The organism is Polaromonas aquatica, from assembly GCF_050626995.1.
Classification (GTDB): Bacteria; Pseudomonadota; Gammaproteobacteria; order Burkholderiales; family Burkholderiaceae_C; genus Polaromonas; species Polaromonas aquatica_A.
This window is the reverse complement of sequence record NZ_CP192467.1, coordinates 503,010-613,312: the sequence shown is the minus strand read 5'-3', so window position 1 is coordinate 613,312 and position 110,303 is coordinate 503,010. Positions and strand designations below refer to the sequence as shown.

Here is a 110,303-nt window from a genome sequence, read left to right as displayed (position 1 = left end):
GATGGTTTTGCCGTTGGCGGTAATGGCGCCGGTGTGCAGGTGCTGTGCGATTTCCTTCATGACCACCGGCAGGCCGCCGGCGTAGCAGAAGTCTTCCATCAGGTATTTACCGGAAGGCTGCAGGTTGACCAGGCAGGGCAGCTCGCTGGCCAGCCGGTCGAAATCATCCACTGTCAGTTTCACACCGATGCGCCCGGCAATAGCGATCAGGTGGATCACGGCGTTGGTGGAACCGCCAATCGCGGCCAGCGTCTTGATGGCGTTTTCAAACGCTTCGCGTGTGAGGATCTTTGAGAGCGTGAGGTCTTCGTGCACCATCTCGACGGCGCGGCGGCCGGCCATGCGGGCCAGCACATTGCGCCGGCCGTCCACAGCGGGGTATGCGGCATTGCCCGGCAGTCCTATGCCCAGTGCTTCCACCATGCTGGCCATCGTCGATGCCGTGCCCATGGTCATGCAGTGCCCGTGGCTGCGGTGCATGCAACTCTCAGCCTCGAAAAATTCCTGGAGTTTCAGGGTGCCTGCACGTACCTGCTCGCTCATGCTCCAGACGCCGGTGCCTGAGCCCAACTCCTGGCCGCGCCATTTGCCGCTCAACATGGGCCCGCCGCTCACGCCCACGGTAGGCAGGTCAACGCTCGAGGCGCCCATCACCAGGGAAGGCGTGGTCTTGTCGCAACCCATCAGCAGCACGACGCCATCTATCGGGTTGCCGCGAATGCTCTCTTCCACATCCATGCTGGCCAGGTTGCGGTATAGCATGGCGGTCGGACGCAGCAGCGTCTCGCCCAGCGACATCACCGGAAACTCCAGCGGGAAGCCGCCGGCCTCATAGACGCCGATCTTGACCTGCTCGGCGATCGTGCGGAAATGCGAGTTGCAGGGCGTCAGCTCGCTAAAGGTATTGCAGATGCCGATGACCGGCCGGCCGTCGAACTGGTCGTGCGGGACGCCCTTGCCTTTGACCCAGCTGCGGTAGGCAAAGCCGTCGCGGTCCTGGCGGCCGAACCATTGCTGGCTACGGAGTTCGTGGGCGGGTTTTTTCTTGGGTGGTGTGCTCATGCGGGAAAGTCCTTAAATCGTCAAACATATTATCGTCATACCATTGACCCGGCTATCTTAGTGAAAACCATGACCACAGGAGTTCGCACCTTGTCCGCCCCGCCCAACCGCCCGCACATCCTCACCGTCGCCAAGCTTCCACCCTTCCTGATGGAGCCGCTGCAGGCAACTTATGAAGTCCATGACAGGCTGCATGAAAGCGATCCGACGGCTTTCGCCAGGGTGGCGCCGCTGATCCGGGGAGTCGCCGGAGGCGGGGAGTCCAAGGTGCCGCGTTCCCTGATGGATCAATTGCCCGCGCTGGAAATTGTTTCCATCATGGGTGTGGGTTACGACGGTGTGGACGTCGCCGCCGCGCTGGAAAAACGCATTCCGGTCACGCATACACCCGGTGTGCTCAACGACGAGGTGGCGGACCTGGCCATAGGCCTCATGCTGTCGGTGGCGCGCCGCATTCCGCAGGCGGACCAGTATGTCCGTACGGGGCGTTGGGGCCGCGAGGGGGCCATGCCGCTGACGCGCAAGGTCTCCGGTGCGCGGCTTGGCATCGTGGGTCTGGGCCGCATCGGCCAGGCGATTGCCACCCGTGCGCAGGCTTTCGGCATGTCGATTGCCTACACCGCACGCAACCAGAAGCCCGGGCTTGCCTACAGTTATTACCCCACGGCCGCAGCCCTTGCAGCGCAGGTCGATTTTCTGATTGTCATTACGCCGGGCGGGGAGGGGACGCGCCACCTGATCAATGCCAATGTGCTCAAGGCGCTGGGTCCGGAGGGTTATCTGATCAACGTGGCGCGCGGCTCTGTGGTGGACGAAGAGGCGCTGGTAGACGCCTTGCAGAAGGGCGTGATTGCCGGTGCTGCCCTGGATGTGTTTGCCAAGGAGCCTCATCCTGCGACGGCCTTGTGGTCCATGGAGCAGGTGGTTCTGACGCCGCACATTGCCAGCGCGACCCGGCAGACCCGGCAAGCGATGGCCGATCTGGCTGCGGGCAATCTAAGTGCGCATTTCGAAGGGAAGCCCCTACTCAGCCCGGTTCCGGAATGTCAATAAGCGTTCGGGTTTTCCATAGAAAACACGCTGGCTAATCATCATATGATAACAATGGGGGCTGACGATCAGGCCTGCTTTTCTGACGGTTCGGTAACTGATAACACAGGAGACAAATGAAATGAAGCTCAAGACAATTCTCGCCACCGCGATGGTCGCGGCGGGCTTGGTCACCGCCGGGCAGGCCGCGGCGCAGGAAACACTCACTATCTGGTGGGCCAAAGGTTTTTACAAGGCAGAGGATGACGCCCTTTTTGCGGCCATCAAGAAGTTCGAAGCCAAAACCAAAGTCAAGGTGGAACTCTCGCAATATGCGCCTCAGGAAATCATTCCAAAGAGCGTTGCGGCGCTGGACTCAAAAAACCCGCCCGATGTTTCTTACGGCGACGTCTATGACTTTCAGGTCGCAGGCAAATGGGCCTTTGAAGGCAAGCTGGAAGACATCAGCAGCGTAATCGATCCGATCCGTTCTTCGTTTGCAAAGAACACGGTAGAAACCACTTTCCTGTACAACGATGTAGACAAAAAACGTGCTTACTACGCGTTTCCGATGAAACAGCAGACCATGCATATCCAGTACTGGGCGGACATGCTGGCTGAGGCAGGTTACAAGGAATCCGACATCCCGACCACCTGGAAAGCCTACTGGGACTTCTGGTGTGACAAGGCACAGGCAGGCTACCGCACCAAGACCGGCACCCGCGCGTTTGGCATCGGCCAGCCGCTGGGCGTGGATTCCAGCGACTCGTTCTATTCTTTCCTGACCTTCATGGACGCCTACAACGTCAAGCTGGTCAGCGACAGCGGCAAGCTGCTGGTGGACGACCCTGCGGTACGTGCCGGCCTCATCGGCGCGCTGACGGACTACACCGGTATCTACACCCGGGGCTGCACACCACCGTCGTCCTCCAACTGGAAAGACCCGGACAACAATGTCGCGTTCCATAACAAGACGACTCTGCTGACACATAACGCAACGATCTCCATCGCTGCGAAGTGGCTCGACGATATGAACAATGCGACATTGACGGAAGCGCAGCGTGCGACCGCCAAAAAGAATTACACCGAATCAATTCGCACCGCCGGATTCCCCAGCAAGCCCGATGGCAGCAAGATGGTGTACCGCTCTGCGGTAAAGGTGGGCGTAGTCTTCAAGGATGCGAAGAACAAGGCGCGTGCCAAGGAGTTCGTCAAATTCATCATGGCGGAAGAAAACCTCGGGCCTTATGTGGAAGGCTCCCTCGGACGCTGGTATCCGGTGACCAAGGCCGGCCAGGCGAGCGCGTTCTGGAAGGGTGACAAACACCGTCTGGCTGTGCACAACCAGTTCCAGGACGGTACGGTCAACTTCGAGTTCACGAAGAACTACAAGTTCACGGTGCTCAACAACGAGAACGTCTGGGCCAAGGCGGCCAACCGTGTTGTTAGCGAGAAGGTGCCGGTGGACAAGGCGGTGGACGAGATGATCGCCCGCATCAAGACGGTTGCCAACTAAGGGACGCAGAAATGGCAAATATCCCATTTTTGACGGCACTGACGGGCGCATTGCTGCGTTGCTCCTCGTTTGTGTGGCTTGCCACACGGCGCTCCGAACGCTTTGCACTGCATCCCGTCAGCACCCCCCAAAACGGAACATTGGCTATTCCCGCATCCCTAAGCCGGTCAGGCCTGTCCTGATCCTGATTCATCCAACGGCCATCCAGCTCCGGCTGGTGGCCGTCACCATGCAAATACGATGACCACGATGGCTGTAGAGCAGTCCCGGGACGGCGAGCGCCGGCCTGTCAAGGGAATGACGTCTTGGGAACGCTGGGGCCTGGTCCTGCTGATCCCCTATATCCTGCTTTTCCTTGTTTTTGTGCTGTACCCCGTGGGTTATGGCCTGTGGCTGGCACGCCAGCCCGCAAGCTATGTGAAGCTGTTCGATGATCCGATCTTTTTCCGGTCGGTCATCAACACATTGGTTTTCCTCGGTGTCGGCATCAACGTGAAAATGATGGTGGCGCTGTTTCTCTCCGGATTTTTTGTGCAAGACCGCAAATGGATCAAATGGCTCTCGCTGCTGTTCATCCTGCCGTGGGCCGTACCTTCGATTCCGACCATTCTGTCGATGCGCTTCATGCTCAACCCCGAGTGGGGCGTCATCAACACCCTGATCTTCAAGCTCACCGGCGCCGATGGTCCCAACTGGCTGAACGATCCGACGCTGGCACTGTCCCTGTCCATCCTGGCGCATATATGGAAGTCGTTGCCATTCTGGACACTGATTCTGGTGGCTGCGCGCCTGGCGATTCCGACTGAGCAGTACGAGGCAGCAGCCGTCGATGGCGCAAGTAACTGGCAAAAGTTCCAGTTCATCACCTGGCCTTCGCTCAAGACCGTGTATCTGACGTCGCTCCTGCTGTCGACCATCTGGTCGCTGGGAGATTTCAACAGCGTCTACCTGCTGACGGGCGGTGGCCCGGCTGACCTCACGCACGTTCTTGCGACGCTGGGGATCCGCTACTTGCGGCTGGACCAGATCGAGCTGGCCATGGCCTCCATCGTGGTCGCGTTGCCGCTGGTCTTGCCGCTGGTTTATTTCATGATGAAGCGTTTGTCCAAATGAAACCCATCACCTTCAAGCAGGTCACGACCGAGGCCAAGCTGGTGCTGATCGGAATCCCGGTTTTCCTGTGGACCATGATTCCGGTGTACCACCTGTTCCTGTTCTCGATCTCGCCGCGCGACCAAGCCACTTCGGGGCGCCTGTGGCCCAAGGATCCGACGCTGGACAACTTCCGCATCGTCGTGGAACAGAAGCATTTCTATCTGCACCACTTTTGGCAACAGCTGGCCAACTCGTTCCTGATCGCGTTTGCCGTGGCGGGCATCACCCTGGTGGTCGCCACCCTGGCTGCGTTTGCCATCAGCCGCCTGCGTGCGCGCGGCGGGCGCACGGTGATGAACATGGCGCTGCTGACCTATTTCATTCCCGCGGCATTCCTGGCCGTTCCGATGTACAAGACCATGGGCAATTACGGCATGCTCAACAGCCAGTGGTCCCTCATCATGGCCATGGTCACGATTGCCTCGCCTTACTGCATCTGGGTGCTCAAGCAGGCCTCCGACAAGCTGCCTTATGAGCTTGATGAAGCGGCCAAGATGGACGGTGCCTCCGCGATGCAGCTGTTCCGGCTGGTCTATCTGCCCCTGATGGTGCCTTCCCTCGTGGCGGTCGGAACCTATGCCCTGCTGCTGGCCTGGAACGAGTACCTGTATGCCTTCCTTTTGCTTTCGAGCGAAAGCAGCATCACCCTGGGTGTGGCTTTGGGCAATTTCCTGGCGGCAGATGATTCGCCATGGGAATTGCTCATGACCACGGGGCTGATTTACGCCTTACCTCCCGCCGCGATTTATTACGCCTTCAAACGCTACATGGTGTCCGGCCTGACCGCCGGTGCCGTCAAGAGCTGACCTTCCCGTACTGGAAAACCTGAACCATGGCTTCTGTCTCATTCCGCAAAATCGAAAAGGCCTTCGGCAAGGTCAAGATCATCCACGGCATCAGCTTTGACATCTCCGATGGCGAGTTCGTGGTGCTGGTCGGGCCGTCCGGCTGCGGCAAGTCCACGCTGCTGCGCATGCTTGCCGGCCTGGAGGAAATCAGTGGTGGCGAAATTGCCATCGACGACAAGATTATCAACGACCTTGATTCCAAGGACCGTGACATCGCGATGGTGTTTCAGAGCTACGCGCTGTACCCGCACATGACGGTGCGGGACAACATGGCTTTCAGCCTCAAGCTGCGCAAGGCTGATGCGGAACTGACTGAGCAACGTGTCAGCAATGCTGCGCGAATTCTCAATCTCGATCCTTTGCTCGACCGCTTCCCGCGCGAACTTTCGGGCGGTCAGCGCCAGCGCGTGGCCATGGGCCGCGCCATTGTGCGCGACCCGAAAGTGTTTTTGTTCGACGAGCCCTTGTCGAATCTCGACGCCAAACTGCGTGTGTCCATGCGCGCCGAGATCAAGGCTCTGCACCAACGCTTGAAAACAACCACGGTGTACGTTACGCACGACCAGATCGAAGCCATGACACTGGCCGACCGCATCGTCGTGATGCACGACGGCATCATCGAGCAGATTGGAACACCGTTGGAACTGTTCGACCGGCCGGGCAACCTGTTTGTGGCGCAGTTCATCGGCTCGCCCTCCATGAACGTGCTCAAGGGCACCTTGCGCCAGGCCGACGGCCGTGCCTGGGTGGAGTCGCAAGGCCATGCGTGGCAGGTGCAAACGCTGGTGCAGGGGCGTGACGGCCAAGCGGTGGTCTATGGTGTCCGGCCGGGCGACCTGACGCTGTCTTCAACGGGCCAGGGCGTTCCTGCCAAAGTGGTTGTGGTGGAGCCCACCGGCGCCGAAACCGAGTTGCTGCTTGAAGTCGGTGACACGCGAATCGTTGTGGTGATGCACGGACGGACCAGTGTTCAGCCGGATGACATCGTGCATCTTGAGGTCGCGCACGGAAAGGCCCATGTGTTTGATGAAGCCAGCGGCCAGCGCCTGGAGTGATTCAGCTGATGACCACAGCAAACCCCTTCAGGCTCGACGGCAGGCTGGCACTCATCACAGGCTCGTCGGGCGGCATCGGTTTTGCGCTGGCGCGCGGGCTGGCACAGGCCGGCGCGGCGCTGGTGCTCAATGGCCGCGACAAGGGCAAACTGGAGAGCGCCGCGGCAGTTTTACGTGGCGAGGGTTTCCAGGTGCACGCCCGTGCCTTTGATGTCACACAGGCAGTGGATGTGCAGGCAGCGGTGGAGGACATCGAAACGACTCTGGGTGCCATTGACATTCTGATCAATAACGCGGGCATGCAGCGGCGCATGCCGCTGGAAGATTTCCCCGCTGCCGACTGGCATGAACTCATGCGCACCAATGTCGACAGCGTCTTTTTCGTGGGCCAGGCTGTCGCGCGAAAAATGATTCCGCGCGGGCGCGGCAAGATCATCAACATCTGTTCGGTGCAGAGCGAGATGGGCCGACCCAACATTGCGCCTTATATGGCCAGCAAGGGCGCTGTGAAGATGCTGACCAAGGGCATGGCCATCGACTGGGGCCCACATGGCCTGCAGGTCAATGGGTTGGGTCCTGGTTATTTCAAGACTGAGTTGAATGAAAAGCTTGTCGCGGATGAAAAATTCTGCACCTGGTTGATCGGACGCACGCCCAGCAGGCGATGGGGCGACGTTGCCGAACTTGCCGGTGCGGCCGTGTTCCTGGCCAGCGATGCTTCGAGTTTTGTCAACGGCCATATTTTGTATGTCGACGGCGGTGTGACGGCGACATTGTGACGCTGCCGCCGGCCCGCGCAACCAGGGAGAAACATCATGCGTGGACTTGTCTGTTATGCGCCCCTAGACCTGCGTCTTGACGCGCTGGACGCCGAACACCTGGGTCCGCAGCAGTTGCGGGTTCGGGTGGCCTTCGGTGGGATTTGCGGCTCCGACCTTCATTACTTCCAGCACGGCGGATTCGGCACGGTGCGCATCAAGGAACCCATGGTGCTGGGCCATGAGGTATCGGGTGTGGTCGAGGCCGTGGGCAGCGAGGTCAGCGGACTGCGTGCTGGCCAGCGCATCGCGATTTCGCCTTCGCGGCCTTGCGGCACCTGCCGCTTCTGCCAGCAGGGCCTGCACAACCATTGCATGGACATGCGCTTTTACGGCAGCGCAATGCGTTTTCCGCACATCCAGGGCGCTTTTCGCGAAACACTGGTCATCGAGGCCGCGCAGGCGCATCCCGTGTCTGACGACCTTCCCTTGTCCGAGGCCGCGCTGGCCGAGCCGCTGTCGGTGGGCCTGCACGCCATTTCGCGGGCCGGTTCGGTATTCGGCAAGCAGGTGCTGGTGACAGGCTGCGGCCCCATAGGCGCCTTGCTGATCGCCGGCCTGCGCCGCGCGGGTGCGGCCCGCATCGTCGCGGCCGATATTGCCGAGCTTCCCCTGGCCTGCGCCAAAAAAATGGGCGCCGACCAGACCATCAACCTGGCCCAGGAACCGGACGGCCTGGCGGCTTTTGCCGCCGGCAAAGGCCAGTTTGACGTGATGTTCGAGGCCTCAGGCAACGAGAAAGCACTGGTCGCCGGCCTGGACGTGGTGGCGCCGCGTGGTCTCATCGTGACGGTGGGTTTGGGTGGCAATGTTTCCCTGCCGCTCAACACACTGGTCGCCAAGGAGCTGGAGTTGCGCGGTACCTTCCGCTTTCACCCCGAATTCGCCGTGGCGGTAGCTTTCCTGAACCAGCGGCTGATCGACGGGCGTCCCGTCATCACCGACATCGTCGCCTTCGACCAGGCCACGCATGCCTTTACACTCGCCGGCGACAAACGCCAATCCATGAAGGTACAAATCGCCTTTGGCGGCGAAACCTGATGGGGCGCCTGCTTTTTATATCCATTCACCGGAGTCCCTTGTGACCGTTTTTTCCAAAGTCATTCTTTACACCGACACTGACGGCCGGGCCAAATTCCGGGAAGAAGCGATACCGCTGGGTGAAGGCTCGCCGCAGGCCATGCTGTCGGAGCTGTTCGCCTCGGGCGGTTATCAGCTGCGCCACAGCCCGCCCGGCTTTCGCAGCCAGTTCCATTGCACTCTGAACCCGCAGTGGGTATTCATCCTGGGCGGCGAGATGGAAATCGGCCTGCAGGGCGGTGTATCCCGCGTTTTCAAGCCGGGCCAGCATTTCTATTCCGCCGACGTGCTGCCGGCAGGCGCCACTTTTGACCCGGCCTTGCACGGGCACTGGAGCCGCCAGGTCGGGCCGGACCCGCTGGTCACGCTGTTTGTGCGGGGTTAAGGCGACACCATGGCCACCATGAAAAACGTCCACGGCAATACGGTTGACCATATTGGGGAAGCCATCGTTGCGGGCCGTTATGCCGCCGGTATGTCCATGCCGCCGGAGCCGGTGCTTTGCGAAAAACTGGGCGTGAGCCGCACGGTGGTGCGCGAAGCGGTCAAATCGCTGATCGCCAAGGGCTTGGTCACCACCGGGCCCAAAGTGGGAACTCGCGTGCTGACAGAGGAGCACTGGAACTGGTTCGATCCCGATGTCATCGCCTGGAAGGCGAAGGCCGGCATCACGCCCGAATTTCTACGCGACCTGCTGGAACTGCGGCGCCTGGTCGAACCCGCCGCGGTGCGCATGGCCGCCGAACGCGCCACCGCGGAAGAAATTGCCGGGATCGAAGATGCCTATGCCGGCATGAAGCGTGCCGTGGAAGGCGGGGGCGACTATGTCACCTATGACCTGCGTTTTCACCAAGGCCTGCTGCGCGCCGCTCACAACCGCATGCTGGTTCAGATGAGCAAGGCGCTCAGCGCCTTGCTGCGCACCAGCTTTGAAATTTCGACCATCCGAAAGGACGGCCCGAAGCGCTCGCTGCCGCTGCACCGGGCGGTGCTGGATGCGGTGATTGCACGCAACCCGGCCAAGGCCGAAAAAGCGATCCTCGTGCTGATCGACGGCGCGCACGAAGATATCGAGTTGGTGCTCGGTTCGCGGCGCCGCTTGCCCAAACTGAGCAATCCGGCCAAGCAACTCAAGGCGGCCTGAATCGAGGCCCCGGGCTGCACGGTTGCAGCCGCAGGCCGGACCAGTTAGCGCTTAGCGGCCCGTAAACGAACCGGAACCGCCAGGCCGGCGGGGTCCGTTGCCCCGGCCACCACCACCACCGCCGCCACCGGAGCGGTTGCCGCCCCGGTAGTTGCCGCGGTTGCCGCCCGTGGGCTGGCCGGAGGACGGGAAGCCCGAGGAGGCGTGGCTCGCGGGCTGCTGGTTATCGAAGTCATTGCGCGGTTCCCTCGACTCGTTGCGGGGTGCGCGTGGCTGCTGGTCGTCGCGCGGCGGACGTTGCGCGTGCTGGCGTGGCGGCTGGCCGTTCTGGGAGTAGCCGGAAGCTTGGCGCGGCTGGCCGGGGTTGGGTGTGCGGGGACCGCGGCCGCTGCCATTGCCCCCACCACCGGTGCCGTTGCCGCCGGGGCCGCGTCCGCGCGCGCTGCCATTGCCGCCACCGTTACCGCCGCCTGCGCCGCGCGCGGGCTGGGCGCCCTTGGTGTCGCGGATGCGCTGCATCATTTCGGTACGTGCGGCCTTCGCGGCTGCCTGCATTACGTCGCGGCTGGGTGGCTTGCCCAGGCCGCCCCAGATGGTCTGGCGGCCCATGGCCAGCGGCTCGGCGCGTTCGCCAGGTTCGGCTTCAAAGCCGGGAACCACGATTTTTTCGATGCTCTGCTTGGTGAAGCGCTCGATGTCCTGCATGAAGCCTTCCTCATCGAGGCAGACCAGACTGACCGCTTCGCCGCTGTTGCCCGCGCGGCCTGTGCGGCCGATGCGGTGCACGTAGTCTTCGCTGACGTTGGGGATTTCGTAGTTCACCACGTGCGGCAGTTCGTCGATGTCGATGCCGCGGGCGGCGATGTCAGTGGCCACCAGGGCGCGAATCGTGCCGCTCTTGAAATCGGCTAGCGCCTGGGTACGGGCGGTCTGGCTTTTGTTGCCGTGCAGCGCCATCGCGGGAATGCCGTTCTTGGTCAGGTGCTCGGCCACATTGTTGGCGCCGAACTTGGTGCGGGTGAACACCAGCACCTGGCTCCAGTTGTGCTCGTTGATGATGTGGGTCAGCAGCGCTTTTTTCTTGCCGCGGCCGACGGGGTGGATGGTCTGCGTGATGCGCTGCACCGTGGTGTTGCGCGGGGTGACCTGGATGGATTCGGGGTTCTTGAGCAGGCCGTTGGCCAGCTCGCGGATTTCGTCGCTGAAGGTCGCGCTGAACAGCAGCGACTGCTTTTGTTTGGGCACCAGGGCCAGCACCTTCTTGATGTCGTGGATGAAGCCCATGTCCAGCATGCGGTCGGCTTCGTCCAGCACCAGGATCTGCACCTGGCTCAGGTCCAGCGTACCTTGGCTCGCGTGGTCCAGCAGGCGGCCGGGGGTGGCGACCAGGATGTCGACGCCGCGGCGCAGTTTTTCAATCTGGGCGCCCATGCCGACGCCGCCGAACATCACCATGGAGGTGAGGTCGGTGTATTTGCCGTAAGTGCGCACGCTTTCTTCAACCTGGGCCGCGAGTTCGCGGGTCGGGGTCATGATCAGGGCCCGCACGGCGTTGACGCCGCGGCGGTTGGTCAGGCGCGCTTCGGTAGACAGGCGCTGCAGCAGGGGCAGCGTAAAGGCGGCGGTCTTGCCGGTGCCGGTCTGGGCGCCACCCAGCAGGTCCACGCCTTTGAGTACGGCGGGGATCGCCTGGGCCTGGATGGGGGTGGGGGTGTCGTAGCCCTGCTCGAGCACGGCCTTCAGAATGGCCGGGGCCAGGTTCAATTCTTCAAATGTCATGATGTTGCGCCTGTGTGGCGCTTTAGATCGGCCTGTTGGGCGCCCTGTTGGAAGCGACCCGCCAGTCAAAGGCAGATGGGGTCAGAAAGTGGGCCCTAAACATTACGTTTTACATCATAAGCAGCCACTTGAAGCGGTACCTGGATGTGCCCAAATGTTGTAGGCAACTGGAGCCAACAACGCCCGTATTGTCGCACAGCAACGATAATGGGGCATTCACGCATAAACACGCTTTGCCAAAAAGGCGTTTGCGCCCAGGCGCGGCGTGTCGTTCCAGCCCGCAAGAAAGCCTGCTGACAGCCTGTAAAAATAGCCCTTACAGGCGGCAAGCAGCCCGTTTTCCTGCATTGTTTTTCATCTTTACCAAAGTTAATCCTGATGGCTCAGTACGTATTTACTATGAACAAGGTCGGCAAAATCGTGCCGCCCAAGCGCCATATCCTCAAAGAGGTGTCGCTCAGTTTTTTCCCGGGCGCCAAGATCGGCGTGCTGGGCACCAACGGCTCCGGCAAGTCCACGCTGCTCAAGATCATGGCCGGCCTGGACACGGAAATCGAAGGTGAAGCCACCCCCATGCCGGGGCTGAACATCGGCTACCTGCCGCAGGAACCCAAGCTGGACCCTGAGCACACGGTGCGCGAAAGCGTGGAGGCCGGCATGGGCGCGGTATTCGCCGCCAAGGCCCAGCTCGAAGCCGTGTACACCGCCTACGGCGAACCCGATGCCGATTTCGACGCGCTCGCCGCCGAGCAGGCCCGCCTGGAGGCCATCATCGCCACGGCAGGCACCGATTCCGAGCACCAGCTTGAAATCGCCGCCGACGCGCTGCGCCTGCCGCCCTGGGATGCCAAGATCGGCGTGCTGTCGGGCGGTGAAAAGCGCCGTGTAGCCCTCTGCAGCCTGCTGCTGTCCAAACCCGACATGCTGCTGCTTGACGAGCCCACCAACCACCTGGACGCCGAATCGGTGGACTGGCTTGAGCAGTTCCTGCAGCGTTTCTCGGGCACCGTGGTGGCTATCACCCACGATCGCTACTTTCTGGACAACGCAGCCGAATGGATCCTGGAACTGGATCGTGGCCACGGCATCCCCTGGAAGGGCAATTACAGCAGCTGGCTGGACCAGAAGGGCGAGCGTCTGGCGCAGGAGCAAAAGGGCGAGGAAGCCCGCGCCAAGGCCCTGAAGAAGGAACTCGAATGGTCTCGCCAGAACCCCAAGGCACGCCAGGCCAAGAGCAAATCGCGCCTGGCCCGTTTTGAGGAACTCTCCGACTTCGAATACCAGCAGCGCAACGAAACCCAGGAAATCTTTATCCCCGTGGCCGAGCGCCTAGGCAATGAAGTCATCGAGTTCAAGAACGTCAGCAAGTCCTTTGGCGACCGCCTGCTGATCGACAATCTGAGCTTCCAGGTGCCCGCGGGCGCCATCGTCGGCATCATCGGCCCCAACGGCGCGGGTAAATCAACGCTGTTCAAGCTGATCGCCGGCAAAGAAACGCCGGACAGCGGCGAAGTCGCCATCGGCAAGACCGCGCGCATGGCCTTCGTCGACCAGCACCGCGACGATCTGGCCAATGAAAAAACCGTCTGGGAAGACATTTCCGGCGGCCTGGACATGCTGACCGTCGGCAAGTTCACCATGCCCAGCCGCGCCTATGCCGGCCGCTTCAACTTCAACGGCGCCGACCAGCAAAAGCGTGTCGGCATGCTGTCCGGCGGCGAGCGCGGACGCCTGCACCTGGCCAAGACCCTGATCGCGGGCGGCAACGTGCTGATGCTCGATGAACCCTCGAACGACCTGGACGTGGAAACCCTGCGCGCGCTCGAAGATGCGCTGCTGGAGTTCGCCGGCTCGGTGCTGGTGATCAGCCATGACCGCTGGTTCCTGGATCGCATCGCCACCCACATCCTGGCCGCCGAAGGCGACAGCCAGTGGACCTTCTTTAACGGCAACTACCAGGAGTATGAAGCCGACAAGAAGAAGCGCCTCGGTGAAGAGGGTGCCAAGCCGAAGCGCGTGCGGTTCAAAGCCCTTCATTGAGCCCCCACGCTTTTTACTTCGTGTAATGCGCTGCCCCCCGAGGGGGCCACTACGCCTGCGGCCCGGCAAAGCCGGTTCCGCGGCCCCGGCTTGATTGAATCGGGATCCCAAGGCCTTACGTGTGACTTCTTGGAGATAGTTATGACCGACGACGAAGTCCTTGCCCAAACCCGTCACTGGCTCGAAAAAGCCGTGATCGGGCTCAACCTGTGTCCCTTCGCCAAGGCGGTTTACGTCAAGAACCAGGTGCGTCTGGTGGTGAGCCGTGCGAAACACGCGGACGGCCTGCTTGAAGAGCTGGACCGCGAACTGGACTTGCTAGTAGCCACGCCGGTCGACGAAGTCGACACCACGCTGCTGATCCATCCCACGCTGTTCGAGGATTTCCTGGATTTCAATGACTTCCTGGAGATTGCCGAAGGCGTGGTGGACGAGCATGGGCTGGAAGGCGTGATCCAGCTGGCCAGCTTTCACCCGCAGTTCCAGTTTGACGGCACCGAACCCGACGACATTGGCAACTACACCAACCGCGCCCCCTTCGCCATCCTGCATTTGCTGCGCGAGGAAAGCGTGGAGCGGGCCGTCGAGGCATTCCCCGAGGCCGAAGCCATCTTTGAACAGAACATCGCGACGCTTGAAAAACTCGGCCACACGGGCTGGAAGGCGCTGGGCCTCTAGGAGTCTGGGCTCCTGCCGCCGCAGTCCTATTTGGACAAATACTGCTTGAGCACCGCCTGCAGCTGGGCGAAGTTAAAAGGCTTGGTGACATAGCCGCTGGCCCCCAGGCGCAGGGCTTCTTCGAGCCTTTCCGACTCCGCGCTGGCCGACAGGAACACAAAGGGTACCTCCCTGAGCGTGGGTTCCGCCTGAAGTGCGGCCAAGACTTCCATGCCGTTCATCAACGGCATCATCACGTCGCAAAAAATCAGGTCTGGTTGCTGCTCCCTGGCCGCTTGCAAGCCGGCATGGCCGTCTGCCGCCGCCAGGCCTTCATGGCCCTCCAGCCGGACAAAGCGCAGCAAGTTGTCCCGGATATGGGATTCATCTTCAATCACCAGGATGCGCGCCATTTTTCTTTCGCATTGAGGGCTCCGTGTTTCATCGTTGACGGAGCTAATTTCCCTGAACCACCCGGTTGGCTCTGCTACCGGGTTGGTGTCCATCTTATAGCCTTACCCCCGTTTCCCCAATCTGCCCGGTGCGCCGTTTGGTCGGCGGGGTTCCGCGACTCAAATCGTGACGGTAAAGCGTGTTCCCTTGCCCACGACGCTGGATACCTCTATGCGGCCACCGTGCAGGTCGACCGAATTTTTGACGATGGCCAGGCCCAGTCCCGTGCCCTGGATCTCACCGACGTTGCTGGCCCGGTGGAACCATTCGAACAGGTGGGGAAGCTCTTCGGCGGGAACCCCTATGCCCTGATCCGAGACTTCAAAGGCCACCCGTCCTTCCGAGGAAAAGACCCGAAACAGGACCTTTCCGCCCTGCGGAGAGTATTTGATGGCGTTGGACAGCAGGTTGCCGAAAATATGGCGCAGCAGCTTTTCGTCGAAGAGCCCGACCGCCGGGCTGGCCTCGAATTCCAGCGCCAGCTCGCAGCCTCCCTCTGAATGCTGGATTCGGGCATCCTCGAGCAGATCCTGGCACAGCGTTTGCAGGTTGACCTCGGCCGGCTGGAACTCCAGCATCTGCGCCTCCACCTTACCCAGCAGCAGCACGCGATCCAGCATCTGGGTCATGCGCTGCACGCCGGTTTCTATGGTGGTGATGACCTCGGCCTTTTCGGGTTCGGGCAGGCGGTCGCCGTAGTGCTTGAGCAGCTCGGCGGACGACAGGATAAAGGCCAGCGGCGTGCGAAATTCATGCGAAGCCACCGAGATGAAGCGCGACTTCATGTCATTGAGCTCGGTCTGCCGCTGCAGGGTCTGGCGCTGCGTCAGCTCGGCCTGCAGGCGGGCCGTGGCGTCCACCACGAAAATCAGAGTCGCCTCACGCTTGCCCCATTCGATCTGCACCGCGGAGAGTTCCAGCGAGCGCACCTCGCCGGCCTGGGTGATCACGCGAAAGCCATACATCGAGTCGACCTCATCACCACGCAGGCGGCGTTCGTGGCGGTCTTGCATCACTGGCAGGTCGTCGGGGTGAACAGTCGCCGTGTAGGGCCGAGACAGCAGGTATTCCCGCGGATGGCCCACGATGCGCTCCAGGCTGGGGTTGGCGAACACCATGCGGCCGTCCTGCACCACCACCACGCCGACACCGACGTTTTCGATCACCGTGCGGTAGCGCTCTTCCGACTTGCGCAGTTCGTCCAGCGCCTGGTAGCGCTCAATGGCGCTGCTGACATGGTTGGCGACAAACGACAGGATGTCGGCGTCCGTGTCGCTGTAGGCCACGCCTGGTTCATAGCCCTGGACTGCCAGCACACCGCCTATCGTGCCGCGTATGTGCATGGGAACGCCCAGCCAGGAACTGAAGGTCATGTCGCCGCTGCCTTCCGTCACATCACCTGCGGCTTCCAGTTTTTTCAGGCGCGTGGCGTCAATAATTTGTGGTTTGCCGGTGCTCAGCACAACCTCGGTCAACCCCCTGCGGTAGGGCACATTGCTCAGTTGCAGCGCATCGCCGTCGCGTTCGTCCACGTAATACGGAAAGTCCTTGCGGTGCTTCTGTGCGTCGTAGAGGCACACATAACAGTTCTTCGCATACAGTAACTCGCCCAGCAGCCCGTGAACCGACTGCAGGAAATCATAGAAGGAAAGGTCCGCAGCCGCCCTTTCGGCAATGCGGTAGAACACGCGCTGCAGCGTTTCGGCTTTTTTCTGTTCCCGTGCTTCGGCCTGCAGTTCGCGGGTGCGTTGCTCCAGCCACAGGTTGGCGGACGTTTCCTGCTTCTGCTTTTCAACCTGCAAATTCCGGTAGTCGGCTTCCAACGCCTGGTATTGCTGTTGCAGCTGCTTCAGGTGGAGGTGCAGGTCGGCGTCGGACGGCATGGCGCGGCTTTCGTGCTCCGTAGAAGGTGGCCGCCGTGATGGCTGCGCCTGGGTTTCATTATGCGGCTTTGGTGGGAACGTCCCCGCGCCTGTGTCGTGGCGTTTTCCCTGTGGCCGGAATCATTTTTTGGCCTTTGGGGATGCTCAGGTGCCGCTCGGGGGATTCGGGGGGGCTGAAACTCCCCGTGAAAAACCCACCTACAAAACCACGGCGGTTTTACAGCGCCGATATTCAACCCTTTGCTTTTGTGCCCAGCCAGTGCGTAGCCAGCTGAACCCAGTAAGTACCACCCAGCGGAATGAGGTCGTCGTTGAAGTCGTAGCTTGGGTTGTGCAACGTGCAGGGCCCCTCGCCATGGCCCATCTCACGGTGAGCGCCATCGCCGTTCGAGATGAAGCAGTAGGCACCAGGCTTTGCCTGCAACATGTAGGCGAAGTCTTCAGCGCCCATGGTGGGTTCCTGCGCCAGAACATTGTCTGCGCCCACTATGTCCTTCATGATCTGGCGCGCAAAATCGGCTTCGGCGGCGCTGTTGACGGTAGGGGGATAGTTGCGGTTGAACTCGAATTCGCAGCGCGCTTCGAAGGCGGTGCAGGTGTGTTCGGCGACTTCCTTCATGCGCCTTTCGATCAGGTCCAGCACTTCGAGGCTGAAGGTACGCACCGTGCCCTGCAGTTTGCAGAAGTCGGGCACGACGTTGGTGGCCTCGCCGGCGTGGATCATGGTCACCGAGATAACGCCCGCGTCCACAGGCTTTTTGTTGCGGCTGATGATGTTCTGGAAGCCCTGCACCATCAGGCAAGCCACCGGCACAGGGTCTATGCCGTTGTGCGGCATCGCGGCGTGGCTTCCCTTGCCGCGTATGGTGATCCTGAATTCGTTGCTTGACGCCATCACCGGCCCCGCGCTGACGGCAAAAGTTCCCACCGGCGCGCCTGGCCAGTTATGCATGCCAAAGACGGCTTCCATGTGGAATTTTTCGAAGAGGCCGTCTTTGATCATCTCGCGCGCGCCGCCACCGCCTTCTTCGGCCGGCTGGAAGATCAGGTAGACCGTGCCGTCGAAGTTCCGGTTTTGTGCCAGATGATGCGCCGCTGCCAGCAACATGGCGGTGTGGCCGTCGTGGCCGCAGGCGTGCATCTTGCCCGCATGTTTGCTGGCGTGGGAAAACCTGTTGAACTCCTGCATCGGAAGCGCGTCCATGTCGGCGCGAAGGCCCACGCCACGGCCACAGGCGCCACCGTCACGGCCGTGCACAATGCCCACCACACCGGTGGTGCCCATGCCACGGTGAATGGTGATCCCCCATGCTTCCAGTTTTTTGGCTACCACGTCGGCGGTGCGGACTTCCTGGAAACACAGTTCAGGGTGGGCATGAATGTCACGGCGTACAGCCGCTATTTCGGCGGTCTCCGCCAGGATGGAGTCAATGATTTTCACGGCTATTTCCCCTAAAAGTGCATGTTAACCAGGCTCGCCCGAATTTGCAGAGAGCCCTAAATCCGTCCCTCTTCAACCGCATGGCAGGCCACTCGAATGCCATCCAGATTCAGGAACTCCGGCTTTTCACTCTGGCAACGCGCATTGGCGTGCGGACAACGTGGGTGGAAGGTACAGCCGCCGGGCGGATTCAGTGGATTGGGCACTTCCCCGGAAACCGGGGTGCGGGCGCGGCCGGTGTCGTGCATCTTGGGGATGGCATCCAGCAGCATGCGCGTGTAGGGGTGGCGCGGCGTATCAAACAGGGTGTGCTTGTCGGCCAATTCGACCAGGCGACCCAGGTACATTACGCCCACCTGGTCGCTGACATGGCGTACCACCGCGAGGTTGTGCGAGATGAAGAGGTAGGTCAGGCCCCGCGTGCGCTGCAGGTCCTTCATGATGTTCAACACCTGCGCCTGCACGCTCACGTCGAGCGCTGAGGTGGGTTCGTCGCAGACCAGAAATTCGGGTTCTGTGGCCAGCGCGCGTGCGATGGAAATGCGCTGGCGCTGCCCGCCCGAGAACTGATGCGGGTACTTGGGCATGTCCAGTGGCGACAGGCCAACCGACTTGAGCAGCTCGCCCACGCGCGCCTTGAGTGCGACGCCGCCCTCCAGGATGCCGTGCTCGCGCAGCGGCTCGGCGATGATGTCTTCAATCGTCCAGCGCGGGTTCAGGCTGGCGTACGGATCCTGGAAGATCATCTGGATACGGCTGCGCAGCTGCCGGCCGGCCGTTGTCTTGAACACTGCATGCGCGTCCTGGCCGTCAAAATGCAGGCCGCCGCGCGTGGGTTCATACAGGCCCACCAGCAGTCGCGCCACGGTGCTCTTGCCGCAGCCTGACTCACCGACCAGTGCCAGCGTCTTGCCCTTCTCAATCTCGAAGCTGACACCGTCGACGGCCTTGAGCAGCAGCCGGGGCTTGCGTTCCAGCACACGGTTAAGCCAGGGCGGGGACACATCGAAGGTCTTGGCCAGGTCGTGAGCCTGGACCAATGGCGCCCCGACACGCGTCGCTTCGCGAACTTCGCTGCCCATCGCGCTATCGCCAGGTGCTAATTTCTCCGGGAGCGGCCCGGCGGAAAATTCTCCCGTGCTAACTTGGGACGTACTCAAAATATCACTCATGCCGCCACCCCCGCATGCGCGTCATGCAGCCAGCAGGCGGCCCGCGTGCCACCGGCCGGCATCAGGTCGGGTCGCTCCTGGCGGCAGCGGTCGAAGGCTCTGGGGCAACGCGGATTGAAGGCGCAGCCCTGGGGAATGGCGTTCAGGCGCGGCATGGCGCCATCGATCTGGTAGAGGCGCTCGCGCTCCACCGCGATGTCGGGAATCGCGGCCATCAGCCCCGCGGTATAGGGGTGCGACGGATGATTGATCACCTGATGCACCGGGCCGATCTCGGCGATGCGTCCCGCGTACATCACGGCCACGCGGTCACAGGTTTCGGCGATCACGCCCATGTCGTGGGTGATCAGCATGACGGCGGCGCCGCGGTCCCGGCAGATGTTTTTGAGCAATGTGATGATCTGGGCCTGGATCGACACGTCCAGCGCGGTGGTCGGTTCGTCGGCCACGATCAGTTTGGGCTCAGCCGCGAGCGCCAGGGCAATCACCACGCGCTGGCGCATGCCGCCCGAGAACTGATGCGGGTAGTGGTCTATGCGCTGCGCAGCTGCGGGGATGCCGGTGTCATCCAGAAGTTCGATGGCACGCAGGCGGGCCTCTTGCGCCGTCACCGGCAGGTGGGCCTGGATGGTTTCCACCAGTTGCCGGCCTATGGTGTAAAGCGGGTTCAGAGAGGTCAGCGGATCCTGGAAGATCGCGCCGATCTTGCGCCCCCGGATGTGCCGCATGCGCTCGTGGGGCAGGTTGTCAACGCGTTCGCCCTCGAGCAGGATTTGACCACCCGTTATCCGGCCAGGGGGCTCCAGCAGGCCGATGATGGAAGCGCCTGTGAGCGATTTCCCCGCGCCGGATTCGCCCACGACGCCCAGGATTTCACCGGGCCCAATGTCGAACGAAATGTCATCCAGCGCGCGCAGTGTGCCGCGCCGGCCGGGAAACTCAACGATCAGGTTCTTGATTTGCAGAAGACTCATGATCACCGCAGCCTTGGATTGAGGGCATCACGCAGCCAGTCACCCAGAAGGTTGACGCTGAGCGCAATCAGCACCAGCATCAGGCCCGGGAATACGGTGATCCACCACTCGCCCGAGAACAGGTAGTCGTTGCCGACGCGGATCAGCGTACCCAGCGAAGGTGAGGTGGGTGGTGCGCCCACACCGAGGAAAGACAAGGTGGCCTCGGTGATGATGGCGGTCGCTACCTGGATGGTTGCCAGCACCAGCACCGGCCCCATCACATTGGGCAGCACATGACGCCGCATGATGCGCAAGGGCGCCACGCCCGTGACGCGGGCTGCCTGCACATATTCCTTGCTGCGCTCCACCATGGTGGAACCACGCACCGTGCGCGCATATTGCACCCAGCCCGATTGCCCCATGGAGATCGACAAGATCAGCACACCCATGGCGAGCAGCTGGCTGGCATCCGGAAATACCGCACGGCCCACGCCAGCGATCAGCAACGCGACCAGGATGGGGGGGAAAGACGACATCACATCGCAAACGCGCATAAGGGCCGCGTCAATCCAACCGCCGCGAAAACCCGCCAGCAGGCCCAGTGACACGCCTACCAGCGTGGAGAGGATGACGGACGCCGCACCCACCACCAGAGAAATTCGCGCGCCATACATTAGCGCCGACAAAATGTCGCGCCCCTGGTCGTCGGTGCCAAGCAGGTATTTGGAGGTGCCATCTGCGCTCCAGGCCGGCGGCAGGCGCGCGTCACTGAGCTCCAGCGTGCTCAGGTTGAACGGATCATGCGGAGCTACCCAACCCGCGAATACCGAACAGAAAATGCAGACCAGCGCAATAGCCGCCGCAGCCATCGCCACCGGAGAGTGGCGAAAGCTGTAGCCGACATCACTGTCCAGCCAGCGCGCAAGAGTTGTCTTCATCAAAAAAATCGGTCCGTATATTCTGTGACGAGCGAAGCGAGGTCTGTGCCAGAACAGCGCGGAACTGGCTTTGCCGGGCCGCAGCTGTTGTCCCCTGTAGGGGAGAGGCCGTTACGCTGAAGCGAAAAGGCAGCAGGGGGTACCTATTTCTTCACGGTCATCCACTTGAAGAACATGAAGTTGTCGGCTAGCTGAACCAGCTCCACTTTTTTGTTCATACCCCAAGCTAGCGATTGCTGGTGCAGCGGTATATGCCCAACGTCGGCCCCGTGGATGTCGAACGCTTCTTTGATCATGGCATTGCGCTTGGCTTTGTCGGTTTCGGACTGGATTTTTTTGGTCAGGTCGTCAACCTTCGGGTTGCAGTAGGCGCCCAGGTTGAACTGGCCGGCGCCTTTGTCGTCGACGCAGGCGACCAGCGCATTCAGCGCGTTGTGGGTGTCATAGGTGCCCGGTGTCCAGCCCAGCATGTAAAAGCTGGTGTCGCGGCGCAGGATCTTGGGGAAATAAGTGCCCTTGGTTTCAGCCTGCAGGTTGATCTTGACGTTGATGCGCGAGAGATTGGCCGCCACGGTCTGGCAAATCCGGCTGTCGTTCACGTAGCGGTCGTTTGGGCAGTTCATTGATACTTCGAAGCCGCTTGCGTAACCGGCATCCGCCATGAGTTTTTTGGCGGCTTCGGGGTCGTAGGGCAGGCGCTTGTTCTGGTCGGCCTGAAAGCCGTTGATGCCGGGGCCGATCAGCAGCGCTGTCGGGTTGGAGCCGCCGCGCATCACGGTTTTCTTGATGCCCTCGATGTCGATGGCCTGGTAGAAGGCCTGGCGCACGCGCTTGTCCTTGAACGGGTTTTTACCCTTTACGCTCGAATAAAGCAGCTCGTCGCGCTTTTGGTCCATGCCCAGGAAAATGGTGCGCAGTTCAGGCCCTGCCAGGACGCGGGTGGCCGCGTTGCTGTTGACGCGGTCGATATCCTGTACCGGCACCGGTTCCATGACGTCAACCTCGCCGGAGAGCAATGCCGCCACGCGCGTTGCGTCGTTGCCGATAGGCGTGTAGATCACCTCCTGAACGTTGCCTTCAATCTTGCCCCAGTAGGTGCCGTTGCGGACAAAGGTGGTACGCACATTGGGCTGGCGTTCGCGCACGCGGTAGGGACCGGTTCCGTTGGCGCGGAAGGACGCAGCGTTTTCGATGCCTTTTCGGCGGTCAACCGGTCTGGTCGCCTGGTTGGTTTCACACCATTTCTTGCTCATGATGTAAACCAGTGACAGCACTTCGGGCAGGATGGGGAAGGGCGTCTTGGTCTCGATTTCCACGGTGTGGTCGTTGATCTTGCGCACTTCCTTGAGGTCGTTGGTGTAGCTCTTCATGTCGGAGCCTTCAGCCTGCGTGCGGTTGATGCTGAACACCACGTCATCGGCGGTGAACGGAGTGCCGTCATGAAATTGCACGCCCTTGCGCAGCTCGAAACGCCACACGGTGGGCGAGGTCTGCTTCCATGCGGTCGCCAGGCCAGGCGCCAGGCTCAGATCCTTGTTGCGGATGACCAGGCCCTCATAGGCATTGCCCGTCACGCTGAGTTGCAACGATTCATTGAGCGAATGCGGGTCCATCGACAGCGAATCGCCCTGGTTGGCGACCCGCAGGGTCTGCGCCGAGGCGGAAAAACCTGTAGCCGCGAGGGCGCACAGCACAGCGGCTGAAAGCAGATTGGACTTGAATTTCATCAGGAACTCCTTGTGAAAGGGATGAGGGCTTGCGGGGGGTAAAGGAACAAAGAGGGTGCGACTTGCGCTATCAGTGGCCGCTGGCAGTGCTGACACGGAGCCGCGGATCTACCGCGAAATACAGCAGATCGACGATCAGGTTGATGACTACAAAAATCAGCGCAATCAGGCACAGGTAAGCGGCCATGACGGGAATGTCCGCAAAGGTCACCGCCTGGATAAACAGCAAGCCCATACCAGGCCACTGGAACACGGTTTCGGTGATGATGGCGAAAGCAATCAGCCCGCCCAGCTGCAGGCCGGTAATCGTCATCACCGGCACCAGTGTGTTGCGCAAGGCATGGCCGAAGTGGATGGCCCGGTCGGACAAGCCGCGGGCCCGCGCAAACTTGATGTAATCGGTGCGCAGCACCTCCAGCATTTCGGCGCGTACCAGCCGCATGATCAGCGTGAGCTGAAAGACGGCCAGCGTCACAGCCGGTAGCACAATGTGGTGCCAGCCCTTGGCCGTGAGCAGGCCTGTGGTCCACCAGCCGATCTGGACTGTCTCGCCACGCCCAAAACTCGGGAACCAGCCCAGGCCGACGGAGAACACCAGGATGAGCAGGATGCCGATCAGGAAGGTGGGCAGTGACACGCCCAGCAGGGACACGGTCATGAACACATGGCTCAGGAAGGAGCCTCGGCGCAGCGCTGAATACACGCCCATCGGGATGCCGATCAGCAGGGCCATGAAAGCTGCTACCAGCGCCAGCTCCAGCGTCGCGGGGAAACGTTCGGAAATCAGCCGCGACACCTTGGCACCCTGGCGCAGGCTCAGGCCGAACTCACCCTGCGCGGCGTTGACCAGGAAGTGCCAGAACTGGACAACAAAAGGACGGTCCAGGCCGAGGTCGGTGCGCAGCTGGCTGATCTGCGCCGGTGTGGCGTCCTGCCCCAGAAGGAACACCACCGGGTCGCCGACATACTGAAAGAGCATGAAGGCAATCAAGGCGACCACGACCATCACGATCACGGCCTGTATCAGGCGGCGCAGAATAAAAGCGGGCATCGGCCAAAGGAAAAAGTGTCGGACGATACTAGCAGAGCAACAGTCGTGCCGACACAGGGGTTTACTTTAGGGTTAAAGAAATTCGCAATCTGCAGCAACCTGACGTAACCCGCCCCAAATTGGCGCTTGCGTCATTCTTTGGGCCGCACAGGGCCTTCATTCAGTGCGGTGCCGCGAGGGGCTTCAAGCCGTCAAAGCCTCTGTAGTTTTTTGCGCACCAGGTGGATGTTGCTGCGCAGCGCATACAGCTCGTCGGTGTAAGAAAGCGGCACTGTGATTTTCTCGGCCCGGCTTTCCAGGCTGTTGAGCTCCTCCAGCAGGGCGGCATTGCCGCTGCCATCCCCGGAGCTGTCCACGCGGTTTTCAATGTCACGCAACCGGCCGTACCAGCGAAAAATGCGTGATCGGACGCGAAAGGCATACAGCGGCGGGATGATGCGCGACAGTGGCAGCATGATGGCGATGATGATGCCCATCGCCAGCCACATGCGTTCGATCAGGTTGGCGACCCAGAAAGGCAGATAGCGTTGCAGCACCGGGGTGCCGTTCTTGATGGCGCGTTCGGCTTCCTTGGCGATCGGCAGTTCGCTGTTGTCGCGGTTGGGGTATTCGCGGGCGCTCTTGAACCAGCCGGCCCCACCGTGGATGTCGTTGCCGGCCTGGGCCAGCAGCTGCTGCAGGGCGGGATGGGTGCCGGTGCGCGCAATGAGCGACGTGGTGGGCGCTACCAGCTGCACATCGTCAGGGGGAATGTTGGCCGCCAGGTCCACCACGCCGCGCGGCAGGCGAGTGGGAGTCAGGAAGGCAAAGCGCCGGGAGTAGGCCTCGCTCTGGGCGAAGTCCATCAGCTTCACGCCGGGCGTTTGCAGCAGCATCTGCACCATGAGCGATTCCGGCGCCGACGCAAACACAATCGCGTCCAGCTCGCCGCCCAGAAAAGCCACCGTGGCCGGGGTTTGCTCCAGCCGGGATATCTTCAGCGCGGCGGGGTCAATGCGGTTGCTTTCAAGCAGTTTGCCCATCAGGCTCGGAACACCGCTGCCCGGCGTGCCGAAGTTGACGCGCAGGCCTTGCAGCTGCGTGAGCGCCGTGAGCGTGGCGTCCTCCGCCGGCCCCGGCCTGTTGGCTGCGCGGGCGCCGGGCGTTTTCGCCGCCTGTGCCGCCGCTACTTTGCGCGCCGAGTCTTCGCGGTAAAACAGCCACAGCGGCTCCACAAAAAGGCTGCCCAGGGAGGCCAGGTCTTCTTCATCCTGGCCGGTGTAGTCGCTGGTGCCGCCCTGCACAAAGCCCACGTCGACCTTGCCTTCACGCAGCAACTGCAGGTTGGCGGCCGAGCCCTCGGAAGGCTGGAGGACCACCTCAATGCCTTCGCTCGCCAATGCCTTGGCGTAGCGCTTGCCGAATTCCTCGTAAGCGCTTTGCGCCGGGCCTGTGGCCAGCGTCACGCGCTTGGGCGGATTCGGGTCCAGCCACCAATAGGCGAGCGCGAGCAAGGCAACAGCCAGCAGGATAAAAGGCCCGGCGGAGACCCACAGATCGCGTAGCGACAGCAAGGTGTAGCGTATGGTTTTTGGCATGCGCTGAACCATAGCACGCGACGGGATCAGCCGGTCCCGGAGAAGCTTTTCTATTGGTAAAAAATGCTTCTAGCCCAAGAAGTATCAGTGCGGGTTGCTATAAAAATAATAGCGAATTTTTCACGACGCCCCAGTCAAAACGCCTGAAAAAAAGGCTGCACAAAGGCAAACCAGCCGCCAACGGCATACACCGCCAGGCTGGCCAGGTAGATCCGGGCCGACGCCTTGCGGGTGCGCAGGCAGGCGTCGCGCAGGGCGGGGTCTACCGGACAGGGGGCAAAGCGGTTTCGCCACTGCGCCACGCCGCTGGCCACCAGCATCAGGCCGGCGAAGGCGAAGACTTCAGCCTTGTATTCGCTCACCCACACGATTCCAGGCACAGCCGACACCAGGCTGGACAGGGCCGCGCCGGCGCCAACCGCCACCAGCAGGGCGGGCAGCGCGCAGCAGATCAGGGTCCCGGAGCTGGCAAACAGCGCCAGCCAGGGGGACAGCGCCGGCCAGGTACCCGGGCGTTCGCCGCCTTTGGGCAGATCGCTCATTTGGCGGCTTTCATGCCCGCCTTGATCTCGGCGACCGATTGCTGCACGGTCTCCAGCTTGACCACGTCATAGCCCGCATCGGTGATTTCGGCTGTGATGGTTTTGCTGTCCAGCGCCTGGCCCTCCTTGGCCTCGACCGCCACGACTTTTTTCTTCAGGTCGACAAACACCGCTTTGGTGGCGGGCAGCTTGGACAGGCGTTTTTCGATACCCTGCGCGCAAAAGGCGCAGACCATGCCGTTGACAGTGGCCTTGATGCTTTCGGCTGCCCATGCAGAGGAAAAAATGCCTGTAGCCAAGGTGATACCTGTGCAGGATGCTATGAATTTGATAGTAATTGATTTCATGATGAAGTCCTTGAATGGCAGTAACAGATGAATTTTCAGAAGATGTACATGAAGTTGAAGCGGCCTTGCTTCATGTTGTTGATGCCGAACTCGACGAAATAGCGGTTGTGGATGAGGCGCAGCATGGGCGTGATCTCGGTTTTCTCCGACAGCCCGCGCATGCGCCGTGCTTCGACAATCAGCCACGGTTGGGTTTCGTCGTAGTCGGTTTCATAAAACGAAAAGCCGGCGCGCACCGAGGCAAAGTCGTGCCTGATGCCCGGCGCGCGGTACAGCCTGACCGAGCCCGAAACATACACACGCGTGGTTTCATAGTCGGCCGAAACGCCCGGCGCCAGCATGGTTTTGCTGCCGCCAAAGTCATTGCCGCGCAAATTGCCGGCGCCGCCCACAAACCAGAAGTTGGCCTGCGAATGCTCACCATTGACGCGGTGCAGCAGCCGGGTGTAGGTCAGCTCCGCGAACTCTCGCGTCAGCTTTTTGTCGTCTGAGCGCATATACAGCCCGCCGGCGCCCAGCGCGTCGCGCGGCGTCAGCGCATGGTTGACCCAGGCTTCGCGCCAGTTGGGGCTGAAGTCACCCATGGCCATGGTGCTGTCCTTGAAACCCATGGGGCCGGCATGCGCCAGCGCCGCCGCGGTCGCCAAGGCGGGCGCCAGCATCCAACGCAGGCGGTGCTTCATTTCGCCACCTGAATGCGTGTGACGACCAGTTCATCGTCCTCGGTGGCGACAGAGAAAGTGACCTTGTCGCCGGCCTTCAGGTTTTCCAGCATGGCCGCGTCCTTCACCTTGAAGGGCATGGTCATCGCTTGCATCTTGATGCTTTTGATGGGGGCATGCTTGAGCGTGACCTTGCCGCGGCCTGCGTCTACTTTCACTACTTGTGCCCTGACGACTTCGGCCTCGCCGGCCGCCGGGCTTGCCGCATACGTGGGGGCGGCCAGGGCCAGCAGGGCGGCCGCGAAAACGGCGGCGCCGCGCCGTGCACATAAAAATTTCCTCATTTCGATCTCCGGAAGCGGGCGGCGCAAAGGGCCGCCCCGATTCAAAGCGCCTGCCGCGAGGCAGCAGGCGAACCTTGGGCATGGAGATCAGGAAATGGGCGGTTTGAAGCCTGAAGCGCGGTCGGCGCTGCTGAAATTGCTGCCACCGGCCAGTGGCTCGGCATGCGGCGCGAAGGCGGCATGCGACGGACCTTCCCAGGTGAAAGAGGCGAGCGCCAGGCACAGCTGGCAGGTGTTGCAGCCCTCGCAGTGAGAGCCGTCCGCCGCGGGAGTTTCTGTGCTGCCGGCCAGTTCCGCCGGGCTGCTTGCCTGTGCATGCATGGGGCAGTCTTCGGGCATGGCCGACGCCTCAGCGCCGGGTTCGGCGGCAGGCGCGGCTTGCTGGGCCTGCATCACCTGCTGCGCGGCCATGTCTACTGCCATGGCATGGCCTACCCAGCCGCGCACTGGCAGCAGGGCGATCATGAGAGCCAGGAGCAGAACGCGCATCAGTGAATGATAAGCCGAGGCACGGAAAGTTCCGTGTCTGCCTGCCGGAAGGCACAAAACCGTGCCATCGGCCCATTTTCTGCGGCGGCCGTTTATTTCCGGGGCCCTATCGTCAGCACCGTGAAGGCGCCGTTGCGCTTGTCCGCGGTGAAACGGACCCGGTCGCCGGCTTTGACCCTCTCCAGCGAAGCCGGGTCCTTGCCTGGAACAGGGCCGCCATGGGCATTCCGGCGATTGAGGACGGGCAGTCTGCCGCTCGCCCTGGGGCGTCAGGTTGTCTGGAGCTGCTGCCGGGCCTTGTCGATCCAGAGTTGCAGGCTGTCCAGTAACTCTTTCTGGCTGAACGAGCAGCTTTCTTCGGTAAAAAGCGCGGCAGACTCCAGGCGGTTGACCAGCTGCGACAGCACTTCACTGAAGCGGGCGGGCAAAGCGGCTGCAAGACTTTGCTGCTGCGCGGCGAGCTGCGCAAAGTCGCTCACACGGATACCGTCATCGCGCAGTTGCTGCACTGCGTTTTGCAGTGCATCCAGCTGATGCAGAGGTGTCATGGCTTGCCCGTCGAACTTGAGGACGCACTCAAACGGCGGCGGACGCTTGCACCCGCGCCGGCATACGGTCGAACACCAGCGTCAGCATGGCCAGCAACCCAAAAGGCACACCGACCCAGCCCAGCTGCGCAAAACCGACCTGGTCCAGCAGCGCACCGCTGACGACAGCGCCCAGCGCCGTGCCCACATACAGCATGGAGCCATTGAGGCTGAGCAGCAGCGGCGCCTGCGCGGGAGACAAAGTGGCCAGCCGGCTTTGCTGCGGCGCCATCAGCCCGAAGCCGGCAATGCCCCACAGCACCAGAACGGCCATGGTGGCCGGGACGTACCCGCGTGTCAGCGGCAGCAGGCACATCATCGCCACCAGCACGCTCAGTTGCACACGCATGCTGCGCAGTGCACCAAAGCGGTCGGTGGCCCAGCCGCCCATCAGCGTACCTGCCACGCCTGCCAGCCCGAAGACGGCCAGCGTGGCGGAGAGCTGCGTTGAACTCATGGGGTTCAGTGCCTGCAATACCGGGCCGACATAGGCAAATACACTGAAGATCGCAATGAAATACAGCAGCGTGCGGCCCCACACGCGCAGCACGGCGGGCTGGCGCGCGGCGGCGCGGAAACCGGCAAAGCTGGTGCCCGCGCTGGCCATGTCGGCCGGAATCAGCCAGCTCGCCGCGACCAGTGCCGCCAGGCTTGCCCCCGCCGAAAGCCACACCGGCACGCGCCAGCCAAACTCAAAACCGAGCCAGGCGCCTATCGGAAGGCCCACGGCATAACTGATGCTCATGCCCAGGAAGGTGATGGACAGCGCCCGGCCGCGCAAGGCGGGCACCACCATGCTGACCGCCAGCGCAGATGCGGCGGCAGTGAACATGGCGCCCGCACCCATCAGGACACGGCCCAGCAGCAGCAAGGGGAAGTTCGGCGCGACGGCGCACACCAGGCAGCCCGCGGTAAACAGGCCGAGTGCCAGCTGGACAGCGCGCTTGCGCGGCCATCTGGCGGTGAGGATGATGAGCAGGGGGGCCAGCACCGCGGTGGCAATGGCATACGCTGTCATGGCCTGGCCGGCAGCCGCCACGCTGATGCCCAGTGAGGCGCTCATGGGCTGCAGGATGCCGCCGAGCACAAAGGCCCCGCTGCCGATCACCAGGTTGCACAAGGCGAAAAAATAGAGGATGGGCGGCATGGCGGTCATGGGCAGCAGGGATTCGATGGAAGGTCAGGAAGCACGGCCAGGCTTGCCGTGGAGCTGTGGGCGTAAAAAATCGGCCTCGGCCCAACAAGATCCGGCGCAAGCAGCTATCAAATTGAGAGCAAAAGAAAGAACTCACCGTCATTGTGCGGGAAGTCACCCAACCCTGCAGGGGCAGGGGCAAGGTTGCCTGTCGCGGCTCGTCGGGTTTTTGGAGCCCAAGGCCCGGTCACAGGCGGGGTTGATGCGTTTTGTGCCACCTCCAGGTCGACTGGCTGCGGCATGCTGCCGGCTGCGCGCCGGATCCCACGATTGGTGCCCGCGAACAGGCCGGGCCTACTGGATCATGCCGAGGAACTGTTTGAGTTCGGCGGTCTGCGGGTTGGAAAACACGTCGTCCGGCGGCCCGATCTCATGCACCCGGCCCTGGTGCATGAAGACCACGCGGTCACATACCTTGCGGGCGAAATTCATCTCGTGCGTCACCATCAGCAACGTCATGCCTTCGGCAGCCAGGCTTTCCACCACCTGCAATACCTCGCCCACCAGCTCCGGGTCCAGCGCCGAGGTGATCTCGTCGCACAACAGCACCGAAGGCTGCATGGCCAGCGCGCGCGCGATCGCCACGCGCTGCTGCTGCCCGCCCGAAAGCTGGTCGGGCCAGGCCTCGAACTTTTCGGCCAGGCCCACGCGCTGCAGCAAAGCCCGCGCGTGCTCTTCAGCGGGTGCCCCTGCGGTTTTCTTGACCAGCGTGGGCGCCAGCATGATGTTCTTGCCGACAGTCAGGTGTGGAAAGAGGTTGAAGCTTTGGAAGATCATGCCGACGTGCTGGCGCAACTCGCGCATGACCTGGGGGTTGTCATGCAGCAGATGCTTGCCGTCCACGCGCAGCGTTCCGCTTTGAAAAACTTCCAGGCCGTTGATGCAGCGCAGAAGGGTGCTCTTGCCCGAGCCGCTTTTGCCGATGATCGCGATCACCTCGCCGGCCTTGACCTCCAGGTCAATGCCCTTCAATACCTCGTTGCTGCCGAAGCTCTTGCGTAGCTGGTTGATCTCAACGAGAGTCCGGTCAGGTACCTTGGTTGCCGGGTTGGCGGGGAATTGTGCGACGTTAGCGTCCATTGCGGGCTTTCCTCTCAAGCTTTCGGGCATACAGGGAGACGGGGAAACACAACGCGAAGTACATCAGCGCGACGCAGCTGTACACCACAAAGGGTTTGAAGGTGGCATTGGTGATCATGGTGCCGGCCTTGGTGAGCTCGATAAAACCGATCACCGAGGCCAGAGCCGTTCCCTTGATGACCTGGACCAGAAAGCCCACGGTAGGCGGCACGGCGATGCGCACGGCCTGTGGCAGCACGATGTACTTCAGTTGCTCGCCGAAATTGAGCGCCAGGCTTTGCGCGGCTTCCCACTGGCCCTTCGGGATAGCATCGACGCAGCCGCGCCAGATCTCGGCCAGGTAAGCGCTGGTGTAAAGCGTCAGCGCCACCGCCGCCGCCACCCATGCCGGAACATTGATGCCGAAGAGTGCCAGGCCGAAGTAGGCGAGGAAGAGTTGCATCAGCAGCGGCGTGCCCTGGAACAGCAGCACATAGGTGTCCAGCGCGCGGCGCATGATGAGCGCGGCCTTTTGCCCGCCCGGCACCGCGCGCGTGGCCGACAAACGCCCCACCAGCAGCAGCATGCCGACGAGGCCGCCACCTATGAAGGCGACGAGCGAAAGACCAATGGTCCAGCGCGCTGCGAGCAGCAGGTTGCGGAAGATGTCCCAGACAGTAAATTCAATCATGGTGTGACTGCCCTGGGTTATCGGCCGAAGAGGAAGCGAGGGCCCATCCAGTTCAGCAGTTTTCTCACTGCAACGGAGAGCACCAGATAAATCAGCGTGGCGATGATGAACGCCTCAAACGCCCGGAAGTTGCGGCCCTGGATCAGGTTGGCGGCATAAGACAACTCCTGCGTCGAGATCTGCCCGCAGACCGCCGAGCCCAGCATCACGATGATGATCTGGCTCACCATGGCGGGCCATACCTTCTTGAGTGCCGGCGGCAACACTACGCGGGTATAAATTTGTACGCGATTGAGTGCCAGGCTTTCAGCCGCCTCTATCTGGCCGCGCGGCGTGGCTTCGACCCCGGCGCGGATGATTTCGGTGGCGTAGGCCGACAGGTTGATCACCATGGCCAGTACCGAGGCGGTTTCGGGCGAGAGCTTGAAGCCGGCGGCGGGCAGGCCGAAGAAGATGAAAAACAGTTGCACGATGAAGGGTGTGTTGCGGATCAGCTCCACATACGTGCCCACCACCCAGCGCAGCCACGTCGGCCCGCTGGCCCGCGCCCAGGCAAAGGCCATGCCCAGAAGCATGCCGACGACCGATGAGATCGCCGTCAGGCCCAGCGTCCAGGCGACGCCAATGGCCAGTAGCGGCCACTGCGACAGCACGGCCATGAAATCAAGCTCGACGCGCATCTGATTCACTTCCTGTTGAGTGGGACTGCCTGCAGGCCAGCGGCCGCAGCGGAACCGGCTTAGCCGGGCCGCAAGCGGCGCCCCCTGCAAGGGGGGAGGCGGCTACGCGAAGCGAACCGCAACGGGGGTCTGCAACAATTTTTCAGGGAAGATCGCCGGCAGGACGACCCAGCCACTTCATCGCGATCTTGTCCAGGTCGCCGTTCTTCTTCGCTTCGGCAATCACTTCGTTGACCTTCAGGCGGAGCTTGTCTTCGCCTTTGCCGACCCCGATGAAGTTGGGTGAGTCTTTCAGCAGCAGCTTGTACTCGGTGTTCAGCTGGGGGTTCTTGGCCATCATGTTGCCGGCCACGGAAGCGCCGGTGGCAATCAGCTGAACCTGGCCTGCGGTGTAGGCCGACACGGTGGTGTTGTTGTCTTCAAAGCGCTTGATGTCCAGGCCGGCCGGCGCGACTTTGGTCAGTTCCTGGTCTTCCAGGGCGGCCCGTGTCACGCTGATGGTTTTGCCGGTAAGGTCGGAGAACGATTTGATGCTCAGGCTCTTGGGGCCGAAAACGGCCTGGAAGAAGGGAGAGTAAGCGGCGGTGAAGTCGATGACTTTTTCGCGATCGGGGTTTTTGCCCAGCGTGGAAATGACCAGGTCGGCTTTCTTGGTTTGCAGGTAGGCAATGCGATTGGCGCTGGTCACGGGCACCAGCTCAACCTTCACGCCCATTTTTTGCGCGATGTATCCGGCCATTTCCACGTCCAGGCCCTGGGGCTTCAGGTCGGTGCCGACCATGCCGTAAGGCGGGAAATCAGTCGGGATGGCGATCTTGATTTCTTTCGCCTTCATGATGTCGTCGAGCGCGGTTTGCGCATGGACGCCGGAGGCGGCCAGCACAGCGGCTGCGGCAAGGGCAAGGGATAAAACGCGTTTACTGGAATTCATAGCAGGGCTCCAAGGTAGGTTGAGGATTCTTCTGATGGTTTGGCCGTGGCACGGCCGGGCTTGCGAACACGGGAGGGCGTGGAGGGCCCCGATTTGCTGTTGGGTGCCTGCGCATCCAGCGGGCTGAGCGCGCTGCGCAAATGCGACAACGGGTCGCCCGCGCTGGTTTGCAGCTTGAGCGCGGCCTGCACGCTGCCGATATGGACCTGCATGAGTTTTTCGGCCTTTGCAAGGTCGCCTTTTTCCAGCGCGTGCACGATCTGCACATGTTCTTCGCAGGATTGCGCCGCGTCATGCGACGACTGGTAAAGCATGGCGATCAGGGTCGTGCGCGCGGTGAAGTCGCGCAGGGTGTCGGCCAGCAGGCTGTTGCCCAGGCATTCGGCCAGGCACACGTGAAAATCGCCCAGCAAAAAACTGCGCAGGCCCACGTCGTCGCCTTTCACCGCGGCTTTCTCGCGCGTGAGATGGCTTTTGAGCTGCTTGATGGCCGCCTTGCTGACATCGCCGGTGCAGCGGATCAGGCCCATTTCGATCACACGGCGCGCCTCAAAGGCCTCGCGTGCTTCTTCTTGCGATGGCTCAATGACATACCAGCCACGCCGGCTGCTCACGGTGACGATGCCGCGCACTGCCAGGCGGGTGAGGGCCTCGCGCACGATGGTACGGCTGCAGTCAAACAGCATCGCCAGCTGCTGCTCGCCCAGGCGCGCGCCCGGTGCGAGCTTTTGCGCCATCACGGCTTCAATGATGCGGTTGCTGATGTCTGCTGCGGTGGCCATGCGCCAGACAGTGCATATCCCGTGCCAGCCGCCAAACTGGTTCAATCAACTGGTATACAAGTTGTGTGCACCTGTCTGGCGTGCCGGACTGCTCAAAACCGCTGGGTTTTGGGGCTGTCTGCACCAGAAAGGGGAATGGCGTGGGGACCCGGGCTACCGCGGGTCCCTGCGGCCAAGGTTTGGCCTTCAAGACAGTTGGGCGCGGGATGCTTTCACGGCTGGAGTTCAGCGCGGCATTTCGGAAACCGGAAACTGCGCGAAATCGTCGCTGTCCATGAAGGCCGGACCGGCACCCTGCGTCCCCATGCGGTGTGGGTGTCCGGCTGGTCATGCCGCTTTGTCTTTGTGGAGCGCCGGTCGCTCAGGTGACAATGTTGTATCGGGAGCTTCCCGGATGTGGGTCGCGTGATCTCGGGGTAGGCTGTGCCGGCGTTTGCACTTGCCTCGCGCTTCCTGGAGTTTTTCTTGTCCTCTGTTTCCCCTGCCACCCCGACCCCGCACAATCTGCACCACCAGGTCTGGCCCAAGCGCCTGCCGCACAGCATTACGCCGCCAGCCACTTCGCTGTGGCACAACCTGGCGGTCAGTGCGCTGCGCTTTCCGGACAAGCCCGCGCTGGTCTTTTTCAACCGCGTACTCAGTTATGCCGAAGTGATGCGGCAGGCTGAGCGCCTGGCCGCCGCGCTGCACGGCATGGGCGTGCGCAAGGGCGACCGAGTGGTGCTCAACATGCAGAATTGCCCGCAGTGGGTGATCGCGCACTTTGCAATCTTACGGGCCAATGCCGTGGTGGTGCCGGTCAATCCGATGAACCGGGCCGAGGAGCTCAAGCACTACATCACCGACCCGGATGCGAAAGTCGCCATCACCACGGCCGACCTCGCGTCCGAGCTGGCCAGGGCCAATGCGCAGCTGGAGCCCGCCGAGCGGCTCACGCACATGGTGGTCACGCATTACAGCGATGCTTTTGACATGGCTCCGCGGGGCAGCGGCGACGCGGCCATGCCCGAAGCCTGGCGCGAATGGCTGGGCACGCGCCATGCGCTGCCTGTGCTGGAGGGCGGCACGGTGATGAGCTGGGACGATGCAATGGAAGGTGGCGCTGCCGATGAGTTGCCTCCGCATAGCGCCGCGCCGCAAGACCTGGCCGTGCTTCCTTACACCAGTGGCACCACCGGCCTTCCCAAGGGTTGCATGCACACACATGCCAGCATCATGCACAACGCGGTGGCCAGTTGCCTGTGGGGCGGCAGCACGTTTGAGAACGTGACGCTGTCCGTGGTACCGATGTTCCACATCACTGGCATGGTCTCCGTGATGCACGCGGCGATCTACGGCAGCGCAGCGCTGGTCATCATGCCGCGCTGGGACCGCGAGCTGGCGGGGCAGCTCATCTCGCGCTGGCGTGTGACGCACTGGACGAATATTCCGACCATGGTGATAGACCTGCTGGCCAGCCCCAACTTTGCGGCATTTGACCTGAGCAGCCTGGTGTACATCGGCGGCGGTGGCGCGGCCATGCCGCAGGCCGTGGCCCAGCGTCTGTGGGAGCAATACGGGCTGCGCTTTGCCGAAGGCTACGGCCTCACGGAAACCGCAGCACCCTCGCACAGCAACCCTTATGACGCCACCAGGCAGCAATGCCTGGGTGTGCCCTTCATGAGTTGTGATTCGCGCATCATCGACCCCATCACATTGAAGGAAGTGCCCCAGGGCGAACAGGGCGAAATCATCATGAGTGGGCCGCAGGTGTTCCAGGGCTACTGGAAGCGGCCGGACGCGACGGCGGATGCTTTTATTGAAATCGACGGAAAGCGCTTCTTCCGTTCAGGCGACCTGGGGCGTATGGACGAGCAGGGCTATTTCTTCATCACCGACCGGCTCAAACGCATGATCAACGCCTCGGGCTTCAAGGTGTGGCCGGCCGAAGTCGAAGCCCTGATGTTCAGGCACCCGGCCATTCAGGAGGCCTGCATTATCGCCACCAAAGACGCCTATCGCGGTGAGACCGTCAAGGCTGTGGTGGTGCTGCGTGCCGCCGCCAAAGGCCAGACGACGGAGCAGGACATCATCGACTGGTGCAAGGACAACATGGCGGCGTACAAGTACCCGCGGGTTGTGCAGTTTGTCGATGCCTTGCCCAAGAGCGGCTCGGGCAAGGTCATGTGGCGTGCGCTGCAGGAAGCGGAGCAGGGCAAGGCATGAAGTGAAGGCTTCTGGCACGATGAGGGCTCTGAGCGCTTGCGCTATCGGGAGACAAAATTGAAAATCACATCGGTCAGGCCTTTCATCCTGCATGTGCCCGTCACGGGCTCGCAGATTGCCGACAGCACGCACACCATTTCGCACTGGGGCGTGGTCGGCGCGCAAATCGATACCGACACCGGCCTCACCGGCTACGGCTTTACCGGCACCCACGCCCACCTGCCCAGCGACCAGCTGATCACACGCTGCATTGAAACCTGCCATGCGCCGCTGCTGCTGGGCGAAGATGCGGCGGACATCCAGCGCCTGTGGCTCAAGCTGGCGCGCAACCCGGCCCTTCAATGGGTAGGACGCGCCGGCATTACCACCTTGTCGCACGCGGCCATCGACATCGCGCTGTGGGATTTGAAAGCCAAGGCCGCTGGCGTGCCGCTGTGGAAGCTGCTGGGCGGCCAGGTGCGCGAGAAAGTGCGCGCCTACAACACCGACATCGGCTGGCTCAGCATTCCGGATGATCAACTGGTGGCCGGCGCGAAGCGCGCGGTCGATGAAGGCTTTACCGGCATCAAGGTCAAGATTGGCTCCGGCGTCGACCGCGACCTCAAGCGCCTGGAGACCGTGCGCCGCGCTATCGGCCCCGCCGTCACCCTGGCGACCGATGGCAACGGCAAATGGGACTTGCCCACCTGCCAGCGCTTTTGCCGCGCGGCGGAGGCTTTTGATCTTTACTGGATTGAAGAGCCGCTCTGGTACGACGATGTGAAAGGCCATGCGCAACTGGCGCGCGGCACCCGCATTCCTGTCGCGCTGGGCGAGCAGCTTTACACCCACGATGCGTTTGCTGAATTTTTTCACCAGGAAGCGATTCACTGGGTACAGCCCGACGTGACGCGCATGGGCGGCATCACGGAGGTACTGCGAGTCTGCGATACCGCGCATTCCTTCAGGCTGCCGGTGGCACCGCACGCGGGCGACATGAGCCAGGTGCATGTGCACCTCAACCACGCGCACCCGGCCTGCGCCGTGCTGGAATACATCCCCTGGATCAAGGACTGCTTCCTGGAGCCCGCGCGGGTGGTGGACGGCCATTTCAGCCTGCCGCAGCAGCCGGGCGCCAGCACCACGCCGACCGAAGCAGCGTGGGCGAAGTTTCGCCGGCCAACGTCCTGAATGCTCGACAACGTAAGGGACACTTTTCTCTAAAGAAAATGGCCTGCTGCCGGTACGATCCGGAGGTTGTCAGCTATCAAAAAGATAGCATTTTCATTGAATAGCCCTGCGGCGTCCCGTGCCGGTCATCGTGCTGGACTGCCCCGGGTAGACTGCTCTAACGTAGAAAATCCCAGCCCCACCGCACTGTTCCATTCATGGCCAAACCCACCCCCCCTGCCCCGCAAGACATTGACGACAAGCCGCTGTCTGGCTGGCGGCTGCGCCTTTACACCATCATCTTCGAGGCCGACACGCGCGCGGGCCGGCTTTTCGACAAGGCGCTGATCGTCCTTATCCTGGTCAGCATTGCCGTGGTGATGGCCGACAGCGTGCAGGCCATCCATGCCGCGCACGGGCGGGCGTTCGCGGCGCTCGAATGGCTCTTCACGCTGCTGTTCACGGCCGAGTACATCGCGCGCCTGGTCTGTGTACGCAAGCCGCTGCAGTACGCCACCAGTTTTTTCGGCATCATCGACCTGGTGGCTGTGCTGCCGACCTACCTGGCGCTGTTCTTTCCGGAACTCCACGCGCTCATCGACGTGCGAGTGCTGCGCCTGCTGCGCGTGTTCCGCATCTTCAAGCTGACCGAGTACGTGGCCGAATACCAGTCACTGGGCCGCGCGCTGGCTGCCAGCGGTCGCAAGATTCTGGTGTTCCTCTCGGCCGTGGTGATGATGGTGCTGGTGATGGGTACCGTGATGTATGTGGTCGAAGGGCCGTCCAACGGCTTTACCAGCATACCGACGTCGGTCTACTGGGCGATCACCACCGTCACCACTGTGGGCTTTGGCGATATCACCCCCAAGACCGACCTCGGCCGGCTGATCAGTTCCTTCATGATGCTGCTGGGCTGGGGCATCCTGGCGGTTCCGACCGGCATCGTTACCGCCGAAATGGCGGCGCAGCGGCGCTTGCAATTGCTGCCTCTGCCCACCACGCGCACCTGCCACGAATGCCTCACCGAGGGCCACCTGGCGGAGGCGGACTTCTGCTTTCATTGCGGTGCGGCGCTGCCGGGCTATCAATACCAGGCCGGGGACGCGAAGACTGCGCCGCCTCAGGCGCCCTGACTATCAGGGTCCGGCGGCTGTCAACCGGCGCGGCGTGATCTCTACCGAACCGAGTGCCGTGCTCATCCACACCGTGCCGTCCTGCACAGTCACCTGCAACTGCATGCTGCGCTCGGCGAGCTTGGCCAGGGCCTGGCTTTCGGCGGCGTCGATCTGCCAGACCACCAGGTTGCTTGCGCGGGTCAGCTTGGTTTCAATGTTTTTCCACCACACCGGCGTGCTGCTGGCAAAGCTGTAGACGCTGACTTTTTCGGCGCGGCCGGCGGCCTTCATGAGGCGCTTGTCGTCGGGCTGGCCTACGTCGATCCAGTGCAGGATCTGCTCGGTGTAGTCCTTGTGCCACAGAGCAGCTTCGTCCACGTCCCACAGGTCCTTGGCGAATTCAAGGTTGCCCTTTTTGTCGTCGGCCGGCACGTTGAGCGCGAAGGCCAGCAGGCGAATCATCATGCGTTCGTCGGCTTCCGACGGGTGACGCGCGATCGTCACGCTGTGGTCGGCGTAGATGTTGCGGTCCATGTCGGATAACGCCAGTTGCGCTTTGTAAATGGTGGCTTTGAGTGCCATAGGATGTACTTCTTTATCTCGGGGCTGGACGGGAACTAACCCTCTATTGGAACAGAGCGCGCGGCGCCGCCGCCGAAACCCCCGCCAAGCGCGGTTTATCGCTGCTGGCTATAGTCACCCGACCATGATCTCGCTGTCCGTCCTAGACCAGTCCGTCGCCGTCACCGGCCGCACGGAAGATGCCTCCATCCGCGAAACCCTGCAGCTGGCTCGACATTGCGAGGCGTTGGGCTACAAGCGGTTTTGGGTGAGCGAACACCACAGCCATCCCACCATCGTCGGCTCCGCGCCCGAGGTTTTGATGGCCGCCATCGCGGCCACCACCAGCCGCATCCGCGTGGGCAGCGCCGGCGTCATGCTGCCGCACTATGCGGCGCTGAAGGTGGCCGAGCAGTTTCGGGTGCTCGAAGCCATCGCGCCGGGCCGCATCGACCTGGGCGTGGGCCGCGCGCCTGGCTCCGACATGCGCACGGCGCGCTTGCTGAGCAGCGACCCGCGCCAGTCGGCCGACAACTTTCCCATCCAGGTGCGTGAGCTGCAAGCCTGGCTTGCCGGCGTTGATTTGCCTGAAGGCCACCCGGGCCGCGGCGTGACGGCCAATCCCATGGGCCCGACTACGCCAGAGATGTGGATGCTGGGCAGTTCCGACTACGGTGCGCAACTGGCTGCGCACTATGGGCTGCCGTATGCATTCGCTTATTTCATCACCGACGGGCAGGGCGCGGAACAGGCATTGGAGGTTTACCGCGCCAGCTACCGGCCCAGCCCGCGACACCCGGCGCCGCAGGCGGTGCTCTGCGTCTGGGCGCTGGCGGCGGATACCGAAGCCGAGGCATGGCATCATTTCTCGGGCCGTGAGCGCTGGAAGATAGACCGTAACCGTGGTGCGCTGGCGGCTCTGCCGTCCCCGGAAGAAGTGGCGCTGAGGCCTTACTCCCCGGCCGAACAGGCGCAGGCCGACAATCTCAGGGCCAGCGCGCTGGTCGGCACCGGTCCGCAGGTTGCCGCCAGATTGCGGGCGCTGGCCCATACACTGGGGGTTGACGAACTGGTTGTGATTACCTGGACACACGACCCTGCCGCGCGAAGGCGTTCGTATGAACTGCTGGCCCGCGAGTTTTTCTGAAGCCGCCGCGAACAACAATGATGAGACAAGGAACAAGCCATGACAACACCTTCCGCAACACCGCTCTTCAGCGCCGTCATTGCCGGCAGCCTGCCCAAGCCCGGCTGGCTGTCTGAAACCCAAAAACTATGGCCACAGTGGAAAGCAGAGGGCGAGGAGCTCAAGCAGGCCAAGGCCGACGCCACACTGCTGTGGATCAAGGCGCAGGAAGACGCCGGCCTGGATGTGATCGGTGACGGCGAACAGTCGCGCCAGCACTTTGTGCACGGCTTCCTGGAGCAGGTCGACGGCATCGATTTCGAGCACAAAGTCAAGATGGGCATACGCGACAACCGCTATGACGCCATGGTGCCGCAGGTGATTGCCAAGCTCAGGCTCAAGGGAAGGGTGCATGCCGCGGAAGCGCGCCTGCTGCGCGCGCACACCACCAAAAAAATCAAGTTCACCTTGCCCGGCCCGATGACGATTGTCGACACCGTGGCCGATCAGTTCTATGGCGACAAGGTCAAGCTGGCGATGGCATTTGCCGAGTTGCTGAACCAGGAGGCGCTGGCCCTGCAGGCCGATGGTGTGGACATCATCCAGTTTGACGAGCCCGCCTTCAACGTCTACATGAAAGAAGCCGCCGATTGGGGCGTGAAAGCGCTTGAGCGCGCGGCGCAGGACCTCACGTGCACAACCGCCGTGCATATTTGCTACGGCTATGGCATCAAGGCCAATACCGACTGGAAGGAAACCCTCGGCGAGGAATGGCGGCAGTATGAAACCGTGTTTCCGGCGCTGGCCAAAAGCACCATCCGGCAGGTCAGCCTGGAGTGCTACCACTCGCATGTACCGCCGCACCTGATGGCGTTGCTGGAGGGCAAGGACGTGATGGTCGGCGTGATCGACGTGGCCAGTGACGAGATTGAAACACCCGAGCAGGTAGCCGACACTATCGGCAAGGCACTGAAGTATGTACCCAAGAACCGCTTGTTTCCTTGCACCAACTGCGGCCTGGCGCCCATGGACCGCGAAGTGGCGCTGAAAAAACTGCAGGCCCTGGGCGCAGGTGCGGCGCTGGCGCGCGAGCGGTACAAATGAAGCCTCACGCTTTTCACTTCGCCTTCGCCTTCGCCTTCGCCTTCGCCTTCGGCTGCGTGCAATGTGCTGCCCCCGAGGGGACCACTGGGCCTGCGGCCCGGCAAAGCCGGTTCCGAGGTCCCCTGCTTGCCAAAAAGCTCGCCTCGATTTTTTGAGAGAGGGGAATTTAACGTGACTTCCAACCACAGCGACAACCACAGCCATGATCACGGCCATCCGCACAGCGACGTTCGCTGGAAGCATGATGGTGTGCGCGTGATTGCGGCCAACCAGCTGGACAGCAACACCGCGCAAACACCGGGCATGGACAGGCGCGCCGCCATCAACTTCGCCCGTGTGGGTGCGCAAAAGCTGTGGGCTGGTACGGTAACGATTCATGCCGACGCCAAGACCGGCGCGCATCACCACGGCCACCTCGAAAGCGTGATCTACGTGATTCGGGGCAGAGCCCGCATGCGCTGGGGTGAGCATCTCGAGTTCACCGCTGAAGCGGGGCCGGGCGACTTTATCTACGTGCCGCCTTATGTGCCGCACCAGGAAATCAATGCCAGTGCGACCGAGGTGCTCGAATGCGTACTGTGCCGCAGCGATGGCGAGGCGGTTGCTGTCAACCTGGATATCGAGCCCGTGGAAAAACCCGATACTGTGCTGTGGGTGGATCCAACCCATCCTCATGGGGGCGTATAAAACGCTGTGTAAAGACGCGGTGAAGGGCGTGTGAGGGTGGGATGAACGCCGGCTGGAGTGTGGAAAACCACACGCTTTTTGCAAGGCCCGGAAAGCTTTCCTTACGAATGTCACCTCGTCCTACAGGATGTATCAAGCGGTGTGGTTACAACTGAGGCTCACTCAAAGGAGTTCCTCATGGACACCAATAATCAAGTTAATCAACCGGCCATCCAGCCGCAACCCATGCCCCAGCCGGGCTTCTCGCAACGCCTGCAACACAGCAAGGCACTCGTCGCTATCGTGGCGGTGCTCGGTGTGACTGTCCTGGCCCTGGCTGCTGCGCTGGTGGTCAACCGATCCGATGCACAGACCGGCGGGCCTTACGCAGAATCCAATAGCACCAGTACAACAGCCTCCAAACTGGCGGCCGATACCTCCAAGCGGCCGCCAACCGCCAAGGCAAACACCAACGCCCCAGCGGTGGTTGCGCAGTCGTCCCGAGCCAACGTATGCGCGACCTGCGGCACCGTGGAGGCTGTAACGCCGGTCCAGCGCCAGGGCAAGGTCAATGGCGTGGATGTTGGCAACACCACCATAGGCCTGGGCACCGTGGCCGGCGGTGTGGTGGGCGGCCTTGTCGGCAACCAGATGGGCGGCGGCAATGGCAAAACTGCCATGACAGTACTGGGTGTTGCCGGCGGCGCATTTGCCGGTAACCAGATCGAAAAGAACATGAAGAAGGTCACCGTGTATGAAGTGCGCGTGCGCATGGATGACGGCTCGGTCCGCAACATGGAGCTGTCCAGCGCAGTGGCTGTGGGTTCCAAGGTCATTGTTGAAGGCAAGAACCTCCGCCTGGCCTAAATAGTAGAGCCCCACGCTCCCCGCTGCGTGTGGTTCGCTGCCCCCCGAGGGGGCGCTGCGCCTGCGGTTTGGCAAAGCCAGTCCCGCGGCCCCGGCTGGTAAAGATAAGACTTTCACGCCATCCCCCCCAAATACCGGTGCTTTGTCATCGGTATTTTTTTGACCGCTTCAGCCGCACTGCACGCCGGCGGTGACAATACCCCCGGACAGAAGGGCCTTCGCCTGGGGGCGTAGCATTGGCGCCTGTCACCGAATCCGAATCCGAATCCGAATCCGAATCCGATCCCGCATCCGCAGAAAGACATTCCCATGAAAGCCATCTGGAACGGCGCAGTGATTGCGCAAAGCGACGACACCGTGGTGGTGGAGGGCAACCACTACTTCCCCGAAAGCTCGCTCAACCGCGACTACGTGACCTTCAGTAACCACCACACCATGTGTTCCTGGAAAGGGCAGGCGAGCTATTACTCATTGCTGGTAAACGGTGAGATGAACACCGACGCCGCCTGGTACTACCCCGATCCCAAACCCGAAGCTGACAACATCAAAGGCCATATCGCCTTCTGGAAAGGCGTCAAGATCGAACCCTGATCCCGCGCGAATGCTCGGGTGAGGTTCAGAGGTGCAGCGCGACTGGCGTGAAGGAATTATTTCGGCGCTTTGTCTGACGGCGGCCTGCCGTGCCGTGGCTTATAACCAATGCATTACGGCTCGCCGCCGGCTCCATGGGCCGGCAAGCGGCGGCTTCGGCGGGCATTGACCCGCTAAGGCGCCGTGCCGCAGAATCTGTCTTGGCTTCAAGGAGATTCCATCATGTACAAGCACATTCTGGTACCGGTTGACGGCTCCTCCACCTCGCGGAAGGCGATTGGAAATGCCCTGGCAGTTGCCCAGGCCTTCAAGAGTGAGGTCACGGTTGTTTACGTCATCGACCCTTATGCCTTTACCGGGGTGGGTACCGACTTTGCCTATGGCCAGGCGGAATACCTGGGTGCAGCCACTGCCGAGGCCAACGAAGCCATCAAGGCTGCCAAGCAGGCCTTCGAAGGAATAGGCATCACGGCAACCGGCTCGGTGGTGGAAGGCCATGCGATTTACCGCGGCATTCTCGATACCGCCGAATCGGTCAATGCGGATTTGATTGTCATGGGCTCACATGGCCGCCGCGGGCTTGAAAAACTGGTCCTGGGCAGCGTCACCGCCCAGGTACTTTCCCATTCGCATTTACCTGTGCTGGTGGTTCGCGACTAACCGGCAGTTTTTCTGGCGGCATGCGCGCCACTTGAAGGAGCGTCAAATGGACTTGCTGAATCACGATATTGCACACGAGTTCCCGGAGTACCTGCAAAAAATGCGCAGCCTCAAAGTGTCGGATCCGCACTTTGCCGCGCTCTTTGCCCAGTACGACGCTGATAACCACGCCATTGCGAAATATGAGCAAGGTGTGGGTGCCATCACCGATGAGGCACTGGAAGACCTGAAAAAACGGCGGCTCAAGGCCAAAGACGAAATTTACCAGATCCTGAAAAAGGAATGATTGTGTGACGGGGCGGAATGTATTGGGATGGATTGCTTTGCAATCCAATACAGACGGGCGCCGGCAGCTATCAAAAATGAAGCAATGAAATGCGCAGTCCATCGTTTCAACTGCTGAGCATTAATCTGAAATCCCACGGGGCGGCGCAGACAGGGCTCGTTGCCATTTTCATCAAACTGCAATGAACCTCCGGTACGCTGGAGTGTTGACCGATTTCCGGTTTTTGCGGGAGATACCCTTGACTTCAAGCGACGAAGAATTGATGCGGCGGATCCGCAATGACCTGATTGACAGCTACGACGAAGAGCTGGAGATGGAGATTGAAGACCGCACCGTGGCCGAACTCATCGGTGAGGAATCCCCCGCCCGTAGCCCCAAAGATGCGGCGCAGGATAAAGAAAATCGCCGGCAGTATTTCCGCGAGCTGTTCCGCCTGCAGGCCGAACTGGTGAAGCTGCAGGACTGGGTGGTCAGCACCGGCCACAAGGTGGTCATTTTGTTTGAAGGCCGCGACGCCGCCGGCAAGGGCGGTGTCATCAAGCGTATTACCCAGCGGCTCAACCCGCGCGTGTGCCGAGTAGCGGCACTGCCGGCCCCTAACGACCGCGAGCGTACCCAGTGGTACTTCCAGCGTTATGTGTCCCATTTGCCCGCCGCTGGCGAAATCGTCCTGTTTGACCGCAGCTGGTACAACCGCGCCGGCGTGGAGCGCGTCATGGGCTTTTGCACCGACGACCAGTACGAAGAATTTTTCCGCACCGTGCCTGAGTTTGAAAAGATGCTGGTGCGTTCGGGCATACAGCTGATCAAGTACTGGTTCTCCATTTCCGATGAAGAACAGCACCTGCGCTTTCTGGGCCGTATTCATGATCCGCTCAAGCAATGGAAGCTCAGCCCCATGGACCTGGAATCACGCCGCCGCTGGGAGGAGTACACCAAGGCCAAGGAAGTCATGCTGGAGCGCACCCACATTCCCGAAGCCCCCTGGTGGGTGGTGCAGGCGGACGACAAGAAAAAAGCCCGCCTGAACTGCATCCACCACCTGCTGCAGCAGATGCCCTACCAGGAAACCGCACACCCGCCTATCGTGCTGCCCGAACGCGTGCGCCACGAGGACTATGTGCGCACGCCGGTCCCACAAAACATTGTGGTGCCCGAAATATATTGAACACCCCCGTCCAGACTCACGGTGTGTAGTCTGTTCCCCCCATGCAGAGGGGGCGAAGCCAGCGGCCCGGCAAAGCCGGTTCCGCTGCTCCTGCTGGGTTTAAGAGTCCTTTGGTAACCAGTGGGGAGCGGTCAGTCCCTCACGTCAGCTACTGGATTGGCGCCGAAGTCTGGCCGTGCCAGGAAAGCCAGGATGCGTGCCGCCGCATCTTCGGGTGATGTCAACACGCCACCCGTTTTCAAACCCACAAACGAATCGCGATCCGGAAAGGCTTTGGGATCGGCTGCGCGCAGTTGCTCCTGCATGCCGGTGTCGATCACACCGGGCGCGAGCGAGCAGACTTTGGCGCCGTGGGGCTTCAGGGCTTCTTCCAGTGCCAAGCAGCGGGTGAAATGGTCCATGCCGGCTTTGGCGGCGCAGTAGGCCGCTTGCGACGCCATGGCGCGGCGGCCCAGGCCGGAGGAAATATTGAGCACCTTGCGCGGTGCTTGCCAGCTGCCGGTGGCGCGCAGGAAAGCGGCGGTGATTTGCATGGGCGCTTCCAGGCCCACGCGCAGTGCCCGCGCCAAGTCGTTGGCGCCAATATCGGCCAGCGGGCTGATCTGCGGAATCACGCCTGCATTGTTTATGAGCGTGACGCTGGTCCAGGGTGCTTCGGCCTGCGAATCCTTCAGCCAGCTTTCCAGTCTGCCGTTCAGTGATCCGCTGTCCGCGAGGTCATGCTGCCATTGCAGCACCTTGGCACCGACATGCCGCGCATGTTCTTCCAGCTCAGGAACAACTGTGCGCGAAATGCCGAGCACCGTGTGCCCGGCGGTGAGCAACTGGCGCGCCATTGACAGGCCCATGCCGCGCGAGGCACCTGTGATAAGGGTGAGATGTGAGGTCATGGCTGCATGGTAGCGCCGGTGCCATGGAACTGTTTGCGATCTAAAAGCCGGGCTTGCTTTCAAATGCCATCCCCAGCCCGCTCGCCGGGTGCGTGAGCCGCAGCGCTGCGGCATGCAGCAGCAAGCGCGGCGCAGCCGCCTGTACTGCTTCGGGTGCGTACAGTGCATCGCCCAAAATCGGATGGCCCAGCGCTTTCAGGTGCACGCGCAATTGATGTGACCGACCAGTGACCGGTTCGAGTTCCACGCGTGTAGTGTTCACCTCCGCGTCGTGCGAGAGCACGCGCCAACGGGTCTGGCTGGGTTTGCCGCGTTCTGCATCGATCATGCGCAGCGGGCGGCGTGGCCAGTCGACGATGATGGGGAGATCGATCAGGCCCCAACCGTTGGAACTGTCTGGATCATCCGGTGCGGGTAAGTGGCCGCTCACCACTGCCACGTAGCGCTTGCCGACCTCACGCGTTTCGAATGCCCGGCTCAACGCGCGCTGCATGGCCGCGCCGCGTGCCATCAGCATCAGGCCTGAGGTGGCCTGGTCCAGCCTGTGCACGATCAGGGCATCTGGAAAGACGGCCTGCACGCGGGTGCTCAGGCAGTCTTGCTTGCCTTCACCTCGCCCGGGCACCGAAAGCAGCCCTGATGGCTTGTCCAGCACCACCAGGAATTCATCAGCGTGCAGCAACGCGACACCGGGAATTACCAGGGCGGCACCGGCATTACCTGCGGGGTAATTGTTCTGCTGCGGGCCAACCTTCATGATTTAGCCATCGAAACAGTTTTTAACCAAGGAGAAGGAATCATGACTGACGCAGGTGCCATTGCCATTGCATGTGGATTGATCATCGGCCTGGGTGCCATCGGCGCCTGTATGGGGATAGGCGCGATGGGTGGGCGATTTCTGGAAGGTGCCGTACGCCAGCCTGAATTGATGGAGCCGCTGCAGGTCAAGATGTTTCTGCTGGCCGGGTTGATCGATGCCAACTTCCTGATCGGTGTGGGCATCGCCATGATGCTCTTGTTTGCCAATCCCCTCTAGGGCTGGAGCTTGGTTTTAGGCGGCGGGAAGTTATGAACCGGCGGGCTGCTGCGCTTGACTTCGCGCAGCATGAAGAGGTAAAGGCTTTCGACTTTCTCGCGCGCCCAGGGCGTCTTGCGCAAGAACTTCAGGCTCGATGCCACGCTGGGATCGCTGGTGAAGCAGCGGATGTTGATGCGCTGGCCGAGTTCTTCCCAGCCGTAGTGGTCTGAGAGAGCCGTGACAATGGCCTCCAGTTTGACACCATGCAACGGGTTGCCCGGCTGCGCTGGAGCAACAGCCGGAGCGTCCCCGGGCAGGTTTGCGGGCAAGTCGCCAGAGCCGGCCATCAAGGCCTTATTTGTTTTTCAGCTTGCCGCGCAGGGGAATCTGCGTGACGATGGTCGGGCGCACTGCGTCGGGCGAGACCGGCTTGGGTGGCGAGGTGTCCTTCTTGGGCTTCTTGACCATTTTGTTGTTGTTTTGCTGTCCTTTTGCCATGGTTTTCTCCGTTGGGTTGAGTGAGGTTGATAGGGGGATGGGCTGATTATCAGTGCAACTTGATGCGTGGGCGATAGGTGCGGTCCAGCATTTCCGACAACGTGATCAGCGCGGTTTTCTTGAAGCCGCCCAGGGCCAGCTGGTGCTGCTTGTGCAACCCCCAATACATGAATTTCGCCAACTGGCCCTCGATGAAAAAGCTGCCCTTGGTGAGACTGCCCATCAGGCTGCCGACAGACGAATATTCTGACAGTGATACGAGCGACCCCTGGTCCTTGAACACGAAGGGAGCGACGGGTTTGCCCGCGATCAGGTCTGAGAGTGAACGCGTGAGGTACATGGCCTGCTGGTAAGCGGCCTGGGCGCGCGGCGGCACCCAGGTGCCGTCGGGCTGCTGGCATGCCGCGCAATCGCCGAAGGCGTAGATGCTTGGGTCGCGCGTACTTTGCAGGTTCCCGTTCACCATCAGCTGGTTGAGCTTGTTCGTTTCCAGCGAGTCGTCCCCGCCCAGGGAGCGCAAAAAATCGGAGGCCTTCACGCCGGCCGCCCACACCGTGATACTGGACGAAATGACCTTGCCGCTGGCCATCTTCAGGCTGTCGGGAGTGACTTCCACCACTTTTTCGTTGGTGTGCACTTCAATGGCCAGCTTGCGCAACTCGCGCATGGCCGATTCGCTCAGGCGCTCCGGCAACTGGGCCAGCAGGCGCGGCGCGGCTTCGACCAGCACGATCTGCAAATCCTTTTCCGGGTGAATGTGGTCAAACCCGTAATTGGCCAGCACGCGCGCTGCGGCGTGCAGCTCGGCGGCCAGTTCCACGCCTGTTGCGCCGCCTCCCACGATGGCGACTGTGAGGCGACCGCTCCCGGCCATGCGCGGCACGGTTTGTGCGCGAATGCAGGCGTTGATGAGCCGGTCGTTAAAGCGCTTGGCCGCCTGCGGGCTGTCCAGCTTGATGGTGTGTTCGGCCGCGCCCGGCGTGCCGAAGTCGTTGGTCTGGCTGCCGACGGCAATGACCAGCGTGTCATAGGCCAGTTGCTGGGCCGGCGTGATCTCGCGGCCGGCCTCGTCATGGCTGGCGGCCAGCTGCAGCGTCTTATTCTGGCGATTCACGCCGGTCAGGCTTCCCAGGCGGAATTTGAAGTGGTTCCAGCGAGCCTGCGCAAGGTATTCAATTTCTTCGGCATGCGTGTCGAAGCTGCCGGCGGCCAGCTGGTGCAGCAACGGTTTCCAGACATGGGTGCGGGCGGCGTCCACCAGGGTGACTTCGGCCAGGCCCTTTTTGCCCAGGCGTTTACCCAATTGTGTGGCCAGCGCCAGCCCTCCGGCGCCTCCGCCCACGATGACGATGCGGTGCATAACTTCCTCCTGGTGCCAGGGTGGCCCTGTTATGCCGCCATGTTAACTGCCCGCCTTGCCAAAACGGCCAGGCACTCAAGGCCAGCGGTCTAATTTCCAGGCCAGCAGATCAGCTTATCCGGGGATTTTTTGAGTCATGGAAAGCTGTCATCCACCGGAGCAGGCGGTTGGGCCCAAGCTTGGATATAGACAGAAAATCCTGTTTTGCCCAGGAAAGGCGGTCGCAAGTAGCTATCAAATCAATAGCAATAGTGCCGTGAAGGCCAGATCCTCATGGGAGTCTTTGCGGAGTCCTGCGGGCGTGGCGCTGTTAAGCTTCGGCCCGCATGTCGACACACACATTTGCAGAACTGACCCGCCAGCGCGCTTTTATGCGCATGTGGTTCGCCCGGCTTTTCGGCACCACAGGTAACCAGATGCTGATGGTGGCCGTGGGCTGGCAGATGTATGAACTGACCGGCAGCGCCTGGGACCTTGGCCTGGTGGGTCTTTACCAGTTTGTGCCGGCACTGCTGCTCACGCTGGTGGCCGGGCACGTGGCTGACCGCGTCCACCGCGGCCGCATCATCGCCGCCTGCCTGGTGACGCAGGCCACTGTCGCCCTGATCCTTGTCGCCGCCACAGAGGGCTGGCAGCTGTCCGGTGCTTCTCACAGCTGGGCTTCGCGCGAACTGTTGCTGGGGGTGTCCATCATGCTGGGTGTGGCCCGCGCCTTCCAGATGCCCGCGCAGCAGGCGCTCACCCCCATGCTGGTGCCTCCTGTAATGCTGCCGCGCGCCATGGCCTTCAGCTCGGCCGGCATGCAGGCGGCCGTCATCGGCGGGCCTGCGCTGGGCGGCGTGATTTTTGTGGCTGGCGCCACAGCGGTGTATGCCACCTGCGCCTTCCTGTTCGCCACCGGCTGCGTGCTCATTGCCGTGCTGCGCTACGACCACGTGCCGCCGCCGCGCGAGCCGGTCACATTGCGCACGCTGCTGGCCGGTGTCGAATTCGTGTGGCAACGCAAAGCCCTGCTGGGCGCCGTATCGCTGGACCTGTTTGCCGTACTGCTGGGCGGTGCCACCGCGCTGCTGCCCATGTTCGCCAAAGACATCCTGCATGTCGGGCCCTGGGGCCTGGGCCTGCTGCGCGCGGCGCCCGCTGCCGGCGCGCTGCTGGTGTCGGCATTGCTCACACGCTGGCCGCTGGAGCGCCGTGTCGGGCTGACCATGCTGTCGGCTGTCGCCCTTTATGGCGTTTGCATGGTGGTGTTTGGTTTGTCGACCAGTTTTGTGCTGTCGCTGCTGGTACTGGCCATCTCGGGCGGGGCCGACATGGTGAGCGTGGTGGTGCGTCAGACCCTGGTGCAGATCGAAACTCCCAATGAGATGCGCGGCCGCGTCAGCGCCGTGAACTCGGTGTTCATCGGGGCATCCAACCAGTTGGGCGAATTTGAATCCGGCGCCACGGCTGCGCTGATGGGGCCGGTGGGATCGGTGGTTGCCGGGGGTGTGGGGACGCTGCTGGTGGCGGCAGCCTGGTTCAGGATGTTCCCGTCGCTGTCACGGAGGGACAAGATGGTGACGCCGCCCGCTGGTTCTTGAGGCTTCCAGGCGTTTAAGTTGCTTGGCTGTGAAACCAGAATTTGATAAGCGTAGCGTCTGAATCAAATACAGCTCGCTGGAGGATGGTCACTCACCGGGTACCGTTGAAGGAAATGGGTACGACTTTCAATCCAGCTGGATGCATCTAGCCACCTGCGCTTTCACCTGAGAGGCCCAGCCACCAGGTTTCCGCTGTAAGAGAGCACCGTGCCAAGGAGGGGGAGGCCAACCTCGACTTTAAACTGGTACAGACCATTGTTGATGCACTTCGATGCTGCCGTGTGAGGCAAGAGCCAAAGGGGGAAGGGCACCCCCGCTAGCCGGCCTCCGATGGGCCGCCAGACCCAGCCGCCGTTGACAATGGAAACACCCAGCTTAAGGCGAAGCAGGCCCGATGACTCGACCCAGTAACCCGATGGATAACGACCTGCCGGTGTGAAGGTTGAGGCAAACCTGGAAGTTTTATTGAAAGTGCGGTTCCAGTGAAGCTCGGTGTCGGTGCTGAAGATGGAAACGCTCATCGACGCAGTCCCGTCGCGAGGCGGGACACCGAGTTTTTGCGCAAGCCGCCGACCTGCCCAGCCTGCAAGGCCGGTGCCCAGGCGAATCTCGACTGTGCCTGAGAGCGTGCCTCCAGACCGATGAAGTTCCTGGAGCAACGGGTGCAATTGTGCGAAGGACTCACCAAACCAGGTTTCAACGACTGCGGACATGCGCTCTTTCGGTTGCGGTGCAGTCCGCCGTGAACCGGATCATCAGAAACGGGGGGCTGCACACTGCAGCTGATTTTAGGTGCGCGGCTGGCATTCGCAGTCTTCGGCATGAAAGGCGCTGTCGGTCCAGTCTCTGGTGTATTGAGATGAAGACTATTGCGTCCAGCCTCACAAACAATGCGCAGTGCCTTCGTCTACCGCCCCGAATTCGCCCGTATCCGGTTCACTTCCACCGCCGTGATCTCGCTTGCCTTGTTACCCCACGATTGCCGGATGTGCGTGAGCACCAGCGCCATGTCGGGATCGTTCAACGCCAGCACAAAAGGCGGCATGCCGAAGGGGCGCGGGTTGCCCGCAGTAGACGGTGCGTAGCCGCCATTGAGCACGATCTGCACCAGGTTGACGGCCTGCCCCATGGTCACGGCGCGGTTGCCGGCCAGTGCCGGGTACGCATTGGCGATACCTTCGCCTTTTGCGCCGTGGCACTGGGCACAGTGCTGCTCATAGAGTTTGGCGGCGCGTTCCACTGAATCGCCTTGCGTTTTGATGGCGGCAGGCTGCGGCGGCGCGGTGTGTGAGGCGGGCAGCTCTTTTAAAAACTGTGCCATGGCACCCAGGTCCGCATCGCTCAAATACTGGGTGCTGCGCTGCACGACTTCAGCCATGGGCCCTGTGACCGAGGCACGGGGGGATACGCCGTTTTTCAACAGGCTCACGATAGCCTGGCTGTCCCAGTCGCTGACGCCGGCCTCGTAAGGTGATGTGAGCGATGGCGCATACCAGTTCTGCATGGGAATCAGGCCGCCCGCCAGGTCCAGCCGCTGTTCGCTGGCGCCCAGTGCATTGCGGGCGGTATGGCAGGCCGCGCAGTGGCCCAGCCCCTTGACCAGGTAGGCGCCACGGTTCCACTCGGCACTGCGCGCGGAGTCTGGTTGGTACACGCCGGGGCTGAAATAAAGGGCGCGCCACACCGCCAGCGCTGCTTGCGACTGATAGGGAAAACGCAACGCGTGCGGCTGGTTGGGTTGCGCTACGGCGGGCAGGCTGTTCAGGTAGGCAAAGATCGCGTCGGAGTCTTCACGTGTGACCTGCGTGTAGCTGGTGTACGGAAAGGCGGGGTACAGCAGGCGCCCGTCTTTGGAGCGGCCGTTGTGCATCGCCCGCCAGAAGTGCGAAGACGACCATGCACCGATGCCGGTTTTGGTATCGGGCGTGAGGTTGGATGTGAACACCGTGCCAAAAGGTGTGGCAATGCCGCGCCCGCCCGCATAGGGCTGGCCGCCTTGCACGGTGTGGCAGGCCTGGCAGTTGCCGGCGCGTGCCAGGTAGGCACCCCGGGCAATCAGGCTGTCGCTGGGTGCGGCGGCAGCCACCGGCGTTCTCACGTCGACTTCATCGCGCCCATTCAGTACCCATACCAGGGCGACCGCCGCGATCGCCAGGGTGAAAAAGCCTGCCGCCCATTTGAGGAAAGTTTTCATTTTTGCGCTTTCCTGACGGGCCCGGCGGGCGCAACCGGCAACACCGGCACGGCGGGCAGGTCCGCTGCGCTGCCGCAAGTGATGGCCACGGCGCCGGGTGCCGGCGCGGGCATCGTGGTGGCCGGTTTGGTGCTTGCCGGCAGGGGTTGCGCCGCGATCCAGCTGGCGACGGCATTGATGTCATCCGGGGTGAGATGATCCACCACGTTCTTCATGCAGTCCGGCGCGTGTGCCCGGCGCTGGCCGGCCTTCCAGGCGCCCAGCTGGGCATTGAGGTAGTCGCGCGGCAAGCCCAGCAGGCCGGGAATACTGGGGGCGACGCCGGTCATGGACTGGCCATGGCATTGCACACAGGCCGGCAGCCCGCGCGCGGCATCCCCTTGCATGACGAGCTGCTGACCGTGGCGCATGACACCGGGCGATGCGGTTGCGGGCAGCGGTGCGGGGTAGGGCACTTCGAGCCGGGAGAAATACTGTGCAATCTCCATCAGGTAGGCATCGCTGAGCGGCGCGATGAGCTGCGTCATCAGGCCGTAATGGCGGCGGCCGTCGCGAAAATTAAGGAGCTGGTTGTAAAGGTAACCCGCCGGTTTTCCCGCCAGGCGCGGGTAGTAGCCATCGGGGCCTGCACGCCCCTGTGGCCCATGGCAGGCGGTGCAGGCCATGGCGCGCTGGGCAATGGTGTCTTCAAACGGTGCCGCAGTGGCGGGACTGATGGCCATCCAGGCCGCGGCGGTAAAGGCGGCAAAGGCGGCAAGGAGGCGAAGCAGGCACAAGCAGGTGGTTCGAACGTACGTGGAGCAGGTGTTTGGCATGGCGTCATCATGCCCCAGCCTTGACTTCGGCGTAAACCTGGATGCCGCCAGGAAACATTGGCGCGCGGCGCGGCGACAAAGCCCGCACCGCTGACCCTTGGCTATTTGCGTGTGTCCTGAAGGGCACGCACACAGGTGAGGAACTGGTCCCAGCTGGCTTGCACTTCCTTCACGCGCACACCTTTGTCGAGCACCGCGCCGCAGGCGGCTTCAGCGCGCCTCACCACCTTGGACAGCGCGCTGGCCGGCAGCGGCGGGATCTGTGCACGCAGGCTGTCGGCCTTGCTGCGCATTTCTGCGATGGCGTCCTTGGCCAGGGTCTTGTTGCCGGCGCAGGCAATCATGCCGATCATCTCCGCCATTTCGCCGAGGGCCGGGTCCAGGTGCCAGGCCGCGGCCGTGCCCAGCGCGAGAGCCCACATGCGCTTGTTGCGCGGAGCGGGTCCGGCAGCTGGCGTAGTCGCGGCGTCGGGCAAGGCGGCGTGAGTGGTTACAGGCGCGGCTTTGGGCGCAGGGAGCTTTTTCATGGACTTGTCCTGGATAGACACGGACGATTTTGCCTGAGCTGCGCTTTGGCGTCGGTCTGGACCTTCCACAACCTCATTCTTAAGACAAAAGTGCCTTTTTGCCCTATGTATACAGGCGTAGGCAGCTATTAAAAGCATAGCAACTTCAGGAGGCTTCCACCCACCCCGCAATGCGCCGGCAAGCCCAGTCGGGGTCGTCGTGCGGCAGGTCGTGACCGGCCCAGGGGTGTATCTGGTGTGCGGCCTGCCAGGCCTGGGCCAGCCGGGTGGAGCAGCGCGGGTGCACCAGATGATCGGCGGCGGAAGACAGCACAAGGGTGGGGCAGGACGGCGGTGCGGTCATGGTGAAAGCCGCTGCCGCCTTCAGCTGCCGCCAGGCGTTGGCAGCGGTCACAGGGGCATCCTGGCGTATCTGCATCCATGCCGCAATGTCTGCCTCGCGTTGCGAGGCACGGTTGCAGGTGAGCGCGTGAATCGTGCGCTCGGAAAATTGTGGATCGCTCCAGCGTGCAGCCACCATCGCCAGCGGCAGCCAGTTGCCCGGGCGCAGGCGTTCGGTGATGCTGCCCAGGGGCCGCATGCTGGTGTTGATCAGCACCATCCGGTCGACCTCCCGCGGATGGCGCAGCGCCCAGTCGGCCGCCACCATGCCGCCCAGCGACATCGCCAAGAGGCGATAGGGCGGGGGCAGGCCGCGTGCCTGCAGCTGTGCACGCGCGAAATCCGCCATGGCGGCCACAGAGGCGGGCGATGCTTCTTGGTGGAATACGCCATTGCCCGGCAGGTCAAGCGCCAGCACCCGGGTGGCTCCCGGTGACGAGGGGGGCAGCGCACGGGCGAGCTGGTCGGCGAAACCGCCCCAATGGCGAGCTTCGCGTGTCAGGCCCCGGAGCAACACCCAGCTCATCCCAGCACCCGCCGGGGCCGCCAGTGGGCCGTTGCCAGCCGGGTCAGCTGGGCGCGCTGCTCGCCCTCGGGCAGCCAGCGCGGCACGGCAAATGCGGCCCGCGTGAGGAAGTCCAGCAAGTCCGCATGGCGGCGCAGCACGCGCTTGGTGCGATGCGCCTTGATGGGATTGAAGATGCCGTGCCGCGAAAACAGCTGGCGCGGGTTCTTGCGTATCCACAGCCATGAGCCCAGCTCCAGCGTCATCGGCAAAAAGACGTTACCCGCCGGCGCGCGGTCGTAAGCATGGTCCCAAAGGTCGCCATGCAGCAGGTACTGGTTGCTTTGCGGCTCAAAGCTGTAGGCATGGTGGGGGTGTGACTGCGCCAGCATGGTCCTGAGCGCAAACATCTCGGGCAGATGGCCCATCAGCCGGCGCGTGCGCGCATACGGAAACCAGATGCTGTCCTGAAAACCGTAGCCCGAATGGCAGTCCAGAGCCAGGCTGAAGGGGCGGGTGGCGAGTTGGTCATGCACCACCTGCAGCAATGCCGTGCTTTCCACTTCCATGGGCGCGCCGGGCTGCCCGCAGTACCAAGGCAGCAGCGCGCTCAGCGTTTGCCCGCCCGCCAGCCAGGGCACGCGGCTGTCGGCGCGCTGCGGCGCGTTGCGCATCAGGTCCACGCCTTGCGGGTTGGCGCGCTTGTGCGCCCACATGCCGCCGGGGTTCACGATGGGCATGAACACCAGCCGGACCTTTTCGAGCTGCCGGTGCAGCAGCTCGTCCCATTCCAGCCTGAACAGCAGCACGCGCATATAGTGCAGGACGAGCTGCGTGCCGATGCGCTCCAGCCCGTGGATGCCGCCGAAGAATCCGACGACGGGCGCCTGCGGGTCGCTGGAGCCGATGCTGGCTGTGTAGAGCGGAAAAGAGGGCCCGGCCGTGTGCGCTTCGGCCACCACGGCAACATCAAGGTGGGCGCTGCCGGCCAGCAGGATCGCCTTGAGCTCCTCCAGTTCGGGGAAGCTGGCTGATGCGTCCCGCGCCGGCGTGAAGCTGTAGGGGCTGTGAAAGCTGTGCGGGCTGCTGGGGCTTTTTGCGGCGGCGCTCGAAGGCAGGTCGTGCATCCGGCCATCCTTGCACATTTGTTTGACAGGCGCACTACAGGCCTGGTAACAGCCGGTGGTCTTTGTGGCGGCCTAAGCGGCGGTCTGCGCCAGAGGGGTCGCCATCGTCCAGGTAATCGCTATCAAAACAGGAGCAGTTTGCGCCCGTAACTATTGGGCTACAGCCGGTTTTTTCTTGAATACGCTTGAGCCCGGCGGTGCCGGCAAGACCCGGCAGCCGTCCCGCACAGCGGCGCGGGCTGCGCCGCCTCAGCCGGCCGGCTCAATCACCACGTCCGAGGTGGGATACGCCACGCAGGGCAGGATGTAGCCCGCCTGTTTTTCCTCGGCGCTCAGGCCTGGCCATTCGATGCGGTAGGCCACCTGTCCGCTGGTCAGCCGGCGGATGCAGGTGCGGCAGGTGCCGTTGCGGCAGGAGCTGTCCAGCGCCACGCCGGCCAGCAGCGCCGACTGCAGGATCGGCAGGGACGGTGAGACGCTGAAATGCGCACCCTCCGGATCCAGCCGGGCGCTGAAGTGGACCGGATCCACCGGATCCGCCGGGTCGCCAGGGTGGTCTGCATCGTCCATCGCTGTCTCGGGTTGTGGGCTGCCTGCGCCAGCGTATGCGCTAGCCGCGCGCGCTCTCCAGCAGCAGCACGGTCACCAGCGCCAGCAGCAACTGCTGCTCTTCACGCTCATTGACGGGGGCCATCTGCTCTGCGGTGAACCGGCCCTCAAACAGCGCGGGCTGTTTGGTGAGTTCGGCCACCAGCGTGCCGTCGGGCCTGGTGACCTGGTAAGCAGGATGGAACAGGTAGCCAGAAAGCAACCCGATCAGCGGAATCTGGCCGAAGAGGCCGTCCAGAAAACGCGTCATCACGCTTTTTTCATTGATGCTGAAGTGGACGACGCCATGGTCCAGCACGTCAAAACCGGCCTTCCACATGGAACGCATGCCGTGCCGTTTGATGCCTCCCAGCGCCAGGCCCTGTGGGTCGGTGAAGTGGTAAAGCGGTGAAAAATCAATTACGCGGTCGGCCTTGATCTGGTACAGCGGCTGGTCCTGCGTCTCATCGGTAAAAACCGTGATGGCTTCCTTGAGCTTGAAGAGTTTTTGCCTGACGTACGCCACCGGCTGGCCGTGTGCGTCCTTGACCAGGAACTGCGGCGCAAGGGCGAGAAGCTTGAAGGTCATTTGCAGGGGAAACCGGAGGCGTTGGGCCATGATGTGCAGGCGCTTGTAAATGTTGCGGTGCGCCGAATGTACCCGACCCGGTGCCAGTGTCCCACGGGGGCATCCGTTCGTCACCGGCCGCCGTTGGGCGGATGTGTTGCCGGGTGCGGGGCGATTTGGGCGACAATTCCGCTCCGCCGGATTTTTTCCGACCTCCAGAACAAACACCCCCGATTCCCATGTCCAGCTATTCTGTCCGTCCCGCCACGTCCCGCGATGCCAAAGCCATTGCAGAGATTCATGTCGCCACCTGGCAAGCCGCCTACAAGGACCTCCTGCCGGAGGATTACCTCGCCAAGATCACCGTGGAAAAACGCCTGCCTTACTGGCGCGAAGCGATTGAATTCAGCGAGCCGCAACTGCTGGTGGCCACACAGGGCGACGAGATCGTGGGTTTTGTCGGTTTTGACCGCTCACGCGATGCCGGCACCAAATCTACGGTGGGGGAGATCTGGGTCTTGTACGTCCTGCCCGCGCATTGGGGCAAGGGGGCGGGCTTGGCCCTCTGGGATGGCGCGCGCGAAGGCTTGAAGGAAGAAGGCTGCACGCAGGTCACGCTGTGGGTGCTGCTGCGCAATGAGCGCGCATTGCGTTTTTACGAACAGGCTGCAGGGTTCAAGCGCGAGATGCCTTCGCTCAAGACGGTTGCGTTTGGCAGTGCCAAACTGGAAGAGATCCGGCTCAAGCGTGCGGTTGACTGAGCGCTGAAACTCCCGGGCTAAGGTTTGCGCCTTGCCAAGGGTGCTGGCCCGAGGGTCCCCGGCCAGCAACCCGCTAAAGACCATGGCCACGCAAAATCCGGGCGAGGCCCTCGCTAAAAACGCGTCCTTATAATTGCCCACGTGCCTCTCCATCCCGCTCCCCGCCTGACCCTGCCCATATGGGAACGCCTCGCCGTCTGGCTGGCCTTCCTGGCCGTGCTGTCAGCGTTGTGGGCGCCGGTGTCCATGCTGGCCCAGGATGTGCGCACCGGCAAGCTGGGGGGCATTTGCAGCGCCAACACGTTGGGCGCCGATTCAGCGGACAGCACTGCCTCCGGTGGCGCTGATGCCGCAGAGTCCGGCATGCGCTGCGACTTGTGCGGCTCCATTGCCTTGGTGTTGCCGACGCTGCCCGAGGCGGCCTCACCGTGCTTTACCGGCAACGAGGTTGTTACCGCCGGCTTCCCTGCGGCTACCGGCGCCGCCGTTCCCGGGCTGCCTTTCAGCCGCGGGCCTCCCGTACTTTGAACTGAACCGCCTCTTACCCGAGGCTTGAGGCATTCCTGCGCGCGGCCCCTTGCGGCCTGTGTGCGTTGGCTTTGTTCATTTCAAACGCGCGTTCCACGAAGCCTTACGTGCCTCCTGCGCTCGCCTGGTGGCACCACCGCGCTGGCGGAGCCGAACCCATGCTCTGCCTTCGGGCTTGGTGCCCCTAATTTTCAATTTCGTAAAGAGTCAACCATGACCTACCTGAATACCATTAAAAACATAGCTGCCTTTGCCCGGCCTTATTGGGCTGCAGGCCTCTTTTTTGCCATTTCCTTGCCGGCCGCGGCCCACGTCACGCTGGAATACCAGGTCGCCAATGCGGGCAGCTATTACAAAGGCACGTTCAAAGTCGGGCACGGTTGCGGCACCTCACCCGTCAAGCAGCTTGTTGTGACGATCCCCGCCGGTGTGCAGGGCGCCAAACCCATGCCCAAGGCAGGATGGACACTGGAAGTCACCCGTGAGAAGCTGGCCCAGTCCCGGCAGGACCACGGTAAAACCATCACCGAAGAAGTGTCGCGCATCAGCTGGACGGCCAAAACGCCGGCCGACTATTTGCAGAATGACTGGTATGACGAATTTGTGCTGCAGGCGAAGCTGCCCGCGAAGGCCGGCATGATGTATTGGCCCGTGAGCCAGATTTGTGAAGAGGGCAAAGTTGATTGGGCTGAGATTCCCAAACCGGGCCAAAAACTGTCTGACCTGAAAAGCCCTGCCGCAGCACTGGAGTTAATGCCTGTTGGTGGTGGCGGTGAGCACAATCACTGAGTGGCCCAGCTGCGTTTATTTCACAATCATTGATCGCTTCAAGGAACACATTCACATGAAATCTTCAACTTTTTCAAAAGCCGCACTGGCACTTTCGGTGGCATGGGCTTGCGTCGCGGCTTTAGCCCAGCCTGCGCAGGTCAAAGTGGAGGGTGCCTGGGCGCGCGCGACCGTGCAGGGTCAAAAGGGTACCGGCGCTTTCATGAGCCTCACCGCCAAAGACGGGGCGCAACTGGTTGGCGTGTCGTCACCGGTGGCAGGGGTGGCTGAAGTGCATGAGATGAAGATGGAAGGCGACGTCATGAAAATGCGCGCTGTGCCATCGCTTGCCTTGCCTGCCGGCAAAAAGGTCGAGCTCAAACCGGGCGGCTACCACCTCATGCTGATGGACCTGAAAGCGCCGCTGGCCAAGGACAGCACTGTCCCCGTGACCCTGCTGTTCAAGGATGCCAAAGGTGCGGAAAGCAAACTGGAGCTGAAGCTGCCGGTTGCCACCGCGGCGCCGGGATCCGCGGCCGGGCACAAGCACTGACTTTATCGTCCCTCAAGAGCGCAGCGGTAAACCCGGGCGGCACGTCGGAACAGGTGTGGCCGCGGGCCGGGTTGCTAGCTGCGTTTACCGGAGCCCAGGCGGCGGTAAACAGTGGCCCGGCTGACGCCGAGCGCCCTGGCGGCCTGGAGCACGTTGCCGCGTGCATCGCTCACCGCTTTGTGAATCAAGGCGGTTTCGAGTTCTTTCAGCGTTCGCGATGCCGTGGCTGATGGCGGCAGGCTGGGCGTCACCTGCAGTGGTCCACGGCCCCGCAGCTGCGCCGTTGCATGCAGGCGCAGGCCTGTCCACAGCGGTACTTCAAGGACCCCGCCGTTCACCGGGGCCTGGCGCTGCGCCGCGTCGAACAGCATTTCGAAGGGCATGGCAAAAAGGTCGTTGCAATGGAGCGCGGCGCCTGAGCGGTGCCCCAGCTGCGAGACCATTTGCCGCGCCGCCTGGTTGGCACCGGTGACGCCGCCGTCGGCATCCACACACACCAGCCCGTCGCTTTCATCACCCAGCGTGCGGCCCGGCCAGTTCAGCCGCACCAGCAAGGCGTGGGGGCTGGCCAGGGTGAGCGCGTTCTCGATGCTGCGCGCGGATTGCGCCACCAGGTGCTTGAGCTCGGGCCTCTCGGCCGCCTCGATGCCCGTGAGGTCCAGCATGCCGGCGCAGCGGCCGTCCGGGCCGAACAAGGGTGCACCGGCGCAGCTGTAGACAGAAGTCGCATCAAAAAAATGTTCGCCCCGATGCAGCCACACCGGCTGCAGTTCGGTCAACGCCGCGCCGATGGCGGTGGTTCCCACCTGCTGCTCCGAGAGGTCCGTGCCGATGCGCGTGATCATGTCGGCGCGCCAGTCTCGCCGGTCTATCGGACCATTCACATTGATCACCACACCAGCCTGATTGGCCAGGATAGCGAAATAGCGTGTGTCAGCAATGGCCTGGCCCAGTTTTTCGAGCACAGGTCTCGCAGCCTGCACCAGCTGGTGATTGGCTTCCAGGGTGCGCCGCAGGGCCGCGGCAGACACCATGGCGAAGGAGGGGACCTGCTCCGGCCGGTGGCCCTGGGCAAGACAGCGCAGCCAGGAACGCTCTATCCAGTTCTCGACCAAAGGCTCAGTGCCCGCAGGCAGCGGATCACCGTAAAGAACCGCCTGGCGTGCGTGACCAATGCGCGCCAGCCTGTCTTGTCCCCCCGTGGCCGGGGCGGAGCGGAAGGGTGTCATGGAAGCCATGGTGCATTGTGTCCAATTCCTGCCGCTTGTGCAGCGTGCGGTGTGGATGGCCTATGCGGCTTGAGCAGGGCGAAGACAAGGGGAGTGATTTGGCACTTTTTTCATGAAGAAAAAAAGACCTTCCCCAGTATTCAGCGTGCGTTGTTAGCTATAAAAAACATAGCAGTTTTGAGCCCTGCCACGGTCATCAGCAGCGATCCCAGTACGTGGACAGTGGCTGTAAGCGCCGCCAGTCCGTAGCGCGCTTCCATCAGGAAAATCACGACTTCGGCCGAAAACGAGGAGAACGTGGTGAGGCCGCCCAGAAAGCCTGTGACCAGCGCCAGCCGCCACACCGGGTCCAGGTTGGGCATGGATTGAAAGCCGGCAATGCAGATGCCAATCAGGTAGCCGCCAATCAGGTTGGCTGCCAGGGTGCCCCAGGGAATCAGACCTCCGGGCGTCAGCCACAGGCCAAGGCCCCAGCGCGCCAGCGCACCGATTGAAGCTCCGATGGAAATGGCGATGACGTTCAGCATGGCGATGGGGTGTTTTGTTTGGCGGGACAATGGAGCCATGACTTTAACCCCAGCCCCCGCTGCCGGCGGGCCTCTGGACTTCCTGGGGGTGGTGATGCTTGATACACGGTTTCCCCGCTGGCCGGGCGATATCGGGCATCCTGAAGCTTTCGGCGTTCCGGTTCGCCAGCATGTAGTGCAGGGCGCCTGGCCCCGCAAAGTGGTGCAAAGCGGCGACGGCTTGCGGGACGCGGGCGTGGTGCCGGCTTTTGTCCAGGCGGTTCAGGCCCTGGCGAGCCAGGGTGCGCGAGCCATCACCACCAGCTGCGGTTTCCTGGTCCTGTTGCAGGACGAGCTCCAGGCGGCGGTACAGGTTCCTGTCGTCACCTCCAGCCTGCTTCAATTGCCTATGCTGCTCGCACGCCATGCCAGGGTGGGTGTGCTGACCATCAGCTCCGCGGCGTTGGGTGCTGAGCATTTGCGCGCTGCGGGTGTGGCTCGTGAACGGCTGGCGGATGTGGTGGTGCAGGGGGTGGATCCCGGCGGGGAGTTCGCCACTGCCATCCTGGGCAATCGCCCGACCATGGACTGGGAGAAGGCGTGCAGCGGTGTGGTGGCAGCGGCGGTGACCCTGAGGCAGTGTGAGCCTTCGCTGCAGGCGGTCGTGCTTGAGTGCACCAACTTGCCGCCGTACCGCCAGGCGATTGAAGAGGCCACCGGCTTCAAGACCTGGGCGCTGACCGACGATGAACGGCTGCTGCGCCCCTGGAGATGAGCTGCCTTACATCTTGCCCGGCAGCCAGGTGGCGATCTGCGGGAAGAACCAGAGCAGCAATACCATGCCGCACATCAGAAGGAAAAACGGCAAGGTCACCCGCGCGATGTAGGTGATTTCCTTTTTGGTCATGCCCTGGAGCACAAACAGGTTGAAGCCTACGGGCGGCGTGATTTGCGCCATCTCGACCACGATGACGATGAAGATGCCGAACCAGATCAGGTCCAGTCCGGCCGCCTGCACCGTGGGAAGGATCACGCCCATGGTCAGCACCACCATCGAAATCCCGTCCAGGAAGCAGCCCAGAACAACGTAGAAGATGCTCAGCACGACGACGAGCATGAAGGGGCTCAGCCCGAGGCTTGAAACGAATTCGGCCAGGTGGCGCGGCAGCCCGATGTAACCCATGCTCAGCGTCAGGAAGGCAGCGCCGGCCAGGATCAACGCGATCATGCAATACAGGCGTGTGGCGCCCAGCAGTGATTCCTTGAAGGTGCTCCAGTTCATGGATCGCTGCACCACAGCCAGCACGAGCGATCCGACGACGCCGATGGCCGCGGCTTCGGTCGCGGTGGCCACGCCGGTATAGATGGAGCCCAGCACGGCGCCTATCAGCAGCACGACCGGTATGAGGTGGCGCGACTCGTAGATTTTTTCACCGAAGCTCATCGCGGCATCAGGCGGGGGGATTTTGCCTTTGTTCAGCAGGGCCCACACGACGAGGTAGCCGGAGAACAGCGAGGCCAGCAGCAGGCCGGGAAAAACGCCCGCGATGAACAGCCGGGCGATCGACACGTCCGCGCTGACGCCGTAGACGATCATGATGATGGACGGCGGGATCAGCAGGCCCAGCGTGCCGGCGCCTGCGAGGGATCCTATCGTGATGTCTTCGGGGTAGCCGCGTTTGGCCAGCTCCGGCAGCGTCATCTTGCCGATGGTGGCGCAGGTCGCGGCGGAAGAGCCCGACACCGCGGCGAAGATGGTGCAGCCGATGACGTTGGTATGCAACAGGCCGCCCGGCAAGCGGCTGACCCAGGGCGCGAGGCCCTTGAACATGCTTTCACTGAGCTTGGTGCGGAACAGGATTTCCCCCATCCACACAAAAAGGGGCAGGGCCGTCAGTGTCCAGCTTGACGAAGACCCCCAGATGGTCACCGCCATGGCGTCACCGGCGGCGCGTGAAGAAAACAGCTGCATGCCTATCCAGGCCACGCCCGACAGCGTGAGGCCTATCCAGACGCCGGAGCCCAGGATCAGGAAAAGCGAAAGAATCAGCAGCGAGGTGATGGCGAGATCGGACATGAAGGCTCTTTGTTGTTATTCATGATGCAGCGCTTCATCGCTGCCCGCATGGGCGCGCCGGCCCCGGATCTCCAGCACCAGCTCGTCGATAAATGCGACCATCAGGATGACCGCGCCCACCCCCATGGTGATTTGCGGAATCCACAGCGGCGTGGCGTCGCTGCCGGTGGAGATATCGTGGTAGGCATAGGAGTTGACCGACAGCATGACGCTGTACCAGGCGAACAGCATGGAAAGCACGGTGGCTGCAGCCAGAGCCCAGATTTCAAGCGCGCGCCGTGCCGTGCCCTTCAGCCCGTTGAGGATCAGCGTGACGCGGATGTGCTCACCCTTCTTGAGGGTGTGGGCCAGCGCCAGGAAGCCGCTGGCCGCCATGCAGTAGCCCGCATACATGTCGGTACCGCGCAGGGACCAGGCGAACTGGCGGTCCAGCACGCCGGCCAGCACCGACACCAGCGTGCCGATCATGAACAGCGCTCCGAGCCATGCTGCGCCGTCGTACAGCGCATCGAGCATGCGGCGCATGCTTATTTCTTCGCGGCGTTGGATTTGTCGAAGGCCGACAGCAGGGCTTCGCCCTCGGGGCCGGCGCGTTTGATCCAGTCGGCCTTCATGATGCCGCCTACCTGGCGCAAGTCGGCCACCAGTTTGGGGGAAGGCGTCATGATCTTCATGCCTTTTTCAGCCAGTGCTTTTTTGTAGAAGTCATTCTTTTCCTCGCTGACTTTCCAGCCGCGGGTTTCTGCGTCGGCGGCAGCTTTCAGGACAGCCGCCTGGGTAGGCGCATCCAGCGCGTCAAAGGATTTTTTGTTGACGATGACGGCGTTCTTGGGCAACCAGGCCTGCACGTCATACCAGTATTTGATGCTTTCATAGGTCTTGGTGTCGTAGCCGGTCGATCCCGAGCTCATGTAGCTGTTGACGACGCCTGTTGCCATGGCCTGGCTCAATTCCGCTGCCTGCACGGTCACAGGTTGCGCACCGACCAGTTCGGCAATCTTGCTGGTAGCCGGGCTGTAGGCGCGCCACTTCAGGCCCTTCATGTCAGCAACAGCGGTGATTTCCTTGTTGACGTAAATGCCCTGGGGTGGCCAGGCCACGGTGTAGAGCAGCTTCATGCCTTGCGCGCCCAGCAGCTTTTCCAGTGCCGGCTTTTGCGCTTCGGCCAGCTTGTGTGCCGTGGCGTAGCTGGAGGCCACAAAGGGCAGGCCGTCTGCACCGTAAATCGGATTCTCGTTTTCGAAGTTGACCAGCAGCACTTCGCCGATCTGTGCCTGGCCGCCTTGCACCGCGCGCTTGATCTCGTTGGCCTTGAACAAGGAGGCATTGGCATGCACCGTGATCTTGAGCTTGCCACCGCTGGCCTTGTCGACGTCTGCAGCGAACTGCGTCAGGTTTTCTGTATGGAAATTGCTGGCCGGGTAGGCGGCGGGAAGGTCCCATTTGGTCTGGGCGAAGGCGCTGGTGCCGAATGCGAGTGAAGCGGCCACCAGGGTGACTTTGAATTTCATGAAAAGCTCCAGGACAAGGAATTAATAAGTAGTAATAGGATAGACGCAAATCCCGCGCCAGTTTCACCGGGCATACCCCGAAAACCGGCGCACCTTGTTCCAGCCCGTTCCCCTGATGCCGAGAGCCAGCCATGAACCTGCGTTTTGTTGAAGCCTTTTATTGGGTGGCCTCGCTCAAAAGTATTTCGCGTGCGGCCGAAAAGCTTTTCCTCACGCAGTCGGCCATGTCCAGCCGCATCGCCACGCTGGAAGAGGAGCTGGGCATTCTGTTATTGGATCGGGCGGGCAAGCAGTTCAAGCTCACCGCGGCGGGCGCACGCTTTCTGGTCTATGCGCAAAAGCTGCTCGAGCTGCAGCGCGAGGTCAAGCATGAGATGGGGTCGGGCGAGCCCATGGCGGTTTCCATGCGCATTGGCGCCATTGAATCGGTCCTGCATTCCTGGCTGATTCCATGGCTCGAAAAGCTCAGGGCGGAGCACCCGGGGCTGGAGCTGGAGCTGACGGTGGAAACCACGCCCATTCTGGTGGACCAGATCCAGCGCGGCACCCTGGACCTGGTTTTTGCCGTGCTGCCCGCATCCGCTGAAGGTGTTCGCAACCAGGCGCTTCCGACCATGGACATGGTGTTTGTCGGCCATCCGGAGCTGCACAAGAAGCGGAACTACCGCCTCAGCGAGCTGGCCGAAATGGAATTGCTCACCTTCCAGAAGGGCTCGCAGCCGCACGTCACGCTGCTCGACCTGTTCAGGCAACACCGGCTGGAGCCCAAAAAGGTGCATGCGATTTCGTCGATTTCCGCGATGGTGCAACTGGTGCAGGGAGGCTTCGGCGTCGCCATGCTGCCGCGCGCGGCGGTTGAGCGGCTGACCGGCTTTGCCCGGCTGAAACCATTGACCTGCGACGCGAAACTGCAGTCCTTGCCTATCCACGCCAGTTACCGCACGGATCCCAGTTCCAAGACGGTGGAAACGATTCTGCAATCGGCGGTTGTTTTTGCCGGTAGCCGGAAAAACGCACCAAAAGGGCGTCAGAAAGTGGTCTAAGGTAAACCCTTATCATCGAAAAAATCGATGACGTAAGCGAAAAATTTTGAATTTGCTGAAGGCCCGCGACACTCACACAATTCGCCCATCGTCATGAAAGTGACATACGCAACGGGGAATTTTCTGGTGAGCACATCGACTGAATCGGCACTCTCGGTTTTCGGCGCAGGCGGCATCAACGATGCCGCTCACGTACGCAGCGTTATCCGCCAAGGCCGATGGACATCGCAGACGAGCGGCCTGGCCAACGGCCATGTGCAGGGGAATGTAGTCATCCTTCCGGCTGCTGAAGCCGGGGACTTCCTGCGTTACTGCCAGCGCAACCCCAAGCCCTGTCCCGTGCTGGCGGTTTCCGAGCCCGGGCATGCAGGGTTGCCGGCTCTGGGTGCGGACATCGATATCTGCACCGACCTGCCGCGCTACCGTGTGTGGCGGCACGGTGAACTGGTCGACGAGCCGACGGACATCAGCGCGCTGTGGCGCAAGGACATGGTGACGTTTGTGCTCGGCTGTTCGTTCTCGTTCGAACAAGCCTTGCAGGAAGCCGGGTTGCGCATCAAGCACATCGACCAGGGCCGGAATGTACCGATGTACCGTACGAACACCGCGACCGTGCCGGCAGGACCATTTCACGGGCCCATGGTGGTCACCATGCGGCCCTTCAAGGCTGCGGATGCGATTCGCGCTGTCCAGATTACGTCGCGGTTTCCCGATGTACATGGCGCGCCCGTGCACATTGGTGATCCGGCACAAATCGGCATCTCCGACCTGGCCAGTCCCGACTACGGCGACGCGGTTGAGGTGTTGGCTGATGAAATTCCTGTGTTCTGGGCCTGCGGCGTCACGCCGCAGGCAGCCATCATGCAGGCCCGTCCCGAGTTCTGCATTACGCACGCTCCGGGCGCGATGCTGATCACCGATTTGTTGAACCACCACCTGGCCACTCTCTGAGGCCCTTTTTTTACTGGAGATCATGATGAAAAAACTGCTTGTTTCCCTGGCTGCCATTGCCGCCTTCGGCGCCTCGTGGGGCCAAACCAAATGGGACCTTCCAACCGGCTATGGCGCCAACAGCTTCCAGACCCAGAACGTGCAGCAGTTCGCCAACGAGGTAGAGCAGCTGACTGGCGGCAAACTCAAGATCACACTGCACGCGGGTGGTTCTCTCTACAAAACCAACGAGATCAAACGTGCGGTTCAGACCGGCCAGGTGCAGGCGGCCGAGTTCATCCTTTCCGGTGCTGCCAACGAGAACCCCCTGTTCGGCGCTGACTCCATCCCCTTCCTGGCTACCAGTTACGCTGATGCAAAGCGCCTGTATGTTGCGGCCAAACCCGCGCAGGACAAGCTGCTGGCCTCCCAGGGGGTCAAGGTCCTGTTCACCGTGCCATGGCCCGGCCAGTCGCTGTACTCGCTCAAGCCCATCAGCACGCCGGCCGACTTTGCCGGTACCAAGATGCGTGCCTACAACCCGGCAACGACGCGTATCGCCCAGCTCCTCAAGGCGCAACCGGTGACCATCCAGCTGGCCGAACTGGGCCAGGCCCTGGCCACTGGTGGTGTGCAGAATTTCCTGACGTCCAGTGCCAGCGGCGTGGAAAGCAAGTTGCATGAGCAGGTCAAGTACTTCTACCCCGTCAGCGCCTGGCTTCCGCGCAATGCAACAGTGGTGAGCCAGAAGGCGTTCGACGCGCTGGACAAGCCCACCCAGGATGCGCTGCTCAAGGCCGCTGCCGCTGCAGAGCAGCGCGGCTGGGCCACCAGCGAAAAGCTGGATGGTGAATACATGAAAGAACTTGCCGCCAAGGGCATGACCATCAGCGCGCCTTCGGACAGCGTCAAGAAAGAACTCGCTGCCATCGGCGAGACCATGACGGCTGAATGGCTGAAGACCGCTGGCCCCGAAGGGCAGGCTGTGATCGACGCTTACCGCAAGAAGTAGCCTTGCCGCGGCGGGCGGGTTTGTCTGTGCAACGCAGACCCGTCGGCAGAAGGCCCGCTGCTTTCTTTTCCTTTCTTTGATCGATGCAGGAGCACGTGATGAGCAAACTCGTCCGGAATTTTTACAAACTGCTAATGGGCTTGTCCTGTATGGCCATGCTGGCGGCTTTTTGCACCGTCATGCTGGGTGTGCTGGCGCGTGAGGCGAACTGGGATATTCCTGGTCTAGACGCTTACGCTGGGTATGCAATTGCGGCGGCCCTGTTCCTCGCGCTTCCCGGCACGCTTCAGCACGGCGATCACATCCGCGTAACCCTGTTGCTTGAACGCGTTTCTCCCAGGGTGCGCGGCATTCTTGAGTGGTGGTCCCTGGGTGCCGGGCTGGCCCTGGCGGTTTATGTGGCCTGGTATGCGATACGGCTGGTCTGGGTGTCGTACAGCACGCACGACATTTCACCGGCAGCAGACGCCTCCCCGCTGTGGATTCCTCAGCTGGCCATGGCGCTGGGCTGCATCGGCTTCGCACTGTCTTTTGTCCAGGCGCTGGTCGAGCGCTGGTACGGCGGCAGCTTCATTGCTGTCTCCACTGAAGCTGCCCACGTCGAATAAATCCCGAAAGGAAAAACAAAATGGACGTCGTTATTGCTTTCGGGTTGATCGTGCTGCTTTTTGTGGCGCTGGGATCGGGTTTGTGGATCGGGCTGTCTTTGCTGGCTGTGGCCTTGCTGGGAATGGAATTGCTGACCCAGCGGCCTGTGGGAGACAGCATGGTGCTTACCATTTGGGGCTCAACCTCCAGCTGGACGCTGACCGCGCTGCCACTGTTTCTGTGGATGGGCGAAATCCTGTTTCGCAGCAAATTGTCCGACAGCATGTTCAAAGGGCTGGCGCCCTGGCTGGACCGTTTGCCGGGCCGGTTGCTGCATATCAACGTGGTGGGCTGCACCATCTTCGCCGCGATTTCGGGCTCGTCGGCGGCCACCTGCGCCACCATCGGCAAGATCACCCTGCCCGAGCTCAAAAAACGTGGCTACCCCGACGACATTTCCGTCGGGACGCTGGCCGGCGCGGGCACTCTGGGCTTGTTGATCCCGCCGTCCATCATCATGATCGTGTATGGCGTGGCCGCCAATGTGTCGATCGCCAAGCTGTTTCTGGCCGGTGTGATTCCAGGCTTGATGCTGGCTGCGCTGTTCATGGGCTACATCGTGGTCTGGGCGCTGTTCAACAAGGACAAGGTGCCTGCGGCTGACGCGGCCATGAGTTTCGGCCAGAAGATTTATGCGTCGCGCCACCTGATTCCCGTGGTGTCGCTGATCGTGGTGGTGCTGGGCGGCATTTACAGCGGCATTGCCACCGCTACGGAAGCCGCTGCGCTGGGGGTGGCCGGCTCGCTTGTGCTGGCTGCTATCGAGGGTTCACTGAACTGGAGCAAGTTCAAGGAAGGGCTGGTCGCCGCCTGCCGCATCTACTGCATGATCGGCCTGATCCTCGCCGGCGCGGCTTTCCTGACCCTGGCCATGGGTTTCATCGGCCTGCCGCGGCACCTGGCTGAATTCATCGGCGCACTCCATCTTTCTCCCTTCATGCTCATGCTGGGGCTGATCGCTTTCTTTATTGTGCTGGGTTGCTTTCTGGACGGCATCTCGGTTGTCGTGCTGACCATTGCGGTGTTGCTGCCGACGGTACAAGCCGCCGGGTTCGACCTGATCTGGTTCGGCATCTTCATCGTGCTGGTGGTTGAGATGGCCCAAATCACACCGCCGGTCGGGTTCAATCTTTTTGTCATCCAGGGCCTGACAAGGCGCGAGGTGACCTGGATCGCGCGCACGGCGCTGCCCTTGTTCTTTCTCATGATTGTTGCGGTATTGATCACCTACTTCTTTCCCGATGTGGTGCTGTGGCTGCCACGTCATATGTAGCCCAACAGCAAGCAGCCACTTCTTTTCAGGAGTTCCCATGAAAAAGCTTTTGATGTCCGCCTTGTGCGCGGTTTCGCTGGGCCACGTCCCCACCGTAATGGCCCAGACAACCTGGAAGCTGGCCACGGGCTACCGGGCAGAGTCCTTCCATACGCAAAACCTCCTGCAGTTTGGGCGCGATGTGGATCTGGCCACGCGCGGACAGCTCGTCATACAGGTGTACCCCAACAACACGCTGGCCAAGCTGGCGGACATCAGCGCGGCCGTGCGGCAGGGAAAGGCCGAAGCAGGCGAGACCATCATGGCGAGCATGGTCAAGGAAATTCCGCTGGCGGGCGCGGACTCCATTCCCTTCGTCGTCGCCTCCTACAAGGACGCGCAGCGCCTATGGAAGTTGCAGCGGCCCGGCCTTGAAAAGCATTTCACCGAGCATGGCATGAAGCTCCTTTATGCCGTGCCGTGGCCGCCGCAAGGCCTGCATTCGAACAAGCCGGTGCGGGGCCCGGCGGACTTTCGCGGCACCCAGATGCGCACCTACAACCAGACGACCACACGCATCGCGGAAATGCTGGGCGCCAAGCCGGTGGACGTGGCCATGGTCGATGTGGGCAAGGCATTGGCCGAAGGCCGGATGGACAACATGATCACGTCGGCGCTGACCGGCGTTGAGAACAAAGTGTGGGGCTCGATCAAGTATTACTACGAGATCAATGCCTGGTTCCCCAAAAATGCGGTGTTTGTGAACAGCAAGGTCTTTGATGCACTGAAGCCCGAAGCGCGCGCTGCCGTGCTCAAGGCGGCGGGTGAGGCGGAAGTCCGCGGCTGGCAGACCAGCCAGGCACTGGCCACCAGCGCGACCGAAGAATTGCGCGCCAACGGTGTGAAGATTGAACGCATTCCCCCCGAACTGGACACCGAGATCAAGCGCATGGGCGAGAAGTTCTCGCGCGAGTGGATACGATCAGTGGGCAACGAAGCCAACGATATTTTTGTGCCGTACTACATGCCGCAATAAGCACAGGCTTTGAATCGTATGACAACCCCTTCCGGATCCATCGCTGCCTACCTTCATGCCAAGGATGGCAACCGGCCTCACCTGCTGGCGCAGGCCTTTACGGACGATGCCATGCTGCAGGTAACCGTCCACACCGGTGCGATCTCGTTTCCGCCGGTGTCCCGGGGGCGGGATGCCATCGGCGATGTGCTGGTGCGCCGTTTTGGGCAGACCTTCGAGAATGTCTATACCTTTTGCCTGGGTTCGCCGCCGGGGGTCGACACACAGGTATTTTGCTGTGACTGGCTGGTTGTCATGACGGAAAAAGACAGCCGTGTCGTGCGGGTCGGGTGCGGCCGCTACGATTGGTGTTTTTCGCCGCCATCGTGTCTGGCGGAAAGCCTTTCGATCACCATCGCGACCATGCAGGCCTTGCCGGCCTCGCACATGGATGAGGTCATGGATTGGGTCGCCGGTCTTCCCTATCCCTGGTGCCCGGTTTCGACGGCCCTGCGGGGCGCGCCGGATATCCAGCACCTGACGCCGGTACTTGGGTACATTGGCAGGTCACAGCCGGCAGGTTTTCCGGACAAAAAATCCCGGCCGGCAGCGCCCCGGAGCGTCGCGCCAAGCCAGGCCTGACAACACAGATCCATAGGGATCAGCAAAAAACACATTAACTTTGAAACCAAAAATCATGCAAGACACCACATCAAAACCGGGCGGCGATCGTTGGCAATTCTGGATAGACCGGGGCGGCACCTTCACGGACATCGTGGCCAAAAAACCCGACGGTTCCCTGGTCACGCACAAGCTGCTGTCGGAAAACCCGGAGCAGTACCGCGATGCGGCCGTCGCCGGCATCCGCCACTTGCTGGGCCTGAAGGCGGGCGAGCCGATACGCGCCGACGTGGTGGACTGCGTGAAGATGGGCACGACCGTGGCCACCAATGCGCTGCTGGAGCGCAAGGGTGAGCCGACATTGCTGGTGACTACGCGGGGCTTCAGGGATGCCCTGCGCATTGCCTACCAGAACCGCCCCCGTTTGTTTGACCGACACATCGTACTGCCCGAATTGCTTTACAGCGCGGTGGTGGAAGCCCAGGAACGCGTGGGCGCGCAAGGCGAGGTGCTTCAGGCGCTGGACGAAGCGCTATTAAAAAAGGAGCTGCTTGCGCAGTACCAGAAAGGGCTGCGAAGTCTTGCGATTGTTTTTATGCATGGCTACCGGTTCACGGAGCACGAAAAGGCCGCCAAGCGCATTGCGGCCGAGGTGGGCTTTACCCAGATCAGCACCTCGCATGAAACCAGCCCGATGATGAAGTTTGTGAGTCGTGGCGATACCACGGTGGTGGACGCCTACCTGTCGCCCATCCTGCGCCGTTATGTGGAGCAGGTCGCCAGCGAGATGCCGGGCGTGCGGCTGTTCTTCATGCAATCTTCGGGCGGCCTGACGGATGCGCATGTATTCCAGGGCAAGGACGCCATCCTTTCCGGACCGGCCGGCGGGATTGTGGGAATGGCCCGCACGGCGGCGATTGCAGGCCACGCCAAGGTCATTGGCTTTGACATGGGTGGCACGTCCACCGACGTATCGCACTACGCCGGGGAGTTCGAGCGCGAATTTGAGACGCAGGTGGCTGGCGTGCGCATGCGGGCACCGATGATGAGCATCCACACCGTGGCGGCGGGTGGCGGCTCCATCCTCAAGTTTGACGGCGAGCGTTTCCGGGTTGGCCCGCAAAGCGCAGGCGCTAACCCTGGCCCAGCCAGCTACCGGCGCGGCGGGCGCCTGGCGGTGACCGATGCCAACGTGATGGTCGGCAAAGTGCAGCCACGCTATTTTCCGAAAGTGTTCGGCCCCAACGCGGATGAGCCCTTGAGCTACGAGGCCGTAGAGGCCCAGTTCAACGAACTGGCAGGACAGACCGGCCGCAGCGCCGAGGTGGTGGCCGAGGGCTTCATCAACATCGCGGTGCAGCAGATGGCCAACGCCATCAAGAAAATTTCGGTGGCGCGCGGCTACGACGTGACCCGCTACACGCTGCAATGCTTTGGCGGCGCGGGTGGTCAGCACGCCTGCCTGGTGGCCGATGCACTGGGTATGACCAAAGTCTTTGTCCATCCGCTGGCGGGCGTGCTCAGCGCTTACGGCATGGGACTGGCAGACCAGAACGTGATTCGTGAGCAGGCGGTGGAGCTCAAACTTTCGGCCGCCGTGCTCCCCGAAATTGAGGGGAAACTCAAGGAACTCGCGGCCATGGCGGAAGGGGAACTGCACCGCCAGCAAGTCAGCACAGGCAGCATTACCACCCACCACCGCGTGCATGTGCGTTATGAAGGCAGTGACTCCGCGCTCATCGTGCCCTTTGGCAGCCTGGACGAGATTGAATCCGGGTTCGAAGCGGCTTACCGCCAGCGGTTTGCTTTTTTGATGCAGGGCAAGGGCCTGGTTGTGGAGGCCGTGTCGGTGGAAGCCGTAGTAGCGGGCGACGCACCCGCTGAGCCGCGCCATGCCACGCATGAGCCGCGCGAAGTGCCGCGCCGTGAAACCGTGCGCATGTACTCGGGTGGCCAGTGGCATGATGCCGCGCTGGTTGTGCGTGAAGACCTGCGGCCGGGCGACATCATCTCTGGCCCGGCCATCATTGCCGAGAAGAATGCCACCACGGTCGTGGAGCCGGGCTGGGAGGCTGCGCTGACCGCGCTGGACCACCTGGTGCTGGACCGCAGGGCCGAACGCGCCGTGAAGTTTGCGGCGGGCACCACGGTAGACCCTGTGCTGCTGGAGGTCTTCAACAACCTCTTCATGAACATTGCCGAACAGATGGGTCTGCAGCTGCAGAACACGGCTTACTCGGTCAACATCAAGGAGCGCCTGGATTTCAGCTGCGCGCTGTTTGACACCGAAGGCAACCTGATCGCGAACGCGCCGCACATGCCGGTGCATTTGGGCTCCATGGGCGAAAGTATCAAGACGGTGATCCGCGAGAACGCCGGCAAGATGCAGCCCGGCGATGTCTATGTACTGAACGATCCATACCACGGCGGCACCCATTTGCCTGACATCACCGTCATCACGCCGGTCTACCTTGGCGCTGCGGAACAGCCCACGTTTTACGTCGGTTCGCGCGGCCACCATGCCGACATCGGCGGCATCACGCCGGGCTCCATGCCGCCGTTCTCGACCTTGATTGAAGAAGAGGGTGTGCAGATCAACAATGTCAAGCTGGTGGAACGCGGTGTGCTGCGCGAAGCAGAAATGATTTCGCTGCTCAAAAGCGGCAAATATCCCAGCCGCAATCCGCAGCAAAACATGGCTGACCTGAAAGCGCAAATCGCCGCCAATGAAAAGGGCGTGCAGGAGTTGCGCAAGATGGTCGACACCTTCAGCCTGGAAGTAGTGCTGGCCTATATGCGCCATGTGCAGGACAACGCCGAAGAGTCGGTGCGCCGCGTGATCACGCGCCTCAAGGATGGGGAGTTCACCTTGCCGCTGGATAACGGCGCCCAGATCAAGGTGGCCATCCGCGTTGACGTCAAAGGGCGCAGCGCTGAAATCGATTTCTCCGGCACATCGCCGCAGCAGACCAATAACTTCAACGCACCGACGGCGGTGTGCATGGCGGCGGTGCTGTATGTGTTCCGCACGCTGGTGGATGACGACATCCCGCTGAATGCCGGCTGCCTCAAGCCGCTCAAGGTCATCATTCCGCCGGGCTCCATGTTGAACCCGAATCCACCGGCATCGGTGGTGGCGGGCAATGTGGAAACTTCTACCTGCATCACCAATGCGCTTTACGGTGCGTTGGGCGTGATGGCGGCGGGCCAGTGCACGATGAACAACTTCACCTTCGGCAATGCACGCCACCAGTATTACGAAACCATTTCGGGCGGTTCGGGTGCCGGTGGAAAGCTGGATGACGCGGGCAAGCTGGTGTCGGGTTTTGACGGCACCTCCGTCGTGCAGGCCCATATGACCAATTCACGGCTGACCGATCCGGAGGTGCTCGAGTTCCGTTTTCCGGTGCGGCTGGAAAGCTATGAGATCCGCCAGGGTTCCGGTGGCGCAGGCCGCTGGCAGGGCGGCAACGGCGGTGTGCGGCGAGTGCGTTTTCTTGAAGCCATGACTGCCAGCATTTTGTCGAATGGCCGCACACACGGCGCGTTCGGCATGGCGGGCGGCCAGGCGGGGCAGGTCGGGCAGAACGTCGTGGTCCGGGCGCACGGCCAGATCGAGACACTGGGCCATATTGGGCAAGCCGAGATGCAGCCTGGTGATATTTTTGAAATCCATACGCCGGGCGGTGGGGGTTACGGCAAGGGATCGTTGGCGTGAGCCGTTGCGGGAGGCGCATTGCGACCTGCCGCGCGCGCAGCACAAAGATCATCCGCACCCGCACCCGATGACGAAGCGATGCGCATAAAGCTGTACCAGCGCGATACCTCGGTCTATTCCTATAAGGTGCGGCTGCTGTTGGCTTTGCTGCGCGTGCCGTATGAGTCTGTGGCGGTGAAGCGCCTGCCTGATGGCCGCAACGAAGTGGGGCCGGAGTACCTGCGGTTGAATCCGCGCGGTCAGATTCCTACATTGGACGACGATGGCATGGTGCTGTGGGGAAGTACTGCAATATTGACCTACATCGCCCTGCGTTACGACCCGCCGCGGCATTGGCTTCCTGGCGATGCCGCAGCCGCGGCCGAGGTGGCGCAATGGCTGGAGCTGGCGCAGAACGAAGTGCGTACGGGCCTGTTCCTCACGCGCGCCATCTCGCGCTTCGGTTATGCGGGCGACCTGACCAAGGCCAGAAGCACCGCGCTGGCCGCGCTGCGGCTGCTGGAGCAGCGCCTGCGTGGCCGGACATGGCTGGTGGGCGAGAGGCCGACGCTGGCCGACTTGGCCTGCTTTCCAGAGGTTGCCTTGAATGAGGGCGCGGAATTCGATCCGGCGGAGTTTCCTTCTGTGCAGTCCTGGTTGCAGCGCTTCCGGGGCGTTGCGGGATTTGTGCCGCCGGAGCTTCCGAGGGTTTGAATGCTTGTCCTCAAACTCATGCTTGTTGCGCTGTCGGTGCTGCTGTCCACGCTCGCGGCGCGGCGTTTTGGCCACCACGTGGGTGGCGCGGTGGCCGGAATGCCCATGATTGCTGCGCCCATCATCGCCATCCTCTTGCTGGACCATGATGCCGGGCAGGTGAGGGCGGTTGCCTTGGCCACCCTGGTCTGCCTGCCGGCGGCGATTGTGCACATCGTTTGCTTCGCTGCCGGCGCCGGGCGCTGGGGCGTGCCGGTGTGTCTGCCACTGGCGCTTGTAGCCTATGCCTGCATGTCGGCGATTCTCACGCAACTGTCGCTTGCACCCGTGCTTGCCTGCCTGCTGGCCCTGGCTGCGCCCGCTGCTGGCCTGTGGTTCGCAGCTCACCACGTAAGGCCCGCCACACCCGTCGCGGTGCCCGGGCTGGAGTTGGTGCTGCGCGTCGCCGCCGCGGTGGCGATGGCCGCCGTCATCATCGTGGGCGCCGACGTGCTGCCGCCCGCAGTCAGCGGCCTGCTGCTGGCGGTGCCGATCACCGGCACGGTGCTGCCCTGTTTCACCTTGCCGCGCTACGGGGCCGCCGCGACCCGCTCTCTGATGGCGGGTTTTTTGCAGGGCCTGCATGGCTTCGCGGCTTTCTTCATTACGCTGTATTGGGCTCTGGACGCCACTGGCCGGCTGGCTGCCTTTCTGATCGCCCTGGGTGCCGCGCTGGCCACCGCCGCGGCGATGCAGGCCTTGCGGCGGCGGATTGAGCAATCCGGAACCGCTGGTACGGCCTGATAGCCCTATAAGGCCCCATAATGCGGCGCCATGGACACCTCTACTTTCGTCGACAACTACCGCTTGCTCGCCCGCTACAACCGCTGGTTCAACCAGCATGTGTACGACGCCGGCGAGCAGCTGACGGACGAAGAACGCAAGCGTGATCGCGGCGCCTTCTTCGGCTCCATCCACAATACACTCAACCACGTGATGTGGGGCGACCAGGCCTGGCTGAAGCGCTTCGCCGCGCAGGGCGTGACTTTTGAGGCGCTGCCTGACTCGCTGCTGGCCCTGCCGGCCGGCGCGCTGCATGGAACTGTGCTGTTCGAGGATTGGGCCGCCTTGCGCGCGCAACGCGAGCGCCTGGATGTCGCCATCGAGGATTTCGCGAACCGCATGCCACCGGACTATCCCCTGCGCACCATGCGCTATGCCAATACGCGAGGCGTGCAGCGTGAGCACCCGGCGTGGCAGGCGCTGACGCATTTCTTCAATCACCAGACCCACCACCGGGGGCAAGTGACCGCGCTGCTCATGCAGGCCGGCGTCGATCCTGGAACCACCGACCTGATCGCCATCATCTGAAAGGGTGCTGCTGTTTTTATAGCCGCTTGCGAGCGATCCACACGCGCTGCAACTTGATTCGCCAATGAAAAACCCGCCGGATGGCGGTTTTTTTGCGGGACCGGGGAAGCGGCTTTACTTCTTGGCGGCGCTGGCGGCTGGCTTGGCGGTGTCGGCCTTGGCTTCAGGCTTGGCGTCCTTGGCCTTCTTGGCTTCGACCTTGGCGGTTTTTTCAGCGTCGGCCTTGGCTTTGGCTTCGTCAGCCTTCTTTTTCTTTTCGTCAGCCTTGGCCTTCTTGTCGGCCTCCTTTTTGGCCTTGGCTTCATCAGCCTTGGCTTTGGCCTCGGCCTTGGGGTCTTTCTTCTCGGCGACCGCTACAGGAGCCGGTGCCGTGGCGACAGGCGCGGCCGGCTTGGCTTCGGCTTTTTTCTCTTCGGCTTTGGCGGCTGCTTTGTCGTCCTTCTTTGCGGTGGCAGCGGGTTTGTCATCTTTCTTGGCGGCCGGGTTTGCCGCCACGCCCTTGAAGCTGGCACCGCCCACCGTCAGGCCTTCGGCGGAAAACTTGGCGGCATTGCCCTCGCCCACGCCCTTGACGCGTTCGATGAAGTCGTTCCAGTCCTTGAAACTGCCTTTTTTTCGCTCGTCGAGGATCTTGGCCGAGATGCCGGGGCCTATGCCTTTGATGCCGTCGAGGTCGGCCGCAGTGGCCTTGTTGACGTCAACGGCGGCAAACGACACGGCCACGTACATGGCGGCGACAAAAGCCAGTATTTTTTTGAACATGAGAAAACCCCTCAAGGATTGGATTGTTGTGAAAGCACGTGATTCATCCTTGTGAAAAGGATGTCTTCTTCATAACGGCTTGTGAGGGGCGGCGTTGACGGCCCCAATGGGCTTTCGGGCCAGGAAAACCCTAGCTCTGTGAGCGAAGCCTCAGCCCGCAGCGGCGCTCAGGGTCTGCATGTAAGCCGTCACACCGGTTTGCACATCGGCGAACACGTGATCGCAGCCGGCCGCGCGCAGCGCGCGAGGGTCGGCCTGGGTGTAGCTCTGGTATTTGCCGACGAGCGCGGGCGGGAAGGCGATGTAGTCGATCAGGCCGCCGCGCACAGCTTCCTCGAGGCTCAGGGCCGCGGCGTTCTGCCCTTTGCGCAGCGTGTTCACGACGGCCAGGGCCACGTCGTTGAAAGGCTGGGCCCGGCCGGTGCCGAGGTTGAAGATGCCGGACTTGCCTGGGTTGTCGAAGAACCAGAGGTTCACGGCCACCACGTCGTCGATGAAGATGAAGTCGCGCATCTGGCCGCCTGGGCCGTAGCCACCGTATTCGCCGAAGAGCTTGACCTTGCCCTCGGCCTGGAACTGGTTGAACTGGTGGAAGGCGACGCTGGCCATGCGGCCCTTGTGTTGCTCACGTGGGCCGTAAACGTTGAAGTAGCGAAAGCCCGCGACCTGGGTGGCAGCGTTTTCAAAGCGGGCGCCGAGCTCGCGCCGCATGCGCTGGTCGAACAGCAGCTTGGAATAGCCGTAGACGTTGAGCGGGCGCTCGAATTCGGGCGACTCGGTAAAGGTGTCCGAGCCGCCGTAAGTGGCAGCCGACGAGGCATACAGCAGGCGCGTGCCCTGGTCCTGGCAGGCATGGAACAGCTCGCAGGACAGCGTGTAGTTGTTGTCCATCATGTACTTGCCGTCGGTTTCCATGGTGTCGCTGCACGCGCCTTCGTGGAACACGGCCTCGACCTGGCCGTAGGCGCCTTCGGAGAACAGGTCATAGAAGTCGTCGGCGTCGACATAGTCGGCGATCTTCAGGTCGGCCAGGTTGCGGAACTTGTCGCCGTGCGTCAGGTCGTCGACGGCGATGATGTCGTCGATGCCGCGGGCATTGAGTCCTTTGATGATGTTGCTGCCAATAAAACCCGCAGCACCGGTCACAACTATTTTCATGGTGAATCCTTTAACCTGAGCCGTAATTTAATGCGCGGCAAACAACTCGTCGTAACTGACCGTTGCGGTACCAAACTTGCCGACCACGATGCCGCCGGCCCGGTTGGCGATCGGCACCGCATCACGAAGGCTCATGCCAGTGGCCGCCATGGCTGCCAGTGTGGCGATCACCGTATCACCGGCGCCGGTCACGTCGAACACCTCACGCGCCACGGCGGGTACATTCAGTTCGCCCTGGGCATCAAACAGTGTCATGCCTTCTTCGCTGCGGGTCAGCAGCAGGGCATCGAGGCTGAGTGTGGTGCGCAGGTTGTGAGCCTTGATGCGCAGATCGGCTTCATCGCTCCAGGTGCCGATGACATGCTCAAGCTCGGCGCGGTTAGGCGTGATGACGCTGGCATTCTTGTAGCGTGCGTAGTCAGCACCTTTGGGATCAACCAGTACTACTTTGCCTGCAGCGCGTGCCTGGGCGATCATCAGCACAATGTGCGCAAGGCCGCCCTTGCCGTAGTCGGAAAAAAGCACGGCATCGTGTTGCGTGTGCAGTTTTTCAAAAGTGGCAGACTGCGAAGCGAGCACTTCGTTTTCCGGTGTGTTCTCGAAATCAAGCCGGATCAGTTGTTGCTGGCGGCCAATCACGCGTAGCTTGACCGTCGTTTTGAGCCGTGCATCGCGGCCGAAGTAGGGGGCGATGCCGGTTTTGGCGACCAGTGTTTCCAGCTGGTGGCTGGCCTCATCGTCGCCCACCACGGTCAGCAGCGAGGCTTGCGCGCCCAGCGTGACGATGTTGTAGGCTACGTTGGCGGCAGCGCCTATGCGTTCCTCGGTGCGCGTGACACGCACCACGGGTACAGGGGCTTCAGGCGAAATGCGGTCCACCGCGCCGTACCAGTACCGGTCCAGCATGGCATCGCCCACCACCAGCACACGCGCTTTGGCGATTTGTTCAGGGGATAGTTTTGAAACTGTTGTCATGTTTTTATCTGTTCTCATGCAAGGAACAGCGTGGAACCGGCTTTGCCGGGCCACAGCTGTTGCCCCCTGCAAGGGGGGAAGGCGCTACACGCAGTGAGCGTCCGACGGGGGTGTTCATAACTCCTCGATCCGGCGAGTCGGGTAGCTGTCCCAGGCCTGGCAGCCGGGGCAGTGCCAGAAGTGCTGGGTGGCTTCAAAGCCGCATGCGGCACATCGATAGCGCATCAACGGCTTGGTTGCCTGGCCCAGCGAGCGCTGCACCAGGGCGTGATGATGCGCGTCCTGGAGTTGCTCGCCTTCTATCCATTTGCCGGCGGCGACGAGGGACGCCTGGCGTTCCATGTGCCTGGCATACCACTGGCGAGCCGATGCGGGGTCTTTTTCCAGCTTGACGATGGCTTCGACAACGTCGATGGATGGCGTATCGGCGTAGCTGGTCTTTAGCAGCTCCAGCGCGGCGGCTTCCTGGCCGTTTGCCTGAGCGATGTTGGCAAGCAAGCCTGCGGCAAGCGGCAGGCCCTGCGGCGCCAACTCTTCCAGCTTCTGCAACGTCCGCAGGGCATCCTGTGGTTTGCCAAGCTGGTGCTGCAGTTTGGCCAGGTCTATCAGCGGCCGAGCTGATACCGGGGCCATGGCAACAGCTTGCCGCAATGTGTCCAGGGCTTGTTCCGTATCACCTGCCGCTATAGAGGCAATGGCCTGTTCGCAGAGGTAATGGGCTTGCCGGGCACTGAAGCTGCCGTGGCTTGATGTACCCAGCCTGGCGGCGATTTCCGTGGCGTTGGCCCAGTCGCGTGAACGTTCATAAATGGACAGCAACGCAAGCCGGGCTTCCTCCTCGAAGGGAGTGCCCTCGAGTTTGCGCAGCGCGGCCTCGGCGCGATCGAGCAGGCCGGCCTTGAGGAAATCCAGGGCCAGTGCGTGCTGGGCACGGTCACGTTCGGGTTGTGTCAGGTCACCGCGCGACATCAGGTGTTCGTGTACGCGCACCGCGCGCTCGTATTCACCACGGCGGCGAAACAGGTTGCCCAGGGCAAAGTGAAGCTCGGAAGTGTCGGGGTCGTTCTGTACGGCTTCGATAAAGGCGTCAATGGCCTGGTCTTGCTGCTCATTGAGCAGAAAGTTCAGGCCTTTGAAGTAGGCTTTGGGCGCCTGACGGTTTTCGATGCGCAGCTGCCGCAAGTCCAGTCGCGAAGCCAGCCATCCCAGGGTGAAGGCGATTGGAAAACCGAGCAGGACCCAGGTGAAGTCAAATTCCATGGTGAAGTGTTGACGGGTCTTCTGTCACGGTATGGGGCCCCATGGTGGACGAGGCATATTTGGCCGATCTGCGCTTTTTCCACCAGCGCGGCATCATGACAAGAATGCCGAGTGCCAGCCCGCAGGCAAAGACAGTCAAGACAACCAGCACCAGGGGTGCCTGCCATGTTGTACCGAAGAAAAAATTCACCGAAACCGTCTGCTGGTTATTCAGTGCAAAAGCGAAGAGTGTAAAAAAAATGGCTGCCTTGAGCAGCCACATGAGGTATTTCACTTGGTCATCCCCCGTGGTGGTCTGGCGATTGTAGCCAGACCACCGTGGGAAAACGGCAAGACTTTACTTCGGATCCGTGACCGCCAGGAGTTCCTGGGTACGGGCATCCACCGCTTCCCGCAATGCCTTGCCTGGTTTGAAATGGGGCACCCGCTTCTCAGGGATGGCCACACTTTCACCGGAACGCGGATTACGGCCCATGCGGGGCGGGCGGCGGTTGATGGAAAAACTGCCAAACCCCCTGATTTCAATCCGGTGGCCGCGCACCAGCGCATCGCTCATGGCATCAAGAATCGTCTTGACGGCATATTCGGCGTCGCGGTGCGTCAGCTGGCTGAATCGGGCCGCCAGTTCTTCGACAAGGTCGCTTCGGGTCATGGATAAGGCTAGGTCCTGGCTTGCATCACCGTGCAGCCGCCCAGAGGCAACTGCACGGCGGGCAATCGCTTACTTTTCGGCGTTGTCCATCTTTGCGCGCAGCAGTGCGCCAAGGTTGGTCAGGCCGGCGCTTTCGCGCGACGACTGCTGGCTCAGGGTTGCCATGGCTTCCTGTTGGTCAGCGTTGTCCTTGGCTTTGACCGACAGCTGGATGTTGCGGGTCTTGCGATCCACGTTCACCACAACTGCGGACACTTCGTCGCCTTCTTTCAGTACGTTGCGTGCGTCTTCAACGCGGTCACGGCTGATTTCGCTGGCGCGCAGGTAGCCGATGATGTCTTCGCCCAGGTCGATTTCGGCGCCCTTGGCGTCAACGGTCTTGACCTTGCCGGTCACGATCGCGCCCTTGTCGTTGATCGACACGAACGTGGTGAATGGATCGGAGTCCAGCTGCTTGATGCCCAGGGAGATGCGCTCGCGGTCGACGTCGACAGCCAGAACGATCGCTTCGACTTCCTGGCCCTTTTTGTAGTTGCGCACGGCGGCTTCGCCAGGCTCATTCCACGAAAGGTCAGACAGGTGCACGAGGCCGTCGATACCGGCAGCCAAGCCCACGAAGACGCCGAAGTCGGTGATCGACTTGATCGGGCCCTTGACGCGGTCGCCGCGCTTGGTTTCCTGTGCGAACTCTTGCCATGGGTTGGCCTTGCACTGCTTCATGCCCAGGCTGATGCGGCGCTTGTCTTCGTCGATCTCGAGGACCATGACTTCGACTTCGTCGCCCAGTGCCACGAGCTTGCTAGGAGCAACGTTCTTGTTGGTCCAGTCCATTTCAGACACGTGGACCAAGCCTTCGATGCCGGGCTCGAGTTCAACAAATGCGCCGTAGTCGGCGATGTTGGTGATCTTGCCGAACAGACGGGTGCCTTGTGGATAGCGGCGGTTCACGCCCATCCAAGGATCGTCGCCCATTTGCTTCAGACCCAGCGAGACACGGTTCTTTTCGGTGTCGAACTTCAGGATCTTGGCAACGATTTCCTGGCCAGCCGTCACCACTTCGCTTGGGTGACGCACGCGGCGCCATGCCATGTCGGTGATGTGCAGAAGGCCGTCAATGCCGCCGAGGTCAACGAATGCACCGTATTCGGTGATGTTCTTGACCACGCCCTTGACGGAAGAACCTTCCTTGAGGGTTTCCATCAGCTTGGCGCGTTCTTCGCCCATGGATGCCTCGACAACCGCACGGCGTGACAGTACGACGTTGTTGCGCTTGCGGTCCAGCTTGATGACCTTGAATTCCATGGTCTTGTTCTCGTACGGAGACAAGTCCTTGATGGGGCGGGTGTCGATGAGCGAACCGGGCAGGAAAGCGCGGATGCCGTTGACGAGGACGGTAAGGCCGCCCTTGACCTTGCCGCTGGTCTGACCGGTGACGAATTCGCCGGACTCCAGGGCTTTTTCCAGGCTCATCCACGAAGCCAGGCGCTTGGCCTTGTCGCGCGACAGCAGGGTGTCGCCATAGCCGTTTTCGACGGAGTCGATGGCAACGGAAACGAAATCGCCGACCTGGACTTCGAGTTCGCCCTGGTCGTTCTTGAATTCTTCGAGCGGCACGTAGGCCTCGGACTTCAGTCCGGCGTTGACGACGACGTGGTTGTGGTCGATACGAACGACTTCAGCGGTGATGACTTCACCGGTGCGCATTTCAGAGCGCTGGAGCGATTCGTTAAATAGATCGGCAAAAGATTCAGACATGATTTTCCTAGTCCACACAACAGGGTTCCAATAGCGGGATTGCTATTGTTTTTATAGCTGCTTGCGGCGGTTGTTTGCGGCCAGACGTTGAATAAGGCTGCGGGTTACGTTAATGAACCTGCTGACCAAGCGCAGGGTGCGCGTCGGGGGTCAGAAGGGCCGGGTGCCTTGCCACCAGTCAATCACCTGATCGACCGACTTTTCAATCGACAAATACGAATTGTCCAGCGGATGGGCGTCATCAGCAGGCTTCAAAGGGGCGGCTTTTCGCGAGGAATCGCGGGCGTCACGTGCCTCTAAATCTTGCTGAATCTCGCTGATTATAGCTGAATTTCCCTTTGAAATCAATTGCTTATGCCTGCGTTCAGCGCGATGGCGGGCACTGGCCGTCAGGTAGATTTTGAGGGGGGCGTCGGGGAAAATGACGGTGCCCATGTCCCGTCCGTCTGCCACCAGCCCGGGCAGCTGCCGGAAACTATGCTGCAGGGCCAGCAGCGCAGCGCGAACCTCAGGATGGGCTGAAACCCGGGAGGCGGCCATCCCGGCCGCTTCGGAACGGATCGCTTCCGACACATCTTCCGCACCGAGGAAAACCCGGTCACCCTGAAAACGAACTGACATGGCGCGGGCGACTTGCGCGACAGCGGCGCCGTCATCCAGCGAAACGTCGGCACGTAAAGCGGCAAATGCACTCAAGCGGTACAGGGCGCCGGAGTCAAGGTAGTGGTAACCGAGCCGTTGGGCGGTCAGCGCCGCCAGGGTTCCCTTGCCCGACGCGGTGGGACCATCGACGCAAATCACCGGAATGTGGTCAGTATCCGCTTTGGCGACCGTGAACAGGGCCTCAAAGTAGTCCGGAAATGTTTTGCCGACACATTTGGGATCAAGAATCCGGATGGGCAACCGGGCTGGGTTGAAGGCGGCCAGAGAAAAGCACATGGCTACGCGGTGATCGTCGTAGGTGCGAATGGGAGCGGTTTTCCATCCACCGGTTAGGGGCGGCGTGATTTTGAGGTAATCCGCCCCTTCTTCCACCGTGGCGCCGAGCTTTTGCAACTCGCAGGCCATCGCGGCGATACGGTCAGTTTCCTTGACGCGCCAGCTGGCGATATTGCGCAAACTGGTGGTCCCGTCCGCATATAGCGCCATCACCGCCAGCGTCATCGCGGCGTCGGGAATGTGGTTGCAGTCCAGGTCAATCGCCTTGAGCGGCCATGTGCCGCGCGAGACGCGCAGTGAATTAGGCGTGCTGTCGATGCGTGCGCCCATCATGCGTGCGGCCTCTACGAAACGGATGTCGCCCTGGATGGAGTCGGCGCCCACACCCAAAACTTCAACGCCATTTTTGCCTGCAGCGCCCGACGCTATTGCGCCAAGTGCTATGAAATAGCTAGCGGAAGAGGCGTCACCCTCCACATGGATTTCTCCGGGCGACTGGTAACGGCTGCCGGCCGGGATGATGAATTGTTCCCAGCCTTTGCGCCGCACGTCGATGCCGAAGCGTTGCAGCAACTTGAGCGTGATTTCAATATACGGCCGTGAAATCAGTTCCCCTACTACTTCAATGCAGATGTCATTGGCAGCCACAATCGGCAGAGCCATCAGCAGGGCCGTCAAGAACTGGCTGGAAACGTCTCCGCGCACCCGGATGGGTTCGTTCAGTTTGAGCGGCCCGGAACGAAGGCGCAGGGGCGGAAAGCCTTCATTGCCCAGATAGTCGATGGAGCAGCCCAATTGCCGCAGGGCATCAACCAGGTCGCCGATAGGCCTTTCGTGCATTCGGGCCACACCGGAGAGCTCAAATTCCCCGCCCAGCAAAGCCAGCGCGGCCGTCAATGGCCGCATGGCAGTGCCGGCATTGCCCAGAAACAGCTTGGCCGGCGTGTGAGCGGTTCGGCCGCCAAGTCCGGTGATCACCGCGGTGCTGCCGTCCTGCCTTACCTCGCAGCCAAGCTGCCTGAGTGCCGCCAGCATCACGGCAGTGTCGTCAGAGGCCAGGAGATCGTGGACTGTGGTTTCGCCGTGGCTCAGGGCGGCCAGCAGCAGGACGCGATTGGAAATACTTTTGGATCCGGGCAGGCGGACGGCGCCTCCCGCGCCGCTCAAGGGCGGGATGTCCAGGAACTCGATGTCGAACATGAACTGCCGGTTTACTTATGCGATTTTTGAGAAGAGATGCGCCAGTTGGCGCGCGTCTCGCTGGCTTGCTCGATGAGTGTTTCGAGGCCGTCGCCATTGCTGCCGGAAATAAGCTGCTCAAGGGACTGCAGGGTCTGCTGGAAGATCTTCGACTGTGCCAGCAACTCTTCCCGGTTGGCGATCAGGATGTCGCGCCACATCTTTGGATCACTGGCGGCGATGCGCGTGAAGTCGCGGAAACCTGGTCCGGCGAGGGACATGTAATCCTTCCCGTGCTCCTGCCCCGTAATGCCGTTGATCAGCGCAAAGGCGATCAGGTGAGGAAGGTGGCTGACTGCAGCGTAGGCTGCGTCATGTGCCTGCGGGGACATTTTGAGGACATGGCAGCCCATGGCAGTCCATACCTCAGTGGCCTTTTGCAACTGAACCGTGAAAGTCCGCTCTATCGGCGTCAGGATGACCTGCTTGCCGTTGTAGAGATCTACGTCGGCGTGTTCGACCCCCGACACTTCTTTGCCGGTGATGGGGTGGCAGGGTACAAAAGAGCCGACGTTGCCCTGCAGTACCCGCCGCGCGGCATCGACCACGTCGCGCTTGGTGGAGCCGACGTCCATGATCAGGGTGTTCGGGCCAACAAGGTGGCGGATCGCCTTGAAGGTGGCTTCGGTTGCTGAAACCGGTACCGCCAGAAGGACAATGTCAGCCCCCGAGACGGCCAGCAGGGCGGAAGGCGCCTCGACGTCAATGACGCCCATCTGGCGTGCGCGCTCTGTCGTCGACGGTGACTTGCTGTAGCCGACCACGCGCTTGACCAACCCGGCGCGCTTGAGCGCCAAGGCAAAAGAACCGCCCATCAGGCCGCATCCGATGAGACCTAATTGTTCAAACATGTCGTGGTACCAAAGGTTTTTTTAATTCGTGCATTAATCGCTGACAGGGTAGGTTCCGAGAACCTTGTAAAAGGCACACATTTGTTGCAGGTCGGCCAGCGCCGCCATGACGTGGTCTTGCGAAGGGTGACCTTGCAAATCGATATAAAAATAATATTCCCACTGACCTGATCGCGCCGGGCGCGATTCAAAGCGGGTCATGGAGACGCCGTGCGCCTTCAGGGGCATCAGGATGTCATGAACCGCTCCCGGACGGTTCGGCACAGACACCACCAGGCTGACGCAGTCTTTCCCGGAGACTGGCGGAGAAGGCAGCGTTTGCGGCAGACACACCACGGCAAAACGCGTGCGGTTAAATGCGTCATCCTGAATGGCGTGGGCTGCCGTGTACAGCCCAAATTGCGTGGCCGCCCGGTCGCTGGCAATGCCTGCCCAAGCGGGGTTGGTAGACGCGAGGCGCGCGCCTTCCGCATTGCTGGATGCCGCGCGTCGCTCCACGTTGGGCAGGTGTGTGGTTAGCCAGCCTTGGCATTGGGCCAGCGCCTGTGGGTGTGCGTACACGGCTTCGATTCCCTCAAGGGACTCGGAAAGCCGCAGGAGGTTATGGCGCACCATCAGGCTGATTTCGCCGACGATATGCAGAGGCGAGTTCAGGAAAAGGTCAAGGGACCGGGACACGACGCCTTCGGTTGAATTTTCGACCGGCACAACACCGTAGCTGGCGCTGCCGGCTGCCGTCGCCCGAAAAACCTCGTCGATGCTGACGCAGGGTACGTGCTCGATGCTGGCACCAAAAAACTGCAACGCTGCCTGCTCGCTGAAAGTGCCAGCAGGACCGAGATACGCCACACGCACAGGAGATTCCAGTGCAAGGCAGGCTGACATGATTTCACGCCATACGGCAGCAACATGCTCATTTTTGAGCGGTCCCTGATTGGCTTGCTGGATCTGCTCAATGACCTGGGCGACGCGATCCGGACGAAAGAAGGGCGTGCCTTCGCGCTTTTTAACTTCCCCTACCTGCTCGGCGATTTGGGCGCGGCGGTTCATCAGGGCAAGCAGTTCCCTGTCCAGAGCATCGATCTGGACGCGTAAATCGGCAAGGTTGGTGGTCATATCAGGGGCCGTCCGAGCCGCGCCAGGTGCACCGGGAGACCCTCGGGGCAGTGAAAGTGACGGACATGGAGGTATTTCATGCTAGGCGTGTTTTTGTTCGAATTCTCGCATGTACGCCACCAGCGCCTCGACGCCGGCCAGTGGCATGGCGTTGTAGATGCTGGCGCGCATGCCACCTACTGACTTGTGGCCCTTGAGTTGCAATAGGCCGTTGGTTTTGGCGCCGGCCAGAAAAGCATCGTTGCGTGATTCGTCGCGCAAGAAGAACGGTACGTTCATGCGCGAGCGGCAGTCCTTGCTGACCTTGTTCAGGTACAGCTGTGAGCTGTCAATCGCGTCGTAAAGCAGCTGTGCCTTGGCGAGATTGCGTTTTTCCATGGCTGCGACGCCGGTGGCTGCGCCCTCTTTCTGGCGCTTGAGCCACTGAAAGGTAAGGCCAGCGATATAGATCGCATAAGTCGGCGGCGTGTTGTACATCGACTGGTTGTCTGCGACCGTCTTGTAATCAAAGGCGCTGGGACAGGCGGGCATGGCATGACCGAGCAAATCTTCGCGGATGACCACCAGCGTCACCCCAGCGGGACCAAGATTTTTTTGTGCCCCACCAAAAGCCAGGCCGACGCGGGACCAGTCGACAAGCCTGGAGGCGACATGGGATGAGAAGTCAATGACCAAGGGGGCGTTGCTTCCGAGTGTTTGCAGATCCGGCAAGCTGTGGAACTCTACGCCGTTGATGGTTTCGTTGGTGCACAGGTGAACATAAGCCGCGTCAGGCCGCAATTTCCAGTTTGAAAGCGAAGGCAGCAGCGTGTGTCCGTTATCCGCGTTGCTGGCGGCTATTTGCACGTCGCAGTATTTACGCGCTTCTTTTTGCGACTTGTCGCTCCAGCTGCCAGTCACCACAAAATCGGCGGAACGGCCGCGTGAAAGGTTCAATGGGACGATGGCGTTCTCGGCTAGCCCACCGCCTTGCATGAACAGGATTTTGAAGTGGGCCGGAATCGCCATGAGCTCACGAAAATCAGCTTCGGCGGCTTCATAAATGGAGATGAACTCCCTGCCGCGGTGGCTCATCTCCATCACACTCATGCCACTGCCGTGCCAGTCCAGCATTTCACCCGCTGCCTCCTGCAAGACCTCCTCGGGCAGGTTTGCCGGGCCAGCGGAAAAATTGAAAGGACGGGTCATTTTTTGGCGGGTGGCTTGGCTGCTCCCGGAGCCGGGCTGGTGCCAACGATTTTTACCGCGGCATCGTCGAACTGTTTGATGCGTGCGACCACTTCGGGGCGAGAGGCCTCGACCAGCTTTTGCACGAAGAGATTGCCCAGCTCAGGTGCTGTAGCCTGGTATTTCTTGATGGCAGGTGATTCGAAAAAAGCAGCAAGCTGCTGGAGTTCTTCCAGGGTGAATCGTTCTGCATAGACGGGTACCAGAGACTCGGTGCTGACTTTGTTGACCTGCTTGCCAATCAACTGGCCCGCATCATCTGTGTACTTTTTAAGTTCAGCATTGAGGTCTTCCGAGGCTTTCTGCTGTTTTGCCTTGGGAACGGTTGCCTCCATTTTGGGCCCCCATTTAGCGATGAGTTCCTGGGCCGTGACGCCCGCAAGCTGATTGACAAGCCGGTCAAGCTCAGGTCCTTGTTGCAGTGCGACTACTTTTTTGGCCAACTCGGTTTTTGGATCCGTTGCCTGGGCATGAGCGATCGTAGTAGTGCAGGCCATGGCGGCAATCGCGATGGTGGCGAGGAGTTTCTTCATCAGTTACTTTCGGTGTTGGGAGTGTCTGTGCCGGTATCGGTTTCAGTGTCGAGGTCGTCCAGCGTGGCATCGTTTTCGACAATGCGCTGGAGGCCGCTCAATTGTGACCCTTCATCCAGGCCGATCAGCGTAACACCCTGTGTAGCCCTGCCCATCTCACGGATTTCACTGACCCGCGTGCGCACCAGTACGCCCTTGTCGGTGATAAGCATGATTTCGTCGTCAACGTGCACCAATGTTGCTGCCACCACCTTGCCATTGCGTTCGCTCTGCTGGATGGCGATCATGCCCTTGGTGCCGCGGCCGTGGCGGGTGTATTCGATGATGGAGGTGCGCTTGCCGTAACCGTGTTGGGTAGCCGTCAGCACACTTTGCTGCTCGTCCTCAGCCACCAGCATGGCAATCACGCCCTGGCCGTCTTCCAGCGTCATACCGCGCACGCCGCGAGCGTTGCGACCCATGGGGCGCACATCGTTCTCGTCAAAACGCACGGCCTTGCCGCCATCGCTGAACAGCATCACATCGTGCTTTCCATCGGTCAGCGATGCACCGATCAGGTAGTCGCCAGCGTCCAGGTCAACAGCAATGATGCCCGCCTTGCGCGGGTTGCTGAACTCATCGAGTGCGGTCTTCTTCACAGTGCCCATGGAGGTGGCCATGAAGACGTACTGGTCAGCCGGGAAGCTGCGCTTTTCACCAGTCAGCGGCAGGACCACGGTGATTTTCTCGCCTTCCTGCAGCGGGAACATGTTCACTATCGGCCGGCCACGGGAGCCACGCGATCCTGCGGGAACCTCCCAGACCTTGAGCCAGTAGAGCCGGCCGCGGTTGGAGAAACACAGGATGTAGTCGTGCGTATTGGCGATGAAGAGCTGGTCGACCCAGTCATCATCCTTCGTGGCGGTGGCTTGTTTGCCACGTCCGCCGCGCTTTTGCGCGCGGTACTCCGACAGGGGCTGGCTCTTGATATAGCCGGTGTGCGAAAGCGTCACCACCATGTCCGTAGGCGTGATCAGATCTTCAGTGCTCAAATCAAACGAACTGTGCTCAATCTGGCTGCGCCGCGCGCCCAGCTTGGTCTGGCCGAACTCGAGCTTGATCGCGGTGAGCTCCTCGCCGATGATGATGGAGACGCGTTCGGGCTTGGCCAGGATGTCGAGCAGATCGTCAATCTCGGCCATGACGTCCTTGTACTCGGCCACGATCTTGTCCTGCTCCAGTCCGGTCAGGCGCTGCAGGCGCATCTGCAGGATTTCCTGGGCCTGGGTTTCCGACAGGCGGTAGAGGCCGTCACTGCCCATGCCGAAGGCCTTTTCAAGCCCGTCGGGACGGTAATCGTCGGCATTGACCACACCGCCGTCGGCGCGCGTGCGAGTGAGCATTTCGCGCACCAAGCTGCTGTCCCAAGGGCGCAGCATCAATTCGGCCTTGGCCACAGGCGGAGTGGGCGCGTTGCGGATGATGGCGATGAAGTCGTCGATGTTGGCCAGGGCGACTGCCAAGCCTTCCAGCACGTGGCCGCGTTCGCGTGCCTTGCGCAGCGTGAACACCGTCCGGCGCGTCACCACTTCGCGGCGGTGCGAAAGGAAGACTTGGATCAGGTCCTTCAGATTGCACAGCTTGGGCTGGCCGTTGACCAGCGCCACCATGTTGATGCCGAATGTGTCTTGGAGCTGGGTCTGCTTGTACAGGTTGTTCAGCACCACCTCGGGCACTTCCCCGCGCTTGAGCTCGATGACCAGGCGCATGCCGGACTTGTCGCTCTCATCCTGGATGTGGCTGATGCCTTCGATTTTTTTCTCGTGCACCAGTTCGGCCATGCGCTCCTGCAGCGTCTTCTTGTTGACCTGGTAGGGCAGCTCGTCGACGATGATGGACTGGCGTTGGCCCTTGTCGATGTCTTCGAAGTGGCATTTGGCGCGCATCACCACCTTGCCGCGGCCGGTGCGGTAACCGTCCTTGACGCCGTTGATGCCGTAAATAATGCCGCCCGTGGGAAAGTCAGGCGCCGGCACGATTTCCATCAGTTCATCGATGGAGGCTTCCGGATTCTTCAGCATGTGCAGGCAAGCATCGACCACTTCGTTGAGGTTGTGGGGCGGGATGTTGGTTGCCATGCCCACCGCGATGCCGCCCGATCCATTGACCAGCAGGTTGGGCAGGCGGGTCGGCATGACCAGCGGCTCCTGTTCGCTGCCGTCGTAGTTGGGGCCGAAGTCGACGGTTTCCTTGTCCAGGTCGGCCAGCAGTTCGTGGGCGATCTTCGACAGGCGAATTTCGGTGTAACGCATGGCCGCAGCGTTGTCGCCATCGACCGAACCGAAATTACCCTGGCCGTCAACCAGCAGGTGGCGCAGGGAAAAATCCTGGGCCATCCGTACGATCGTGTCATAGACCGACTGGTCCCCGTGGGGGTGGTATTTACCGATCACGTCACCGACGATACGGGCCGACTTTTTGTAAGGTCGGTTCCAGTCGTTGTTCAACTCGTGCATTGCGAAAAGCACGCGCCGGTGTACCGGCTTGAGCCCGTCTCTTGCATCAGGGAGTGCTCGCCCCACGATCACGCTCATCGCGTAGTCGAGATAGCTTCGCCGCATTTCCTCTTCAAGACTGATGGGCAGGGTTTCTTTAGCGAACTGGGTCATGGGCGGCCTGGTTGGGATTTCGAGATTCTTGAGGAAAGCCCGTGATTTTAAGGCCGGAGTGCAGGGTGTAGACCTGTGGCGGGACAGCAACAAATGCTGAAGAATCTTAAGTCTGTGTCAGACGAAGCCGATAGCGCGCTTGAAGGTTCAGGCAGGTGTGGCACAATCGATGTAACGCTTTGAGTGATGGTCACTCACGGCGTGTAAATTACTAATCGCAGCAAGTCTGCGGCTTTTCTCTAGAGGAGAACCATGAAGAAACTCAACAAAGTGGCAATGTTGTTTGCTTCCGCAGCGCTTGTTACCGCCGCTGGTGCACAAACTATCGACAACTGGAAAAACGGCAACAACGAACTGGTCTGGAAAAACGGCACCAACGAACTGTGCTGGCGCAATGCCAACTGGACGCCTGCTACTGCAGCGCCTGGTTGCGATGGTGCGATTGTTGCTGCTCCTGCTGCTGCTGCCTCTGCTCCTGCTAGCGCCGCTGCTCCTGCTGCCGCTGCACGACCAGCTGCTCCGGTTGCTCCTCCTGCCGCGACAAAGGTTACGTACGCTGCTGACGCCTTCTTTGACTTCAACAAGTCCGTGATCAAGCCAGAAGGCAAAGCCAAGCTGGATGACCTGGTCGGCAAGATCAAGGATATCAACCTGGAAGTCATCATTGCTGTGGGTCACACCGACTCCGTCGGCGGCGATGCATACAACCAGAAGCTGTCGGTTCGCCGTTCTGAAGCTGTCAAGGCATATCTCGTGTCCAAGGGCATCGAGAAAAATCGCGTCTACACTGAAGGCAAGGGCGAGAAACAGCCAGTTGCTGACAACAAGACCGCCGAAGGCCGCGCCAAGAACCGTCGCGTGGAAATCGAAGTTGTTGGTACCCGCGCCAACAAGTAATCCTCTAGGATCGCTTAAAAACCGCGCTACGGCGCGGTTTTTTTATGCCTCAACGATAATGTGTCATGTCTATAAGCGATAACTTTGATCCCGCCGAACTGGCCAAATTCTCCGACCTTGCCCATCGCTGGTGGGATACCGAAAGCGAGTTTCGGCCCCTGCACCAGATCAACCCGCTGCGCCTGGGCTGGATTGACGGCCAGGTCCCGCTCAAAGGGCTGCGGGTGCTGGACGTGGGTTGCGGTGGCGGCATCCTGGCCGATTCCATGGCCCGTAAAGGCGCCGAGGTCCTGGGCATAGACTTGGCGACCAAAGCGCTGAAAGTTGCCCAGCTCCATGCGCTGGAAGCCCAGACTGAGAGCGTGCAATACCGGGAAGTCAGCGCTGAGGCGCTGGCGGCCGAGCAGCCGGGCAGCTTTGACGTTGTCACCTGCATGGAAATGCTGGAGCACGTGCCCGACCCCTCGTCCATCGTCAAGGCCTGCGCGGCACTGGTCAAACCCGGCGGTCATGTGTTCTTTTCCACCATCAACCGAAATGCCAAAGCCTTTTTGTTTGCCATCGTGGGCGCGGAATACGTGCTGAACATGCTGCCCCGCGGTACCCATGAGTACGCCAAACTGGTCAAGCCCAGCGAACTGGCCGGCTACTGCCGCGCCTCGGGGCTTTCGCTGCTGCAGACCTGCGGCATGGAGTACAACCCGCTGACACGCCACTACTGGCTCAGTGCCGACACAAGCGTCAACTACCTGCTGGCTACCCAGAAAAGCTGAATCCCGGCTGCCTGCCCTCAAAATTCATATTTTCGACATGTTCAAAGACATTGCTGCCGTGCTGTTCGACCTGGATGGCACCTTGATAGACAGCGCGCCCGACCTGGGCGCCGCAGCCGACAAAATGCGCACCGACAGGGGGCTCGAATCGCTCCCCTTGGCTCTATATAGGCCCATGGCGGGTGCCGGCGCGCGGGGCATGATTGGCGTGGCTTTCGGCCTGACCCCGGACGACGCCGGCTTTGCCGATCTCAGGGAAGAGTTCTTCCGTAATTACGAATCCCGCATGACCGAACACACCACGGTGTTCGACGGCGTGGCCGAATTGATCGCCGACATCGGCCTGGCCGGCTTCCAATGGGGCGTTGTGACCAACAAGTCCGCCCGCTTTACCCTCCCGCTGACCAAGGCCATGCCATTGTTCGATACTGCCCGGACCATTGTCAGTGGCGACACCACGCCGCACGCCAAGCCTCATCCGGCCCCCCTGCTGGAGGCGGCCCGCCAGCTGGATATCGCGCCCCAGCGCTGCATTTACGTCGGCGACGACGAGCGCGACATTGTGGCCGGCCGGGCTGCCGGCATGCCTACGGTGGCGGCCTCCTACGGCTACCTAGGCAAAACCGCCGATACCGGAGGATGGAGAGCCGACGCGACCATCGCCGCGCCCGGCGCCCTCTTGAAATTGCTGCGAATGGCGTAAACTAGGCCTCTTGGGGCTGCATTGGTTTCGACGTGGGTTCGGACGCGGTGTGGTGCATGTCGAGCTGAGTGTGCTCGTAAAACAGATTCAAACAAACTAACTGCAAACGACGAACGTTTCGCACTCGCTGCTTAATTGCCAGTGAGCTTTACAACAGCAGGCCGATGGGCTGGGCAAGGGGTGTTTAGCGCAAGTTAAACGCTCCCGGCTGTAAAGATAATTTCATCGGCTGGCTCCGGGCTGGGTACCTTAACCCGGGGCGAGAAAATAGGGTGCTGGCGTCCTGTGTAGCGTGCGACTGCGCGACACAGGTGGCGAGACCTAAATCAGACCGCTAAACATGTAGATCTGCCCGAACAAGGCTTGCGGACGGGGGTTCAAATCCCCCCAGCTCCACCATTCACCAAAGCCCAGCCTTTGCCGGTTGGGCTTTTTCATTGGGACACGGGTTTTCCGGGTGCCTGTCTGCCGGTCCACGTCCAGTTGGTCCTGGCACCGGGTGACAATAGCCCCATGGCAAGCATGCAACTTCAAGAAATTCTCTTCTCTCAGGGCTTCGGCACGCGGCGCGTCTGCGCGGGGTTGATTCAACAAGGACTTGTGGCAGTAGAGGGTGCCCCTTGCGCGGAACCCGCTATGGAATTTATAGCAGAAGGCCTGCACTTCACGGTGCAGGGTGTGGCCTGGGAGTACCACGAGAAGGCCTATCTCATGCTGCACAAACCGGCAGGCTACGAATGCTCGCAAAAGCCCAGCACCTATCCCAGTATCTACACACTCCTGCCGGCACCGATACGCCAGCGCGGCGGCGGAGCGGCTGCCGGCGTGCAGGCAGTGGGCCGGCTGGACCAGGATACGACAGGCCTTTTGTTGCTATCGGATGACGGCAAGTTCATCCACCGTATGAGCTCGCCCAAGCATCATGTGCCCAAGGTATATGAGGTGCGTGCCAAACATCCCGTGGATGACAAGCAGGTCGCCAAGCTGCTGGCAGGCGTGGTGCTGGACGACGACCCGAAACCCGTGCGTGCCGCTGCGTGTGAAAAAACCGGTGAAAACCAGCTGAGCCTGACCCTTACCGAAGGCAAGTACCACCAGGTCAAGCGCATGATCGCCGCGGTGGGCAACCGGGTGGAAGAGGTCGGCGGCCTGCACCGTTCACGCATCGGTACGCTGGATTTGCCGCCTGACCTGAAACCGGGTGGATGGCGTTGGCTGACACCGCAAGACATGGCCAACATTTCAGCGCCTTCGGCCAAAGCGCACTGAAACTTGTGAAAACCTGACCCAGACTCTGCGGCAAGCGGTTACGCTGCCAGCTTCGCAAAAAGCAATCTTTGGAGGAAGCATGAACCCACGCCGTCAATTCCTGAATGCTGCCGCAATAGGTGCTGTAGCCGTGCCGTCGCTGGCCTTGGCGCAGCACGCGCCCAAAGCGGCGCGAGGCCCGATCCTGCTGACCGTCAGCGGGCGGATCGGTGCGGGCAACCGCGGCGCCTTCGATCCGGCGTTCGACCAGATGATGGGCAAGCAGAAAATCCAGTTCGACAAGGCCCATGTCTTTGACTTTGCCGCACTCACTGCGCTGCCGGCCGTCACCATCAAGCCGACGCTGGAATACGACAGCAAGCCGCACACCCTAAAAGGCCCCTTGCTGGCCGATGTCATGAAAGCTGCCGGCGTGAAGTTGACCGACAAGACAACGCTTTTCCTGCGCGCTGTGGACGGATATGCCGCCCAGGTCACTGCCACCGAGGCCAGCAAATACCGCTTCATTGTGGCGACCCACCTCGACGGCCAGCCCATGGCGCTGGGAGGGCTGGGCCCGCTCTGGGCGGTATACGACGCTGATCGTTTTCCCGACATGGCTGCCAAGCCGCTGCCGGCGCGCTTTGCCTCTTGCCCGTGGGCGATGTACCACATCGAAATCAAAGAGGCTTGAGCGGCGCCTGTTTTCCGGCGAGATGACGGCTCCGGCCCTGCTTTTTTAGATGAGATTGGCCTGTGGCCTAATAGCTACGGGCGCAAGCAGCTATAAAAAACGTAGCAACTGCCAGACGATTTAATCGATGTTTTTGAGAAAGTCAGCGATCGCTTCAACGGTTTTTTCGGGCTGGTCGCGCTGGGGTGAGTGTCCGCAGCCCGCCAGCCTCAATTGCCGGGCATGGGGCGCTGCCAGCGCAATCTCGTCCAACTGCCGCATCGTGCCGTACTCATCCTCCAGCCCCTGAATGAGCAGCAGCGGCGCCGCAACGCGTGTGCAGTCCGTCCGGATGTCAAAGCTGCGGAAGGCCGGCGACAGCCACACATCGTTCCATTGCCAGAAAGCGACGTCCACATCCGCATGATGCCGTGCCAGGCGCTCACGCAAGCCCCCTGATTCAAATGCGGTTCTGGCCTGGGCAATTGCCTGGACCGCAATGTCTTCGACCAGCACATGCGGCGCCATCGCGATGCAGGCCGATACCGGGTGCCGGCTGGCATGAAGCAGGGCAATGCTGGCACCGTCGGAATGCCCGAGCAGCACCGGGTTACTGATCTGCAGTGCCTTGAGTAGTGCGGGAAGTACGTCACAGGCTTCCCGATGCATATAGTCCGGCAGCAGCCGGCCGGTGCGTTTGCCGTTCTGTTCGCCTGGCTCACCACGCACGTTTGCAACCGGTTCTGACTGACCGTAACCGCGGCGTGAATAGACCACGCCCGGCCGGCCGGTCGCCGTGCACACCGCCTGGGGCCAGTCCAGCCCGCGCTGTGTCCACAGGCTGACCGAGCCCAGGCCCTCGTGCAAAAAAACCACCGGAGCCAGATGAGCATGCCCGGCGATGCGCCGGACTTCCAGGCGCGTACCGTTGATCTCCATCAATTTCATCGTCCCATCGTAAAGGATGTAAACGATTGGACGAGTCTGGCGTTTCAGGAAGGAGTTGTTGAGAGCTTTTGGGCGCCTTCTGGTTTTTGCCACGGCTGGTGCCCGGTACACTAACCGGCTGCACGTAGAAAGACTGTTTTTGTGAATGTTTCCGTCCGTTTTGCCGCCGTGGGGCTATTTGCCCTTGCCGGCCTGGTGTGTTCCGCCGTCTTTGCCCAGACAGCTGCGGGCGCGGCATCTCCCTCGACCGCCATACCTGTCTTTGTGCTGAACTCGCTTGACGACAGCGTCAGCGTGATCAACCCGGCCACCTGGACCGAAACCAGGCGCATCGCCACCGGCAAGCAGCCGCACCATCTTTACCTCACCCCCGACGAAAAATCGGTGATCGTGGCCAATGCGCTGTCGGATTCGCTGACGTTTATCGACCCCAAGACCGCCGAAGTGCAGCGCACCGTGCGCGGCATCCTTGACCCCTACCAGCTGCGCTTTTCGCCCGACATGAAGTGGTTCGTGACGGCGGCCAACCGCCTGAACCACATCGATATTTACAAGTGGGACGGCAAGGACATCACGCTGGTCAAGCGCCTGCCCACCGGCAAGACGCCTAGCCACCTGTGGATCGACAGCAAAAGCACCACAATCTATTCGACCATGCAGGACAGTGACGAACTGATCGCCATTGACCTGGTCAGCCAGAACATCAAGTGGCGTACCAAGACCGGTTCCATTCCCGCGGACGTCCATGGCACGGCTGACGACAGGTTCATGCTGGTGGGCCTGACGGGTGGCGACGCCGTCGAGGTGTACGACGTGAGTGGCGCGCAGCCGCAGCGCACCAAGGTGATCAAAACCGGCGCTGGCGCGCATGCGTTTCGCGCTTTCGGCGACAAGCGCCACGTGCTGGTCAGCAACCGTGTGGCCAACAGCATCAGCAAGATCGATCTGCAGACCCTGGAAGTGGTGGACAACTACCCCGCGCCGGGTGGCCCCGACTGCATCGATGTAAGTCGCGACGGCAAGCAGATCATGGTTACGTCGCGCTGGGCGCGCAAGCTGACGGTAATTGACGTGGCGACGCGCAAGATCGTGCGGCAGGTCAATGTTGGAAAGAGCCCTCATGGCGTCTGGACGCTTGATCACGCCCCACGGTGAAAAATGAAGCCCCCACGGTCGCTCACTACGTCTAGCTCCCTGCCCCCCGGTGGGGCCGCTGCGCCTGCGGCCCGGCAAAGCCGGTTCCGCGGCCCCTGCTGGGTGGGGAATCCTTTGCGATCTGTAGTTGCTATTGTTTTAATAGCTGCTTGCGCGCATTCCACCTGGGCTGCGGGCATAAACAATGCAAAAAGCGCGCTGCAGCCGATTGCTGCGGCCTGCAAACCCGTCTATCTGACACTGGATACCGGCCACATGGCCGTCGCGCCGTTGATGGGCGACGTCTTGAACAAACACCAGGTCAAGGTCACTTTTTTTGCGGCGAATGAACGCACGCAAGTGGGCGACGGAAGTCTGGGGGCGCATTGGGCACCATGGTGGAAAGCGCGGGCAGCGGAGGGGCATGAATTTGCCTCACACACCTGGGACCATGTTTACTGGCGCGGCGACGTGCCTGCTGCACCCGGCGCGCAGGCCCAGTTCAAAATGCGGCCCTCGGCCGGCCCGCTGGAGGGCAAGGACTTCAACTGGACGGCCAAACAGTATTGCGAAGAGCTCGGCAAGCCCAGCAAGCGTCTTGAGGAAATGACCGGCAAGAAGCCATTGCCGCTTTTCCGTGCGCCGGCCGGCAAGACCTCGCCTGCATTGCTGGCCGCGGCCAAGTCGTGCGGCTACGAACATGTGGGCTGGTCACCTGCCGGTTTTCTGGGTGACGAACTGGCAAGCGAAAAGTATCCCAACGACTTCCTGCTGAAGAAAGCGCTGCGCGACGTGCGCTCGGGTGACATCCTGGTGGCGCACCTGGGCATCTGGTCACGCAAGGACCCATGGGCGCCCAAGGTGCTGGAGCCGCTGATCACCGGCCTGCAGGCGCGCGGCTTTTGCTTTCAGACCCTGCGCGAACATCCCCAGTACAGGGCGTGGATTGACGCCCAGGCCGGCTCCGCTCCGGCCAAGCCTTCAAAATAAACACCATGGACTGGTTCAGCGATATTTTTTCCGTGGCGCAGCAATGGCTGTTTGAGTCAGCGGTGCAGCCGGCGATGTTTGCGCTGGGCCTGGGCAACCTGCTGGAGGATGGCTACGACGCCACCGCCTGGTTCATGGTGGGCGTGATCCAGGTGCTGATCCTGCTGGCCATCATCGGCCCGCTGCAGCGCTGGCGGCCGGTGGAGGCTGTGACAGATCGGGCCACCATTCGCACCGATGTTCTTTACACGCTGATCCATCGTCTGGGCTTTTTCCGCATCGCGCTTTTCTTCACGCTGGACCCGTGGTTTGACGAAGCCTTCGGCGCGCTGCGCACCGCCGGCTACGGTACCTTCCACCTTGACCAGCTCTGGCCTGGCATCACCGACTACGCCGTTGTCAGCTTGTTGATTTACTTCGTCGTGTTTGACTTCGTAGCCTACTGGACGCACCGCGGCCAGCACCAGATCGAATGGTGGTGGCGTTTGCATTCGCTGCACCACGCGCAGCGGCAGATGACGATGTGGAGTGACAACCGCAATCACCTGCTGGACGATATCCTGGTCGACACCATCGTCGTGATCGTGGCTCAGCTCATCGGCGTGCCGCCCGGCCAGTTCGTCGCCATCGTGGCCTTCACCCAGCTCAGCGAAAGCTTTCAGCACGCCAACGTGCGCATGTGGTTCGGCCGCATCGGCGAACGCCTGTGGGTGAGCCCGCGCTTTCACCGCCTGCACCACAGCATCGGGGTTGGGCATGAGACGCCAATCAAGGTGAAACCAGTGCAGGACGAACAATTTTCCGCCGGGCCGCCCCAAGGAAAATTAGCCCCCCCGGGGGGCAGCGCATTACACGAAGTGAAAAGCGTGGGGGCCGTCAGGTTAGGAGGCCATAACTTCGGCGTGTTGCTGCCTTGGTGGGATGTGCTGTTCGGTACGGCCAATTTTGAGCAGCGCTATGACCCCACGGGCGTTCGCGATCAGGTGGAGGTCAAGCGGGACTACGGCCGGGGTTTCTGGTCGCAGCAATGGGTTGGCCTGAAACGTTTATTCGGTCGAGCCTGACGGCTGTTTGGTGTCTTCAACCCAGCAGGGGCCGCGGAACCGGCTTTGCCGGGCCGCAGGCGCAGCGCCCCCTCGGGGGGCAGCGTATTACACGAAGTGAAAAGCGTGGGGGCTACACTTGGTCATGAGCAAACTTCTTGACGCCTTCTGGCGCGCCGCAATGTACTGCCTGCACCCGCGGGTTATTGCGCTGTCGGTCCTGCCGCTGATCATCATGGTGGTGATCTCGCTCGGGCTGGGATATTTTTTCTGGAGCGATGCGGTGGAGGCCATCCGCTCGCAGATCGGCAGTTACGAGCTCGTCAATACCCTGGCGCGCTGGCTGGAGGGCTTGGGCCTGAGCAATCTGCGCGTGGTGCTGGCGCCTGCGCTGCTGCTGTTCCTGGCGATTCCCGTGATTGTGATCGTGGCGCTGCTGTTTGTGGCGATGCTCATGACGCCGGCCATGGTGGCACTGGTGGCCGAGCGGCGCTTTCCACAGCTTGAACGCAAGCAGGGCGGTTCCTTGTTCACCAGCCTGTTCTGGTCGCTGGGCTCGACCGTGCTGGCCGTCGTAGCGCTTGTCATTTCAATTCCGCTGTGGCTGATCCCGCCGCTGATCCTGGTGCTGCCGCCGCTGATCTGGGGCTGGCTGACCTACCGTGTCATGTCGTATGACGCCATGGTGGACCACGCCAGCAGTGAAGAGCGCCGGCAGATATTCAAGGAGCATCGCCTGCCGTTGCTGGCGATCGGTGTGCTCAGCGGCTACCTGGGCGCGGCACCCAGCCTGATCTGGGCGTCGGGCGCCATGTTTGTGGCCATGGCCCCCATCCTGGTGCCGGTGGCGATCTGGATCTATACCCTGGTGTTTGCCTTTTCTTCACTCTGGTTTGCGCACTACACGCTGTCGGCCCTGGAGCAACTTCGCAAGAAAAACAATGCCCTGACGCCCGACCCACTTGCGCAACAAGCTATCGAATCGATAGCAACCGAACTGGCTCCCGAGGCCCTTCCCGGGCCGGCGCCCAGTTTCGGTTCGCTGGGCGGCAAGCCCGGGCCAAGCACCTGAACTTCATACCCACCACTCCTCGCCCATGACCCCATCATTCGGCCTCATCATCGTCGGCGACGAAATCCTCTCGGGAAAGCGTGCCGACAAACACCTGCCCAAGGCCATCGAACTGCTGGGCGCACGCGGCCTGCAACTGGGCTACGCTGACTACGTGGGCGACGACCCTGCCCGCATCACCGCCACGCTGGCGCGCGCCTTTGCGGCCGCGCGTGAAACGGGCGATGTGGTGTTTTCCTGCGGCGGCATAGGCGCGACACCCGACGACCACACCCGGCAATGCGCGGCCAAAGCATTGGGCGTTGACCTTGCCCTGCACCCCGCAGCCAAAACATTGATCCTTGAACGCATGGCGGATGTGGCCAAAGAGCAAGGCGTGCCCTATGAACCTGACCGCGACGACAACATCCATCGGTTGAACATGGGCGTGTTCCCGATCGGCGCCGAACTCATTCCGAATCCCTATAACAAGATTCCCGGTTTCACTTGCCGGGCCGGGCAGGGAGCGCTTCACTTCGTTCCCGGGTTTCCTGTCATGGCTTGGCCGATGATTGAATGGGTACTCGACAATGATTACGCGCACTTGCACCAAAAGTCGGCCTATGCCGAAAAATCGGTGATCATTTTTGGGTCCATGGAAGCCATGCTCACCCCCCTGATGCTCGACATTGAAGCGGCGCATTCCGGCGTCAAGGTTTTCAGCCTGCCGAGTGTGGACCACCCCGAGTATGGCCGGCATATTGAGCTGGGAGTAAAAGGCGCCCCCGAAGCGGTAAACCGCGCCTACCCCGCCATGCTCGCGGGGCTACACAAATTTGACCTGAAGTATGGCCCCGAATTGGTGCGTTAAATAATTGCACTAAATGCGTGCATTTCGATGATTGCACGAAATTGGTGCAATTGTTAGTGTCAGGGTTTTTTGTATTTTCGATCCGCCAAGGCGGGAAATGAGTCAGATCACGGCACAATCCGAGGCTCGGCAGGAAACTGAAGCGCCAGTGTCTGTGGCACAAAAAGTGCATTCGACAGCCCGAAGAGATTTTTTCAACCACCCATCCAGCAACAGGAGATTTTGATGGCAAAGACCGTCGCAGACGTCATGAAAATGGTCAAGGAAAACGAGGTCAAGTTTGTTGACTTCCGTTTTACCGACACCCGGGGCAAAGAACAGCACGTGACCGTGCCCGTGTCCCACTTTGACGAAGACAAATTCACGTCGGGCCATGCATTCGACGGCTCCTCGATTGCCGGCTGGAAGGGCATTGAAGCCTCTGATATGCAATTGATGCCTGACCCCAAGACGGCCAACATCGATCCGTTCTTTGAAGAAACCACGTTGTTCATGAGCTGCGACGTGCTCGAGCCCGCCGACGGCAAGGCCTATGACCGCGACCCGCGTTCCATCGCACAGCGCGCAGAAGCCTACCTCAAGGCCTCCGGCCTGGGCGACACGGCTTACTTCGGTCCCGAGCCAGAATTCTTCATCTTTGATGATGTGCGCTGGAACACCGACATGTCAGGCACTTTCTTCAAGATCGAAGAATACGAAGCCCCATGGAATTCGGGCGCCAAGCTCGAAGGCGGCAACCGCGGCCACCGTCCCACCGTCAAGGGCGGCTACTTCCCCGTGCCCCCCGTCGACAGCACCCAGGACATGCGCGCCGAGATGGCCCTGATCCTCGAATCGCTGGGCATCCCTGTTGAAGTGTTCCACCACGAAGTGGCCGGCGCCGGCCAGAACGAAATCGGTACCCGTTTCAGCACGCTGGTTCAGCGCGCCGACTGGACGCAAGTCCTGAAATACGTGGTGCAGAACGTGGCCAACGCCTACGGCAAAACCGCTACCTTCATGCCCAAGCCTGTTGTCGGCGACAACGGCTCCGGTATGCACGTTCACCAGTCCATCTGGAAAGACGGCAAGAACCTGTTTGCCGGTGACGGCTATGCCGGCCTGTCTGATTTCGCCCTGTACTACATCGGCGGAATCATCAAGCACGCACGTGCCCTCAATGCCATCACCAATCCCGGCACCAACAGCTACAAGCGCCTGGTTCCTGGTTATGAGGCTCCTGTCAAGCTGGCTTACTCGGCCAAGAACCGCTCGGCATCGATCCGCATTCCTTACGTCGCCAACCCGAAGGGCCGCCGTATTGAAGCGCGTTTCCCCGATCCACTGATGAACCCGTACCTGGGCTTCTCGGCCCTGATGATGGCTGGCCTGGACGGCGTGGAAAACAAGATTCACCCTGGCGAAGCCGCTACGAAGGATCTGTACCATCTGCCACCCGAGGAAGACGCAAAAGTGCCAACCGTTTGCCACAGCCTGGACCAGGCGCTGGACGCGCTCGACGTGGGCCGCAGCTTCCTGACCAAGGGCGGTGTGTTTACCGACAGCATGATCGACGCCTACATTGAACTGAAGATGGGTGAAGTGACCCGCCTGCGCCAGGCGACTCACCCGATCGAGTTCGAAATGTACTACTCGCTGTAAGCAGGCGAGCATTCAACTGCGACTGTGTTTATATACAGTTTGTGGTCAAAAAAGGACGGCGGATGCCGTCCTTTTTTATTGCCCGGGCTGGTTGTGGGTTTGCTGGCTTTGTATTTTTGTGCCTTTGCCGCATACTGATAGACCGTCCTCGCCCTTTTGGGCATCGGGAGTTCCTATGAAACAGACCTTATTGATTTCTACCTTGTCGTTGCTGCTGGCTGGCGCGGGGAATTCCGCGTGGGCGCAGCAGGTGTACCGTTGCGCCGGCATCGGAGGTGCGGCCCCTGAATACATCAACAACGCCAAAGATGCCCAAACCCGGAGCTGCAAGCTGCTGTCCGGCGGTAATGTAACGGTGATGCAAAGCACGCCGATACCCAAAGCTGCGGTTCGAGTAGCTGCGGTTGCAGGCTCTGGCGGCCCGCGCACCGATGGCAGCCCCGAACAACGTGCCCGCGACAACGATTCGCGCGCCATTCTTGAGGCTGAGCTGAAGAAGGCCGAAGCGAAGCTGGCCGAGCAGCAAAAAGAGTTCAATAACGGCGAACCCGAAAAACAGGGTATTGAGAGCCGCAATTACCAGCGCTACCTCGACCGCGTGGCCGAACTCAAAGACAGCATCGCCCGTAACCAGAGCGACATTGCCGGCCTGAAGCGCGAAATATCCCGTTTGCCTGCCCCGGCCTCAGCCGCCGTCGTCAATTAAACCAACCCGGAAGTCGCGACAAGCCGGCTTCTGGAGGAAAATGGATGGCTTGAACAAGCCATCCATCCGCGCCGCTCTGTCATCCGTTCCGGCCACGGGACTTCCGCCGCGCTTTCAGGCGTTCGACCTTTTGGCGACACTGGTGGCCGTGGTTCGCACCGACGGCACGGTAGTGTTTGCGAATGCCGCGCTGGAAGATGCGCTCGGCACTTCGCGGCGAACCATTGAGGGTTCGCAACTTCCCGATTGTTTTACCGAGCCGCTGATCCTTCAGAACGCGCTGGAAGGTGCCGGCAGCAATGAGTTTGCCGCTTTGCGCTACGACGCCTGGCTAAGGCGTCTGAATCATGAGCCCCTGCCGGTCCACGTCGTGGTGGCGCAAACCGATACCCCAGGTGAGGCTATTGTTGAGCTGCTCCCCCTGGAGCAGCAAGCCAAGCAGGAGCGGGAAGAGCGCCTGATTGACCAGGCGCAGGCCAACAAGGAACTGATCCGCAACCTGGCCCATGAGATCAAAAATCCGCTGGGCGGGATTCGCGGTGCGGCGCAGTTGCTGCAGATGGAAATCGGCAAGGACCTGACCGAATACACCCAGGTCATCATCCATGAGGCAGACCGGCTGCAGACGCTGGTAGACCGCCTGTTGGCGCCGCACCGCCGCCCGCACCTGGTGGGCGATGTCAATATTCACGAAGTGTGTGAGCGCGTGCGCTCCCTGATTCTGGCGGAATTTCCCAGAGGGTTGAAAGTCACGCGCGACTACGACATCTCAATTCCTGATTTCCGCGGAGACCGCGAACAGCTTATCCAGGCAGTGCTGAACATTGCCCACAATGCCGCGCAAGCCCTTGCCGAAAGGGTGGCGGCAGGCAATGCGCACATCACCTTCAAGACAAGAATCGCCAGGCAGGTAACTTTTGGCAAACAGCGCTATCGCTTGGCACTGGAATTGCATGTTATCGACAATGGACCGGGCGTGCCGGACTCCATCAAAGACCGTATCTTCTATCCCCTGGTCTCGGGGCGTGAGGGCGGTTCGGGGCTGGGGCTGACATTGGCGCAAACTTTTGTCCAGCAACACCACGGTTTGATTGAGTGCGACAGTGTGCCGGGCCGTACAGATTTCAAGCTGCTCATACCGCTGCCTTGAAATGTGTCCAGCCATGATTGATACATAACGCGATCGTGCAGAGGGTTCCAGAAAGCCCTGCATTGAAAGCACGAAAAAAGGGACTGCACTACATGAAACCGATCTGGATCGTTGATGATGACCAGTCCATCCGGTTTGTTCTGGAAAAGGCTCTGCTCCGCGAAGACCTTCCTACGCGCAGTTTCACCAATCCCCGGGAAGTCCTCGCCGCACTGGAAAATGCGACTGAGGACGAGGGGCCACAAATTCTTGTGAGCGACATCCGCATGCCAGGCGGCTCCGGCCTGGACCTGCTCGAAAAGGTCAAGGAAAAGCTGCCCGGCTTGCCGGTCATCATCATGACCGCGTTCTCCGACCTTGACAGCGCGGTCTCGGCCTTTCAAGGCGGTGCCTTTGAATACCTGCCCAAGCCTTTCGATTTGCCCAAGGCGGTAGAGCTGATTCGCCGTGCGGTCGAAGAAAGCCAGCGCGAAGAGGTTGCTGAAGAGCGCATGGCCTCTGCGCCCGAGATGCTCGGTCAGGCGCCGGCCATGCAGGATGTTTTCCGCGCCATCGGACGCCTGAGCCAGAGCATGGTGACGGTAATGATCACCGGCGAATCAGGGTCGGGCAAAGAGCTGGTGGCGCGTGCGTTGCACAAGCATTCGCCGCGTGCCAACGGGCCTTTTGTCGCCATCAACACCGCAGCCATCCCCAAGGACTTGCTTGAGAGCGAACTTTTTGGCCATGAGCGCGGCGCTTTCACCGGCGCGCAGACCATGCGGCGCGGCCGCTTCGAGCAGGCCGAAGGCGGCACACTTTTTCTTGACGAAATCGGTGACATGCCCTTTGACCTGCAGACGCGCCTGCTGCGTGTGCTCAGCGATGGCCACTTCTACCGCGTCGGCGGGCACAACGCCGTCAAGGCCAATGTGCGTGTCATTGCCGCCACCCACCAGGACCTGGAGCAGCGCGTCAAGGAAGGCGGTTTCCGCGAGGACTTGTTCCACCGCCTTAACGTGATCCGCCTGCGCCTGCCCGCATTGCGTGAGCGGCGCGAAGACGTGTTTATGTTGACGCGCCACTTCCTGCAGCAAAGTGCCAAACAGCTGGGCGTCGAGCCCAAGCGGATTTCCGATACGGCCTTGCAGCAGTTGAGCAACTTCGGCTTTCCCGGCAATGTGCGGCAGCTTGAGAACATCTGCCATTGGCTTACCGTGATGGCACCGGCTCAGGTGATCGAGCCCAAGGACCTGCCACCCGAAGTGCTGGGCATGATCCCCGAGTCTGGGAAATCCCTTGCGCCAGCGGAAAAGCCGGAGGCGGCCCGTACAGAATGGGCGGGAAGCATCGACAAGGCTTCCGCCGTCCAAGCCCCAGAATCTGCCGCGGCTGGCCCGGATCACAGTTGGGAGCATGGGCTTGAAGCCGAAGCCCTTGCCCTGCTGGCGACCGGCCGCAGCGATGTGTGGGACGTGCTCACACGGCGGTTTGAGTCCAAGCTGATCCAGACCGCGCTGGCCAACACCCGGGGGCGCCGCATCGAGGCAGCCCAGAAACTGGGTATAGGCCGGAACACCATTACGCGGAAGATTCAGGAACTCCATCTGGAGTAGGTGGAGCCCCCACGCTCCCCCACTGCGTGTGGGTCGCTGCCCCCCGAGGGGGCCGCCCGCCTGCGGTCTGGCAAAGCCAGTCCCGCGGCTCATGCTGGGTTGAAGATTCAGGGCGTATGCAGCAAGCGGGTGGCATTCAACCAGCGGGCGCCGCGGAGCCGGCTTTGCCGGGCCGCAGGCGCCGTCCCCTGCAAGGGGAAAAGGGCTACACGAAGTGAGCCCGATAGGGGTCAGCCAAGTGTTACGGTCACAGGCGCATGGTCGCTGGGCTTTTCCCATTTGCGCGGTACGCGGTCAATGGCGCAGCCTTTGACTTGCGGCTTGAGGGCTTCGCTGACCAGGATATGGTCGATGCGCAGGCCCCGGTTCTTCTGGTAGCCCAGCATGCGGTAGTCCCACCATGAATAGCTTTTGGGCAATTGCTCGAACATGCGAAAGCTGTCGGTCAGGCCCAGCGCGACGAGTTGGCGGAAGTGTTCGCGCTCTTCCCTGGTGTGGTGAATGGTGTCCCTGAGGCCTTCCGGATCGAACGAGTCCTGGTCTTCCGGCGCGATGTTGAAATCGCCCAGCAACACCAGCTGCGGGTGAGCCGCCATTTCAGTGCGTACATAAGATTGCAGGCCGTCCAGCCAGCGCATTTTGTAGGCGAACTTTTCGCTGCCGGGCTCCTGGCCGTTAACGAAGTAGCCATTCAGCACACGGATGGGGCCTGTCGGGCCATCTACCGTGGCGGCGATCACGCGCGAATGCTCGTCTTCGAAGCCGGCGATGTTTTTCACCACGTCGCGCAGCGGCGAGCGCGAAAGGATGGCCACCCCGTTGTAGGTTTTCTGGCCAAAGGCGGCAGCTTCATAGCCGGCGGCTTTGAGCGCCTCCAGCGGAAACTTGTCGTCCGTCATCTTGAGTTCCTGCAGGCACAGCACATCCACGGGATTGGCGGCGAGCCAGTCCAGCACATGGGCCAGGCGCGCGGTCAGCGAATTGACGTTCCAGGTGGAAATTTTCATGAGTTCGTGTTTCTGCCCAGTAATTGCATGGATAGTTTGCTATTAAATATGTAGCAAGTTCGAGCGCTTCGGGTTATTTATTTTGATAAGTGACGAAGCTGAACTTCATTCCATTTGCCGCCACGTGGTCTTCTCGCGCAGTCTCTCGCCATTCAGGGCCCAGCGGCGGCGCATAGGCGTCGCCCTCAATATTCTCGGCAATCTCGGTGACTTCAATCCGCTCGGCCAGCGGCATTGCCTGCGCGTAGATTTGTGCGCCGCCGATGATCCACACTTCGTCGGATGCAGCGCACAGGGCCAGCGCATCGGCCAGGCTGGCGGCGGTTTCGGCGCCGCTGTCTTTCCAGTCCGGCTGCCTCGTGATGACGATGTTGGCGCGGCCCGGCAGCGGCCGGAATTTTGGCGGCAATGAATCCCAGGTCTTGCGGCCCATGATGACCGGCCAGCCAGTGGTCAGGCGCTTGAAGTGCGCCATGTCTTCCGGCAGGCGCCAGGGAATGGTGTTGTCACGCCCGATTACGCCGTTGGCGGCGCGGGCGAAGATCATGTGGATGCGCGTCACGGCTTCAAGTTCGGTTGTCTAGACTGCCACCGGCGCCTTGATGGCGTCATGGTGCTGGTAGTCCAGGAATTCGAAGTCTTCAAACTCGTAGTCAAAGATCGACTCGGGCTTGCGCTTGATTTGCAGCGTAGGGTAGGCAAAAGGCTTGCGGCTGAGCTGCAGAGCCACCTGTTCATGATGATTGCTATAGATGTGGCAGTCGCCGCCGGTCCAGATGAAGTCACCTACGCCCAGGCCGCACTGCTGCGCCACCATATGGGTGAGGAGGGCGTAGCTGGCGATGTTGAAAGGCACACCGAGGAAAATGTCGGCGCTGCGCTGGTAGAGCTGGCAACTGAGCTTGCCCGGCTGGCCCGCCGCGTCTGACGGCGCCACATAAAACTGGAAGAACGCGTGGCAGGGCATGAGCGCCATTTTGGAGAGGTCGGCCACGTTCCAGGCACTCACGATGATGCGGCGCGAATCGGGATTGGTTTTCAGCGTCTTGATGACTTCGCTGATCTGGTCAATGTGGCCGCCATCGGGTGTGGGCCAGCTGCGCCACTGCACGCCGTAGACGGGGCCGAGGTCGCCGTCTTCACGTGCCCATTCATCCCAGATGGTGACGCCGCGTGCCTTGAGCCAGTTGTTGTCACTCGAGCCCTGCAGAAACCACAGCAGCTCGTGGACGATGGACTTCAGGTGGACCTTCTTGGTGGTCACCAGCGGAAAGCCTTCGTTCAAATCAAAGCGCATCTGG

114 protein-coding genes and 1 other RNA gene (2 of these 115 cut by a window edge) are annotated in these 110,303 nt (G+C 61.5%); 55 read left to right on the top strand and 60 right to left on the bottom strand.

The annotated features are described in order from the left end of the window. Window positions 1-1,062, bottom strand: the 5' portion of a protein-coding gene (locus ACQ4MS_RS03045) for an IlvD/Edd family dehydratase (protein ID WP_431097652.1). The gene continues 678 nt to the left of window position 1, outside the view; only the first 1,062 of its 1,740 coding nucleotides appear in the window; its start codon is at window positions 1,060-1,062; its stop codon lies beyond the left edge, outside the window. A gap of 69 nt (window positions 1,063-1,131) precedes the next feature. Between ACQ4MS_RS03045 and ACQ4MS_RS03040 the strand changes: the two genes are divergently transcribed. The 9 genes from ACQ4MS_RS03040 (at window position 1,132) to ACQ4MS_RS03000 (ending at window position 9,707) form a co-directional block, all read left to right on the top strand. Beyond that, a complete protein-coding gene (locus tag ACQ4MS_RS03040; RefSeq protein WP_431097651.1) occupies window positions 1,132-2,115 on the top strand; it encodes a 2-hydroxyacid dehydrogenase in 984 nt (327 codons plus the stop codon). Between the two features lie 118 nt (window positions 2,116-2,233). Then, window positions 2,234-3,607: an ABC transporter substrate-binding protein gene (locus tag ACQ4MS_RS03035; RefSeq protein ID WP_431097649.1), complete on the top strand. Its 1,374-nt coding sequence runs from the start codon at window positions 2,234-2,236 to the stop codon at window positions 3,605-3,607. Window positions 3,608-3,856: 249 nt separating this feature from the next. Then, window positions 3,857-4,720 (top strand): carbohydrate ABC transporter permease, encoded by an 864-nt coding sequence (locus tag ACQ4MS_RS03030; RefSeq protein WP_431099523.1) that lies wholly within the window; start codon window positions 3,857-3,859, stop codon window positions 4,718-4,720. Next, window positions 4,717-5,568 (top strand): carbohydrate ABC transporter permease, encoded by an 852-nt coding sequence (locus ACQ4MS_RS03025; protein WP_077592213.1) that lies wholly within the window; start codon window positions 4,717-4,719, stop codon window positions 5,566-5,568. The genes ACQ4MS_RS03030 and ACQ4MS_RS03025 overlap by 4 nt, the downstream gene beginning before the upstream one ends. Window positions 5,569-5,594: 26 nt before the next feature. Continuing rightward, on the top strand, window positions 5,595-6,665 hold the full coding sequence (locus ACQ4MS_RS03020; protein ID WP_431097648.1) for an ABC transporter ATP-binding protein: 1,071 nt from the start codon (window positions 5,595-5,597) through the stop codon (window positions 6,663-6,665). An 8-nt stretch (window positions 6,666-6,673) separates the two neighbouring features. Next, entirely contained in the window at window positions 6,674-7,444 is a 771-nt protein-coding gene (locus tag ACQ4MS_RS03015; RefSeq protein WP_431097647.1) for an SDR family oxidoreductase, read from the top strand. 36 nt (window positions 7,445-7,480) lie between these two features. After that, complete coding sequence (locus tag ACQ4MS_RS03010; RefSeq protein ID WP_431097645.1) at window positions 7,481-8,524, top strand: L-idonate 5-dehydrogenase; 1,044 nt, start codon at window positions 7,481-7,483, stop codon at window positions 8,522-8,524. Between the two features lie 40 nt (window positions 8,525-8,564). After that, a complete protein-coding gene (locus ACQ4MS_RS03005; protein ID WP_431097643.1) occupies window positions 8,565-8,948 on the top strand; it encodes a hypothetical protein in 384 nt (127 codons plus the stop codon). A gap of 9 nt (window positions 8,949-8,957) precedes the next feature. Then, window positions 8,958-9,707, top strand: coding sequence for a FadR/GntR family transcriptional regulator (locus tag ACQ4MS_RS03000; protein WP_431097641.1), 750 nt, complete (start codon window positions 8,958-8,960; stop codon window positions 9,705-9,707). A gap of 51 nt (window positions 9,708-9,758) precedes the next feature. Here the strand turns inward: ACQ4MS_RS03000 and ACQ4MS_RS02995 are convergent, their stop codons facing one another. Continuing rightward, a complete protein-coding gene (locus ACQ4MS_RS02995; protein ID WP_431097639.1) occupies window positions 9,759-11,486 on the bottom strand; it encodes a DEAD/DEAH box helicase in 1,728 nt (575 codons plus the stop codon). Between the two features lie 378 nt (window positions 11,487-11,864). Between ACQ4MS_RS02995 and ettA the strand changes: the two genes are divergently transcribed. Together ettA and ACQ4MS_RS02985 are read left to right on the top strand one after the other, a co-directional pair. Further along, window positions 11,865-13,526, top strand: coding sequence for an energy-dependent translational throttle protein EttA (ettA, locus tag ACQ4MS_RS02990; protein ID WP_431097637.1), 1,662 nt, complete (start codon window positions 11,865-11,867; stop codon window positions 13,524-13,526). Window positions 13,527-13,667: 141 nt separating this feature from the next. After that, window positions 13,668-14,204 (top strand): DUF1415 domain-containing protein, encoded by a 537-nt coding sequence (locus ACQ4MS_RS02985; protein WP_431097635.1) that lies wholly within the window; start codon window positions 13,668-13,670, stop codon window positions 14,202-14,204. 26 nt (window positions 14,205-14,230) lie between these two features. Here the strand turns inward: ACQ4MS_RS02985 and ACQ4MS_RS02980 are convergent, their stop codons facing one another. The 22 genes from ACQ4MS_RS02980 to ACQ4MS_RS02875 all read right to left on the bottom strand — a co-directional run bounded on the left by ACQ4MS_RS02980 (window position 14,231) and on the right by ACQ4MS_RS02875 (window position 33,690). Next, on the bottom strand, window positions 14,231-14,596 hold the full coding sequence (locus ACQ4MS_RS02980; protein WP_431097633.1) for a response regulator: 366 nt from the start codon (window positions 14,594-14,596) through the stop codon (window positions 14,231-14,233). A gap of 159 nt (window positions 14,597-14,755) precedes the next feature. Then, window positions 14,756-16,519: an ATP-binding protein gene (locus tag ACQ4MS_RS02975; RefSeq protein ID WP_431097631.1), complete on the bottom strand. Its 1,764-nt coding sequence runs from the start codon at window positions 16,517-16,519 to the stop codon at window positions 14,756-14,758. A 232-nt stretch (window positions 16,520-16,751) separates the two neighbouring features. Beyond that, on the bottom strand, window positions 16,752-17,960 hold the full coding sequence (locus ACQ4MS_RS02970; protein WP_431097629.1) for a M20 aminoacylase family protein: 1,209 nt from the start codon (window positions 17,958-17,960) through the stop codon (window positions 16,752-16,754). A gap of 56 nt (window positions 17,961-18,016) precedes the next feature. After that, the gene (locus ACQ4MS_RS02965; protein WP_431097627.1) at window positions 18,017-19,042 is read right to left on the bottom strand and encodes an ABC transporter ATP-binding protein; all 1,026 of its coding nucleotides are present in this window, start codon (window positions 19,040-19,042) and stop codon (window positions 18,017-18,019) included. An 86-nt stretch (window positions 19,043-19,128) separates the two neighbouring features. Continuing rightward, window positions 19,129-20,106, bottom strand: a complete 978-nt coding sequence (locus ACQ4MS_RS02960; protein ID WP_431097625.1) for an ABC transporter ATP-binding protein — start codon at window positions 20,104-20,106, stop codon at window positions 19,129-19,131. A 2-nt stretch (window positions 20,107-20,108) separates the two neighbouring features. Next, window positions 20,109-21,026, bottom strand: coding sequence for an ABC transporter permease (locus ACQ4MS_RS02955; protein WP_431097624.1), 918 nt, complete (start codon window positions 21,024-21,026; stop codon window positions 20,109-20,111). A gap of 143 nt (window positions 21,027-21,169) precedes the next feature. Beyond that, window positions 21,170-22,753: an ABC transporter substrate-binding protein gene (locus tag ACQ4MS_RS02950; RefSeq protein WP_431097622.1), complete on the bottom strand. Its 1,584-nt coding sequence runs from the start codon at window positions 22,751-22,753 to the stop codon at window positions 21,170-21,172. Between the two features lie 70 nt (window positions 22,754-22,823). Then, window positions 22,824-23,804, bottom strand: a complete 981-nt coding sequence (locus ACQ4MS_RS02945; protein WP_431097621.1) for an ABC transporter permease — start codon at window positions 23,802-23,804, stop codon at window positions 22,824-22,826. A 191-nt stretch (window positions 23,805-23,995) separates the two neighbouring features. Next, a complete protein-coding gene (locus tag ACQ4MS_RS02940; protein ID WP_431097620.1) occupies window positions 23,996-25,381 on the bottom strand; it encodes a TAXI family TRAP transporter solute-binding subunit in 1,386 nt (461 codons plus the stop codon). 134 nt (window positions 25,382-25,515) lie between these two features. Next, the gene (locus ACQ4MS_RS02935; RefSeq protein ID WP_431097618.1) at window positions 25,516-25,923 is read right to left on the bottom strand and encodes a hypothetical protein; all 408 of its coding nucleotides are present in this window, start codon (window positions 25,921-25,923) and stop codon (window positions 25,516-25,518) included. Beyond that, complete coding sequence (locus tag ACQ4MS_RS02930; protein ID WP_431097617.1) at window positions 25,920-26,270, bottom strand: heavy-metal-associated domain-containing protein; 351 nt, start codon at window positions 26,268-26,270, stop codon at window positions 25,920-25,922. The genes ACQ4MS_RS02935 and ACQ4MS_RS02930 overlap by 4 nt, the downstream gene beginning before the upstream one ends. A 35-nt stretch (window positions 26,271-26,305) precedes the next feature. Then, window positions 26,306-26,953, bottom strand: a complete 648-nt coding sequence (locus tag ACQ4MS_RS02925; RefSeq protein ID WP_431097616.1) for a hypothetical protein — start codon at window positions 26,951-26,953, stop codon at window positions 26,306-26,308. Next, the gene (locus ACQ4MS_RS02920; RefSeq protein ID WP_431097615.1) at window positions 26,950-27,276 is read right to left on the bottom strand and encodes a copper-binding protein; all 327 of its coding nucleotides are present in this window, start codon (window positions 27,274-27,276) and stop codon (window positions 26,950-26,952) included. Before ACQ4MS_RS02920 ends, ACQ4MS_RS02925 begins: the two co-directional genes overlap by 4 nt. 87 nt (window positions 27,277-27,363) lie before the next feature. Then, entirely contained in the window at window positions 27,364-27,765 is a 402-nt protein-coding gene (locus ACQ4MS_RS02915; protein WP_431097614.1) for a hypothetical protein, read from the bottom strand. Between the two features lie 92 nt (window positions 27,766-27,857). Then, window positions 27,858-28,013, bottom strand: a complete 156-nt coding sequence (locus ACQ4MS_RS02910; RefSeq protein ID WP_431099522.1) for a copper-binding protein — start codon at window positions 28,011-28,013, stop codon at window positions 27,858-27,860. A gap of 21 nt (window positions 28,014-28,034) precedes the next feature. Beyond that, the gene (locus tag ACQ4MS_RS02905; RefSeq protein ID WP_431097613.1) at window positions 28,035-28,313 is read right to left on the bottom strand and encodes a hypothetical protein; all 279 of its coding nucleotides are present in this window, start codon (window positions 28,311-28,313) and stop codon (window positions 28,035-28,037) included. Between the two features lie 28 nt (window positions 28,314-28,341). Further along, window positions 28,342-29,508 (bottom strand): MFS transporter, encoded by a 1,167-nt coding sequence (locus ACQ4MS_RS02900; protein ID WP_431097612.1) that lies wholly within the window; start codon window positions 29,506-29,508, stop codon window positions 28,342-28,344. Window positions 29,509-29,841: 333 nt separating this feature from the next. Further along, window positions 29,842-30,627, bottom strand: a complete 786-nt coding sequence (locus tag ACQ4MS_RS02895; RefSeq protein ID WP_431097610.1) for an amino acid ABC transporter ATP-binding protein — start codon at window positions 30,625-30,627, stop codon at window positions 29,842-29,844. Next, the gene (locus ACQ4MS_RS02890; RefSeq protein WP_431097608.1) at window positions 30,617-31,297 is read right to left on the bottom strand and encodes an amino acid ABC transporter permease; all 681 of its coding nucleotides are present in this window, start codon (window positions 31,295-31,297) and stop codon (window positions 30,617-30,619) included. Before ACQ4MS_RS02890 ends, ACQ4MS_RS02895 begins: the two co-directional genes overlap by 11 nt. A 17-nt stretch (window positions 31,298-31,314) precedes the next feature. Further along, on the bottom strand, window positions 31,315-31,977 hold the full coding sequence (locus ACQ4MS_RS02885) for an amino acid ABC transporter permease (protein WP_431097607.1): 663 nt from the start codon (window positions 31,975-31,977) through the stop codon (window positions 31,315-31,317). A gap of 142 nt (window positions 31,978-32,119) precedes the next feature. Beyond that, window positions 32,120-32,908 (bottom strand): transporter substrate-binding domain-containing protein, encoded by a 789-nt coding sequence (locus ACQ4MS_RS02880; protein WP_431097605.1) that lies wholly within the window; start codon window positions 32,906-32,908, stop codon window positions 32,120-32,122. Further along, window positions 32,905-33,690, bottom strand: a complete 786-nt coding sequence (locus ACQ4MS_RS02875; protein ID WP_431097604.1) for a GntR family transcriptional regulator — start codon at window positions 33,688-33,690, stop codon at window positions 32,905-32,907. Before ACQ4MS_RS02875 ends, ACQ4MS_RS02880 begins: the two co-directional genes overlap by 4 nt. Window positions 33,691-34,155: 465 nt before the next feature. On the opposite strand from ACQ4MS_RS02875, the gene ACQ4MS_RS02870 reads away from it, so the two are divergent. From ACQ4MS_RS02870 to ACQ4MS_RS02860, 3 genes are all read left to right on the top strand, one after another. Beyond that, window positions 34,156-35,895 (top strand): long-chain fatty acid--CoA ligase, encoded by a 1,740-nt coding sequence (locus ACQ4MS_RS02870; protein ID WP_431097603.1) that lies wholly within the window; start codon window positions 34,156-34,158, stop codon window positions 35,893-35,895. A gap of 57 nt (window positions 35,896-35,952) precedes the next feature. Then, window positions 35,953-37,065, top strand: coding sequence for a mandelate racemase/muconate lactonizing enzyme family protein (locus tag ACQ4MS_RS02865; protein WP_431097602.1), 1,113 nt, complete (start codon window positions 35,953-35,955; stop codon window positions 37,063-37,065). Between the two features lie 197 nt (window positions 37,066-37,262). Beyond that, window positions 37,263-38,177 carry an ion transporter gene (locus ACQ4MS_RS02860; RefSeq protein ID WP_431097601.1) on the top strand — a complete coding sequence of 305 codons (915 nt, stop codon included), beginning with the start codon at window positions 37,263-37,265 and terminating at the stop codon, window positions 38,175-38,177. Window positions 38,178-38,180: 3 nt separating this feature from the next. Here ACQ4MS_RS02860 and ACQ4MS_RS02855 read toward each other — a convergent pair whose 3' ends face one another. Further along, entirely contained in the window at window positions 38,181-38,741 is a 561-nt protein-coding gene (locus ACQ4MS_RS02855; protein ID WP_431097600.1) for a YaeQ family protein, read from the bottom strand. Between the two features lie 127 nt (window positions 38,742-38,868). On the opposite strand from ACQ4MS_RS02855, the gene ACQ4MS_RS02850 reads away from it, so the two are divergent. From ACQ4MS_RS02850 to ppk2, 8 genes are all read left to right on the top strand, one after another. Continuing rightward, window positions 38,869-39,867: an LLM class flavin-dependent oxidoreductase gene (locus ACQ4MS_RS02850; RefSeq protein ID WP_431099521.1), complete on the top strand. Its 999-nt coding sequence runs from the start codon at window positions 38,869-38,871 to the stop codon at window positions 39,865-39,867. A 39-nt stretch (window positions 39,868-39,906) separates the two neighbouring features. Then, window positions 39,907-40,950 (top strand): methionine synthase, encoded by a 1,044-nt coding sequence (locus ACQ4MS_RS02845; protein ID WP_431097598.1) that lies wholly within the window; start codon window positions 39,907-39,909, stop codon window positions 40,948-40,950. Between the two features lie 171 nt (window positions 40,951-41,121). Then, complete coding sequence (locus ACQ4MS_RS02840; protein ID WP_431097597.1) at window positions 41,122-41,637, top strand: cupin domain-containing protein; 516 nt, start codon at window positions 41,122-41,124, stop codon at window positions 41,635-41,637. A gap of 177 nt (window positions 41,638-41,814) precedes the next feature. Further along, window positions 41,815-42,483 (top strand): glycine zipper 2TM domain-containing protein, encoded by a 669-nt coding sequence (locus tag ACQ4MS_RS02835; protein WP_431097596.1) that lies wholly within the window; start codon window positions 41,815-41,817, stop codon window positions 42,481-42,483. 309 nt (window positions 42,484-42,792) lie between these two features. Continuing rightward, window positions 42,793-43,074: a DUF427 domain-containing protein gene (locus ACQ4MS_RS02830; protein WP_092127063.1), complete on the top strand. Its 282-nt coding sequence runs from the start codon at window positions 42,793-42,795 to the stop codon at window positions 43,072-43,074. A 222-nt stretch (window positions 43,075-43,296) separates the two neighbouring features. Further along, on the top strand, window positions 43,297-43,734 hold the full coding sequence (locus tag ACQ4MS_RS02825; RefSeq protein ID WP_431097594.1) for a universal stress protein: 438 nt from the start codon (window positions 43,297-43,299) through the stop codon (window positions 43,732-43,734). A gap of 46 nt (window positions 43,735-43,780) precedes the next feature. After that, window positions 43,781-44,020, top strand: coding sequence for a YdcH family protein (locus ACQ4MS_RS02820; protein WP_431097593.1), 240 nt, complete (start codon window positions 43,781-43,783; stop codon window positions 44,018-44,020). A gap of 262 nt (window positions 44,021-44,282) precedes the next feature. After that, window positions 44,283-45,188 (top strand): polyphosphate kinase 2, encoded by a 906-nt coding sequence (gene ppk2, locus ACQ4MS_RS02815; RefSeq protein ID WP_431099520.1) that lies wholly within the window; start codon window positions 44,283-44,285, stop codon window positions 45,186-45,188. A 131-nt stretch (window positions 45,189-45,319) separates the two neighbouring features. Here ppk2 and ACQ4MS_RS02810 read toward each other — a convergent pair whose 3' ends face one another. Together ACQ4MS_RS02810 and ACQ4MS_RS02805 are read right to left on the bottom strand one after the other, a co-directional pair. Continuing rightward, entirely contained in the window at window positions 45,320-46,078 is a 759-nt protein-coding gene (locus ACQ4MS_RS02810) for an SDR family NAD(P)-dependent oxidoreductase (RefSeq protein WP_431097591.1), read from the bottom strand. Between the two features lie 40 nt (window positions 46,079-46,118). Next, window positions 46,119-46,835 carry a pseudouridine synthase gene (locus ACQ4MS_RS02805; RefSeq protein ID WP_431097590.1) on the bottom strand — a complete coding sequence of 239 codons (717 nt, stop codon included), beginning with the start codon at window positions 46,833-46,835 and terminating at the stop codon, window positions 46,119-46,121. Between the two features lie 42 nt (window positions 46,836-46,877). Here ACQ4MS_RS02805 and atpE point away from each other — a divergent pair, with 42 nt between their 5' ends. Further along, the gene (gene atpE, locus ACQ4MS_RS02800) at window positions 46,878-47,114 is read left to right on the top strand and encodes a F0F1 ATP synthase subunit C (RefSeq protein WP_092127043.1); all 237 of its coding nucleotides are present in this window, start codon (window positions 46,878-46,880) and stop codon (window positions 47,112-47,114) included. Here the strand turns inward: atpE and ACQ4MS_RS02795 are convergent. Genes ACQ4MS_RS02795 through ACQ4MS_RS02785 form a run of 3 tightly spaced genes read right to left on the bottom strand, consistent with a single transcriptional unit; the run spans window position 47,111 to window position 48,954 of the window. Next, on the bottom strand, window positions 47,111-47,443 hold the full coding sequence (locus ACQ4MS_RS02795; RefSeq protein ID WP_431097589.1) for a VF530 family DNA-binding protein: 333 nt from the start codon (window positions 47,441-47,443) through the stop codon (window positions 47,111-47,113). The genes atpE and ACQ4MS_RS02795 overlap by 4 nt on opposite strands. 7 nt (window positions 47,444-47,450) lie before the next feature. Further along, window positions 47,451-47,594: a hypothetical protein gene (locus tag ACQ4MS_RS02790; protein WP_431097587.1), complete on the bottom strand. Its 144-nt coding sequence runs from the start codon at window positions 47,592-47,594 to the stop codon at window positions 47,451-47,453. 49 nt (window positions 47,595-47,643) lie between these two features. Further along, the gene (locus ACQ4MS_RS02785; RefSeq protein WP_431097586.1) at window positions 47,644-48,954 is read right to left on the bottom strand and encodes an NAD(P)/FAD-dependent oxidoreductase; all 1,311 of its coding nucleotides are present in this window, start codon (window positions 48,952-48,954) and stop codon (window positions 47,644-47,646) included. Between the two features lie 326 nt (window positions 48,955-49,280). Between ACQ4MS_RS02785 and ACQ4MS_RS02780 the strand changes: the two genes are divergently transcribed. Beyond that, window positions 49,281-50,537, top strand: a complete 1,257-nt coding sequence (locus ACQ4MS_RS02780; protein WP_431097585.1) for an MFS transporter — start codon at window positions 49,281-49,283, stop codon at window positions 50,535-50,537. 161 nt (window positions 50,538-50,698) lie between these two features. On the opposite strand, the gene ACQ4MS_RS02775 is transcribed toward ACQ4MS_RS02780, so the two are convergent. The 8 genes from ACQ4MS_RS02775 to ACQ4MS_RS02740 all read right to left on the bottom strand — a co-directional run bounded on the left by ACQ4MS_RS02775 (window position 50,699) and on the right by ACQ4MS_RS02740 (window position 57,293). Further along, window positions 50,699-51,250: a DUF4166 domain-containing protein gene (locus ACQ4MS_RS02775; RefSeq protein ID WP_431097583.1), complete on the bottom strand. Its 552-nt coding sequence runs from the start codon at window positions 51,248-51,250 to the stop codon at window positions 50,699-50,701. 194 nt (window positions 51,251-51,444) lie between these two features. Beyond that, on the bottom strand, window positions 51,445-52,731 hold the full coding sequence (locus tag ACQ4MS_RS02770) for a c-type cytochrome (RefSeq protein WP_431097582.1): 1,287 nt from the start codon (window positions 52,729-52,731) through the stop codon (window positions 51,445-51,447). Beyond that, complete coding sequence (locus ACQ4MS_RS02765) at window positions 52,728-53,546, bottom strand: c-type cytochrome (protein ID WP_431097580.1); 819 nt, start codon at window positions 53,544-53,546, stop codon at window positions 52,728-52,730. The genes ACQ4MS_RS02770 and ACQ4MS_RS02765 overlap by 4 nt, the downstream gene beginning before the upstream one ends. A 101-nt stretch (window positions 53,547-53,647) precedes the next feature. After that, a complete protein-coding gene (locus ACQ4MS_RS02760) occupies window positions 53,648-54,073 on the bottom strand; it encodes a hypothetical protein (RefSeq protein WP_431097579.1) in 426 nt (141 codons plus the stop codon). Between the two features lie 145 nt (window positions 54,074-54,218). Further along, window positions 54,219-54,980: an alpha/beta fold hydrolase gene (locus tag ACQ4MS_RS02755; RefSeq protein WP_431097578.1), complete on the bottom strand. Its 762-nt coding sequence runs from the start codon at window positions 54,978-54,980 to the stop codon at window positions 54,219-54,221. Beyond that, window positions 54,977-56,086, bottom strand: a complete 1,110-nt coding sequence (locus ACQ4MS_RS02750; protein ID WP_431097577.1) for a M14 family zinc carboxypeptidase — start codon at window positions 56,084-56,086, stop codon at window positions 54,977-54,979. The genes ACQ4MS_RS02755 and ACQ4MS_RS02750 overlap by 4 nt, the downstream gene beginning before the upstream one ends. Before the next feature lie 249 nt (window positions 56,087-56,335). After that, a complete protein-coding gene (locus ACQ4MS_RS02745; protein ID WP_431097576.1) occupies window positions 56,336-56,656 on the bottom strand; it encodes a 2Fe-2S iron-sulfur cluster-binding protein in 321 nt (106 codons plus the stop codon). Window positions 56,657-56,696: 40 nt separating this feature from the next. Then, window positions 56,697-57,293: a hypothetical protein gene (locus tag ACQ4MS_RS02740; protein WP_431097575.1), complete on the bottom strand. Its 597-nt coding sequence runs from the start codon at window positions 57,291-57,293 to the stop codon at window positions 56,697-56,699. 188 nt (window positions 57,294-57,481) lie between these two features. Between ACQ4MS_RS02740 and ACQ4MS_RS02735 the strand changes: the two genes are divergently transcribed. The 4 genes from ACQ4MS_RS02735 to ACQ4MS_RS02720 all read left to right on the top strand — a co-directional run bounded on the left by ACQ4MS_RS02735 (window position 57,482) and on the right by ACQ4MS_RS02720 (window position 59,852). Then, window positions 57,482-58,003, top strand: a complete 522-nt coding sequence (locus ACQ4MS_RS02735) for a GNAT family N-acetyltransferase (RefSeq protein ID WP_431097574.1) — start codon at window positions 57,482-57,484, stop codon at window positions 58,001-58,003. Window positions 58,004-58,144: 141 nt separating this feature from the next. Beyond that, the gene (locus ACQ4MS_RS02730) at window positions 58,145-58,531 is read left to right on the top strand and encodes a DUF2946 family protein (protein ID WP_431097572.1); all 387 of its coding nucleotides are present in this window, start codon (window positions 58,145-58,147) and stop codon (window positions 58,529-58,531) included. 213 nt (window positions 58,532-58,744) lie between these two features. Further along, complete coding sequence (locus tag ACQ4MS_RS02725) at window positions 58,745-59,320, top strand: YcnI family protein (protein ID WP_431097570.1); 576 nt, start codon at window positions 58,745-58,747, stop codon at window positions 59,318-59,320. A 55-nt stretch (window positions 59,321-59,375) separates the two neighbouring features. Beyond that, the gene (locus ACQ4MS_RS02720; protein ID WP_431097569.1) at window positions 59,376-59,852 is read left to right on the top strand and encodes a copper chaperone PCu(A)C; all 477 of its coding nucleotides are present in this window, start codon (window positions 59,376-59,378) and stop codon (window positions 59,850-59,852) included. A gap of 74 nt (window positions 59,853-59,926) precedes the next feature. Here the strand turns inward: ACQ4MS_RS02720 and ACQ4MS_RS02715 are convergent, their stop codons facing one another. Both ACQ4MS_RS02715 and crcB read right to left on the bottom strand, forming a co-directional pair. Further along, window positions 59,927-61,090 carry a helix-turn-helix domain-containing protein gene (locus tag ACQ4MS_RS02715; RefSeq protein WP_431097568.1) on the bottom strand — a complete coding sequence of 388 codons (1,164 nt, stop codon included), beginning with the start codon at window positions 61,088-61,090 and terminating at the stop codon, window positions 59,927-59,929. Window positions 61,091-61,221: 131 nt separating this feature from the next. After that, window positions 61,222-61,608, bottom strand: a complete 387-nt coding sequence (gene crcB, locus ACQ4MS_RS02710) for a fluoride efflux transporter CrcB (RefSeq protein WP_431097567.1) — start codon at window positions 61,606-61,608, stop codon at window positions 61,222-61,224. A 37-nt stretch (window positions 61,609-61,645) separates the two neighbouring features. Here crcB and ACQ4MS_RS02705 point away from each other — a divergent pair, with 37 nt between their 5' ends. Then, complete coding sequence (locus ACQ4MS_RS02705) at window positions 61,646-62,362, top strand: aspartate/glutamate racemase family protein (RefSeq protein ID WP_431097566.1); 717 nt, start codon at window positions 61,646-61,648, stop codon at window positions 62,360-62,362. A 6-nt stretch (window positions 62,363-62,368) separates the two neighbouring features. Here ACQ4MS_RS02705 and ACQ4MS_RS02700 read toward each other — a convergent pair whose 3' ends face one another. Genes ACQ4MS_RS02700 through ACQ4MS_RS02690 form a run of 3 tightly spaced genes read right to left on the bottom strand, consistent with a single transcriptional unit; the run spans window position 62,369 to window position 65,175 of the window. Continuing rightward, a complete protein-coding gene (locus ACQ4MS_RS02700) occupies window positions 62,369-63,664 on the bottom strand; it encodes a TRAP transporter large permease (protein WP_431097565.1) in 1,296 nt (431 codons plus the stop codon). Between the two features lie 15 nt (window positions 63,665-63,679). Next, a complete protein-coding gene (locus ACQ4MS_RS02695) occupies window positions 63,680-64,189 on the bottom strand; it encodes a TRAP transporter small permease (protein ID WP_431097564.1) in 510 nt (169 codons plus the stop codon). A 2-nt stretch (window positions 64,190-64,191) separates the two neighbouring features. After that, a complete protein-coding gene (locus tag ACQ4MS_RS02690) occupies window positions 64,192-65,175 on the bottom strand; it encodes a TRAP transporter substrate-binding protein (RefSeq protein ID WP_431097563.1) in 984 nt (327 codons plus the stop codon). A 131-nt stretch (window positions 65,176-65,306) separates the two neighbouring features. On the opposite strand from ACQ4MS_RS02690, the gene ACQ4MS_RS02685 reads away from it, so the two are divergent. From ACQ4MS_RS02685 to ACQ4MS_RS02635, 11 genes are all read left to right on the top strand, one after another. Then, window positions 65,307-66,218, top strand: a complete 912-nt coding sequence (locus ACQ4MS_RS02685; protein WP_431097562.1) for a LysR family transcriptional regulator — start codon at window positions 65,307-65,309, stop codon at window positions 66,216-66,218. Between the two features lie 126 nt (window positions 66,219-66,344). Beyond that, window positions 66,345-67,169, top strand: a complete 825-nt coding sequence (locus tag ACQ4MS_RS02680) for a putative hydro-lyase (protein ID WP_431097560.1) — start codon at window positions 66,345-66,347, stop codon at window positions 67,167-67,169. Window positions 67,170-67,191: 22 nt separating this feature from the next. Beyond that, entirely contained in the window at window positions 67,192-68,160 is a 969-nt protein-coding gene (locus ACQ4MS_RS02675; RefSeq protein ID WP_431097559.1) for a TRAP transporter substrate-binding protein, read from the top strand. 98 nt (window positions 68,161-68,258) lie between these two features. Continuing rightward, window positions 68,259-68,768, top strand: coding sequence for a TRAP transporter small permease (locus tag ACQ4MS_RS02670; protein ID WP_431097558.1), 510 nt, complete (start codon window positions 68,259-68,261; stop codon window positions 68,766-68,768). 20 nt (window positions 68,769-68,788) lie between these two features. Then, complete coding sequence (locus ACQ4MS_RS02665; protein ID WP_431097557.1) at window positions 68,789-70,081, top strand: TRAP transporter large permease; 1,293 nt, start codon at window positions 68,789-68,791, stop codon at window positions 70,079-70,081. Between the two features lie 37 nt (window positions 70,082-70,118). Then, window positions 70,119-71,096, top strand: a complete 978-nt coding sequence (locus ACQ4MS_RS02660; RefSeq protein ID WP_431097556.1) for a TRAP transporter substrate-binding protein — start codon at window positions 70,119-70,121, stop codon at window positions 71,094-71,096. An 18-nt stretch (window positions 71,097-71,114) separates the two neighbouring features. After that, window positions 71,115-71,717, top strand: a complete 603-nt coding sequence (locus ACQ4MS_RS02655) for a hypothetical protein (RefSeq protein WP_431097554.1) — start codon at window positions 71,115-71,117, stop codon at window positions 71,715-71,717. 55 nt (window positions 71,718-71,772) lie between these two features. Further along, window positions 71,773-75,414 (top strand): hydantoinase B/oxoprolinase family protein, encoded by a 3,642-nt coding sequence (locus tag ACQ4MS_RS02650; protein WP_431097553.1) that lies wholly within the window; start codon window positions 71,773-71,775, stop codon window positions 75,412-75,414. A 78-nt stretch (window positions 75,415-75,492) separates the two neighbouring features. After that, complete coding sequence (locus ACQ4MS_RS02645) at window positions 75,493-76,107, top strand: glutathione S-transferase family protein (RefSeq protein ID WP_431097552.1); 615 nt, start codon at window positions 75,493-75,495, stop codon at window positions 76,105-76,107. Then, window positions 76,108-76,890 (top strand): hypothetical protein, encoded by a 783-nt coding sequence (locus ACQ4MS_RS02640; RefSeq protein WP_431097550.1) that lies wholly within the window; start codon window positions 76,108-76,110, stop codon window positions 76,888-76,890. Window positions 76,891-76,920: 30 nt separating this feature from the next. Next, window positions 76,921-77,457, top strand: coding sequence for a DinB family protein (locus ACQ4MS_RS02635; RefSeq protein ID WP_431097549.1), 537 nt, complete (start codon window positions 76,921-76,923; stop codon window positions 77,455-77,457). A gap of 114 nt (window positions 77,458-77,571) precedes the next feature. On the opposite strand, the gene ACQ4MS_RS02630 is transcribed toward ACQ4MS_RS02635, so the two are convergent. From ACQ4MS_RS02630 to gyrA, 13 genes are all read right to left on the bottom strand, one after another. Next, window positions 77,572-78,219, bottom strand: coding sequence for a ComEA family DNA-binding protein (locus ACQ4MS_RS02630; RefSeq protein ID WP_431097548.1), 648 nt, complete (start codon window positions 78,217-78,219; stop codon window positions 77,572-77,574). Window positions 78,220-78,369: 150 nt separating this feature from the next. Further along, window positions 78,370-79,377: an ADP-glyceromanno-heptose 6-epimerase gene (gene rfaD, locus ACQ4MS_RS02625; protein WP_431097547.1), complete on the bottom strand. Its 1,008-nt coding sequence runs from the start codon at window positions 79,375-79,377 to the stop codon at window positions 78,370-78,372. A 27-nt stretch (window positions 79,378-79,404) separates the two neighbouring features. Next, window positions 79,405-80,352, bottom strand: a complete 948-nt coding sequence (gene rfaE1 / locus ACQ4MS_RS02620) for a D-glycero-beta-D-manno-heptose-7-phosphate kinase (RefSeq protein WP_431097546.1) — start codon at window positions 80,350-80,352, stop codon at window positions 79,405-79,407. A gap of 114 nt (window positions 80,353-80,466) precedes the next feature. Beyond that, the gene (gene lapB / locus ACQ4MS_RS02615; RefSeq protein WP_431097545.1) at window positions 80,467-81,612 is read right to left on the bottom strand and encodes a lipopolysaccharide assembly protein LapB; all 1,146 of its coding nucleotides are present in this window, start codon (window positions 81,610-81,612) and stop codon (window positions 80,467-80,469) included. After that, on the bottom strand, window positions 81,602-81,886 hold the full coding sequence (locus ACQ4MS_RS02610; RefSeq protein WP_431097544.1) for a LapA family protein: 285 nt from the start codon (window positions 81,884-81,886) through the stop codon (window positions 81,602-81,604). The genes lapB and ACQ4MS_RS02610 overlap by 11 nt, the downstream gene beginning before the upstream one ends. A 63-nt stretch (window positions 81,887-81,949) precedes the next feature. After that, window positions 81,950-82,264: an integration host factor subunit beta gene (locus ACQ4MS_RS02605; protein WP_348043247.1), complete on the bottom strand. Its 315-nt coding sequence runs from the start codon at window positions 82,262-82,264 to the stop codon at window positions 81,950-81,952. 69 nt (window positions 82,265-82,333) lie between these two features. Further along, a complete protein-coding gene (rpsA, locus tag ACQ4MS_RS02600; protein WP_431097542.1) occupies window positions 82,334-84,019 on the bottom strand; it encodes a 30S ribosomal protein S1 in 1,686 nt (561 codons plus the stop codon). A 150-nt stretch (window positions 84,020-84,169) separates the two neighbouring features. After that, window positions 84,170-86,158: a bifunctional 3-phosphoshikimate 1-carboxyvinyltransferase/cytidylate kinase gene (locus ACQ4MS_RS02595; RefSeq protein ID WP_431097541.1), complete on the bottom strand. Its 1,989-nt coding sequence runs from the start codon at window positions 86,156-86,158 to the stop codon at window positions 84,170-84,172. Between the two features lie 11 nt (window positions 86,159-86,169). Continuing rightward, complete coding sequence (locus ACQ4MS_RS02590) at window positions 86,170-87,048, bottom strand: prephenate dehydrogenase (protein WP_431097539.1); 879 nt, start codon at window positions 87,046-87,048, stop codon at window positions 86,170-86,172. A gap of 33 nt (window positions 87,049-87,081) precedes the next feature. Further along, complete coding sequence (gene pheA, locus ACQ4MS_RS02585; RefSeq protein ID WP_431097538.1) at window positions 87,082-88,164, bottom strand: prephenate dehydratase; 1,083 nt, start codon at window positions 88,162-88,164, stop codon at window positions 87,082-87,084. Window positions 88,165-88,245: 81 nt separating this feature from the next. Continuing rightward, window positions 88,246-89,352: a 3-phosphoserine/phosphohydroxythreonine transaminase gene (gene serC, locus ACQ4MS_RS02580; RefSeq protein WP_431097536.1), complete on the bottom strand. Its 1,107-nt coding sequence runs from the start codon at window positions 89,350-89,352 to the stop codon at window positions 88,246-88,248. After that, on the bottom strand, window positions 89,349-89,924 hold the full coding sequence (locus tag ACQ4MS_RS02575; RefSeq protein WP_431097534.1) for a DUF2059 domain-containing protein: 576 nt from the start codon (window positions 89,922-89,924) through the stop codon (window positions 89,349-89,351). The genes serC and ACQ4MS_RS02575 overlap by 4 nt, the downstream gene beginning before the upstream one ends. After that, window positions 89,924-92,572, bottom strand: coding sequence for a DNA gyrase subunit A (gene gyrA, locus ACQ4MS_RS02570; protein ID WP_431097532.1), 2,649 nt, complete (start codon window positions 92,570-92,572; stop codon window positions 89,924-89,926). The genes ACQ4MS_RS02575 and gyrA overlap by 1 nt, the downstream gene beginning before the upstream one ends. A 252-nt stretch (window positions 92,573-92,824) precedes the next feature. Here gyrA and ompA point away from each other — a divergent pair, with 252 nt between their 5' ends. The 6 genes from ompA (at window position 92,825) to ACQ4MS_RS02540 (ending at window position 96,887) form a co-directional block, all read left to right on the top strand. After that, window positions 92,825-93,469: an outer membrane protein OmpA gene (gene ompA / locus ACQ4MS_RS02565; protein ID WP_431097531.1), complete on the top strand. Its 645-nt coding sequence runs from the start codon at window positions 92,825-92,827 to the stop codon at window positions 93,467-93,469. A 65-nt stretch (window positions 93,470-93,534) separates the two neighbouring features. Then, entirely contained in the window at window positions 93,535-94,242 is a 708-nt protein-coding gene (ubiG, locus tag ACQ4MS_RS02560) for a bifunctional 2-polyprenyl-6-hydroxyphenol methylase/3-demethylubiquinol 3-O-methyltransferase UbiG (RefSeq protein WP_431097530.1), read from the top strand. Between the two features lie 37 nt (window positions 94,243-94,279). Further along, on the top strand, window positions 94,280-94,945 hold the full coding sequence (locus ACQ4MS_RS02555; RefSeq protein ID WP_431097529.1) for an HAD-IA family hydrolase: 666 nt from the start codon (window positions 94,280-94,282) through the stop codon (window positions 94,943-94,945). Window positions 94,946-94,957: 12 nt separating this feature from the next. Continuing rightward, window positions 94,958-95,344, top strand: a transfer-messenger RNA (tmRNA) gene (gene ssrA / locus ACQ4MS_RS02550). A gap of 123 nt (window positions 95,345-95,467) precedes the next feature. After that, window positions 95,468-96,214 carry a pseudouridine synthase gene (locus ACQ4MS_RS02545; protein WP_431099519.1) on the top strand — a complete coding sequence of 249 codons (747 nt, stop codon included), beginning with the start codon at window positions 95,468-95,470 and terminating at the stop codon, window positions 96,212-96,214. A 79-nt stretch (window positions 96,215-96,293) separates the two neighbouring features. Further along, on the top strand, window positions 96,294-96,887 hold the full coding sequence (locus ACQ4MS_RS02540; RefSeq protein ID WP_431097528.1) for a molybdopterin-dependent oxidoreductase: 594 nt from the start codon (window positions 96,294-96,296) through the stop codon (window positions 96,885-96,887). Between the two features lie 120 nt (window positions 96,888-97,007). Here the strand turns inward: ACQ4MS_RS02540 and ACQ4MS_RS02535 are convergent, their stop codons facing one another. Further along, window positions 97,008-97,814 (bottom strand): alpha/beta fold hydrolase, encoded by an 807-nt coding sequence (locus ACQ4MS_RS02535; protein ID WP_431097527.1) that lies wholly within the window; start codon window positions 97,812-97,814, stop codon window positions 97,008-97,010. Window positions 97,815-97,955: 141 nt separating this feature from the next. Between ACQ4MS_RS02535 and ACQ4MS_RS02530 the strand changes: the two genes are divergently transcribed. The 9 genes from ACQ4MS_RS02530 (at window position 97,956) to ntrC (ending at window position 107,995) form a co-directional block, all read left to right on the top strand. Beyond that, window positions 97,956-98,969: a YncE family protein gene (locus ACQ4MS_RS02530; RefSeq protein WP_431097526.1), complete on the top strand. Its 1,014-nt coding sequence runs from the start codon at window positions 97,956-97,958 to the stop codon at window positions 98,967-98,969. Window positions 98,970-99,083: 114 nt separating this feature from the next. Beyond that, window positions 99,084-99,938 (top strand): polysaccharide deacetylase family protein, encoded by an 855-nt coding sequence (locus ACQ4MS_RS02525; RefSeq protein WP_431097525.1) that lies wholly within the window; start codon window positions 99,084-99,086, stop codon window positions 99,936-99,938. A 5-nt stretch (window positions 99,939-99,943) separates the two neighbouring features. Then, complete coding sequence (locus ACQ4MS_RS02520) at window positions 99,944-101,002, top strand: sterol desaturase family protein (RefSeq protein ID WP_431097524.1); 1,059 nt, start codon at window positions 99,944-99,946, stop codon at window positions 101,000-101,002. Window positions 101,003-101,126: 124 nt separating this feature from the next. Next, complete coding sequence (locus ACQ4MS_RS02515; protein WP_431097522.1) at window positions 101,127-102,053, top strand: EI24 domain-containing protein; 927 nt, start codon at window positions 101,127-101,129, stop codon at window positions 102,051-102,053. Between the two features lie 25 nt (window positions 102,054-102,078). Beyond that, window positions 102,079-102,903, top strand: coding sequence for a competence/damage-inducible protein A (locus tag ACQ4MS_RS02510; RefSeq protein WP_431097521.1), 825 nt, complete (start codon window positions 102,079-102,081; stop codon window positions 102,901-102,903). A 225-nt stretch (window positions 102,904-103,128) separates the two neighbouring features. Further along, window positions 103,129-104,544, top strand: coding sequence for a type I glutamate--ammonia ligase (glnA, locus tag ACQ4MS_RS02505; RefSeq protein ID WP_431097519.1), 1,416 nt, complete (start codon window positions 103,129-103,131; stop codon window positions 104,542-104,544). Between the two features lie 175 nt (window positions 104,545-104,719). Further along, the gene (locus ACQ4MS_RS02500; RefSeq protein WP_431097518.1) at window positions 104,720-105,250 is read left to right on the top strand and encodes a hypothetical protein; all 531 of its coding nucleotides are present in this window, start codon (window positions 104,720-104,722) and stop codon (window positions 105,248-105,250) included. Between the two features lie 40 nt (window positions 105,251-105,290). Continuing rightward, entirely contained in the window at window positions 105,291-106,400 is a 1,110-nt protein-coding gene (gene glnL, locus ACQ4MS_RS02495) for a nitrogen regulation protein NR(II) (protein WP_431097517.1), read from the top strand. Window positions 106,401-106,492: 92 nt separating this feature from the next. After that, complete coding sequence (ntrC, locus tag ACQ4MS_RS02490) at window positions 106,493-107,995, top strand: nitrogen regulation protein NR(I) (RefSeq protein WP_431097516.1); 1,503 nt, start codon at window positions 106,493-106,495, stop codon at window positions 107,993-107,995. A gap of 230 nt (window positions 107,996-108,225) precedes the next feature. On the opposite strand, the gene xth is transcribed toward ntrC, so the two are convergent. The 3 genes from xth to ACQ4MS_RS02475 form a co-directional block, all read right to left on the bottom strand. Continuing rightward, complete coding sequence (gene xth / locus ACQ4MS_RS02485) at window positions 108,226-109,002, bottom strand: exodeoxyribonuclease III (RefSeq protein ID WP_431097515.1); 777 nt, start codon at window positions 109,000-109,002, stop codon at window positions 108,226-108,228. Between the two features lie 73 nt (window positions 109,003-109,075). Beyond that, window positions 109,076-109,549: a dihydrofolate reductase gene (locus ACQ4MS_RS02480; RefSeq protein ID WP_431099518.1), complete on the bottom strand. Its 474-nt coding sequence runs from the start codon at window positions 109,547-109,549 to the stop codon at window positions 109,076-109,078. 33 nt (window positions 109,550-109,582) lie between these two features. Next, window positions 109,583-110,303: the 3' portion of a thymidylate synthase gene (locus ACQ4MS_RS02475; RefSeq protein ID WP_431097514.1), read on the bottom strand. The gene runs 110 nt beyond the window's last position; only the last 721 of its 831 coding nucleotides appear in the window; its start codon lies off the right edge, out of view; the stop codon is at window positions 109,583-109,585.

Bases quoted from the DNA above. Each gene is read 5' to 3' on its own strand.
- ACQ4MS_RS02920 (WP_431097615.1), bottom strand. From the start codon at position 27,276: ATGAGGAAATTTTTATGTGCACGGCGCGGCGCCGCCGTTTTCGCGGCC.
- ubiG (WP_431097530.1), top strand. From the start codon at position 93,535: ATGTCTATAAGCGATAACTTTGATCCCGCCGAACTGGCCAAATTCTCC.
- lapB (WP_431097545.1), bottom strand. From the start codon at position 81,612: ATGGAATTTGACTTCACCTGGGTCCTGCTCGGTTTTCCAATCGCCTTC.
- ACQ4MS_RS02785 (WP_431097586.1), bottom strand. From the start codon at position 48,954: ATGCACCGCATCGTCATCGTGGGCGGAGGCGCCGGAGGGCTGGCGCTG.
- ACQ4MS_RS02575 (WP_431097534.1), bottom strand. From the start codon at position 89,924: ATGAAGAAACTCCTCGCCACCATCGCGATTGCCGCCATGGCCTGCACT.
- ACQ4MS_RS02605 (WP_348043247.1), bottom strand. From the start codon at position 82,264: ATGACCCGAAGCGACCTTGTCGAAGAACTGGCGGCCCGATTCAGCCAG.
- gyrA (WP_431097532.1), bottom strand. From the start codon at position 92,572: ATGACCCAGTTCGCTAAAGAAACCCTGCCCATCAGTCTTGAAGAGGAA.
- crcB (WP_431097567.1), bottom strand. From the start codon at position 61,608: ATGCTGAACGTCATCGCCATTTCCATCGGAGCTTCAATCGGTGCGCTG.
- ACQ4MS_RS02735 (WP_431097574.1), top strand. From the start codon at position 57,482: ATGTCCAGCTATTCTGTCCGTCCCGCCACGTCCCGCGATGCCAAAGCC.
- ACQ4MS_RS02790 (WP_431097587.1), bottom strand. From the start codon at position 47,594: ATGGCAAAAGGACAGCAAAACAACAACAAAATGGTCAAGAAGCCCAAG.
- ettA (WP_431097637.1), top strand. From the start codon at position 11,865: ATGGCTCAGTACGTATTTACTATGAACAAGGTCGGCAAAATCGTGCCG.
- ACQ4MS_RS02860 (WP_431097601.1), top strand. From the start codon at position 37,263: ATGGCCAAACCCACCCCCCCTGCCCCGCAAGACATTGACGACAAGCCG.
- rpsA (WP_431097542.1), bottom strand. From the start codon at position 84,019: ATGTCTGAATCTTTTGCCGATCTATTTAACGAATCGCTCCAGCGCTCT.
- ntrC (WP_431097516.1), top strand. From the start codon at position 106,493: ATGAAACCGATCTGGATCGTTGATGATGACCAGTCCATCCGGTTTGTT.
- ACQ4MS_RS02945 (WP_431097621.1), bottom strand. From the start codon at position 23,804: ATGCCCGCTTTTATTCTGCGCCGCCTGATACAGGCCGTGATCGTGATG.
- ACQ4MS_RS02700 (WP_431097565.1), bottom strand. From the start codon at position 63,664: ATGTCCGATCTCGCCATCACCTCGCTGCTGATTCTTTCGCTTTTCCTG.
- ACQ4MS_RS02830 (WP_092127063.1), top strand. From the start codon at position 42,793: ATGAAAGCCATCTGGAACGGCGCAGTGATTGCGCAAAGCGACGACACC.
- ACQ4MS_RS02755 (WP_431097578.1), bottom strand. From the start codon at position 54,980: ATGAGCTGGGTGTTGCTCCGGGGCCTGACACGCGAAGCTCGCCATTGG.
- ACQ4MS_RS02900 (WP_431097612.1), bottom strand. From the start codon at position 29,508: ATGACCGCCATGCCGCCCATCCTCTATTTTTTCGCCTTGTGCAACCTG.
- ACQ4MS_RS03020 (WP_431097648.1), top strand. From the start codon at position 5,595: ATGGCTTCTGTCTCATTCCGCAAAATCGAAAAGGCCTTCGGCAAGGTC.
- ACQ4MS_RS02950 (WP_431097622.1), bottom strand. From the start codon at position 22,753: ATGAAATTCAAGTCCAATCTGCTTTCAGCCGCTGTGCTGTGCGCCCTC.
- ACQ4MS_RS02935 (WP_431097618.1), bottom strand. From the start codon at position 25,923: ATGAGCGATCTGCCCAAAGGCGGCGAACGCCCGGGTACCTGGCCGGCG.
- ACQ4MS_RS02745 (WP_431097576.1), bottom strand. From the start codon at position 56,656: ATGGACGATGCAGACCACCCTGGCGACCCGGCGGATCCGGTGGATCCG.
- ACQ4MS_RS02960 (WP_431097625.1), bottom strand. From the start codon at position 20,106: ATGAGTCTTCTGCAAATCAAGAACCTGATCGTTGAGTTTCCCGGCCGG.
- ACQ4MS_RS02925 (WP_431097616.1), bottom strand. From the start codon at position 26,953: ATGAAGCACCGCCTGCGTTGGATGCTGGCGCCCGCCTTGGCGACCGCG.
- ACQ4MS_RS02895 (WP_431097610.1), bottom strand. From the start codon at position 30,627: ATGGACGCTAACGTCGCACAATTCCCCGCCAACCCGGCAACCAAGGTA.
- ACQ4MS_RS02635 (WP_431097549.1), top strand. From the start codon at position 76,921: ATGGACACCTCTACTTTCGTCGACAACTACCGCTTGCTCGCCCGCTAC.
- ACQ4MS_RS02985 (WP_431097635.1), top strand. From the start codon at position 13,668: ATGACCGACGACGAAGTCCTTGCCCAAACCCGTCACTGGCTCGAAAAA.
- ACQ4MS_RS02650 (WP_431097553.1), top strand. From the start codon at position 71,773: ATGCAAGACACCACATCAAAACCGGGCGGCGATCGTTGGCAATTCTGG.
- ACQ4MS_RS02885 (WP_431097607.1), bottom strand. From the start codon at position 31,977: ATGCGCGTCGAGCTTGATTTCATGGCCGTGCTGTCGCAGTGGCCGCTA.
- ACQ4MS_RS02630 (WP_431097548.1), bottom strand. From the start codon at position 78,219: ATGTTCAAAAAAATACTGGCTTTTGTCGCCGCCATGTACGTGGCCGTG.
- ACQ4MS_RS02880 (WP_431097605.1), bottom strand. From the start codon at position 32,908: ATGAATTCCAGTAAACGCGTTTTATCCCTTGCCCTTGCCGCAGCCGCT.
- ACQ4MS_RS02805 (WP_431097590.1), bottom strand. From the start codon at position 46,835: ATGAAGGTTGGCCCGCAGCAGAACAATTACCCCGCAGGTAATGCCGGT.
- ACQ4MS_RS02810 (WP_431097591.1), bottom strand. From the start codon at position 46,078: ATGACCTCACATCTCACCCTTATCACAGGTGCCTCGCGCGGCATGGGC.
- ACQ4MS_RS03010 (WP_431097645.1), top strand. From the start codon at position 7,481: ATGCGTGGACTTGTCTGTTATGCGCCCCTAGACCTGCGTCTTGACGCG.
- ACQ4MS_RS02555 (WP_431097529.1), top strand. From the start codon at position 94,280: ATGTTCAAAGACATTGCTGCCGTGCTGTTCGACCTGGATGGCACCTTG.
- ACQ4MS_RS03000 (WP_431097641.1), top strand. From the start codon at position 8,958: ATGGCCACCATGAAAAACGTCCACGGCAATACGGTTGACCATATTGGG.
- ACQ4MS_RS02825 (WP_431097594.1), top strand. From the start codon at position 43,297: ATGTACAAGCACATTCTGGTACCGGTTGACGGCTCCTCCACCTCGCGG.
- ACQ4MS_RS02520 (WP_431097524.1), top strand. From the start codon at position 99,944: ATGGACTGGTTCAGCGATATTTTTTCCGTGGCGCAGCAATGGCTGTTT.
- ACQ4MS_RS02660 (WP_431097556.1), top strand. From the start codon at position 70,119: ATGAAAAAGCTTTTGATGTCCGCCTTGTGCGCGGTTTCGCTGGGCCAC.
- ACQ4MS_RS02640 (WP_431097550.1), top strand. From the start codon at position 76,108: ATGCTTGTCCTCAAACTCATGCTTGTTGCGCTGTCGGTGCTGCTGTCC.
- ACQ4MS_RS02980 (WP_431097633.1), bottom strand. From the start codon at position 14,596: ATGGCGCGCATCCTGGTGATTGAAGATGAATCCCATATCCGGGACAAC.
- ACQ4MS_RS02515 (WP_431097522.1), top strand. From the start codon at position 101,127: ATGAGCAAACTTCTTGACGCCTTCTGGCGCGCCGCAATGTACTGCCTG.
- ACQ4MS_RS02725 (WP_431097570.1), top strand. From the start codon at position 58,745: ATGACCTACCTGAATACCATTAAAAACATAGCTGCCTTTGCCCGGCCT.
- ACQ4MS_RS02875 (WP_431097604.1), bottom strand. From the start codon at position 33,690: ATGGCCACCGCAGCAGACATCAGCAACCGCATCATTGAAGCCGTGATG.
- ACQ4MS_RS02930 (WP_431097617.1), bottom strand. From the start codon at position 26,270: ATGAAATCAATTACTATCAAATTCATAGCATCCTGCACAGGTATCACC.
- glnL (WP_431097517.1), top strand. From the start codon at position 105,291: ATGGATGGCTTGAACAAGCCATCCATCCGCGCCGCTCTGTCATCCGTT.
- ACQ4MS_RS02535 (WP_431097527.1), bottom strand. From the start codon at position 97,814: ATGAAATTGATGGAGATCAACGGTACGCGCCTGGAAGTCCGGCGCATC.
- ACQ4MS_RS02995 (WP_431097639.1), bottom strand. From the start codon at position 11,486: ATGACATTTGAAGAATTGAACCTGGCCCCGGCCATTCTGAAGGCCGTG.
- ACQ4MS_RS02590 (WP_431097539.1), bottom strand. From the start codon at position 87,048: ATGTTTGAACAATTAGGTCTCATCGGATGCGGCCTGATGGGCGGTTCT.
- ACQ4MS_RS02705 (WP_431097566.1), top strand. From the start codon at position 61,646: ATGACTTTAACCCCAGCCCCCGCTGCCGGCGGGCCTCTGGACTTCCTG.
- ACQ4MS_RS02905 (WP_431097613.1), bottom strand. From the start codon at position 28,313: ATGACACCTCTGCATCAGCTGGATGCACTGCAAAACGCAGTGCAGCAA.
- ACQ4MS_RS02665 (WP_431097557.1), top strand. From the start codon at position 68,789: ATGGACGTCGTTATTGCTTTCGGGTTGATCGTGCTGCTTTTTGTGGCG.
- ACQ4MS_RS02795 (WP_431097589.1), bottom strand. From the start codon at position 47,443: ATGGCCGGCTCTGGCGACTTGCCCGCAAACCTGCCCGGGGACGCTCCG.
- ACQ4MS_RS02915 (WP_431097614.1), bottom strand. From the start codon at position 27,765: ATGCGCGTTCTGCTCCTGGCTCTCATGATCGCCCTGCTGCCAGTGCGC.
- ACQ4MS_RS02820 (WP_431097593.1), top strand. From the start codon at position 43,781: ATGGACTTGCTGAATCACGATATTGCACACGAGTTCCCGGAGTACCTG.
- ACQ4MS_RS02835 (WP_431097596.1), top strand. From the start codon at position 41,815: ATGGACACCAATAATCAAGTTAATCAACCGGCCATCCAGCCGCAACCC.
- ACQ4MS_RS03035 (WP_431097649.1), top strand. From the start codon at position 2,234: ATGAAGCTCAAGACAATTCTCGCCACCGCGATGGTCGCGGCGGGCTTG.
- ACQ4MS_RS02845 (WP_431097598.1), top strand. From the start codon at position 39,907: ATGACAACACCTTCCGCAACACCGCTCTTCAGCGCCGTCATTGCCGGC.
- ACQ4MS_RS02675 (WP_431097559.1), top strand. From the start codon at position 67,192: ATGATGAAAAAACTGCTTGTTTCCCTGGCTGCCATTGCCGCCTTCGGC.
- atpE (WP_092127043.1), top strand. From the start codon at position 46,878: ATGACTGACGCAGGTGCCATTGCCATTGCATGTGGATTGATCATCGGC.
- ACQ4MS_RS02760 (WP_431097579.1), bottom strand. From the start codon at position 54,073: ATGAAAAAGCTCCCTGCGCCCAAAGCCGCGCCTGTAACCACTCACGCC.
- ACQ4MS_RS02775 (WP_431097583.1), bottom strand. From the start codon at position 51,250: ATGTCCGCAGTCGTTGAAACCTGGTTTGGTGAGTCCTTCGCACAATTG.
- ACQ4MS_RS02955 (WP_431097624.1), bottom strand. From the start codon at position 21,026: ATGAAGACAACTCTTGCGCGCTGGCTGGACAGTGATGTCGGCTACAGC.
- ompA (WP_431097531.1), top strand. From the start codon at position 92,825: ATGAAGAAACTCAACAAAGTGGCAATGTTGTTTGCTTCCGCAGCGCTT.
- ACQ4MS_RS02715 (WP_431097568.1), bottom strand. From the start codon at position 61,090: ATGGCTTCCATGACACCCTTCCGCTCCGCCCCGGCCACGGGGGGACAA.
- ACQ4MS_RS03040 (WP_431097651.1), top strand. From the start codon at position 1,132: ATGACCACAGGAGTTCGCACCTTGTCCGCCCCGCCCAACCGCCCGCAC.
- ACQ4MS_RS02670 (WP_431097558.1), top strand. From the start codon at position 68,259: ATGAGCAAACTCGTCCGGAATTTTTACAAACTGCTAATGGGCTTGTCC.
- ACQ4MS_RS02545 (WP_431099519.1), top strand. From the start codon at position 95,468: ATGCAACTTCAAGAAATTCTCTTCTCTCAGGGCTTCGGCACGCGGCGC.
- glnA (WP_431097519.1), top strand. From the start codon at position 103,129: ATGGCAAAGACCGTCGCAGACGTCATGAAAATGGTCAAGGAAAACGAG.
- ACQ4MS_RS02655 (WP_431097554.1), top strand. From the start codon at position 71,115: ATGACAACCCCTTCCGGATCCATCGCTGCCTACCTTCATGCCAAGGAT.
- ACQ4MS_RS03030 (WP_431099523.1), top strand. From the start codon at position 3,857: ATGGCTGTAGAGCAGTCCCGGGACGGCGAGCGCCGGCCTGTCAAGGGA.
- ACQ4MS_RS02595 (WP_431097541.1), bottom strand. From the start codon at position 86,158: ATGTTCGACATCGAGTTCCTGGACATCCCGCCCTTGAGCGGCGCGGGA.
- ACQ4MS_RS02975 (WP_431097631.1), bottom strand. From the start codon at position 16,519: ATGCCGTCCGACGCCGACCTGCACCTCCACCTGAAGCAGCTGCAACAG.
- ACQ4MS_RS02940 (WP_431097620.1), bottom strand. From the start codon at position 25,381: ATGCCAAAAACCATACGCTACACCTTGCTGTCGCTACGCGATCTGTGG.
- ACQ4MS_RS02685 (WP_431097562.1), top strand. From the start codon at position 65,307: ATGAACCTGCGTTTTGTTGAAGCCTTTTATTGGGTGGCCTCGCTCAAA.
- rfaE1 (WP_431097546.1), bottom strand. From the start codon at position 80,352: ATGACAACAGTTTCAAAACTATCCCCTGAACAAATCGCCAAAGCGCGT.
- serC (WP_431097536.1), bottom strand. From the start codon at position 89,352: ATGACCCGTCCTTTCAATTTTTCCGCTGGCCCGGCAAACCTGCCCGAG.
- ACQ4MS_RS02965 (WP_431097627.1), bottom strand. From the start codon at position 19,042: ATGGGCAGCGAAGTTCGCGAAGCGACGCGTGTCGGGGCGCCATTGGTC.
- ACQ4MS_RS02890 (WP_431097608.1), bottom strand. From the start codon at position 31,297: ATGATTGAATTTACTGTCTGGGACATCTTCCGCAACCTGCTGCTCGCA.
- ACQ4MS_RS02770 (WP_431097582.1), bottom strand. From the start codon at position 52,731: ATGAAAACTTTCCTCAAATGGGCGGCAGGCTTTTTCACCCTGGCGATC.
- ACQ4MS_RS02855 (WP_431097600.1), bottom strand. From the start codon at position 38,741: ATGGCACTCAAAGCCACCATTTACAAAGCGCAACTGGCGTTATCCGAC.
- ACQ4MS_RS02780 (WP_431097585.1), top strand. From the start codon at position 49,281: ATGTCGACACACACATTTGCAGAACTGACCCGCCAGCGCGCTTTTATG.
- ACQ4MS_RS02765 (WP_431097580.1), bottom strand. From the start codon at position 53,546: ATGCCAAACACCTGCTCCACGTACGTTCGAACCACCTGCTTGTGCCTG.
- ppk2 (WP_431099520.1), top strand. From the start codon at position 44,283: ATGCGGCGGATCCGCAATGACCTGATTGACAGCTACGACGAAGAGCTG.
- ACQ4MS_RS02720 (WP_431097569.1), top strand. From the start codon at position 59,376: ATGAAATCTTCAACTTTTTCAAAAGCCGCACTGGCACTTTCGGTGGCA.
- ACQ4MS_RS03015 (WP_431097647.1), top strand. From the start codon at position 6,674: ATGACCACAGCAAACCCCTTCAGGCTCGACGGCAGGCTGGCACTCATC.
- ACQ4MS_RS02740 (WP_431097575.1), bottom strand. From the start codon at position 57,293: ATGGCCCAACGCCTCCGGTTTCCCCTGCAAATGACCTTCAAGCTTCTC.
- ACQ4MS_RS02480 (WP_431099518.1), bottom strand. From the start codon at position 109,549: ATGATCTTCGCCCGCGCCGCCAACGGCGTAATCGGGCGTGACAACACC.
- ACQ4MS_RS02500 (WP_431097518.1), top strand. From the start codon at position 104,720: ATGAAACAGACCTTATTGATTTCTACCTTGTCGTTGCTGCTGGCTGGC.
- ACQ4MS_RS02645 (WP_431097552.1), top strand. From the start codon at position 75,493: ATGCGCATAAAGCTGTACCAGCGCGATACCTCGGTCTATTCCTATAAG.
- pheA (WP_431097538.1), bottom strand. From the start codon at position 88,164: ATGACCACCAACCTTGCCGATTTACGCGTCCAGATCGATGCTCTGGAC.
- ACQ4MS_RS02510 (WP_431097521.1), top strand. From the start codon at position 102,079: ATGACCCCATCATTCGGCCTCATCATCGTCGGCGACGAAATCCTCTCG.
- ACQ4MS_RS02695 (WP_431097564.1), bottom strand. From the start codon at position 64,189: ATGCGCCGCATGCTCGATGCGCTGTACGACGGCGCAGCATGGCTCGGA.
- xth (WP_431097515.1), bottom strand. From the start codon at position 109,002: ATGAAAATTTCCACCTGGAACGTCAATTCGCTGACCGCGCGCCTGGCC.
- ACQ4MS_RS02540 (WP_431097528.1), top strand. From the start codon at position 96,294: ATGAACCCACGCCGTCAATTCCTGAATGCTGCCGCAATAGGTGCTGTA.
- ACQ4MS_RS03025 (WP_077592213.1), top strand. From the start codon at position 4,717: ATGAAACCCATCACCTTCAAGCAGGTCACGACCGAGGCCAAGCTGGTG.
- ACQ4MS_RS02690 (WP_431097563.1), bottom strand. From the start codon at position 65,175: ATGAAATTCAAAGTCACCCTGGTGGCCGCTTCACTCGCATTCGGCACC.
- ACQ4MS_RS02750 (WP_431097577.1), bottom strand. From the start codon at position 56,086: ATGCACGACCTGCCTTCGAGCGCCGCCGCAAAAAGCCCCAGCAGCCCG.
- rfaD (WP_431097547.1), bottom strand. From the start codon at position 79,377: ATGAAAATAGTTGTGACCGGTGCTGCGGGTTTTATTGGCAGCAACATC.